Raw genomic sequence first — 87,802 nt, forward strand, 5'->3', positions numbered from 1 at the left:
GATACAGCTGTAATAGATACTCTGTATCTTGCACGCCGCTCTACCAAGATACGGAGAGATCAAGACCGATACCGGTACGTGTATTCCCTGTATGTACTGATTGGTACTGTCTTCATTACCCGGCCAGAATGGATGAAGCACTCGGTACGTAGGACTGCTTACTGAGCGCTAATCGGCTGGATATTCAATTGTTGGTCATATGGACTCTTTCAGATTCTTAAACGACTCTCCCGAAAAACATTTCTTATCGGATATCCATACTATCGTATGAAGTCTATAGAGTCCCTTCCGCTAAGGCGAATTATTGGATTATATTGCTTGCATACTTTGTTCTATTCAGTTCTGCACGTATCGTTGAGTCTGGTACGAGCCCGTGGGGATGGGTTGTGGCATTCGCTATCGGAACTGCCGTTCTTGTCGGACCTGTTATGTGGGCTATCCGCGACCGATTCTCTGAAAAGCGGCGTGAGTCTCTTGGCTACGTTGCGTGGATCATTGCTCTGATCTTTATATCAGTTATACTCGGTCTCGGACTTATCTTTGAAAACCTACTACTCATGGATGTAGGTACACTCGGGGGTATTATCGGCTATACAGTCGTGTTGATCCTTGAGAGGATGGTTCTACCTGAACGTCTTCAGGGCACCTCTCAATAGAGTCCCTGAATTGAGCGATACGCCAATACCCTGTATGTAGCGATTGGTACTGTCTTCATTTCTCGGCTCGACTGGATAAAACGCCTGTTACGTAGGATTGCGAACTTATCAGTCCGAACCTTGCCTGCGGTTAACCAGCTCTACCGAGGATCTCAACAGAGCAGAAATATTATGGTATTGAAGTGATTGCCAATCGTATCAGTAGATAGTAGCGCTATTTCTTCATTCAGAAGCGTCCCTATAACTGAATTAGACGTTCTCACCATTCTAAGTTACCCAATTGAAGTTCCCAACTGATGATTTGCAAAATGTGAAGTATGCTATTGAGCTATCCCCATCCGAACGTTCTCATTCGGGTTTATCGCCTCTCCATATCGACTCGTGGATCAAGCAGGCTATACGAAAGGTCCTGAACGATATTTCCAAGGACTCCAAGGCCAATAATCACAACAGTCCCACCGAGTAGAACCGGAATATCCTGTCCGTGAGCAGCGTTCATCAATAACAGCCCGAATCCTTCAATTCCGAATAGCGTTTCGATTACAAACACTGCGAGAATGAGTAATGCGAATGCTTCAGTGAACAGCATTGAGAAGAGTGGAATCGCCGCGTTGCGGACAACGTGGCACGCGATCCGAAACCGACCCGCTCCCTTTGCTTTCACCAGCGCAACAAAATCGGCCGAGGCATATTCAAGCGAATGTGCTCGCGAGTAGCTCGCATAGCCACCGATCAGCGTTGTCGTGACCAGCGCGATTGGGAGAACATGTTCGAATAGCAACGGTGAGTAGCTCATTGGCGACTCGCCACCCCGCACTGTCGAGAACAGGAGCCCACCAAGCCAGAAATTCGGCAGCGCGAACAGGAGATAAACAGAACCAAGACCCCAGTTTGCGAGGCGACCGTCAGGATTCAGCCCTGCGTAGAGACCGACCAAAGTTCCGAAAGCAATCCCAATCAGAAGTGCCGGGAGAACATACATTGCCGTCCGAGAGACGGCACTTATCACCAACGTTAGTGCTGGCTCACCAGTCATAAACGACTCGCCCCAATTAAGCGTGAGCATTCTTTCCATCCACTCAACATACTGTTCCGTGATTGGACGGTCGAGGCCACGTTCCGCGAGATATTGTCGCTGGGCGAGTTCGATTTCCTCCTCGCTCCCGCCGCTAAACCTAAGTGAGGCTTCCACACCACGAAACGCCCAATCCTCGGTCAATGTAAAGAGAGCGAACACCGTTGTCAGCACCGCCCACACCGTGATGAGTCCGAGGCCAATTCGTTTTACAATCATCCGAAGGAAGTTCATTCTCCTTGCCTCCTTGTACGAAGCGTTTGTGTTCCCCCTCGCCAAACGCGAGCTGGTGGCGAAAGACATGGATATCTAAATTTCTGATAGTGGTCAGCAGCTGCTGGAAATGCACGTTTCATAAGGGCCAGTACATTAGGGATCTATCTGAGTGTCAGGTATGTTCACCGGTATCATTAAGTGTTACTACTGGATAGATACTCCAGTTGAAGGTAATACGATTGACGACAGTGTGTGGTCTATTCGGTGCTGATATGCAGTATACGTAGTATCGATGAGCACATTTGACGAGTCACCACGGTTCGAGCGGATCAACTGGGATGAGGTCAATCGAGGGGGGCGGCTCATTTCTTCGGAGCGGGCCATCCTTCTCGCCGGACTTCTACTCGTCCTTTCGCTGTATTTGTATGATGTATTCGTCACTCAGGTTTACACCATTGGGATGTGGCGAGCGGAGCCAATCGATTGGGTGGTTTTGCTTGCTATCGTGGTTCTGTTCGCCTACGGTATAGTGCCTATGATCAATCACTGGGACTCAGTTTGGCCAGTACTACGTCGGCTCATTTCGAGGCCATCGGGACTGTTCGCAAGCGTCTACCTGTTCGTGTTTGTACTTCTTGGCGCACTCGGTCCCCCTATTCTCTCTGACCCTGGTCTCGGGTTTCAACACGCGTTTCAACCTCCGATTGGGTTCTCGACGCAAGCGACTCCGGGTGATTGTCTTGGGACAACCACCGGTCCACCACTCAGCCAACGCTGTCACGGTTCGCTCACATATCTGCTCGGAACTAATCAGCGCGGCCTTCCAATGGGATTCCTGCTGATCTCCGGCGCGCGTGTCGCCCTCTACATCGTCGTCTTCACCGCCGCGTTCGTTGTTCCGTTGGCCGCTGCCGTCGGCATCATCGCAGGATTACGTGGTGGTCTCGTTGACAGCCTTCTTATGTCTTATGTCGATATTCAGCTTTCTATTCCTGCAATTATCCTGTACTTTCTTGGCTATGCGTACTGGAACCCGTCGTTGCTTTTACTACTAGCCACCTTCGGCCTACTCAGCTGGGGCGGAATCGCTCGCCTTGTTCGAAGCGAAGTCCTCCAACGACGTGAGGACGGCCACGTCCTTGTCGCCCGAAGCCTCGGTGCTTCCCGACTCTATATCGCAAAACGACACATCCTTCCGAATGTCACCAACACACTTGTTCCCGCGATCTTTCATCTTTTTGCTATGCTTGTCCTTATCGAAGCGGGGATCGCCTTCCTCGGTTTTCATGACCTGGAACTCTACTCATGGGGATCGACGATCAGCGAATCGATTAACGCCGCAGTTCCAGGCTACGTACAGAGCCGTGCGGACGAGCCCGCTTACATGATCTGGTGGGTGTCGACCCTCCCTGCCCTCGCGCTGACGATGACGGTGTTTTCGTTCAAACTGGTCGGAGACTGTCTCAGAGACGCACTCGATCCCCGGCAAAAAGGATAGTAATGACGGCCGAAATTTCATTCACGACGCAAGCTACACACATGAAAAATGATCACCTACTCTCAGTCAAGGACCTCCGGACCTACATCCGGGGTGAGCAGAAAACAATTCATGCTGTTGATGGGGTGAGCTTTGTCGTTAAGCCTGGTGAGACGGTTTGTCTCGTCGGCGAATCTGGCAGTGGTAAAAGCGTTACCTGTGCTTCACTCACCGGAATTATCCCCCAACCACCTGCAGAAATTGTCGACGGATCGATCATTTTTAACGGCGAGTCACTTCTCGATGCAGACGAAGCAGCCCTCCGCCAGATTCGGGGTAACCGTATTGCACATGTCTTTCAGAACCCACAGACAGCGCTTGATCCGGTTTACACAGTCGGTGAACAAGTGGTTGAGGCGATGACTATTCATCGAGACATCCCCGCACAAGCCGCACGCAGACGGACCGTCGAACTTTTCAAACGGGTTGGAATCCCGCGCGCGAGTGCTACAGTCGACAGCTACCCCCACGAGTTTTCTAGCGGCCAGCGCCAGCGCATTGCGATTGCGATAGCACTCGCGGCCAATCCTGATCTCCTCATCGCTGATGAGCCGACGACCGCTGTCGATGTGACCGTCCAAGCCCGATTGATCGAACTGCTGAGAGAATTAACCGACGGTGGAATGTCGCTACTGTGTGTCACCCATGATCTACGCGTTGTTTCCGCACTCGCCGATAGAGTGTTGGTAATGTTCGGCGGGACAATCGTCGAACGCGGACCCACTAAAGAACTGTTTACGCAGCCGTCGCATCCCTATACGCAAGCTTTGTTCGAGAGCTATAGCGGACTTTCTCGACGCTCAAACCGTTCCACACGCACCAAAATTCCAACGAACGGCTGCCGTTTCCGTGCTGAGTGTTCACATGCAATTGAGGAATGCGCGAAAGACGAGCAGCCCCCTTTCTATACGGTTGCCGGCTGCCAGGATCATTGTACATCGTGTGTGCACTACGGATCAGAAGGGGATCCAGGACCGATCATTGCCAATGCACACGAGGCTCAGCCTAAAGGAGGAACTGATGACTGATCCCGCAAAATCCGAACCGCCACTGCTTGAAGTCGAGAACCTCGAAACTCATTATCAAATTACCAAGGGGTTGCTGCGTCGGGAGGTTGGTCGGGTTCGGGCTGTAGATGGCGTGAGCTTCGCCATCGCCCGTGGCGAGGCGTTTGGGCTCGTAGGAGAATCGGGCAGTGGAAAGACGACGACCGCTCTCTCCGTACTCGGACTTGAAAAGCCGACCAGCGGTGAGATTCGCTTCGACGGGAATAGTATAACCGGTCTCCCAATGAGCGATTTACAATCGTTTCGCCGGCGTGCTCAGCTCATCGTTCAGGATCCGAATGAAGCGTTCAGCCCACGGATGAGCGTCGGTCAAGCGGTCGCCGAACCGCTTGCACTCCACGGAATGGGCGATGGAGATCGTCGGCGGGCGATTATCGAAGACCTACTCGAACGTGTCGGGCTGTCAGCGAGCGACGCTGATCTCTACCCTCATGAGTTCTCTGACGGAGAAAAACAGCGCCTCTCTATTGCCCGAGCGCTCGTTCTCAACCCCGATTTGATCGTGGCCGACGAGCCAACGAGTGCACTCGATGGTCGGGTTCGATCTGATATTCTCGCACTGCTCGACTCAGTACGGAATGAATTCGATATTTCAATGCTGTTCATTAGCCACGACCTCGATACTATAGGTCGATTTTGTGATCGTATTGGAGTGATGTATCTTGGCAAGATAGTTGAAAAGGGCAATATCGATAATGTTCTTGAATCACCCGCACATCCTTATACCCGCCTGTTGCTCAATTCGGTTCCGAATCTCGATCCGACCGATCAGGATTTTCCCCGGCCATTAACCGATACAGTTCCAGATCCGTCTAATCCGCCATCCGGATGTCGGTACCACACCCGGTGTTCAGAAATAATCCCACCCGATGATATAGACCTGCCCCATGAGCAGTGGCGGTCAATTGCTGCATTCAAGTTTGCACTCAAAACGGGTGAACTGCCTGAAGAAATCGACGTGGGCAAGTCGTCGCGCGGCGAGATACGAGCGGTATTCGAGCTTCCCAAGACGATTCCTGATGATCGTATGGACCGTAGGGTCAAAGCGGCGATCATCTCTTTAGCTCATGGTGAGAGATGTGATGCATATGAACAGCTCAATAACATAACCGTGAACGTCTGTGAGAGAGCAGTACCCGAGGATATTGAAAAAGACGGACGATACATTGCATGTCATCACTACGATCCAACGGTTGAGGGCGCTGCGGGGCGCGTGCTTTCACAGTGCGACATGACGCGATAGCAGGCTGACGATAGATACGATGAATTGATATGTCATAGACTATCGAAAGCTCTTATGTTATAGGGCTGACCGCGTGATCGCCTCGGAGATCTCGCGTCTCTCCCATTCCAGGCGCAGCCTCGTAACCTCCGTCGAGCTCGACGGTTTCGCTGCTCATACTCAGTATCGTTTGACGTCGAGGCCGTCGACGTTCTTGAAGTAACTATGTGATTTGCATTCCTGCTATTCGTTGCTGATGTATTCATTGCAGGCACTATCGGTCCCGCAACACCGTTTGGGTAAACATGTACGTGAGCGGTATCTACTTCCCCTGTATGTAGCGCTGAGTAATCCCAGAAGTTCATCTACGGAGGATGTCAACAAAACTAAATCCTGTATTCTGCACCTGTTTAATCTATGTATTTATAGTATGTACACACATATAATATCGCAATGGTAGATGAGGCTACTGAACGAGTTCTCTGGATATGGACGCTGTCGGAACTTGCTCTACTTGGCGTCTTCTTTCTCCTCCTTGCCGCCAGTCTATTTGGTGAGGGTTCACTCCTTTCAACAGTATCTCGGCAAGTACGAATCATAGCACTGGGGCTATTAACAGTTGAATTGCTCATTCCGCTGTTCGTGTACCTTAATCTACGCCGGAGTCCTCATAGGTCAGACACCATTTGGATCCATATCGCTGCAATGCCCTTGCTCAATATTCTCGGCCTCATGGCCTATCTTGCAGACCGAAACCAGAATCAGCAAGAATGACTGTTCTACTGGTACACCGATACGTAGACGCTCTGTATGTTGTGATTGGTATGGTCTTCAGTTCTCGGCCAGAATGGATGAAGCGCCTGTTCTGTAGGACTGGGAACTGAACAGCAGTTATCAGTTGGTCAAAGAGGGGCCCAAAGAGTCGCTCTCGTTCAGTCCATTACTCTTCTGGCACCAACAACTACAGCAATTCCGGCAACGACGACACCGATGATTGTTGGAATGAGCTGTCCAGATCCCCACTCCCATCCGAAGAACTGCGTTCCCACAATAGCGATGATGGCTATGAGGATGGCGAATGCAGTAATCACAGATGACTGGTCTTGATACTTAGCGACCATCTTTGCCACGAATATTACTGGCTGGTGTGAAAAATGTATGCCCTATATGTAGCGATTAGTTCTGTCTTCGTTTCCAGCTCGGATGGATGAAGTACCTGTTACATAGAGGTGCACATTGACTGTCTTGTTGGATTTCATGGCCAGTTTGTGGAAAAGCGACCGTGTGAGTTCGTGACTATCAACCTTCTCTCTGTCTCAATAGATATCAGTATGCAACTCGTCCGTGGAAACTAGAAAAGACCGACCGGGGCATGTTATGTTTATGTGTCCTCAGGAGGGTCCGGTGCTTGTGGAACGTGAGAGAGCGCAAGGATAAACAGTAGAATTGCGACCAGCAGTAATGCTAATCCAACAATCGAATCACTAGTAACTGGAATCTGGGAAATTGCTATTGTAACTATAACGGAAATAACGGCGACCACAGTACTTGTTGTGATTCTGTTTGTTTCGGCAGAGATCGTTTCAGCCGTTGTCCCAACCTGCTCACCGAGTCTGATTGCTTGGTTCGCTACATCCCAAGATAGAAACACTCCTCCCACCGCTACTGCTAACCGCCAGAACGGTGGTGTATCAACGATAGTAGCTCCTAGTATGCCACCAAATATTAACGCAATTCCAACACTTGCAAGCCAGCGTGCTAACCGAGCCTTAACTGAAAACACCCCAAGAGTCACTACCAACAGCCCAATTCCACACGAAAGACAGACGAGTAAAATCGGTAAGGGTGGAGCAAGGACTACAAAACCACTCAGTGCTAAAACAGCGCCTACGAATCCTACTCCAGTGAGAATCCGTCCAATAATTCTGTGGCTACGTCGACGGAGGAGTACCCCACCAATGAACAGTGTGAGACCTACTGCTTCTAACAGGAGTGGCACGGTCTGAATCGGTCCCGTCGAACCCGCTAAACACGCACCAACTAGTATAACAAAAGCAGTACTTGAACTCACTGTTGTCGGTAGCTGGTTCCTCGGATTGCCTGGAAGAGAACTCATTGTCTTACTTCGGTAGAGATCGCCGTATCGAGTGATTCTTCTGGCTTCCAGTCAACAGTTCTGATATCTGCCCGCCTAAGAGCAGCGAGACGATTCATCCGTTGAAGTTGCGCAACTGCAGCCCCCGTTGATTGTGCTGTCGTCACATTCGGTGATACCACTGTCACTGAGTGGCCGTCTGCTTGGAGGAGGCGAGCTGTTTCGATCGGAAACATATCGAGTACCGGTGAGAGAATGATTACTCCCGTATCCCGTCCAATTCGTGTTTGGAGCAGACGAACCTGTTCACCAACACTCTCGTCAGCAGTGCGTTTGTCTGGTGGTTCAAGCGGGAGGATAGTGGGGTCCTCAAGAGTCTGTTGCACGGTTGCAATGTGATGAGGTCCGGTATCTGGAGCGAGCCAACAGTGATTGGACCCAAACGTCGTGATTCCTATCGGCTTATTTACGTCTGAAAATGCATCTAGCAATTCACGTGCCGCAGTACGCTCATAGAAGACGGCATGTGGTTCACCGGTTCCGGACGATCGATAGCAGCTCTCTCGTGCGTCGAGACAGAGGATCGTTGCTTGGGATTGATCTTCACGGAAACTAATGGTTGTTAACTCACTGTCTCGAGCATACCGGTTCCAGTCAATTCTGTTCGGTGGATCTCCAAGCTGATAGGATCGTACTTTCGAGAATTCTGTTCCGTTTCCGCCTCCAGTCGTGAGAGTTGCTCCTGCACGGTGATGCATTGCCTGCCCAAACGAAACTGCTTGGATGGGTGAGCGACAGGCGAGTTCAGTGTCTGTTGAGACGGTCGTTTCGACCGCAATACTGCCACTCATATCTCTCAGAATGACAGTTGCCGGTCTGAACCGATGAACACCGTGTTTTGCGAGAACTGTATACGGGAACGTCGTATCATCACCGGGTCCGAGTGCTGCTGCATGACGCGCTGATCCACCTTGGACTGCAAGCATTGGAGGCACTCCGTCAACGATAGAGACATGAGAAAGGGGCTGATCGCCACTATTTCGGAGTGTAACAGTGACCTCGATATTCTGATTATGTGCTGGATCGGTCTCGGAGATAGTTCGTTCAATGGCAAGTGTTGAATCCGGGATCGCTGTAAGATGTGAATAGAGAGCAAAAACTACACCAGGAATCGACAGGAGCAACAATGCTGGTTCTCCCAAAAAAACGCCGAGTCCACTCGTAAGCAGTGCGGCGATAAGAGCGCCATTCCAGAATGTCGTTCGTCGGGTCACCATTGGGATATTTCCTCCTGTTCGGAGCGATGAAGAATCACGTGTGCCGTTCGTTGAGCTCGATACGAAAAGAGTACGTAGTCTACAAGCGATCGAACCCCTCGAACCCCCGAAACTGGCCCGGTGCGAATGAATGCCGTGGCGATCTGATCATCACTCCATGTTCCCTGTTCGATTTTTTCATGAGCGGATTCTACCGAACAGTCTGTCGTCCGAACAATTGTTTGTATCGCCACTTTTCGCAGTTGGGAATGAATACGCTCACGAGTAGATGGTACTAGTGGAAATAACACTAACCATCGACCGTCTAGTATATTTTCGAGCTCATATCCTGGTACTGGGGTTAACGGGACCTGCTCTGGTGTCGGTTCACTCTGGTCTCGATGGGTGGGATCGTCCAATAGAATAAGTGGCCCAAGTGTGCCAGCGATCACAATAACCACCGTAAAGAAGGCAATCAATACTGTTTCATTATCCCACGGCCAGGAGAGTATGACATCAGCGGACGGGATAAAGAGGACGATTAGTGCACCACAGAGCGAGAGAATACCAACAGTTAGCAACAGCCACCGCGACATTACGGTTAGTCGTGTCACTCTGTATCGTCCTCAAGTTGTTCGAGTACGAGCTCTGTATCTTGGGATATTTCAATAGTCGTAGTCGAATCGGCATAACGAATCTGCCTGAGTGCGTCCGTTAACGTCTCTATGGTGTCTTCATCAAATCCAGCGTCGATAGCGCTTTCGGCCCATTCTCTTGGTGTGCGTGAGTGTGGATGCTCTATCTCGAGTTGTTCTGTCATAGCGACCCAGGTTTCGAATACATCGTGTTTCGGCTCACTGGGAGGCCAGTTGTCGTCTGTTGAATTCGGATACGTAGACAGCTTTGTTGATTGAGGCCAATTCATCAGTAATGAACGAACTGAGGTAGGTGGTGAGTGAGGGAGATGCCGACTAACAACTAGTATGGTTATACCCACTCCACAGACCACAAGAAGTGGAAGACCGATTGAACCCAGGACATCAAGGGTAAGAGCGAGTATGGCACCGATGGAAATCATTCCTCCTGCAGAAGCAGAGAGTTCGATCTCGATTCCCAAGAAACCAAAGAGTGTATCGAAAAGCAATAACAGGATGGCTAACGGGGAGAGTGCAGGACCATCACTAGCTGTTGTAGAGACCTCATATGGAGATGTAGTGGGAACAGATTCTAGAACGGACGCTGTAATTCCAAGCGTGAAAATAGAAAGGAGAGCAGCGAAGACGAGTAGAGTCTTGTTCCATTCCGCTTCGCTACGGACGGCGCTTGGTTTTTGAACCATAAATATACGTTCTGTCACTCAGTTATTCATTCGAGGATCGGTACCTGGATTGATTCAAGAACAGAATCAATTATGTGGTCTTTGGTGATGTTACTGACGGTAGCATCCGGAGTAAGTACGAGTCGGTGAGCGAGCACCGGCTGGGAGACTCGCTTGACGTCATCTGGCACTGTGTAGTCCCGGCCACGAAGAGTTGCATGTGCTCGAGTGGCTTCGAATAACCGCTGTGTTCCACGTGGTGAAATTCCGAGTTCAACACGGTCATCGGCACGCGTTTCTCGAGCGAGTGCAACAATGTACTCGATAAGATCATCATCAATGTGAACTGTTTCTGGCACTTGGCGCAATTCAGTAATACGCTCAGCGTCAATAACGGGCTCGACAGAGGGACTCCTGTTCATCCGATCACGCCGTCGATGAATCATTTCAATTTCACCGGACTCATCTGGATATCCAATTGATGTTTTAACAAGAAACCGATCGATTTGGGCTTCCGGGAGTGGGAACGTGCCCTCCTGTTCAACGGGGTTTTGAGTTGCGATTACAAAAAACGGCTGTGGTAGTTGGTGAGTTTCACCACCAACGGAAACTTGGCCTTCTTCCATTGCCTCCAACAAAGCAGCTTGGGTCTTTGGCGGTGCGCGATTGATTTCATCAGCTAAGACGATATTCGCGAAAATGGGGCCTTCATTGAAGTCAAACGTTTGGTCTTGTTTGTTGAAGATATGTGTTCCAGTGATATCGGCAGGAAGTAAATCCGGAGTAAATTGAATCCGCGAAAACGAGAGGTCAAGAGCGGTAGCAACAGAGCGTGCAGTAAGCGTCTTCCCGGTGCCTGGTACGTCTTCTAAAAGAACGTGTCCCCGCCCAATAATACCAGTAAGGATTGTTTCAATAAATTCGCGGTCAGAAATAATCGCAGTAGTGATTTCAGTGAGAACTGTTTCACAGTCCGAACTCGCTCGATTAACATCCATAGGCGCATTTAATTCTGCCTGAAAGATGACTTTTCTGGCTTTGATAAGACTCACGACCGGAACCCTCACTCGCGAGCAAGAAACGCCGTATCCTCACATCGCTTCGCTCCGTTCCGAGACGGGGATTCCTCACTCGCTCGGGACAGTACTCACACATCAATATCAGTAATTCATCCTGAAATATAGTGTTGTTCGACTAATTATATCCCCCAACTATAGCACCAACTATTAGAACTAATACTATTGAAAAAACTACGCTATAAAACCTTCTCAATATTTGAAATACAATTATGAAACTGGCGATAAATGCGAACCGGAACGAAAATTTACTCCACGCCTTTGACACCTGATCATTACGGCGAAAAAGAAACACAGTAGCACTCCCGATAGCTGCACCCGCAATAATCAACAGTCCACTCTCAATAATAGCTAGTGTAGAACTAACAAGGCCTGTAGCAAATAACGCTAAGAGGATAGCAAGAAACACCCCATTGGTAATGATCCCGTAGAGAAGACCCTTCTGTGATGTAGAATCGGTATAATCAGGAAAGTCATTGCTCATAATGGTACTCAGTTATACTCCGACAAGTTATTTTCTATCTTATTCAATAGACTATATGTAATACAATCTGTTACTATCTGTAGTAATTGATGTTGTCTTCATTTCCCGGCCAGAATGGATGAAGCACCTGTTACGTAGTGGTGGGAATGAACCAATTCTCTATTTCAACCAGTACGATCCGTTAGTATTCTCGTGCTTTGTCCCATTCTCTGGGATCATCTAACGACTCGGTTTCCAACAACTTCTCTACTTTCTGCTCAAACTGTCCATCAGTAAGTTCTCCGCGGGCGTATCGACTCCGAAGAACTTCAAGGGAGTCAGCTGAATCAGTGGATGTCTTTTTCGAAGCACTCTGGGAGTCTCCAAACCCTTTGTCCCAGAGGTAATACTGACTCGAATCATACGCGTCTGAATCCGGTGGAACCTCTTTGATCGCGAGTTCCATCACCCCAGAGACGAGCATTCCTGCAACCAATGCCCAGTACCACGGAACCGAGAATCCCACATACAATCCGATAACGATGAGAGTTGCAATAGCGAGAGTGAACCAATGATCATCAGACCTCAGCAGTGAGGACATTGGGTATTATTCCTCCTCTCTCATTCTGGTGATCGATCTCATGATCTTCTGTCAATCTTACCACTGAATGTTGATAAGTCTTACACAAACCGTTTAGCTCAACATGGGAGATCTCCTGTATGTAGTGATTGGTGCCGTCCTCAGTTCACACTTAGGAGAGATGAAGCACCTGGTATATAACGGTGCGAATTTAGCAAAACGAGTGACAAAGCCTATTCAAGTATCCTTCCAACGGTGACGTATGATTAAGCGGCAAGAACGGAACATACGGCGAGATGGAGCCCTCTTTCTGCTCGGCTTCGCTGGTATAATTCTCGTTGAAATCGCCGTATCATCAGGGCCGGTCGGAAGTGACGGGAGGGTAGTTCAAGGCCTCCTTTTCGGTTGCTCAATTGGAATACTGCTTTCTGGTATTTTTCGTGCTCCTACCAAACAAGCCCTTTACTCAACACTTTCATTAGGGGTCGGCTTTGCTCTTGGTGCTGTTATCGACATAGTCTGAGTCAAGTCTTGGCACCTGCAGGAAATGGCTCCTTTTCCGGGGTTCATCTATGTGAAGATTCCCATTGAAACGAAAATAACAATCATAATAAGCGCACTCCCTCCAAGGACTTGACCGATTCGCAGGTATCGGTGAGTATTCTGATATACTCTTCCAGTGATAACACCAAAAGAGATGATGAGAACACCTACACAAACTGCGGTCACCAAACTGATCCATATGATAATCTGTATATTTTGGAGATTAGGTTCTAAGAACCAATGAATATACAGGGTATAAATAGCCCAGACTGCAGCAAGGATTCCCGCTGCCAGTTCCAATCCTGAGCGAGGGTTGAACCAACACATACGTAGAAATACATTGTATGGGTTGAGATATGTTCGTACAAAATACTATTGTATCTTCTTCAAGAGTTCGGAAACCGAAGAGTCGGCACCCCGGTCGATTGCGACGATCTATGCAACACTGGGTGACCCCAACCAGGTGGAGAATTTCAACAGGGGCGTTTTACGAATAGTGAGGGTACCGAGGGAATATCTAACTGAGCCCATCCTTTATGTTATATAGCACGTTCTCAGATACATGGCCTTCCTCGCCAGTGACCTCCTTGAACTCGTTCCACTAGATCCTGACAACGAAACGCACGTCGAAATGTATCGTCAGTCTCGTAATGATCCCGAGATGCGTGTGACCGGCGCGTATGGTGAATGTCTCACCCGTGAGCAGGCACGAGAGGGAATTACTAGACGGCAGAACACTGAGGCTCCGAGCACGCTCTGTGCAATCCGGGTTGAGGGAGACATCGTCGGTTGGGCTGGGACAATTCTTCAAGATTCACGGGCTCGTGTTGCAGATGTTGCCTACTACATTCTCCCGGAGTATTGGGAAAATGGCTACGCGAGTGAAGCTACTCGGCTACTCGTTGTCTTCGCCTTCGAGGAGCTGAATGCCCGACGGATCGAAGCGAGTGTTCAAGTCGACAATCCTGGGAGTAGGCGTGTCCTCGAAAAACTCGGGTTCCAACAGGAGGGAACGAAACGTGAGGCCTACTACAAAGAGGGCGACTACAAGGATATTACACTCTGGGGGCTGCTCAAAACGGAATTTACGACATGATAGAAAATACGAGGACAACAGAGATCAGTTACCTATCTGGCAGGGCGGCGATCTTGTGCCTGCGGTATGACTACTGTCCCGAGCGAGCGAGGAATCCCCGTCTCGGAACGGAGCGAAGCGGAGTGAGAATACGGCGTTACTTGCTCGCAAGTGAGGGTTCCGTAACGCTCTCGCGAATATGTTCTGTACACCTTAGTGGATCCTGACACTCAAAACCACGTGACACCAATGATCCCTCATTCAAATGTACGAGAGTCTAAATAAGGAGGCAATTGAAGATATTCTTGACGCTCCTGAACCAACGCTCAACAGGAACGATACCCCCATCATCTATTTCGATCAAAAGATCTGGGGGCAGCTTCATGCCGGCCGCCACGATCCCGACTCCCGCCATACCGAGGCTTACCAGACCGTCCAGCAAGCCGTCGACAATGATGACGGTATCTGTCCGTATTCAATAGCCCGCTTCTTCGAAACCGACGCACACCCCGACGAGACGTTCAAGCGAGAACTCTACGAGTTGATGATTGACCTCTCCAACAACTTCTGCATGCGGAACTACTTTGATGCCATCGGTGCCGAGATCATGGCCTACCTTTTCAGGCATATCGACCTGCTGCCCGAGATTGACCCTGCCGATCAGGTATTCGACCGCGGTCTCATCGCCCCTCACGGTACCCCTCGAATCATGGACGATGGCGAACCAATCGATGATGAGTGGAAGGTTCACAAGATTTTCCGATCAGAAGAACTTACCCGGCAGATAATTCAATCCGATGACTTCGCTGCCAACCTTCCCGACCTCCGGGATGAAGAGGAACGTACTGACTACGTTGAGACACTCGAACCCATACGGCAGGAATACGAGGACATCGCCGATACTGACGAGGAACGCCGCGAACAACTGATCATCGAAAGCTTCCGGAATGACGTACTCCCCCGGCTCATCCACACCGCTGAACAGCTTCCCATCGACGTCAACATATTCTCCATTATCGCTCGCGACACCGCCTTCAATGGGTTCGATGACTTCTTCATGCAATTTCCTACCTACTACGCCCACCTTGACCTCATTCTCGGCCGCGACTTCCACCGGCGCCGCGACATCGAGGCCAACGACCTCAACGACGTAATGGCCCTCGCCGTTGCCATCCCCTACACCGACGCTGTCATTACCGAGAATTTCTTTGCCGGCGTCGCCCATAAACAGGGACTCCCCAACCGGTTTGACACCATCATCCGTACCGACCTTCAAGACCTACCTGATCTCCTCGACGACATATAAAATCTCGATTATATTAGCGAATAATAGATTCTTTCGAGGATCTATGTAGACCGTACTCTATTGGTTGACAATATAGATGGACCATGCCTCAAGCGTGCTATTGCTCGTCGATACGCGGTGACAACAGAGTACAGACCGATAGTTACTACGAACAGCCAAAGCGGGTCTGTGAACCGGTCAATAAGGAACGCCGCAGGCGGTCACTGTGAATCGAAGCGACGAAAACGCCAATAGTAGCGAGAAACGTGACTACAGGGATTCGTGGTTGAACATACCGAAGCGGTCGAACAGAACAAAGAATCCCCAAAACGAGCCGAGGCCAAAAAGGTACATGAGAAGGAAGCTAGTGTTAATCGAGTTCCCCTCCGGTGAGAGAATCCACGCAGTGATCAGTCCACTAACCAGTATCAATAGCGGTGCCACGAACAGTACGAATGATCGCTGATAACCCTCCATAATGTATCTGAATTAGTCTGTATTTCGACTACTACTATCAAGAAATTTTCGTCGACGACTAACGGATCCACTTTTCTGGCGGGGTAGCATCTCGTGCTTGCGGTTGCACTATTGTCCCGACCGACGAGGAACCCCCGTCTCGGAACGGAGCGAAGCGGAGTGAGAATACGGCGTTTCTTGCTCGCGAGCGAGGGTTCTGGTTATCATGAGTGTTGATATGATGGACATATTGACCCGGACACCGAGGGCTGTAGTTCAGAATAGCTCAGTGTATAAAAGCAAGAAAGCCAACATCTATTATGATGTGGTTTGTAACATCAATAGATGACCGGGGATGAGGCCACACTCATACTCAGCGAATCAATCGACTTCCCCGAGACCCGGCGTATCGCACGGATGAAGGTGTGGTCTGTCCCTGAGTCAGACGCCTATCCAGATGGCATCAAATACCGGTTGCACTACGGGACGGTTGAGGGAGAGACCATCCTCCGATACGACAATTCACACGGCGATACGAAAGGCCACGAACGCCACACGGCCGATGGGGTAGATCCCTCCTACGAATACCCAGGCGACTACAAAACCGTCTTAGACCGGTTCCAAACAGAGGTCGAAAATCATGAACGCAACGACTAACCACGACAGTACCTCCATGCACCGAACGCTAACCGTTCGTGTTGCCTCGCCGAGCGACACCTTCGAGAAGGTCGCCGAGAAATTCGAGGCACTTGACCGAGGCGAAGATATTGATCCGCTGTACGAGATCACGTTTCAACGAGAGGAGGATTTACAGCGACTTCTCTCGGCGAATAACATCCAGTTACTTCGATCAATCGCCCGTGAATCGCCCGAAAGCATTCGGGCGCTTGCCCGTGTGGTAGGGCGAGATATTCGACAGGTTCACGACAACCTCCAGGAACTGGAAACCTACGGCCTCGTCGAGCTCAAGGACGGGGGGCGTTCACGGCAGCCCTCGGTCTGGTATGATAATATTGAGATTGAGGTACCTATCGCTCCGTAATTCGCATACTGTTCTATCTATGACTGAGGTGGTGGCTAAGCGAGGCGGTCTATCTTATCCTGCCAGAGCGCCGGCAGGCGCGACGGCTGGATTGCAGCCGGGGAAGTTGAAGTATGCTGCCAGTTAGAGACCACCGGCGTGCAGTCACCTCCTGTCTTTGCAGTAGGAACAAGCGTCCCGAGTGGCGCGAGAATCTCCGTCTCGAAGCCGACCAACGAGAAGCGAGAATACGGCGTTACTTGGAGCGCCGCGTGGGTTCTGTAACGCACGCTAGTGGCTATCACAAACTCTGTCATGCCTTGGTATATCTTCGTTCCCAGGCTGATTGGATATATACAAATTTTTGATATGTTCGATAATATTAAGTTGTATCTGTCCCAATAAGCTAGAGAGACTATGGCATCAATTGAATTCAATCCACAGAGCCAAGAGGATATTGCTGGAGGTGTCCTTCTGGCACTTGTGTCGATAGGGCTTTTAATGGGTCATTGGCAGTATGGTGTTAATTGGCAAAATCCAGCTATCATGGCCTGGCTCGCGACAATCACTGTTGTTTGTGTTGCACTTGGAATCTATGCATTTGGATATATTACTGGAGATATCTACAAAAATAAATCGACTTATACCTCAATTTCACATATTCTTGGAACGATTGCGATAACGACAATTCTGATTTTTGTACTGGCTATCTTCTTCGTCTAAAGTAAGGGCCCTTATCGCATGTGCCTATTTAACTACTATCGGATCGATCTTGCTTGCGTAGCTTGCTTTTGTGGACTGGTGATTCCGGTATGTCCCCACGCGTAGGTGGCTGGGTATGCCACCACACTATATACGCTTGATCTGATCGGGAAGCAAAACCTTACTAGGTGTGCGCGACTGCGACGATGTTGTCAGTACCTTTCGGTACAGCGTCGCGTAGGTCTGCGCTGAATATTCGTTCTATGTCCGCCAGAATGCTGATTGTTCGGGAGTGTCTCGAAGCCTCGCCGTTCGAGGACATGCTACTCAACTACGACGCTCGCGAGGGAGGCGAACTCGCACACTACGTTGCCGATGAACACGGCGGCGAGCAGTTCAAGCAGCTGGCCGCGGAGCTTGAACGGACAGACGCACTCGCACAGAAAGACGAGCGGATCGCCGAGCTCGAGACACAACTCCGAGAGACGTCGACGCCGTCCACGGTCGAAGCGCGGGCCGACGGTGGCGAGGATCGCTCTCTCGAGGAGCAGGCTGCCGCTGTCGTCCGCGAGATCGGAGCCAACGACTGAAAGCCACGTCTACATAAAACAAACTACGAAAATGCACGCACTTGCCGCATGGCAATAGGGTGGCCGACAGTTGGTGAATAAACTAGTTGCTTTAGCGCGCCCAACATCTTTTGTCGTTTGTAGGGTAGTAGTAAAAACTGATTGGATGGAGTACTACTGCTTAGAGTGCGCCTGGACAGCAGCTACAGATGAACCACTGAAGAACGACTCAGGGCAGGCAGCTGTTGACCACCACGTTATGACGGGCCATTCGATTGTCTCTGAGAGCTATTCGGATACAAGCAAGAGCGACTATCGAGTACAGCAGGTTTTGAAGTAAGTCTCAGACAGTCATATCTGGTCAGCGGTCATCCCATATTTGCGGTATGACTACTGTCCCGAGCGAGCGAGGAACCCCCGTCTCGGAACGGAGCGAAGCGGAGTGAGAATACGGCGTTACTTGCTCGCGAGTGAGGGTTCCAGTAGTCCGCTGTGGCACGTATCAGAGGTTAGTTCACATCTGTTGAGCGTAACTGGAGGACTGTGGGATACAGAGACCTCACGTATCGCTCAATACAGCGGAAAGATTATATGGTATAGTATTATTCTCTGAAAACAGAGACTGAAGGATGACCGTTTCCACCCTCTTCTAAGTCGTCGCGTCCCGCTTTGGGGCCGCGAGAATCGTCTTTGTAACGAATAGAGCGATGTATCTGATTCTATCGCTCACAGCGCCAAGCATTAGCAAAACATGAGTAAACTACCGACACGAGCAGACATCGATAACCAGTACAAGTGGAACCTCTCAGTTATCTTCGAATCCGGCGAAGATTGGGGGAGCGAATGGACCGCAGTTCACAACCGGTTGAAAGACCTCCGCGAGTACGAGGGCCACATCGCACGAGACGATGAAACGTTATTGCGCGCTCTCCAGTTGTTCGAGGAAATACTCCGCCGCACGCAACGGCTTCGGCTGTACGCCCAATTGAAGCGTAACGAGGACACCGAGAACAGCGCCCATCAGGAACGCCTCCACAAGTCAAATCGGTTAGACCGGGATGTAACAAAAGTCACCGACATGGTGCGACGTGAGATTCAGGCTGCTGGCCGCGAGACGATAATGCAGGCGGTTGACGAGGCTGAGAAGTTGGGTGTCTACAAGCATTTCCTCGATGACGTTCTTCGGATGGGAAACCATGCACGATCCTCAGAGGTTGAAGACCTGCTGGCAGATTTCACCGAGGTCATCGAATCGCCGATACGTGTCTACTCCTCGGTCACGAACAACGATATCAAGCCACAGCCTGTGGAGACGTCCAATGGAAAACAGATCGAGGTGACGGGGGTCAATCTCGGTAAACAGCTCCGCTACCGGGACCGCGCGTTCCGTCGCCGTGCCTACCAGTCGGTGTACGAAGAACACGCCGCCGTAGAGCACACTATTGCGACAGCATACGCGGATAAAGTGAACGCACAGGTGGCCCTCGCAGACGCTCGAAACTACAACTCAGTGCGGGAAATGGCGTTCAATAAACCAAGCTATCCTGAAACCGGGCTGCACATTCACCTCCCTGTCGAGGTTCACGACGCCCTGATAGCCGCAATCCGCGACTCACTCGACCCACTGCATCAATACTACGAGCGGCGAAAAGCAATCCTGGAACTCGACGAACTCAAAGCCTGGGACTTGGGTGTTCCACTTGCCGACGCGAACGAGCCGTCTGTGTCATATGAGGATGCGCGAGACCACATCCTCACTGCCGTCGAACCACTGGGGGAGTCGTACAAAAATCGGCTCGAAGAGTTCTTTGCGTCCCAACGTATCGATGTCTATGAGACAAAAAACAAGCAGAATATCCTTGCGTACGGACCGTGGGCTTATGATACCGGATCGTACCTCCTGTTAAACTATCAGGACGACGTACGTTCGATGTCAATCCTTGCCCACGAACTTGGTCACGCGATACACGCTGAGTACCTACGAGAGGCCCAGTCGCCTGTGTATGCGACAGGGGCACGCCCTATCGAGGAAGTTCCGAGTTACATCCACGAACTCTTGCTCATACATCACCTGCTCGATGTGGACGACTATGCTCTCCGCCAGTATGCACGTGACCGCTTGCTCGATGTGGTACAGGGTATATACGGCTCGACGCTACACTCACTGTTCACGCATAAGACGTATCGGACCGTCGAAGATGGAAAGGACCTAACGCTCGACCGCATCGAGGAGATCTATACCGATCTCCTGTCCGAATTCCGTGATCCAATGGAGATCGATACGTGGGCGAAACGAGGGTGGCTCGTCGGTAGTCACGGACGACTCCCTTATCATTTCTATCAGTACGCCCTTGGGACAGCTGGCGCACTACGCACCGTCGAACAGCTTCTCGACGGTACCGTCACACCGCACGAGTACCACGACTTCCTGCGAGCAGGTGGAACGATACGCTCTGTCGAGGCATTTGAAACACTCGGTCTCGACATCCGGTCACGAGAACCGTTCGAACGGGCATGCTCAGCAGTTGAGGAACACGTAGAGGAACTGGGCACGGTTAAATAGCACCAGAATCTAGTTTTCTGACTTCTTTGTTTGATTCGATATGAGATTATGCTACTACTATCGTATTTATTATAAATATTGGAAGTGATAATAATTCTCTGTATGTAGTGGGTTGGTGCTATCTTCATTTCTCGGCTAGAATGGATGGAAAGACTTGCTACTGAGGACTGCAAACAGAACATATAAGGAATATTTATCTTCATCACAGGAGTGTAGATACGTCAATGGGATCTTCTTCGTATAGTTCAGAGTAGCCAGTTGATCCGTTACTGTATCTATAACTGTACGCTGTTTCTTCCCCAGTTACAGAAAGAATCCGATACTGATCATCAGTAATTTCAATTGCGCAACCGTCTTCGAGTGCTATTCCGGACATACATTCTGATCGTAGTTGATCTTGAAATGCAGATCGTCGTTCTGATGTTGCATGCGGAGTACATGCGAGGTTCTCGATCCAGTTTAGACACTCGACCAAAGTGAACTCCGTCCCGTCTATCGAATCGGATAGACCACTGGCAAACCAACACATTGCTCCTGCGCTCAGTCCCGCCATGATTGTCCCTTCCTGATAAGCTTCGTAGAGCAGTTGATCAACATCATATTCTCTCCAGCAACTGATCAACAGCGGAAGGCTTCCCCCGCCTACGTACACAACGTCAGCCCAGTCGATATCACTGTAGATTTGCTCTTTTTCGACTTTCTTATCATGAAGCACCAAATGTCGAGTCTGGCACCCAAGTACGTCTCCATAATAATTATCAAATAGATCACGATATCCGACTGCATCACCACTCGCAGTTGGGACAAAGAGTGCTCGAGGAACCTTAGAGTCAGTTGTATCACAAATATACTGGTCGATTGGCTTTGTTTCCTCTCTCGCGATCTCCCCACCACCGATAGCCACAATCGTAGTCATAGTGCTGTAAAATCAACTACCGTTCAAATAATTATTTGTTGTGTGAGGGCTTCACCCGTATGTGACGCTGAGTGACTCAACCATTTGTCTATGGAGAACCCCTTCTACGGCGGCCATCCCGTACTCGCGGTTGTACCACTGTCCCGAGCGAGCGAGGAATCCCCGTCTCGGAACGACCAACGGGAGTGAGAATACGGCGCTACTTGCTCGCGAGTGAGAGTTCCGGTAGTTAACTGTGGCATATACCAGAGAATAGTTCACACCCGTTGATCGTACTTGGAAGACCGATATACACAGATAATGAATTGAACAGTTACGGGAGAGTAGCGAGGAAGAAGGGTTTCACCCCGTCATCGGTGGTTGGGTCCAGGACGTCCCATACGTCTCGTATCTCGAACCCACAGCCCTGCAGGTCTTTCCGAGTTGCTTCGGGACCTGCCATTGACCAGCGCATCTTGACCCCACTGTCAAGCCAATCGGGGTTTGATCCGGTCCACTCAACACCGCCCTCGGTGACCAGTAACGTCCCGCCGGGCCGGAGTACGCGTGCGAACTCTGCGAGGGCGCGTCGGTGGTCGTCCACCGGAACGTGGATCAGCGAATAGATTGCGCTAACGGCATCGAATGAATCGCTGGCGAAAGGGAGTGAGGTCATGTCGCCTTGTACGAGTCTTGCGGTAACCCTTTCGCTGGCCAGCGATAACTGCTCGCGGGAAATATCGAGGCCGACGCCGTTCTCCCCAGCCATTAGTAATGTCGACCTGCCCGGTCCACAACCGGCGTCCAGCAGTTCGTCTTCGGGCCCGAGTTCTTTCTGAAAGCGCTTCACGGGCTTGGGTAATTCCGACGAGGACTCAGAAGTCACTACGTCTATGTAGTGTTTAGCCATTTCATCATAGGCTTCCTTTACGTCTCGACGTTCATCCATACACAAGTCGAGACATGACGGTCACTTCAGTGCCCCCCTGATCGTTCTATGCGCTCGGTCTATGTATCAGTATGATCGCTGAAGGTTAACGTGAAACCAAGTCAGTCGGATCATTCTCTGGTACCCTCCCTTGTGCAACAATCGCCTTTGGGAGAAGGAGAATATGTTGCACAAGGGAGATCGAATCAAAAACATCAGATACAAAGATACGATTGGTATGCCCTCGCTCTCAAGCCGGCCAGGTATGCCCACACCTTGTTGGGATCAGATGACCACAAAATACTAGAAATAGGACTATTATAGTGTATCCATGCAGTACACTAGTCGAAATCGCGCGACGAGAAGCAGACAGCTACTATTCTATAGTACTATACTAACTTGCAATCACTCTACCACCCCGCACAACCCAGAATCAAAGCCGGCCTGCATACCCCACGCAGAAAGACGAGGGACCCTCCAATGAGCGACAACCAGCAGTCCGATACATCACGTAATAAACCCGTCACGATGTACTATACGGCCGACGAAAAAGCCGCCATCAAACGCGAAGCCAATGACGCCGGGAAAACTGTCTCGACCTACTGTCGCGATCTCGTTGAACGCCAGCGAACGGCCGACGACCTCGAGCAACTCGATGCCGAGGCCCGCCTCGAACGAGTCATGGCCGAAGGGACCGACCGCGTCGAAGAGATTGCCGAGGATGTCCGCGAACAGAACGGCCTCGTGATCCACCTCCTTCGAGAGATCGAAGACCAACTCGACGGCGTCGACCTCGAGGAAACCGACAACGGAACAGACACCGATGACGATAACGGCTCAGGCTCAGGGAAGGCCAAGAGCGTCGACGAGCTGCTATGAGTTCACAGTCTCCTGTCTCCGCCTCGGAGTTCTATTTCAACGTCTCGAACTTGGACGGCGACGAGGCGCAGGGAAAGATGAACTACATTTCTCGCGATTCGGAACAGGAACAGGCGAAAGGACGCGAACAGGTGCCGGTCCACAACAGGGCTGGCCGCCCCATGTCCGAGAGAGAACGCGAGCAATTCATCGAGCACGCGGAGAGTCACGACTACTGCCAATGCTGGCAAGTGAGCCCACCGAACGGGAACGACCTCTCTCGCGACGAACTGCGGAAAGAGACCCGCCGCGTGGTCGACGACTACACTCGGGACAAGTCGACCTCCCGAGTTGCTTACGCCGTCCATACGGACCAGGACGGTCCGAACCACACCCACGTCTTAGTCACCGGCAACGAGCGAGAGCTTCGGATGGACCGCGAGGACATCGAACAGACGCGAACGAACGCACATGAACGTATGACCGAAAACGAACGATACCGCCAGCGACGGCGAGAACACGGGCAGGAGAATGACCGTAGGCGTGATCTCGGAGGCAGGAGGGGACGATAAAGATGATCGAGACCCTTCTGCCAGTGGCCGCTGTAGGAACAGCCGGGTTGGCCTACAGCGTGAAACGGAAAGTGTTCCCACCCATGCCGGAGCCCGACGAGGATCACTTCGTCCTCCCGATCAAACTCAAATCCGGTGACGCCGAGGACATCAGTAACCGCTTCGTCCGAGGTATCCGAATTCCTCGCCGATCGTTGCTTACACTCGGGGCGAGCGGGGCCGGTAAATCCGAGACGCTGAAACACTTCGTCGATCAGCTCCAGAACGATCCGAATGAGCCGGTCGTCGTCTACGATCACAAAACCGACTATCAAGACTTCCTCGGTGACCACGGAACGCCTATGATTCGGCTCTCATCCGAGGGTTCGGCCGACGAGAATGGGGACGCAATCGCGTGGAACATCTTCGCGGAGATTGAGGACGAGGAGGACGCCGATGAACTCGCTCGTGCGCTGTTCCCCGAGCAGAGTGGGGACTTCTGGAACGCAGCCGGACGGCAGTTGTTCGCGGCGATTCTGAAGTACCTCAGACGCGAGCTCGAGGATCCTGACAACGCCGATCTCGTGGACTACTTCGCACGGGCGACTCCCGAAAAGATGCACGAGCACCTCACTCGGGACGGCCACGAGGACCTCACGGCCGCCGCAAGCGCGATCAATCCCGAAACGGAACGGCAGGCCGGCTCCGTGTTCGCGACGGCCCAACAGCAAATCACGGACCTCTTTGTGGGTGACTTCGCCGAATCGGGCGACTTCTCGATTCGCGAGTATATGGACGATCCTGACGGGCGGGTCTTGGTACTCGATTACCCGACCCGACAGTCCGGTACGATCGCGCCCGTGTTCCGCTACCTGATCGACCAGGCGATCATGCACGGCATGGACGACCCGGATCGGTCGGCGTACTACCTGCTCGACGAGATTGAGCACTTGGACGCGACGATCAAGCGTCTCGGCGAGTTGATCAACGTCGGCCGAGGCGTCAACTGTCAGGCGATCCTCTCGCTTCAGTCGGTCGCCCAGCTCGAGGATACGTATGGGAAGGAACGCGCTCACGCGCTGCTGTCGGGCATGGTCACGGTGATTGGGCTTCGAGTGGCCGACGAGGAGAGCGTCAACTTTCTCCGCGAGACTGTCGGAACGTCCTTCGAACAGTATACTCGGAATTCAGGCGACAGTCGTATGCCCAACGAGAGCGAGGAGAAAGAGGAGTATCAGTTCGCGAAAGGTGATCTCCGGAACTTCGACCCTGGCGAGGCCGTGATTTGCCGACAGGGCATGGGGTGGGTTCACGCACAGATACAGCTGCTCGAGGGGTAGCAGACTGACGGGGTTACAAGCCGGATCTTTTGAAACTGTAAAATCCTGTTTGTCGATCTAGGCTTGACGTACTCAGTTTTTGTTAGCGTAGTCACCGAGACGACCGGCGTCGTCGCTTCCTCCACTTACGCCTGCCAGTCGCCGACGTACTCGCCGGTCGAGTCAGTTGGGGCGGTATACTGACGGTTCGATCCGGATTCCCACGTCACCTCGCCGCTCTCGTCGATTTTAACGAACTTGAACGCCACCGTCGTCCCCGCGGGGACGTTCACGTCGTAGTACCACGCTGGGTACTCATAGACGACCTCGTTAAAGAACGGTCCGACCGCACGGTCGGTGTCCCACTCGCCCAATTCGTGGACATCACCCATGATGTAGACGTTTTCGCCAGGTTCAGTCTCGGCCTCGTCGACGATGAACCTCACGGAGACTTGGTCACCGCTGAGCACCTCGTAGCCTCCGAACACGTTACTCTCGGTTCCGTTGTCGTCGACGATATGAACATCGTAGTAGCCACCCGACACCGAGGGCACGTCAACTTCTATCTGCGTATCAGACCACGAGACGACTGTGGCATCCGTCGATCCGAACTGCACCGATCCAGCGGTGTCGCCAAATCCCTCGCCGCTTATCGTTACGGTGTGGCCGGGTTGACCCATCGTCGGACCGACGTGGCCGAGCGTTGGTTCCGTCGTCGTCCCACTATACTCCCAGACGCAGACAGTCTGCGGCCCAAGTGAGAACTCGTCTATCGAGCCATCAGCGTTGACGACGGTGTCGAAGCCGCTGAGTAACCCACCGAGGGCGTCCGAGTAGGTGCCCTGCGGAAGCGCTGTGTACACGCCCGACACATCGTACCGGTTGAGACTACGGTTGATAGCGACCAGCACGACGTTGTCGCCGAACTCGCGCTCGTAGACGAATACGTCGCTGTTCATCCAGCGCTGCTCGGTATCACCGAATGCCAACGCCGCATTCGATTTTCGCAGCGGAGCAAGTGCCTGGATCACTTCGTATGCCGTCGTCGTGGTGTTGAACGACGGCATCGGCTTACGATTGTCGGGGTCATTACCGCCGGTAAGATACTGCTCAGTGCCGTAGTAGACCGTGGGAGTACCACGAGAGGTCAGAAGCACCGCCAGCGCCATATCGGTGTTTCGGGTGTCGCCGCCGGAGGTGGTGAACCGTTCCATATCGTGGTTGTCGATGAAGGGCACTTGGTCGACGACTTGATCGTGTTCGCTCGCCGTCTCCTGTAACATATCCCAAAAGTCGTTCCAGTCGTCATCGAACTCGCGAAGCACCTGCCGAATCTCCTGACCAAAACGGAAGTCAAGGAGGCTCATTCCGCTGTCGTTCGAGAACTCGTAGTAGCGCTGGTTTGACTCGTCCGCCCCGAGGAACCACTCGCCGAACGTGAACACGGGCTGATGGTCGTAGATAGTGTCCATCAGCGTCTTCTGCCACTTCGGAGCCATATGAGCTACGGCGTCGACACGAAGGCCGTCGATACCGGTGTCGAGCCACTGTCTAATGGCGTCCTTCAGGTACTGGTCGATGTACGCCTCCTGCTGGTCGAAGTCAGCCAGGTTGTACAGGTTCCGGTATATTTGGTCTTCGTAACTGGAGTAGTCGGTGCCGCCGTTGTGGTGGAAGTAGTCTTCAGGGTCGTTACTGTAGGATGCGACGACCTCGTCGTCATCGTAGAGAACACCGTCCTCCAATTCACCGCCGTCGGTCGACGGCGAGGTGTGGTTCGGTACAAAGTCGATGACGATCTTGATACCGTTCTCGTGGGCGGTGTCAACGAGGGTCTGAAACGTCTCCATGTCGCCGAAGTAAGGGTTCGGATCTTGGAAGTCTCGCGCCCAGTAGCCGTGGTACGAAGTACCGCTGTCGGAGTCGACTTCAGTGATGTTCTCGAATGGGGGTGAAATCCAGATGGCCGAGATGCCCATATTTGTCAAGTAGCCGTCCTCGATTCTATCGATGACGCCCTGCCAGTCACCACCGCAGTACTTTCGTAAATTCGAGCAGTCCTCGCTGTAAAGATCGCCGCTCGGATTGTTCGATTCATCGCCGTTTTCGAAGCGGTCCGTGATGATCTGGTAGATGACATCATCGGTGAAATCAACGGCTGCTCTCGGTGATTCCGTCGTAGCCGTTTGCGTCGCATACGTGAGCTCCGCGTTCGCGCCGGTTCCCGTGACGCCGATGGTTCCGAGGCCGATCCCTTTCAGTAGATTTCTGCGATTGAGTTTCATCTGAACTCTGTTGAAAAATTACTACATACTTTGTTGTAAGTATTATCTATGATAGACTATAATATTAAATTACTTACTAAGGTAAATAGCGGAACAAAACGCCTCTGTCAGCGTTTATTGCTGATTTGAGCAACGGAGAAAATCGAAGGTGATGAGGGCACACCCGCTTACCCTTCCATGCCGCTGAACGACAGGCCACCTTCAATATAGCGCTGAGCGAACAGGTAGACGAGCATGATGGGAGCGGCGAACGTCAGCGCGAACGCCGAGAACCGCGCCCATGGGATGGAGTACTCGCTGATAAGCGAAAACAGTCCTACAGGTAGGGTGTAGTTGTCCGTCGACAACAGAGTCTGTGCGACAACGAACTCCGTCCACCCCGTTAGGAAGACGAAGATAAAGACGGTCGCCAACCCCGCCGCCGACAGCGGGATGATGACCTCGGTGACGACGCGCCACGGCGGTGCGCCGTCAACGACAGCTGCCTCCTCGTAAGAGACGGGGATACCGTCCATGTATGTCTTCAACAGCCATGTGTTAAACGGCACTGCCGTCGCCGCATAGTAGACGGCGAGCGCGAGCTTACTATCGTTGAGTCCGACCTGAACGTACACTGCATAGAGGCCGATAAGCAATGCGATACCGAGTCCACCGCCGACCTGCGTCAATAAGACGTAGACGAATAGGATTTTTCGTCGGAAGATAAATTCGCGACGTGATAGCGCGTACGACGCCGGAATAATGAGACACATCGCAATGATGACTGTCGGAATCGAAACGGTGAGGCTGTTCCAGAAAAATTGTTTGAATTCAGAAGGATTCTCGACCCCGTAATCAGAGACATCGAGGAAGACGATCTCGGGCGTGTTTATCACGATCGCGAGATCACTCAAGGGAACATTGAGACTAATGGCGTAGCCGGGAATCGCGAGATCACCGATGACCCAGAGAAACGGCTGCAACGACGGATTCTCCGGCAACAACGTCAATCCATTCGACGAGTAGATCGAACCGCCCGAACCGGACAGTGCCGCCATTAGAATCCAGTAGATAGGGAACATTAGCCCAGCGACAAGTATGAGTGCGCCAAGCGTCGACCCGACAACTTTTAACGGCACCATCGGAGAGGTCTCCCCTCGACGGACGCTTTCGATGGTGTACTTCGCATCATGGGCCGTTTCCACCGGAGTTATTGCGACGTTCCTGACGTCCTCCTTTAGCTTGCGGATGATACCATTTAAAAGGCTCACGAGTCATCCACCCCGTCGGCGAGTCGACCACGCTTGACGTTCAACCACATGAATGCCCCGATAAAGACAACGGCAATGATAGAGATGGCTGCCCCTTCACCGTATTCGGAAAAGGAGAACGCCTCACGATAGCCGTAGACGATGATCAGTTCGTTCTGTCGTGCTGGTCCGCCTTCGTTGAAGACATAGGGGAGAAGAAACTGTTGGAACGACGCTGCTGCGGTCAGGATCGACGCGAACAGTACTGGTCGCTTTATCGAGGGAAGCGTCACATGGAAGAACCGGGAGAAGTAACTCGCGCCGTCGACCATCGCTGCCTCGTGCAGTTCATCCGGTACGTCTTGTAATGCACTGACGGTGATGATGACCATAAACGGATAAGCAAGCCACGCTTCCGTGATATTGTATGCGACGAATGCCATCCAGCGTTCACTCAGCCACGCGACAGAGTCGAACCCGAGTGAACTGAGCACCTGATTGGCGAGACCGAACTCCGCGGAACTGAAAATGCCACGCCACACTGTAATGGTGAAGATAGCCGGTAGGCCCATCGGGAGAATAATAAGAGAACGCATGACGCGTTTCCCCCTTACTCGATCGCCGGTAACGACGAGCGCGATACTGATACTCAATATGAGTTTCAGTGTGACACTGGTTGCGACGAATAGCCACGTGATTCCAAAGGAGTTCCAGAACGTTGGATCGGTAAGTACTGCAGCGTAGTTGTCTACACCAATGAACATCGCCTCGCCAAACGTTAATACTGCCCGCGCACCCTCTCCTGCAAAGAGATTCGCCGGTTCGGCGTTCGTAAACGAGATTCCAACGAGATACAACACAGGAAACAGCATGAACGCCGAGAAGACGAACAGTCCGGGAAGGACGAACAGCAGCGATACGTCCCGCTTATCGAGGAATGGGACCTCTTCAACACGATTAGCGACGCGTGATACGGTACTCATCTGGTTATTCCCAGTTGCTGCGGATCTCGTTCGCCGCCTGTTCTAATGCCGGTTGGGGCTCAGTACTGTCATTGAACATCTCGGTGAGAGCATTCCTCACGGGATCCCACACCTGATTCATCTTCGGATCGGACGGCATTGGGATACCTCGTTCAACGACCTCTGCGAAGGTCTGTACTGTATCGGGGAGGTCGTTGTCTTCGACCAGACTCTTGAGCACCGGAATGCTACCGCGCTCCTCTGCGTTCCGTAGCATGAGTTCCTCGTTCGTAACGTACCATTCGACGAAATCCTGTGCAGCCACCGTATCGTCGTTGTCCTCTTCCATTCCGGTTGCGAAATACCACATCGTGATACCTGTGTACGGAGTCGGTTCGCCCCCTTCCACTGCGGGAAGAGTTGTGACCTCATAATTGACTCCTTTTTCGTTGAGCGTCTCGAGATACCAGGGACCGTTAATAGCGAAAGCAGCGTTGCCCTCGGCAAACACCGACGCTTGTGGTTCGTATTCGGGGTCGTTCGGGGTGTAGGGAACGAAATTCTCAACGGCGAACTCCGCACCGCGGACGACCTCCGGACTGGCCACACCAAGTTCCTCATCAGCCTCGGGGTCGAAAATATAGCCGTCGAACGCCTGTAGCCACGGGCTGAGGAAGTATGGATCCGCAAAGGGGTAACTTAGGCCGTACTGGTTGCTCGAGGGATCGTGAAACTCGTCCATCATCGACGTCATGTCTGCTACGCTTTCTGGAGCTTCGTCGATCATATCGGTGTTGTAGATGAGCGTGACGGTCTCGGAATCGTAGGGAAGACCGTAGATATCACCGTCGAACTGAACGGCCTCGGCTGCGGCCTCGATGAATTCATCGATATCGACGTTCAGTTGATCGGTCCGGTCGACAAGAAAACCACGTTCGGAATAATCTCCAACCCAATCGTTGGCCCACTCGAAGACGTGTGGACCTTGTCCGGCGGGAATGGCGCTCGTCGTCCTCTGGGCCATATCGGAGATATTAGAGGCATTGACGCTGTGGTTCGTCTCTTCTTCGAACTGCTGTATCGCTTCTTGGCGTCCGTTTCGTTCCGATTCGGCTAACGAGTACCACACTGTTGCTGTACCGGACGGCCCATTACCGGAACCCCCTCCGTTGTTGTCGGAATCCGTTTCGCTCTGTTCTTCGACACCGATGCACCCGGCCACTGCGCCGGTTGTTGCGATAACACCAGCTTTTTTAAGTATAGTCCTGCGGTCCATTGTCATGGATGTATTTGTGATGAATAAGTAGTTCATCCTTAAATCTTTGGATACCACATGATCGTTAACACAATCAGAATAGAGGATAGAGAGGTAGATACGAAGCACACAGCTTTTTTGTCATACTCTATATGAAACTACGGCAGCTTGAGATCTAGAAGCTGCTATGAAATTATACGTAACAAATTCTAGTTCGAGAGCAAGTATTATATGCATGGAATTCCATTCGCGAGAATAATGGGAACTGTAACACTCAATAATCTTAGAAAAGAGTTCGATAACGGTCAAATCGTCGCCGTCGACGATGTCTCTCTCGACGTTGCGGACGGCGAGTTTATCACCGTCGTCGGTCCCTCGGGATGCGGGAAGTCAACGACGCTACGGATGCTCGCAGGCTTAGAACAACCGACCTCGGGCCGCATTATGATCGACGACGAGGACGTGACCAATGTCCACGCTCGGAAGCGCGACGTAGCGATGGTGTTCCAGAACTACGCGCTCTACCCCCACAAGACCGTCCGCCAGAATATGGCGTTTGGCCTCCGGATGAGCACGGACCTTTCGAAGGACAATCGGCACGAACGCGTCCGCGAGACGGCCGAGATGATGGGCATCGAGGAACTGCTCGACGACCGTCCGAACGAGCTCTCTGGCGGGCAGAAACAGCGCGTCGCGCTCGGTCGCGCTATCGTCCGCGAACCCGACGTATTCCTCTTCGACGAACCACTGTCAAATCTCGATGCGAAGCTCCGGACGACGATGCGCACCGAGATTCAGCGTCTCCAGAACGACCTCGGTACCACGTCCATTTACGTCACCCATGACCAGGAGGAGGCAATGACGATGGGCGACCGAATCGTCATTCTGAAAGACGGCGAACGCCAGCAGGTCGGCGCGCCAAAGGAAGTATACCGCAACCCCATCAACGAGTTCGTCGGGGGATTCGTCGGATCGCCGTCGATGAACTTCATCGAGGTGCTCGCCAGTATCTCCGGGGACACAATTCGTCTCGAAGACGACTCAGGACGATTTGACTACTGTCTCAACGCCGCCAACTACCCGAACATCTCCGAGGGTGACCGACTCTCATTGGGGATCCGCCCAGAGAGCGTGTACGTTGTTAACACAACTAAAGGTATCCAGACGACCGTGGAAGTCGTCGAACCCATCGGCAGCGACAATTATCTCTACATGGACCTCGCGCCCAACTTTATCGCTCGCGTCGACTCCGATGTCGAACCCGAACCAGACGACACTATCGCTATCTCGTTCGACGAAGCGGACGTCCACCTCTTCGACGGCGAAACGGGTGAGTCGCTCACCTTCGAAGAACGAAGCAAGACGGTAACGACACCGGTGTCATAAGCTGACCACGTTCCCGCTCTTGTTTCGGTTCAATTCAGGAATCAGAGCGTTTTCCGATCTCAGTCAGCGAGCGTCGGTGCTTGTGCACTTACGTCGATGCCAAGTTCGTCTGTCAGCGCGACGGTCGCCAATCGGAGTGCGTGTGGCCACCCTAGCGGTGTCGCACTGTCGGGCGTGCCATCGTCGAACACCTGTTCCGGTAGGTAACCCGTCTCCATGCAGAGCGGGCCGTCCGGGAGCACAAGCGACAGTAAGTCATCTGTTATCATCGCAAATGACTCTGCGCGCTTATCACCCTTCTGACGAAGCAAACCGGTCATGCTTGCGGCGGCGTGTGCACCCCACGCTGTTGAAACTGTCCAGACTTTCTCGTGGCCCTGTCCACGCTGTCGCCAACTGTCGCCTTCATACCGAACGAGTCCACGAACGTCGTTCTCGTCGGGATCGTACCAGAGATTGTCGACCGTCTCCTCGACATGCGAGACGAGTCGGTCGAGGCGTTTGTCATCTACATTGCCGACACGGGCGTAGAACCGGTGCGCCGCTACGAGCGCCAGTGACGCCGAGTCGTATCGCAGGTCCAACTCGCCTGTCTCGCACTCGCGGAGTGCGTAGATTCCACGGTCGTCGACCCAGAGATCGTCGACCGCCTCGTAGATCCGATCGGCCTGCTCCTTCGCGTGCATCGTCGTCTCCGCGGGAAGATCGGCATCAGCGACCGCCGCATACGCGCCGAGGAATGTCGCCGTCGTGTGGCTGAACCGTCCATTCATGTTCTCCCATGCGTTCTGGCATGCGACGGGCCGGCCGTCGGCGGCGAGCGTGTCATCCAGTCCGTCGAGGGCGGCGTCGAGTGCTGCCACGACGTCGTCGCAGAGGTCGCCGTCAAGGTCGTCCAGTACCGACGCGAGGAACGTCACGACGCTGCCGGTCTGGTCGGCCTGATAGTCGACGGCATCGCCGGCTTCGAGGCGACCGTTGGCCCACCCCGGCGCAAGCGTCCCGTCGCGGGGCCAGACGCGGTGCGGCCACGTCCCGTCCGACTGTTGAGCGGCAAGGTACGCCCGTGCGCTCCGGTCTGTCCACGCGTCGAGACCTAGGCCGGCGTAGTCGGATACCTCGTTGACGAACAGCGAAATCTCGGCGTCGTCGCGGAACCACGTGTAGCCGTAGCCGCCCGAGTGCGCGTAGTAGGGGTCGAAGTCAGGGCCGGCGATACGAAGCCCGGTTTCCGCCGATAGGAGGCGGAGCACGCGGATGTCCGCCGCCACCGCGTCGGCGTGCGGCGCATCGTCGGGTAGGTCGAGCGTCTCGGCCTCCGCTGTCTGCCGGAGCGCCGCGACGTCGCCGTACTCTGCCGCCAGTTCATCGAGTCGATCAAGCGCCGTCTCTCGGGTGGTCGTCCCCTTGTCGGTGAGCAGCGTCACGAGCGACGTCCGTCCGGATTCGAACAGGAAAAACGCGACGAGATCGCCGCTGAGGCGGTCTTCTTCGTAGCGATCCTCGGAGACCGGTCGTGGCAGGTCGACCGTGGTGTTGTCCAGCACTTCAGCGAAGCGTATCGGGACCTGACCATGGAGATCCGAGAAGTCGGTTGCACTCCCGACGAAATCATGTTCGGTCATGTGATACAGTTCGACGGCGTCCTTGTGTCGGAGCTGTCCGATTCGCGTGTCTTGGGCGTTCGGCGCGAAGCCCATATAGGCGACGAGCTCGACGTCGGCTTCGGATCCCTCACCTAGTTCGACGTGCGTCACATGTGCATCGTCGATAGTGAGGTCGTACTGCGTGAGAGCACCGAAGGGGGTCTCACGCTCGGTGACGACGAGCGCCGTCGAATCGTGGTACGTCTGTGAGACAGTGTCGTCGGCGTCGAACCAGTATATCTCGCCGTCGACGCGGAGGCCGAGACGACTCCGATCAACGCCGCTGCGTCCGGTCAGCGGGTAACCAAAGTCGCGAAGTGAACCGTCGCGTTCGATATGGACGAGTCGGCCGCCGAAGCCTGAGAAGAGACCGGTTGTTGAACGGCGTTCACCCGGGAATCGCGTGTCGTGGCCCTCGTGTCGCTTGTAGTCGTTGAGGGCGTCGCGAAGTTGCATTAAGAATGTGACACCGCGCCGGTGTAATAACTCTTGTTGAATTTGTCGTTCACATTTTCTAGTAGAAGCGGAACAATGATGTTTCCTCACTCGACTCGTGGAGTATGCACCATCCCGGCCCACCCCGGTTCATCTCGGTCGGTGAGTCAGTCGAACTGGCCCCCAGAAACCCGATTCCGGACGCTTCATACCACTGGTCAGTCGCCGACGCTCCGGCGGAAAGCGACTTCGACGCGAACAACGAGCTTCCGGTCGGCACGCCCGCGGGGTACCCTGACTCTGAGAGCGAGGAGGGCGGTCCCGTCGTCCACTTTCACCCGGACGTTTCCGGTACATACGTTGTCGAACTCGACGCGCCCGACAGAACCTACGAACTCACCGTTCGCGTCTTCCCTGATGAGCGGCGCGACGCGCAGTTCTCGGTCGCCGCCGAGGATCTCCCGCTCCCCGAATCGAAGCTTAATGATACCCAGATTTCGGTCAGCGGACCATTCAATAACCATTTGATGGCAACCAAGCGCCCGCGCCGCATTGACAACGACTACGTGCTCAACGTACAGTTGCTCCCGGGCAAACACACCGCCGCCTTCTCCGTCGGGGACGACCTCGCGGAGGGCGTCCGCACCAGCGTCGATGTCGACGGCCCGGGCCGCCCCCGCATCCGACTCGACGCAGCCGTCGACAACGAGGAGGTAGTTGTCACCGCGACGCCGAAGAGCGCCCCCGACAGCGAGTTCTCGGACACCGACCTCCCCGTCGAATTCTATCTCGACGGTCGTGACGACCTCGGCGAGGACAAGGTGAATATCGACGGCCGCGAACTCCGCGTCTCCGTCGACGTACTTCCGCATCGCGCCCGAATCCACGCCGTTACCGCCGGCGAGCGCCGCAGCATCAGCGACACTGTCGTTCTCGATGCGACTGGCTCCGAATCGGTCGCTGTCACCCGACCAAATGACCCGCCGGCGTGGGCTGAAACGCCGACGGTGTACGAGATTTTTGTCCGCTCCTTCGCAGGCGAGACGTTGCCGACGACGTTCGCCGAAATCGAGCGCCGCATCGAGTACCTCGAATCCTTGGACGTCGACTGTCTCTGGTTGACGCCGATGCTCGCTAGTCCGACGACTCACGGCTATCACATCACCGACTACTTCGACACTGCCTCCGATCTCGGATCGCGAGAGGCGTTCGAGTCGCTCGTCGAGCGTTGTCACGAGGCCGATATCAAGGTCGTCTTCGATCTCGTCATCAACCATACCTCGCGGGACCACCCTGCGTTCCAGATGCACGCGGCGGGCGTCGAGGAGTACGCCGACCATTTCCGCCGCGTCGACGCCGACCGCAACGTCGTCGATGTAGAGTGGGCCGAGATCCGAGAGGAAGGCGGCGACGTTCCAGAATACTACTTTAATTGGGCACGCATTCCCAACTTAAACTACGATTCGCTTGCCGTTCGCCGGTGGATGCTCAACGTAGTCGACGAATGGGCGGGTATCGTCGATGGCTTCCGTTGTGACGTGGCATGGGGGGTCTCGCACGCCTTCTGGAAGGAGGTCCGCGACCGCGCACCTGATGATTTCCTGTTCCTCGACGAGACCATCCCGCGGGACGCCGCATACCACGAGGGCGAGTTCCACATGCACTACGATACGACACTGTACGAGACGCTGTGTGACATCGGCAAGGGGAAAAAACCCGCTGACGCCATTCTCGACGCCCTTGACGATGCGACGCGGACCGGATTCCCCGATTCGGCCGTTCACCTCCGCTACGTCGAGAACCACGATGAGGACCGCTACATCGACGAGTGCGACGAAGCGTCGCTGCGCGCAGCCGCCGCGGCGACATTCACCGTGCCGGGTGCGCCAATGATTTACTATGGACAAGAGCGCGGCGTTCCTGAACAGCGCGGTCCAATGCGCTGGCACGACGGCGACGCCGACCTGACTGCATTCCACCGGGCGCTCACGTCGCTTCGCGCGGAGACGTTGACGCTCCGCGAGGGGAGCGTCGAGGCCGTCAACTACGACGTTGCCATCGGCGACGAGAAAGCTGACGCTGACGCGGTGACCGCTTACGCGCGCGCAGACGAGCATGGCCGCTACGTTGTCGTCCTCAACTTCGCTGACGACCCGGCGACAGTCTCACTAGACGAGGACGTTGAATCGACGGATCTACTGTCGGGTGAGTCGGTCGTCGCCGGCAACGGCCTCAACGTAGTTGATGCTGTTGTTCTCCGCGCAGCGTAACTCTAGGTTTCGCCGACTTCGATTATCACTGTCCCGGACAAGAGCCGTTCAGTGTCGCCCGATTTTTGCCGACTATTTCTAGGAATCCACTCTCTCGTGGTGATTCTACCACTGTGTATTAAGTATTCCACTCGGATCCATACACGTATGGATGACGCCACACTTGGAGATATGCTCAAACAGTTCGGTCTCTCTGATAAGGAAATAGACACGTACCTCACGCTCTTGGAACACGGGGAGGCGAAGGCGAGCACCGTTGCAGATGCCGCGGGTGTCTCGAAACGCTACGTCTATAGTATTAGCGAGAAACTCGAAGATCGCGGCTTCGTCTCGGTGAACGACCACGCCGTACCGACGACGATTCGGGCAAACTCGCCGAAAGAAGTTACCAAGTCGTTAACGAAGAACATCGAGACGATGCGTCCGGCACTGGAGGCACGCTATTCGCAAGTCGCCCCACAGACCGAGCAGTTCGAGGTCATTAAATCGCGCGTGACAGTACTCAAACGGATCCGCTCACTCATTGACGATGCTGACGAGGAGGTGACACTGTCAATTCCGGCGGCGAATCTCGACGAGATTGCGGATTCGCTTCGCGCTGCCGTCAAACGTGGGGTGCTAGTGCTACTCGTTATCGCCGATGCCGACGGTTCGATGCAGCCAGAACTAGGAGGCGTCGCCAGTGTTGCCCGCGCATGGGTCGAACCGATGCCGACGATGCTTACCGTTGACCAACGCGTCGGAGTGGTCGCACCAATCGAGATGATAACTCGGACCAACAGCGACGCGCACGCAATCACGTTTACTGAACCCCGACTCGGTCCAGTCATCGTCGGGTCGTTTCTCGGAAACTACTGGCCAATGGCACAGCAAGTATATGTTACAGAACCGGCCTCACTGCCGGTCACCCATACAAATTTCCGTCATACCACACTCCAGACGACACTCCATCTTCAAGCAGAGACGCCGTTTCGCGCCCACGTTCGTGGCCGCTGGACGCGCGACCGCGACGGCCACGACGAGATCGTTGGCCGTGTTGTCGACGTGCAGCAAGGACTCGTCGCACCGTCGAACAACTCGTTTCCCGTTGAGAACACGCTCGTTATTGAGACGGCTGATGGGGTAGTCACCGTCGGTGGTGGCGGTGCATTTGTCGAAGATGTAGAAGCGGAGAGTGTGACGATTGAGGCCGTTGAGACCGAAGAAAACACGGAAACAGACAGCTAAAATTTCGGACAATGAGCTCGCGGAAGGGAGTAAAGCAATGCGTGAACAGCGCGATGGCATTCGCGACTACCTCAAAAGTGGAGGTGTCGACGTGAGTATGTGGAACGACAATGCTGACACTTCCACCCGTGGCGCTGATCGCGATACTGCTGATTCCGACTAACGATGCTTCTACTTTAGCTAGTGTGAACAGAACGTACTATGACACATCTAGCATCTCTTTGAACCTCAATCAGTCCTTATAGGAATTCGAGCGATGATACCAGGATCGATTCTAGAAACCGATGACAAGCGTCGAGCTCGATAACATCTTGAAGGAGATCGAGGAGTTCTGTACGGAGACGCGGGAACTCCTCGCAGAGGAGCTTGGCGGTGATTCTGAGGACTATCGTGCGACCGTTGCCGCGAGCTCGAGGTTGACGGCGGCGACCGGTAATTGTTCCACTACCAGTACCGAGACATTGGTAGCTGTCCCTTGTGCACCATCGACCGTACTCACAGAGGCGACCGTTTCACAAGGTGTGAAGCGCGCAAGCCAGACGTCTGACACACTACTATCTGAACACGGTGTATGACGAGCGTATGCAGCGGGTGAGCGTGAAATTAGACGAGGACATGGTCGAACAGCTCGATTCGCTGGCTGATGATCAGAGTGTCACACGGTCGGATATCATCCGTGATACGTTGGATGATGGACTGAATACGGATGATGACGTGGAGATTCAGCGCCTCCAGGAACGGATCGCCGACCTTGAAACGGAGAACAAAAGACTACGCCGTGAGAAGCGTCTCGTCCTGGAACAGCGTGAAGAGCACACTGAGTTAGTCAACGCCGTCAAAGAGGAGCAGAGCCTCGCGAAACGAAAGGCCGAGGCCGGATTGTGGACGAAAACGAAATGGGCGCTGTTCGGCATCACACTTCCGGTAGATAGGGTGACCTACAACCGAAAACGCGAAAATATGAGTTGATTCTGATAGTTACTTGAGAGAAAACAATAACAAGCGAGTTCACCAACAAACCGCCGCAATAATACCTACGGGAAGTGACTATTATCGGCGCGTCGGAGAGAAAATCGGGGGATGCGACCAGCGCTACCGCTCTTCGAGTACGCGAACTCGAACGACTTCGGAAGTATTAGTCGACGGTTCGGAGGAACTCGCCCAGCGCCCGCACGAACGTCTTGGCCGTCACCTCCGGCGGTGAGCGAATTGAAACACCCTTGCCCCGTTTGATCAGGTAGTCGGTCAGCCGCCACAGTACGTACAGCAGTGTCGCCAGCACGAAGTTGCACAGCCGCACGCGGTAGTCCGTTGAGGACGTGCGCGGCAGGAACTTCTTGATCGATTTGTATTGGTTTTCGATGTCCCAGCGCCGACTGTAGCGGTTGCAGATCGCTTCGATCTCGTCAGTCTCGACACGATCACGGTTGGTGACGAACACCGCGTACTTTCCGTCAGCATCGTCACTACTGCTGGGGACGTAAAGGAACTCGGCCGTGTGGTGAACTTCACCGTCGTGGCCGAATGGAACGTCGTGTTTGACTGCGGCATCGGCCTCGGGATGAGATTCGATATCCTCGATCACCTCGTAATCGTCTTCGTATTTAGGCACTGGCGAGAGGTACGTTAGGCCACGGTCGGCGACCGCCGCGTACACATCGTTACTGTAGAAGCCCCGGTCGAACATCACCTCGTCAATATCCACGAACTGTAATGCTTTGTCCAGCAGACGTTCGACTAACGCGGCTTTCGAATAGGAGGGTGCATCGTCCTCTTCCCAGTTCGAATTCTCCTTGACTGGCTCGATCGCCAGCGGGATCGGAACGAGATCGCCGACCAGCGTGATCGTCGCGTACTTGTACCCGCGCTTGTACTCGCCGTCCTTCTTGTACCCACTCACCATGCGCGGATAGTCCGGTTTGGCGATCCCGTCATCCTTGTCCTGCCACGGCCAGACGTGGAACTGCTCGTGGGTGATGTCGATGGCCGCCGTAACCTTACGGTCGTTGAAAGGGTTATCTCCCTGAATCGTGTTGATGACGTTCTGTACGGAGCTATCGAACGCCTCCATGAGCTTCTCACGGATCCGCTCGATGTCGGGCATCCGGTCATCGTCGAGGAATTCGTTGAGCGTGAACTGAGCATCTTCGTCGTCGGGTGTGGCGAACAGTTTGAGTACACGAAGGATGGTCGAGCCGTGGGCGGTGAGATCGTCGTCGGTGACCCAGCCATACTCGCCCTCCTCGTGGGCACTCCCGTTGTGTGCGCAGATACGCGCGATCATGTCGAGGATTTGTTCGTCGTCGTAGCTCCGATTCAGTGTTCGCCCGCTCTCGAACTCGGGGAAGGCGTGTTTGCGGGCGAGTTTGAACGTCTTCTTCGCCTTCCGACGGGTGTACTCTACCTCGTCTTCGTCGGTTTCGTCGGTCTCGTCCTCGGGCGGATCGGTCGGGACGAGTGCTTCGGCGATGACGTCGTTCTCGACGGCAGTACGGCGGAGTCCGATCCCAGCTGCCTTGATGATCTCGCGGGTGTCAGCCCCGAATTTGGCCCAGACATCCGAGAGAGCCTGCTGTGATGGAGCGGATTTGAGGCCGAAGCGATGCACCAGTACCGGGCGGGCCTCCATGCGGTCGGCGAGTTCATTCTGTGAGAACGCGCGAGCGTGCTGGTAGAGAAACGCCCGCACGATCGGCTCGGTTTCGTGCGTGACCTTGTGCTGTTGGCGGGTATCGACCAGATAGTCAGTCGGAATCGAGACGACTTTGATGAGATCCCAGAGGTGGTCAATGTGCTTGCTGGCCTCCTCGCCATGCAAAACAAGCGCTTGGGCCGCAGCCGAGGTCTCCGCCATATATGCTGTTGAGTGTTGTTCGTAAGGCTAACACAGTCATTTAGACATTATGTTCGCTTCGAACAATCACGTATTCTGTATCATCGGTTATAAACCACTCGGTGACGAAGAGAGTGTTAATCGAACAATGATCGAAAACGCTGATATCATCGACTTCCTCCAAAAGAAGGGGGCGATGGAACTCCTCGTCGAGATCGGCGAGGAGCCAAAGCGCCATACTGACCTGCGCGAGAAGTTCCTGCTGAGTTCGAGTACGCTCCATGGCCGGCTGAAACGCGGGAGTCAACTCGGCCTCTGGGAACAAACACTCAAAGAACGCGACGATGGGTTATCGAGCAAAGTCTATCGGTTGAGTGAGAAAGGACAGGAGGTGTACGATGTCGCCGCCGACCATAGCGTGAGTCGCTATCACAAGACGCGCCGTGACGCGGTTCGCCACGTTCGAAAAGCGGAGGCAGAGACACTGAAAGCGCTCTCACACGACGACGCCCCATGGCTTGAGGAGATCGAGCCACTCATCGAAATCGACCGGGTGGAAACGCAGCGCGGTCTCGGAGAGTTCATCCCGGATACCGAAGAATCGTGACCGTACCACGATTGAACAGATGATCGGTCCGGTTTCCACCCATGCCCTCGTTGGGCCTGTCCCCACTCACTAATGATACACCGAATCACCGGCCTCCGCGATCGCCTGCTCTCAGCACTTGTCATCGCTGTCAGTATGGTGCTGCTCACCATCATTGCGAACACTCTCGAATCTTCAATCTCGACGACAGGTGCCCCTGCACCACCGAAATCAGCACCAACATCCGGCATCTCACTCCTCGCTCTCCTCTATTTGCTCCTCAACGCATTCCTTTCGCTCTTCGGGATCACACTTGAGCCTCCGTCCGGCCCACTCTCCGGCGGTTCCATCCTCGAACTTCTGTCCATAATCCTCCAAATCATCTACCAGCACCGCCTTGCGATTATCGCGACTGTCGTCCTCCTCACCACCGTCAGTCTCCTCTACCAATATCGCCATCATCTTGCTGTGCCTCGCGTCTTCGAATCGTCGAGCGAAGTTCCTGAAACAGCCGTCCGGTCCTCGTCGATGGCAACCGGAAGTGCCGACTGGCCGCCTGAAACAGAGCCGGAGTCAGTTCAGGAAGCTTGGGTCGCAATGATTCAACGCGTCGACGACATCGAGAAACCGTTATCGCGTACCCCAACCGAATGGCAGCGAATCGCGATTGATGCGGGCCTTCCACCTGACAGCGTCGAGACGATCACTACGACGTTCTGTGCCATTCAATACGGGGACGCCCCCGAAACGGACACGCAGCGGAAACGCGTTCGAACTGCGCTGGCCGCACTCGAAGACCAGCAGGGGACCGCAGATGGATAACTTCTCCCGGACCAGCATCCGTCGCTGGATCACGCTGGCAGCACTCGTCCTCGTCGCGACTGCTGTTCTCATCACCGGGATCGCCGCCGTCGATCCATCGTTACTCGATATATTCCGTCATCCCCGAGAGGATGTCTTTCTCATCACGAGCTTCCTCGTCGTCGCCCTCTTCAGTGGTTCGCTCCTCTCTATCCCGCTGTACTTGGATCCCAAAGACACTAGCACGAACCCTGACGAGACTGATACGGCTGCCTACGAGCCTGAAGTCACGCCCGAGATTCCACATGCCGGCGCAGACCTCGATCCATTGATGAGACATCCATTTCTCGGACGACGCTTCACTGACGACGAGCAAGACGCGCTTCGAATGCGGCTCCGAGACGCCGCTGTCAACACGATCCACCGCCACACGGGCATCGAAACGGACGACGCCAGCGTCCGCGTACAACGCGGTAACTGGACGGAGAACGCTACCGCCGCGTGGTTTCTCGGGGAAACACCACCCCCTCGATCAGTCCGACTCTACGCACGGGTCTCCGATGGACATGCCTTCCGGCACGGAGCTCGTCACACCGTCCACGAAATCGTCGCCTACGAACAGCGCCACGAGTCACGAAGAACCCACTCACCATGACGTCGGTCGAACGGACGCATCGCTGGCGAGTGGCCTTTGTATTCGTCCTCTTTACGAGCACAGCCGGTCTGTATCTCGAATCCCCGTTCGTTTTCCTGACGTCGCTCCTCGGCGTCGCGTATGCGGGCTACCCGCTTTTCGTCGGTCCACCGACTGTCGATCTCAAACTCTCGCGAACAGTCACGGATGAAACTCCTAATCATGGCGACCCTGTGACGGTTACCGTCACCATAACGAACACCGGGCCGCAGACGCTTGCCGACCTCCGAATCATCGACGGCGTGCCGGCTCTTCTGACGGTCACCGATGGAACGCCGCGGCATACAGCCACCCTTCGGCCAGGCGCGTCGACGACGTTCCAGTATACGGTCGCTGCGAAACACGGCAGTCACCGATTCACCCCGACGACGGTGATTGCCCACGACATCAGCGGGAATACGCGTGTCGAGACTGAGGTTGCAGCCAGCGAACAGTCGACCATCCGTGAGGAACTCGAGTGTACGGTCGACCTCCGCGCGTTTCAGTTACGCCGGCAGGCTCGCCAGTATGCTGGACAAACGCCCGCTGAAGCGGGTGAGTCCGGTACCGAATTCCAACAGATACGAGCGTATCAACGGGGCGATTCGATGCATCGCATCGACTGGAAGCGGTATGCTCGGACTGGCGAGCTCACGTCGGTGGAGTTCCGCGAAGAACACCGAACAGCCGTCGTGCTTTGCGTGGATGCACGGCAGAACGCGATTCGAGCCGCAGGATCGACAGACCCACACGCAGTAGCGTACTGTGTCGCCGCCGCCCAGCAAGTTCTTTCTACGCTCGAACAGCAGAGTGAACAGGTCGGCGTGGCCATTTTCGGGACCGAGTTCAATTGGCGGGCACCAAGTGCGGGCCGTGAACAGTATGCTCACATCGAACAGCTATTGGTAGATCACGAGTACGACCAGCCAATCTCGCTCGATGAGGATGACACCACGGTGTCCTCGATGGAGCAGGTTCAGGAGTTGATCGCACAGACCCAGGGAAATATCGAGGTTGTGATGTTTTCGCCACTCGTCGATAGATTCGGTGAGACTGCTGCACAGCAGTTGAACGCGCACGGGTACGCAGTGACGGTTATCAGCCCGGATGTGACGACGAACGAGACCGTCGGTGAGGAATTCGTGAGGATTGAGCGCGCGAACCGCGTCCAGATGCTGCGGAACCAAGATATACCGGTCGCGGACTGGTCACCCGAGAAGCCACTGGTCTGGCCCGTGGGCCATCACAGAGGGGAACGCTGATGGAAGCATCGTCTGTCGTGAAACAGCCGGCGTACGCAGGGAGCGCACTTGCCGTCCTCGCGGCGGCCTGCGTGACCGGTGTGCTGGCGAATCAGCCCGTCCAAGTGTCGATTGCTGGTGTCGAGGCGGTCGGTGCATTCCTGTTGTTGGGAAGTGGTCTCGTTCGCCGTCGAGGTCATCGCGTGCTCGGTGGCGGACTTGTATTTGTGGGGTGTAGTCTCGTTTGTCTTGCACTCGGTCTGAGCCTACTGTCTCCAGGGGGGCTGTTTGAGCGGATTGCGTTCTTCGGTGGAACGCTCGCGATGGCGTGTGTCGTCCTCGGTGTCTTTCCGCTCCGGCAGTCGTGGACGGGCTCTCTTGTCGGACTCGGGATCGTGCTTCTTAGCTGTAGTCTCGTTTTCTTGGCGTGGATCTCAAATCCGGGTCGAGTGCAACTGTTACTCGGTGTTGGCCTGACGATTGTCACATGGGATATGGCTGAGCACGCGATTACGCTTGGAAACGACGTCGGGCGGAGCGCGCAGACGTACTCAGTAACGGTAATTCATTTCGTCGGAAGTCTCGGAGTCGGGCTCGCAGCTGGAACGACCGCACTAGTGGTCGGCAGCGTCCAGTTGCCAGCGGTTCCGATTGCTTCGCTCGCACTCCTATTAGGGGCTGTTTTGTTGTCGTTGCTCGTGCTTTTTCTTGGAGACAGTGAGTGGATGTCCGACACATGAGTCGTGGATAGGGTTCTGTTACACGTGTACTGCCTCATCCCTCGTCATGATCTGAATCCAGTCATCTTTGTGGTTGATTCATAGAGCCAGTTCGCCTGCTACCGTTCCGAATCGGGAGGATAACCTTGGCATGGTGCGCTCGCCAGAGCATATTAGCAGAATGATCCTAACCAAATCGTGCATAGGGCACCGATGATTCTTGATAACCATATACACAAATCAACACCACTATATGATCCGTAGCGGTGTTCGGTAGCATGAAGATTTACCTATGAGTTTCCTCGATACTTTTCACGATCGTTCACTGTTGGGCCCACAAAACAAGCGTCTGATACGATATCTCGTGGTCGGAATATTCGGAATTATAATCAATCAGGTCGTTTTTCTGGTCATCTTCAACAAAACTGCCATTCTGTATTTCATTGCTGGGCATCTCGGCAGCACTGTAAGTGTTTTTGCCAACTACGTGATGAATGATAGTTGAACATGGAAGGACAGTGGTGCGCCAGGTATTATTCAATGGATCTGGCGTGGCATCAAGTACGGTGCGACACGATTAGTTGGAATGAGTATCGGTACGATCTCACAGATCGCTTTTGTCGAATTTCTCCTAATTGACCCAGCAATAGCGAACGTTCTCAAAATTGGAGTTGGCATACTGTGGGGATTCGGCGCGAGCGAAAAATGGGTGTGGAGTTCTAACAAACCGTCTCAGGATCCGTCCACTACACTGACGTCGAGTGATGACTAGCGCAAGTACCTGACAATAATAGCTGAAACAGCTGCTCTTCTTCTGGCTGGGTGGCGCTCCAGCGTGATGAATGCAACACCCCGATATCGAGATGCAGCTGGTAGGTTAGAGGACAACCCCGATAGAACGGTGATGAGTTAATCATCTGTCACATGGCTTCCTTTTTCGCTCTCGCCAAATTCTTCGAATTCGCTCTGTGGAAGAGAACCCCGAAACTGTTCGATGATGGCATGCGCCTCAGAGAGTTCCGGACCACCCACCGCCTGAATCAGCGCGAGCGCCCGTCGCACACGGGTGCGTCGCCACGACTGTTCTCTGGATTCATAGGTGCGTATTGCACGAAGGAAATCGATCTTCCGAAATTCGGGCCAGTATGCCGTACAAAAGTACACAGCGGCCTCGTTACCATTAGCGTGCCAAGGAAGGAAATTTGACGTGCGCTCCTCTCCACCCGGGCGTATAATGAGATCAACATCATAGGAAGGACCGTCATAGAGGTACTTTTCGATGGTCTCAACATCAATCTCGTGGGGGCTGAGATCGCCCTCATTTACTGCGCATCCGATAGCTTGGGCGGCATTCAGTAGTTCAGTGCGACCGCCATAGGCTAGCGCGATATTAAGCTTGAAGCGGTCGTAGTTTGCAGTGCGACTTTCAGCGTAGTTGATTGCTTTCTGAAGACGCTGAGGGAGCATATCTGTTTCACCGACGGCTCGTATGGCAACTTCGTTATCGTGAACACGCTCGTTGTCAGCGAACTTCCTAAATTTCTCACAAATGAGATCAAACAGGGCTTCATTCTCTTCAGATGTACGACTGAAGTTCTCTGTTGAAAACGTGTAGAGAGTTAGTTCCTCAATATGGAGGTCCTGACACCAGCCGAGAATGCGTTCGGCGGTCTTAGCACCGGCACGGTGGCCGTCTGTGGCAGTACCGCCATTGCTACGGGCATATCGACGATTTCCATCTTGGATAACTGCGACGTGATCCGGAGTACCGAAAATTTCGCGTTCAAGCAGTCCTTCGTAAACTGAGTCAATCTGCTGTCTAAACCATCCAGTCATTATCCAGTTCAGTGCTACCGGCAATAATACTTTTTTGTTCTGCCAATCATATTCAACAATGAGCGGGACGACTTCCGATGATCTGCTGCGCACAAGCAAACCCTGCCTCGATACCGCCATTGAGACTGCGTTCAGGGTACTGGGCGCGGCTTGCCATCCCAGCATAGTAGGTATCATCAGCGACCGTCTCCGCGAGATCATAGGGAATCACCATGTCGAGATAGCCTCGTTCGTAAACCGGTGCAGTCCGGGGATTTCGCGCCGTCCGAATCCAGTTCACCGAACTCCGGTTGAATTCGGGGAAAAGGTCCTCGATACCTGCGAGCCATGTTGCCTCAACTTCGTCATCGGTCATCTGCCAAATATCCTCGCTAGGGTCCTGTACATAGCTCACAGCATAGAGAAGATGTTCGCCGCCGTAGCGTTCTGTAGGGATAAAATTCGTATGCTCGATGAGCGCGCCGAAGGGCACATCGTCGGCAATATTGAGCCAGTAGGTATCCATTAGCGAGTCGGAGAGACTGAGTACCGAACAAACTGTAGCCTGAAAATCAATATCGCAAGTGGTCGGGCAAGACCGTCTTATCGCCCGTAGCGGCGCTGTCGATTCTGATAATCACGTATTGCTCGAAGGTAGTCTCGTTCCCGAAAGTCACGCCAGTTCACATCAGTGAAATGGAGTTCAGAGTACACCGATTGCCAGATCATGAAATCGGACAGGCGTTCCGCGCCGGTCTTGATAACCAGATCAGGGTCCGTAGGGAAAATCAACCGTTCTTCGATAGCGTCGGCATCAATCTCATGAGGAGATAGCGTGCCAGCTTCAACCTCGGTAGCAGTCTCCCGAACTGCCGCGGCGAACTCGTGCTTACCGCCGAGACCAATACTGACCTGAATCGGCGCGTCGGCACGCTCCTTGTCGTCGATGTCCCGAACTTCCACCGTACGCGGGGCCTCACACCGCTCGAACACCCGCTGAATAGTGGGTACAACACCTCCATCGAGTACGCTGACGTACACCAGCACACGCTCAGCCCCGTACTCGGAGGTCCATTCGAAGAACTTCTCAATTGTTCGATGAGAATCTTGCTCTAAAAGATCACGCTCGGTGATGACGACGGCAACACAGTTCGGAAGCGGGAGGTCGTTCCGGCGAATGCGAGCGGCGAGATAGCGATCGTACAGTCCCACAACACCGTATGACGATCACAGAGCCTAAATCTCACGCTTCACTTCTGATATCAGAATTGGCTCGTCTCGCTGCCTCTATGGGCAGATACCGAACTTCGGTCCAAACGGGGATAGTTTCGTAGCTTCGAGTTGTGCAAGGACCAGACGGCAAAATAACAGTTGCTTCTGAGATACACTTATCATAAATTTGGTGGTTTGTAGAAATCCAAACGCCGAACCTCTGCGGCATGTCCGACGAGGATTAGAGAAAATATACAGCGGGATGGAGTTTATAGATATAAGAATAGAGGATATGAGATCTGTAGTACCTGTTAGCGGGCGAATCGGGCGTTTATCAATTCACTTTTGATTAACCCAATAATCATAAGTAGAGATTGCCATCATCGAGCCCTCTCCTAAGCTAACTCCCTGGCAGATCCCTAGACCAGGGTTCGGACACCCCTTTACGATCTCCCTCGCTCCAGGACGAGCTCACGGAGTTTCTCAAGACAAAATCGAAAGGTAACGACGCTGGGAATTGACGATGTATAACATATTCCGAGCGCGACGGTGTGGATGTTCTCCGGTCAACCCATCTGGTATCCGAGACTCCTTCAATATCAAGGGATAACAGATAGCATTAATACAAATCGTGTTAACGTATAACATGCAATGAACGCAGGGAATTTGTCCCTTCCCAGCAGGTCAGCATTAGGTACCAGAGGAAGGGATCCGTACTCCCCTCGTCCGACTGCTTTGGAGAGGTGGAATTATAATGTCATACCGACAATCGATGTTCAGACGGACAGCCATACAAATGTTTACGGCGGTAACGGCAATGACGGTAACGAGCCTACCAGGGTCAGGGTCAGAGATGGACAGCGACATCGACATCAACGAGCAGATAACGGCCAGCAATGACGGTGCTGGTGAACGCACGGTTTCAACGGACGGATTCAGCCATGAGAGTGAGCACATCGACGGCCACGCGTTCAAGCACCGTTTTCAGGTCGACCTACACAATCCCGCGCTCGTCAGCACTCAGGTTCCGGTGACTGTCGCAGTTGCAGTCTACGACGAGACTGACGAGAGCGGCCATGAACGCCATGGGACCGCCGAGGCCGAGGCGTTCAAGGACAGCGATGGGAATCTCTCTGTGTCGATCCTACTCGATGCGGAGGACACCTATCGTGTCGAGCACTATCCGGTCGGGATCAGCGTCACCCAACCGATTGATCGATCGGTCCTACCAACTAAGACACATGTCACCGACCCCTCATCCGGGATCAGCGCCGACGGGACCGGCTTTACCGCGGACGATAACTCTGCAGTCGAAGATCAATATGGCACCATCCGCGAGTGGGTCGCCCGTGAGATGAGCGTCAAAGGCCAGCCTGCTGACTGGTTGCTTGACGAGATCGACCTCGTCGCGTTCGACGGCGAAGACGCGACAGCTGGCGAGAGTGTTGCCGAGCACGCAATGAGTGATATCGATGAGAGCGGCGGAGAGCTTCGGAATATCCTGCTCGCGGTCGAGGCTGCGAATGGTACAGTCGTCTGGACGCCAGATGCCCGTCTGTTTCCCGAATTTTTGAGGGAGATCATCGATGGTTAAGCTGCTCGATCCCGCTGGACGGCGGAAGCGCTCGCGGAGTCCGAGAGTCAAGTTCCCATCCTTTAGGGTTCGACAGTTCACCCGGAAGATGAAAACGAGGACGTCGGCTACGGCACGTCCATCCGCATTGACGGTTCGGTCCAGCGGGGCTACAAGATGCTTGGCTTCACTGAACCCAAGGTTAACGACACTCCCGAGCGGTCCAGCAGCAACGAGGGACGTCAAGACGGCGATCTGATGGACCACTAAGAGCCTCTCCTTCCTCTCCTCCGCTCATCCTACTCTTCGAGAGACGCCCGTCTCCTTCTCGTACTTCTATGAAATAGATAAATATCCTCTCGCCGGATCATCCGAAACGCGATCGAGTGGCGGAACGTATGCGGCGAGACGTCGCTCGGATCGCCGCGTCTGGCACCGTCAACGTATGGTCGGACATTCGCGACCCTAGCGGCTTTCTTTACCATCCGACGCATTGGCGAGATATCACGCTTGAACGGCAGCTGAGTGAAATCTCAATTTTCTGCGGATGGTTCGATAATGCCGAACTCGGTTATCGGTAGTACTAACCTGATAATTCACTGAAGAAACTATAACGAATAACCACATATAATATCGAATATGGCAACACGACAGCAGTTCATGATCATCACGGTCGCGATTGCAGTCCTGCTGTCAGGCTGCGCTGGCTGGGGCACCGATAACCCCGACGATGAGCTCAACGAGTCGGAGCCGGCCCAAGCCGATGCTCCAAACGAGAGCGACGCCGACGAGAGCAACGAGAGTGCTGGTGATGGGTCCGACGCGACAGCGAGTGCTAACGATAGCGATAGCGAGAGTCAGAATCAGAGCGGGGATGACGCCGCCTCGGGCACTGAGAAGAGTGAATCGCAACGTTCTACGCCTGAGGGTAGCAGCGACGAAACACCCACGCACGAGGATGGTCAAACTAAGGATAGCGATTCGTCCGAGAATAGCACGACAGACGACGGCACCGACGAGAAAAAATCGGATGAGAACGAACGCGAGAGTAACACGCACACGCTGAGCGTGACCGTCACGGATCCGGACGAGCAGCCCATCGAAGGCGTGACCGTCGAGCTGTCCACCTATCCTGATGGCAAGGAGATTGCTACAGCGACGACCGACAAGAACGGCGTGGCTGAATTCGAGGTCGAACCGGGTGACTATGAGGCCGTGGTCGATACGGAATCCGTACCGTATACCGACTATGGCACCCACCCGATCGAGGTTAGCGATAGCGACGAGAGTTACACCGTCGAACTCGTCCATCCACCCGATAGCGACAACGGCGAAAACGAAACTAACGGCGAACCCGCTACCCACACGCTGACCGTCACAGTGGCTGACGCGACCGGCGACCCAGTCGAGAACGCGTCCGTCAGTGTCGTCACCTATGACGATGGTGCTGACATGGCTGACGGGACGACTGACGAGAACGGCGAGGTCGTGTTCGACCTCGAAGACGGCAGCTATGAACTGGCCGTATCCACTGAAGGACTGATGCAGCCGTCGGACCAGCGTCTTGTCGAGATCAATGGCGAGGACACCGCGACCGAAGTCCAACTGCAGGAAACCGGCAGTGGTGACGATACCGCAACTGGGATCGTTCGCGTGACCGATAGCGATGGTAATCCAATCGAGGGTGAGCCCGTAAAGATCACGCCGCCGGCGACGGTCACGGAGCGGGGCACGGAGATCGAATACACTGACGAGAACGGCGAAATCATGATCGAACTCGCCGCGGGCGAGCCTACGGACGTCGTGATGTACGGCGTGGAAGTTCGCGGCGAAGAGCAAACGCTGGGAATCATGAGCGACGAACATGTCGGCGTCCAGGTCGTCGAATTCCAGCCGACTGATCGGATGTACCTGTTCGAGACCGTGATTTACGTCACTGACAAGAGCGGTGAACCGGTCGAAGGCGTGCCGGTCGAAGCACGCCACGGCATGCTCGGCGATGATCCCGCCAACGAGTGGGAGCTAGTCGGCGAGACTGACGAAAATGGTGAAGTGGTGCTCACTGGCGGCAGTTCCATACCGGACGATGTGATCGCGAAGGAAGTGCTCGTCGGCGATCAGGAACCCTTCACGACGTACGTGGAAGCGGACAAGCGCGTGGAGGAGATCACGATCAACCAGAACGACGATTCGGCTCAGAACAATGCAACCAACGAGACGGACACTGCTACTCCGGCGATTGCAGCAGCCAGTCAGGCAGCTGTTCCTGCTGGCTGAGCCAATCGTCGCCCTGTTCGAACGGGATCAGGCGTCATGCAACACCCTGTTTGAGGATCGCATCTCGGACGAGCTTCGCTTTTGTGATTACGTACTCCCACCGATCGGTGTACACCCCGTGTTCAAAGAGGCCCTTCTAGAATGTCGATTACGCCGATGCGGCCGACTCTGACTCTTCGCCACGTGGCAGACTGAACTCAACCTCAATTCCGACCATGTCATAGGGGACGTACGGCTTCTTCGCGCGACCATCCTCTTCGAAGTAGATACTACCGTACTTGGCCAGCAGGTGCAGATCGTTGTGGACATCGTGTACGTCACGGTCAAGGCGGTCGGTCAGTGCACGAATACTCGCGGGCGGGTACTCCATCACCTCTTCGAGCAGTTCCATCCGTTAGTCGGTGAGCAGCTGGTGAAGCCGCGCACGGTCCTCGAGTTGACGACGTGCGGTACTTCTTCCCCCTGCCTCCCACTGTTCGGCGCGCTCGATGGCTGCCGCCTGCGCCTGTTCTGCTGGAAGTGACATAATTCGGAGGGTCGAAGGGTACTCCACCTCGTCCGGATCAGGCGTGAATTCGTCGTGCATCGGTTCGGTGTTAGTCGGTTCGTCGCTCATGGACTTCGTTCGTCTCGGTTTGGAAGTCATCGATCAGATCGAAGAGGCCTGTGAATTCAACTCGAAAACGGGGTCTAGGTCATCGAGAGATATCGATGATTAGGATCCCTAGCTTAGTCGACGACACTATCTGAGTAGTGTAGACGTATCTCGCTGGCAGCTGGAAAGAGCGTCCCGCATTGTTCTTATCGCAGTTGGCGGACCGGATCACGACACAGGGCATCCGGAGCATCGTGAAGCAGGCAGCGGTTGATACCGGCGTTCGGCCGTACACGATCCATGGCCGTGGTAAGGCGAAGGACATGACACTCTATACGCTCCTGCATTCGGTCGCCTATCGAATGTTAAACCGAGAAAACAGGAACACGCTGTAGAATGTGACCAAACGGTTGCGCCACGGTTCTGACCACGGAGCGCGGCTACAGCCACTTCGATCGAATCTGAGATATCTGATTTGTCTGGTGTGTCTGCCGTAACTTACGATTCCAGCTCGAGTTCGGCGAGCACTTCATCCTCGTGCCGAGATGCGACACGGTAGATGGCGTTGAAGAACTCCTTGTTCATCTGGATTTCGTCGCCACGCTGTTTCATTGCCCGATAGTTTACTTCGGCCAGCAAATCGTTCATCTCGCTGTGAACACGATCGAACAGGTAGACGTTCACATTCCGGAGATCATCGACCGTAAGACCCTGCTCCTGTGCGGCAAGGAAGAGTTCGCGGATAGATGCGTCTGGCGGCACGTCTGCCGGAATATCTGTTGTATCTGGCGTATCTTCTGTGTCTGGTATGTCTGTTGTTTCTTCAGTATCTTCTATATCTGTCCTATCTGCTGTATCTGACGTAGCTGATCCATCTGCTGAGACTGATGTGCCTTCTCTACCTTCTGTTCCTGTGTCCACTGTGCCTGTTGTATCTTGCGTATCTGTTGTGCCTTCTGTATCTGCTGTATCTTGCGCGTCTGGCGAATTAATGTCCGTGTCGCCGCCACGAACTTCTTCCATATTCCACATCCGCTGCTTCCGATTGTCAAGGTCGTCGCTCATGCGTTCGCCTCCCGGGTTGTATCGACAGCCTGTAGCTGAGTGGCTACGTCATTCGCCAGTTTATCGTATGCTGCACGGACATCGTCGGTCTTTGCTGGGTCCTCATGCTGGAAGATGGACTTCCCATTGTTCCAGGCACGTTTGATCGCGGTCCGTTGGTAGATATCGTACGTATCCCACGGCGAATCGTGCCAGAATTCCAGCATTTCCCGTTGATCGCTGTCGTTACTCCGGTCGTCAATCTCGTTCACGACCAGTGCCACGACCTCAATCGATACGTCGGGGAAACTGTTCTCAAGATAGGTGATTTCCTCCTGCATGTCTTCGACCGCAGAGATAAACCGGCGTTTTGGCTGGACCGGGATGATTACGTTCTCGGCAGCGACCAGTGCGTTGTCCAAGATACGAGAGAGATCGGGCGGACAATCGATCACGATCACGTCATAGTCACGGTCCAGCTCCTGCAGTGCTAGCTTCAACCGCATTTCAGCATTCGCGACCTGTCCTAGTTTGTCTTTCAAGCCTTTCATCGCCATATTTGCCGGGATGACATCGAACTCGGCATGGCCCTGGATGAGGTCGTTGATCTCGCTAGTCCGTGCCGGGTCCGTGAGCACTTGATGAAGTGAAAGGACCTTCTGGTGGTAGAGGTCGCCATTTTCGCCGTCCCGATTTTTGAATCCAGTACCCTCGCTTGCGACGCCTTGCGGATCAAGATCGATCAACAAGGTATCTTTTCCCTGGTTTGCGTACGCTCCAGCTAGTCCTAGTGCCGTAGTGGTTTTTCCTGCTCCGCCAGCTTGGTTCGCGACTGCGATGGTGTCTGTCATATCTGGTGTGTCTGGTGTATCTACTCCCAAGGTCTTATTTGTACGTCAGACACATGATCTACAACCCACATATCGGGAAGATCTATTTTAAGAAAGTAGAGACGCTTAGAACGAGTGGAAAACCAGGAGAAGGTAGATATTGTACTGACCCTCCCCCACCCCATGAGTTCCGCTGTTAACGGAAGAACGACTGTATCACCTCCATAGGAGGAGGTGATTTGTCGGTCGGTGAAAACGCCCTGCGGATATGGTTTTTAGCCTATATACTTAATACTATATTAGATTTCTAGATATATTATCAGCAGGACTGTCTAGTATGGTCGTCACAGTAACTGTCCTAACAGCGGAAGCAGTGGGGGGAGGGTCTAGTGACTTATCGTCGCTAACAGCGGAAGCAGTGGTGTCAGGCTTCTGCTTCAGCCCCTAGAAGTTCTTTCAGACCGGACTTCACGCTGGAGACGGGTTGGTCCAGCTTGTGTTTCTTGTACTTTCCACCACTCTTCCCGCGATTAATCTGGGTTGAGGAGATGATTCCGAGTGTCTCAAGTTCGGCAAGATATTCACGGATCGCCCGATCGGAGATCGGATCACTTCCTTCGCGTTCACATAGAGTCTCGTACGGTGCCCTGATCTCTCGTGTTCGTGCCGGTGAATCACCCTGTTCTTCGAGAATGGTTAGTGCCCAGAGTACCAGTTGTCCGTGCTGGGAGTAATTATCAATACCTTTGATTATTTGGTCGGTTTGAAGGCGATCTCTGGCTTGACGGACATGGAGTTCCGTTACGTGGTCAGCGTTGGTTTCTCGAGCAATGTCACCACTTTCAAGCAATAGGTCCAATGCTTGGCGGGCGTCTCCCGAGTCTTTTGCACCGAATGCGGCACACAGATCGATCACGCCATCCTTCAGCACGTTTTCTTGAAATGCGACAGCTTCGCGTTGCCGCAGGACCTCGCAGAGTTCAGTGGCGTCGTAGGCGCTGAACGAGACCTCTTTCTCACAGAGACTAGACCGGACTTTGGAACTCAGCTGTTTTCGGAAGTTCAGATCGTTCGAGATTCCGATGACACCAAGTTTTGTGTTTACTATGTCGGCGTTTGACCGGGCGCGTGGTAGTTTGTAGAGGAGGCTGTCATCTTTGATGTGGTCCACCTCGTCGAGGACGATGAGGACGGTGCCACCGATCTGATCGAGTTCCTCGAACAGAAATTCGTAGACAGATGCTTGGGGGTAGCCGGTATTAGAGATCTGGTTTGCGGGATTGCGGAGCCTATTGATGATCGCGACTGCGGTTTGGTAGCTGGTATTGAGACCATCGCAGTTGATTTCAATAGTGTTGAGGTCCAGTCCATCGATATTGGTGGCGTCGCGTTCGAGACGATCCAGGAGGAAACGGGTGGCTGCGGTTTTGCCGACACCGCTTTTTCCGTAGATGAAGATATTGGATGGGGTTTCGCCCTCGATGACGGGCTGGAGTGCGGCGTGGTATTGCGTAAGTTCTTCATCGCGACCGACCAGTTCGTCGGGCGTCCATTCTTCCAGTAGGGCTTCTCGTTCTTTGAAGATGCTTCCAGTTGGTTTGAAGCTGAATGCGGTCATTGCACATGGCATCTCATCCGCTCTATGTTAACCTTTGGTTCCGCTGGTTCCGTTGTTTGGATTTGTTTATATACTCTGACTCCGCTACTTCCGCTGTTAGAAGTTCAGTTTTGTATTCGATCAAATGGTTTTGGAGGTTTCTAGTTCGTGCCGATCTCGATATAGTTCTGATGTGCAAGCTATGTGCAAAGCGACGAAACCATTATGCAGCTGTGTGCAAAACTTGCACATAAGATGAGTGCGAGTGATGAACCTCGACGGGTCCACTTTCAGTCCCCAGAGTACCTTGTCGAACGTCTCGATGCGATCGCTGATCTCTTCGACAAGGATCGGACGGATCTCCTCGTGGAAGCCATTCGAGAGTATATCGAGGACACCGCGGATAGCAAGACCTTCCAGGAACTGGTCGCGGCCCAGTACTACGACAATCAGATTGAGTTCGAGACCGTCAAACAATTGGTTGGTGCTGAGACTGCTCAGCGGCTCCGCCTCCTCAAAGCGGATCTCGAGGGTGAGCCACTGGACCTTGCTGCTCCGGATGACGTCGACATCTATGATGGGGATGCGACAACGGTTGCTACCGATGACGCCGACGAGCGATGAGCAGGCCGCGCATGCAGACGGTCGTCGTTGACACGAGTTCACTCATCAGTCTCGCGGTGCCGCGTGCCGACGCTGACTATGAGACTGACAGTGCACCGGACCCCCTCCAGTATCTCCTCACCTCATGTAATGTCTTTCTGCCGTCCGAAGTCATTACAGAGCTACGCGATATCGCGCAGTATCAGGACATCCATGGTGCTGCGGCGACCAATGTCCTTGCTGCTCGCGACTACTATACGATCATCGATCCGTATGACCGATCGGATACAATCGAAGCACGACCGACATTCGGTCTTGACGATGGCGAAACCGATGGAATCGTCCTTGCGAACGCTCTTGATGTCGACGGCTTTCTGACCGACGAATTCGGCGGAACGAACTTCGCTCTGGTCCATGCTGCGCTTCGGGGACCGCGAATCATTCCGACACCACGGTTAATCTGTGATTACGCTCATAACGATCACATGACTCATGAAGAGGCGCGAACGCTCATCATGACGATTAGCGCGCATCGTAGTTGGGAGAACAGCCCCTACGTTACCCAATTACTGGCTCTCCTAGAGTGATGTTCTCTCTTTATCCCCCTGTACGTGAGAGGAATTCTATACTGAGGTGAATACATATTACTATTGAATATATTTTGTCCACCGGATGGGTATTTTCATTGTCCAACAAAAGCTGGTCGTTATTTGTGGAAGGTCGTTCCTGATTCGTACCTTTTCATACCGTGACAATCTCTAAGTCGCAATCCTTGATACATGCGGGGTGCTGATCTTTCAGCAGTATGAATGATGACGAGTGGTCAGCGGTCCGGTATCAATTTGATGAACCAATTGATCTTCTCGATGCATTTGAGCAGGCCGCGATCGAACACTTGGAAGTCTCGAATGAACGTACCATCGTCATCTACAGTCACACAGTTTTCGATCTCGAAGTCGATACCGGGGGTTTAGCCGACGCCCAATCCATTTCTATTGAGGTCTTTGATGTCTCCTCAGACCACACTGCTCCCAATGATCCCGATCCAGTAGCACTCACCGAATCGGTGATCGATGAACTCACAGCCACTGTTCGTGTCGGCTGGGAGCGCCGCTGAACGTTCTCCAGGCCGGTCGTCTGATCAGTTCTGGAGAGTAGTACTGAGGCTCTGGCTCTACTCTCGTTGCTCTATAATGCTCGCAAAAGCGACGTTCGACTGGACGGTTTCGATTCGAACCGTTACCTCTTCATCGGGTTTAGCGTTCGCAACGATCACGACGAATCCTCGCTCGACACGGGCAATACCATCCCCTTGATCACCGAGCGTATCGATCGTTACCGTTCGGACCTCGCCTTCTGTAACTGGTGGCTCCGACCTCTCTCCGGTTGAGGAAGAGGTTGAAGCAGTAGCCTGTGAGGTTGTGTTCCAATTATCGTCCGCTGCGTCTTCGGTCTCAGTCGGAAGGATGGCGATTTGGTAGACTTCTTCTGGATTCACCGTCGCCTGTTCGACCAGCTCTGTTGGAATCTCAATCTGCAGTCTTCCCTCTGTCTCGGTCAGTTGACTCGTTATGAGGGCGTGAAGCCGATCTGGAATTGAAACCATTGATATTTGTCATCGGTAGCTGATTGTATGTAACCCTGCGGAATCGTTTCCGGCAAACTTGTCTGCTACAGCGTGTTTGTTGCTGTATGTCGCCGTTATCTCACTCCATACGATGTCACTGGAGCAGTCTGCAGACACCTCTCTCAGCAAGCAGCTACAGATCCTTTGCGATGATGCTCCTCAACGCTTTAATCTGTTAGAACGTTATATAGAAGATCTTAGACAGGCTCTCGAACAGACGGATCGGAACTACGCCTCAGCAAAACAGCTGTATGCAATATGGGATGATCCGCCGTTTCAGCCACAGATCCTCGGCCAGCTCCTGAGTACTGCCGCGGGTCTCGAAATTTTACAGGTTTATACCCATCGGAGCAATCACAATCGGTACGACCTCACTGCGTACGATTCGGCACGGATGGGGCGGCTTATACTACTGTTTACCGATGGGACAGCGTCAACGAGCGATGCGGAGCCTTCCGAGCGATAGCTTTTCTTCAGGCTGTGTTGAGAGTGTCCTGGAGATACTGGTGCTCCCACTCTCTCCGAGCGTCAATTTCGCGTTGCCCACGCGCTGTGAGTGCATAGCTATTTGTTCGACGATCCATCTGTGATTTTTCGACAAGGCCTTTGTTGACGAGTGTATCGAGATTCGGGTAGAGTCGCCCATGGTGGATTTCTGTCTCATAGTACTCCTCGAGTTCGTCTTTGAGTGCGAGCCCGTGCGGTTCGTCCAATCCACTGATCACGTACAAGAGATCCCGCTGGAAGCCGGTGAGATCATACATAGTGTTATATTGACTAGCAACGTTGTCAACTTATCGCATCGTCTACGCTATGAATGTAGCTGATTTAATACTATGCTGGCTTACGGCAATGAAAATAGCGAGCCCTTCCATTTGACCCCAATTCCCTCTCTTCACGTGGCTCGTAGGATATTACTCGACAAGGGTGTGGATATCACTAGCCTGGTCGTCGTCAGTGATGAGTTTCGACGTTCGCCAGGTGAGTTCCCCAAACAATAGCTCGTAGCCCGTCTCGGGCAGTTCGTACTGATTCGTTCGCTTGTCGAGTTCACTTTTCGCAACGAGCCCTCGTTTGACGGGATCGTCGAGGTTGGGCAATCAGCAGTTCGTTCATGCGGTCAACTCACGAGCGTTACGTCGATCCATCTACAAATTCTCTGCATACCCCCGATTAGCGGCGAGCCTCAATCTGAAGGAAGACACCGACCGCGACCATCCCTATGAGGAGAATATGATGGGGATTATCTCGGTTAGAAACCGTACATGTAAGGATCGCTACCATTACTGCCACAGTCCAATAGGTCGTCTGATCAAGGCGTTTGCGCCACGTCGTCATACAATTCATCTCTCCACGGTAGAGGTGAGCCATGGCCGATCTAAGTCCGCCGCTCTCATCGACGATTTCTCGTCCGAACTCGTTGGATAGAATTCCTCGTCGTTTGACTCTTCCATACATAATGTTACCGCCTACTAACTATTGACGTTGGCTCTACAATCAGTGTCTCAATCGTACTGCTCTTCTGCCGCAAGACTAGCAAAAACGGCTCAGAAACGCGACTCTCTGCTATGATTGGATCTTCTCAACGATCTCCGTTGCCTGCTCTTTTGCTTTGTCCTCGCCAACGGTTTTCTTGATCAGAACGCTTTGGACTTCCCAGTCATCACTATCATCCTTCTCACCGGTTCGCACCTCGGCGCCCTCTGAAACGGATTCGGCGGGTTCTTTCGCCCAATCAGGTGTCCGAATCGTCTCATACTGATCGGGATCGCGAAAGCGCACGTGGATATAGTCGTCCTCGGTCTCAACGGATTGAATTTCGGGCATCATTCGTAATACAACAGCCACCGTCTAAACAATTAGGGAGGAGTAATACTATGAAAACAACTCCACAGGGAGACAAAGGAGATCAAGAGTCGTCAAAGTCAGTATTCGACCGAACAACAGCATCTGAGAGCTGTGAATTAAATGGAAATTTGTCAGCCATTCGCTGGGCTATAATCGTCAAACGAATAATATAGGAACTCAAGAGAAGAAATGGTACAAATCCCGCAATCAGAACGGCTGGGATAAGCACAGTTAGAGTCGCTGACGACACCAACGGCACAGAGGCTGGGGCTGTATACAACAACATTACAATGACACTTGAGAGCTGTACTGGGAGTCCAATATAGAGGAGGAACCGAGAGAGTTCCGCTACTTCAGATTCGATAAACGTTGTCTGAAACATTCGGGTTGCGACGACAATATACTCCAATTTATCAGTCAATTGATCGAGTTGTTCCGTGACTTGGTCGGTAAACTCGTCGGAATGCTCCATTTGAAGATACCAGGCCCGATGAGCGTGGTTCTCGTAATCCGCATTTACAGAGGTAAATAATGCATGTTTCAACTCACTCGCTGGATGTTCAAGGAACTCCACTACCTGATCGGTATGTGCCTGAAATCCAGTAATGAGGTCTTCAAGTTCGTTATGAGCCCTCTTTGTTCGGGCTTGTGATGAGAGTTGTTCGAGAGACTCCAGATCGTCGCGTACATTTGCAAAGAGAAACAGGAAGAAGATAGCAGGTTTCACTGGCATGACTGACTGGCTGATCGTTTTGCTAATATCTTCACGATACGAGATTGTTTCAGCCATCTCAGCTCGGATTTCGTCAGGTGATTCAAGTTCTCGTCCGAGGAGAAACTGGCTGAGTGAAGTAATAATAGAAATAAGTGTGAAATTAGCCGTGATCAGCGCGAACAGTAAGAAGAGAATAGGTCTTTCTGACTCCAATGGAATAAACCCCAACGACATGACTACTAGTAACGTACCAGCCAGGAGGACAATCTGAAAGATACTCACTAGCATTCGGTTACCCGTCACTATGATCCACTCCCAAGGGCCATCCACGAGTAGAGAAAATTCGAACATAAGCCACGATGTGAAGTTGGTTTTCGTCGTCTGTGTTAATCTGCCCATGATCTTGTCCCTATGAAACAGCTAAGAAATACTGGCTGCAATTCAACTAGACTTTCGAAAATCAATAATCGTTGGTCGTGATATGCTATATTCACTAATATCGTTGCGTGTGAATAAGGTTCTGGGTAACAATATCGATTTCGGGCGAAACTAGTACTCGCGCTGATTCTATACCATCAATAAATATCATAAATTAATATTTAAATAAACATATTATATATATATCAACCCTCATCAATAAGACTAGCTGCGACGGTTCAGACATCACTACAATCACGATCAACTGAAGCAGGCGTTCAATGGACGAGCTCTTACTGAGGTGATGGAGGACTACACAGGGCCATGATGTTGATTATAATGTTTTGTTTATATTTCAAGGAGATCAGTTGATTAATAACTAGTGTCATGGGGATCTGTAAAACATTTGTATGAACTATTCTCGTTAGTGTCGTATTATCTATTATATCCCCCAATCTTTTATTATTCTTGAGTCCTAGTCGGATCGATGGGAGATTTCAGAAAGTTGTGGGATAGGATTGGTATTGGTGGTGTGATCATTCTTGGATTGGCACTTTTTTTCTTCCCAGAACCAACAACATCCTTTATCGGAGTCATCATTATTATAACCGCTACTCTAACGTGGCTGGAAGGCTGGTACAGCAGCCGAAAACTAATATTCAAACTTCAGACAATGAGAATCAATGAATTTGGAAGTATAGTAGATATAGGTACACCTTAGTTGAACAAGTAAACAGAGGAAACGAGGAAATAAAGACGTGGGTAGCTATAGTGGAAGTCCCGTCCTTTAGGATAGGAAAATGTCACCCTGGGATCGTAGAGCGAACAACCACGTCGTCGCCCTGTTATGGCCACGCCTACTGTCGTCGCTACGCTGGCGATCATACCCCTCCGTTTCATCGTTCTCTCCTCATTTTACTATGTTTGCTCAGATCCCGGTTACCGCAATCAAGCAATAGAGACAGTCGGCTATCAAACGTGGTAAAACCACCGTTATCGGAACCGCCGGCCTGTCCGGAACGAGGCGGTGCTCACTCGCATCCGCTCGCTGCGTGCCTGTCCTCGCCGTCTCCCTCGCTGTGCTCAGTCGGCGGCTGCGACCATCCTCCCGGCCGGCGGACGCTTGTACCGTCGGACACGATAGAACCGCCTACCAGACGGGAGAGTTACCAGAAAATCTGACTCTTGAAATCGGGATAGGAAAGGGAGATTAGGTGCTCTTGCCGCCATCCGTCGCGACTTCGGCGTTCACGAGTACATCCATCTCAGCGGCTGCGTCTGACGTGATTTCCTCTCGATCGTTGCTGTCGTCCTGCTAAACATAGTCGGAATCAGTCGATGGAGAAGAAGTCTGTATCCGTGTCTAATGGGTGGAACCCCCTGATTTGCCAAGGATCTTCTTACCGCCAGTTGTGTTGCGGAACCCGAACCCATCCTGGTTGTCGATCTCATTAGTGAGATCACGAACGTGACTTATCGAGTAACGCCGTCGAGAACCGAAGACTGAATCTTAGAAGCGGACATAGCAGTCCTAGCACGGAAGAGCTCGATCTTGATTCCTTGACCTCTCTCGTTTCGATCGAGAACAGCAGCAGGTTTCCGATCGATTGGTGGCACGTGCGGATCAACTCCCATCTCCTCCAAGCGCGATTCGTGAATGTACAGATCACCGTTCTCGGGATGATACACTAGTCCGAGGGCGGCGAGAACGTCCGGAAGGTACTTGTCAATCGTCGGTTGCGACGATCCGGCTACGTCCTCGATCGTTGCGACAAGTGTCCCCTCAAGAATATTCTGGTCCAGCCCAACAGTGTCCCTGATTCGGTCACAGAGACCTTGTGTTTTTCTTCCAGGGTCGTGGGATTACACTCCTGTTCTTGATCATCCTGCTGCTCACGCTTCTCCTCGATCCTGCCGAGTCGACCACCGTCCTGATACTCGCGGATCGCATACGCGAACATGATACCAGGGTTCTCGCCGTTGGATCGGGCGAACGAGGAAAACGCCTCCTTCGTTAGTGGGTTGGACGGCCGTGGCAGGGACCGGAGGGGACCTTTTCGGTTCAGTCATCGTTGATGTAGATTACTCTTCGAGTTGTCAGAGTCGTGCGTTTGCGACCTTCCGGCTCATGATGGCCGAGTCATCATTGTCCTTGAACCGGCGGAGCGCCGAGTAGACAGTGTCGTAGTTCGCGTCGAGTACATCAACAATCTCTTGAGTACCGGCGGCACCGCCGAGATCGCGGATCGTCTGGATATAATCCGTCTCCTCGTATTTTGTGGCGTAGCGCCCGGAATCCGGATCCACGCTCTCGCCCATCCTTGGACATAGGGATCGGGCTCGTGGCCATCACAGATAGTTATGTCGCACTCCTATTATATAACACCTACCCAGATAAATTTGATGGAAAATTTTTACTAATACAAGTACTTGTGGTGGATAGGGAAGCTCGGTCCTATTAGGCGTTGAATCACCCCGGTGCAGGGACACCGAGGCCAGGTTTCTCTGGATCAGGAAACCCATAAACACGAACATTGCGAGCACAAAAGAAGGTATCGACAAACGAACGATCCGCGCAGCTACTGAGAGCATGAGCACCGACCGCCACGCCGGCGAGGCCGGCGAATTCGACATCTACAGCGAGAGCGGCTTAGTGTACTGCGTCCGCCTGATCACCGAGACCTGTGACTGTAAGAGCGCGACGTACCAAGACGGCGCGTGTAAGCACCAGCACCGCGTCGAGATGATGATCGCCGCTCGCGAAGAGTATCGCGGACTCGGTGATTCGACGGTCGAACACCGACCAGCCGACGATGCAGCGGTCGTGACCGACAGCGGTGTTGTGGTCGAGACCGCTACACAGGGTGACCAAAAGGCTCAAATCACCGGCCCGTATCTTGAGCCTCCGGAGCAGGCTGGTGCGACATACTGGAGGTACGAGGACTGTGGCCGCGAGTCGCTCCGACGTGGGGACATAGAGCACTTCGAGTTCTACGCCGAGGAGTGCGTGCTCCGATGAGTCCCGAGGATTTGACTACCGATCAGACAGTTCTCTTTTTTAGCAGGGCGTGTTGCCCCTCCAAGGAGTGATCGACCTCAATCTCGCGTTATCCTTTATCGGAGGACTAATCCTGTCGTTGGGTGTCATCTCGGATTTCATCAAACAGATGTCTGGCCGGAGGGAGTGCCTCCCGCACCGGCGTACGTCTTTAGCTACTGTCGGTCCGATCATCGCCAGGGTAAAGCCGTTAGGGGCGGACTGATATCGTGATGCCCGACAACCCGCAGAAACAGCCGAGCGACGAGGTGGACGTCAATCAGATCCAGCAGTCGAAGACGGAGGGCGAGGCGTATCAGACGTCGGTATCGTACATGGCAAACACCGTCGCCAACGACGGAGCTACGAAGGAGGAAGGCGAGTATGTCGTCGGGTACGCACAGGAGGAGGCCGAGGGGATGTACGAGCTCGTCGGTGAGGGGGAGTTTGAGTTTGTCGAACCGGACGAGGAGAACTGCCACCTTGAGGTCGTCATTGCGGACGCCGGGGACAAACGCTTCATCCCATACTGCGACGTGACCGCGACACTCGAACGCGACAGTGAGGAGTACGGCCCATTCGAACTGCCGTTCCTCTGGCACCCGGGTGTCTATCACTACGGGTCGAACGTCGAGGTATCCGAATCGGGCACGTACGACCTTCACGTCACGATCGGACCGCCGGAATTCGGCCGCCACGACGAACAGAACGGCGATCGCTACGGCGAGACCGTCACGGTAACGTTCGAGTCGATCGACGTAGAGACCGGCCAGGACTGAACGCCCGAGGGCGACTCCCTGAGTGACTCGTCTGTCCAAAGCACCCTTCGGAGGACTCCTCAGCGATGTCCGTTTCGGCTGATGCTGATGCGTGCTGTTCATAGAAGCTCGTTACTTGCTAGTTCGGTAAGCACCCTATACGGAAGGTAAATGTCTTCATTACCGGGATGAAAAAATCAACAGGATCTACTCGAATCTGGTTGGAAGCAACTTGTTACAGGCCGAATGCAATACCATCCGATGAGAGATTCCTACTAGAGGGAACGTTGCTCTAGTGTCAACCGGATTAATTCTATATAATGAATCGATGGACAACACAGGGATCTACCCTCTCAATGGTTACCTGACAATGCTTGCAAAGACAAGCATCCAATCTTTATGCTAATACTTGATACAGTGGGAAAGGATGGTCGATATCATCGGCCATATCGCTCCGTTTTACTTCGCACAGTATCTCCAAGATCAGACCGGGGCACTCGTCTATATCCCGCTGTCCGACGGTGAGAAATACTTCGCGAAGGATAAATCGATAGCCGAAATCAACACATACACTCGGGAAAACCTGCGTGAGATACTTGCTGTCGGCTTTGATCCGAATCGGACACGCATCATCATCGACACGGCGGATGCAGATGTTATCTATCCACTTGCAGCGGCGCTCGTGACCGAAGTAACCCAATCAACAGTGAACGCAACCTATGGAACCCCGGAGAACATCGGGCTCTCGTTCTATCCGGCGATATAAGCAACGCACCTCCCCTTACCGCAACTGGTCGAGGGGCCACATTCGACACTGGTACCGATTGCAGTCGATCGGGACCCGTATGTCCGTCTCTGTCGGGACATTGCAGCCAAGCAGCGCTACGACGTCATGAAGCCGGGGCATTACTCTTGAATTCCTGCCGAGTCTTGACGGTCCAGGGAAAATGAGTTCCTCGAGTGACACACCGAGCATCCTGCTTTCGGATGACCGTGAGACAGCCTTTGAGAAGATTCGGACCTACGCGTACTCCGGTGGCCAATCGAGTGTAGAAGCCCACCGAGAGCATGGTGGGAACCCCGAGGTTGACGTTCCCTATCAGTTCCTGTACTACTTCTTTGAGGAAAGCGACAAACGAGTCGAGCAGCTTGCGCGTGAGTATCGCGATGGCACGCTGTTGAGTGGTGAGCTCAAAGAGATCGCAGCGACGAAAATAGCTGACTTCCTTGAAGGCCATCAGAAGCGACGCGCTGCACTCGGTTCACTATATAAGGAGTTACGACCCTATCGGCTTACTGCGAACGAACGCCAGACAGCGCGTCGACGACTAGGATACACTGAGGATTTACTACCATCCCTCCATAGTTTCCAGACTCCATCGCTTAGACTCATCTGGTAAACCCGAAAAACGCCACGTGAATTGGTATAGAGCATCGTAAACTGCTCACTGGTATTATCCAAGCCGATAATCGATACGGTGGAGTGCGGCGCGTTCTCAGTCCATCCAGGGCAATTCCAAAAAATTGTCCACCTCCGAGCGTTGAACGAGGACGGGTATACCATCTGACTTAGTTAGTAAAACAGCAATACGTTTAATCTTAGATGATACACCAGGTACTCAGATACCGGATCTCAAACCGTGAGTAAGGTTATTGACTTGGCGATCAAAGCTCTCGATGTAGAATCCAATGACATCAGAGACATTCGCAAAACTTGAGGGCATTGAAATGGACGATCAAGGAATCGACACATTCCTTCGTGAGCAGGGTATAGGCATACTCTCGCTCACCAACGGGCGAGAGGCATACGGAGTCCCGGTCTCGTTTGGATACGATGGCAAGGATAGTTGTTACTTTGTATTCCTTCGTGCGGGCGAACAGAGCAAGAAGGAGCAGTTCGCCGAGAAGACTGAACGTGCAAGTCTAACAGTCTCCGACGTCACCTCAAAACATGTCTGGACGAGTGTGATCGCATCTGGGTCACTTCGTGTAATCGGCGATAACGAGTGGAGTAAGCTTGAGACGGCGATCGAGGACAATGCGTGGTATCCGAGTCTTTTCTCTGAGGCCGAGCCCATGCGAGACTTCCAAGGCTGGGAGCTACAAATCGACGAAGTAACGGGTCAACAGAGCGAAGGATAGCGATCTGGTGAACCGTCTTCAAACCGTGTGATATCCTCCTCGCCGTAGTGGCGGGGCTTCCACAAGGCTGGTCCTTCTCCGCGTTATGATGGACTCTCCAAATTTAGCCCTGTTGAAATCCTATTCTTCAGATCCAACACAATATGAAACAGCCGGTTGCTGAAGAGTGCGAATATCGCAGACTCAAACCTCCTCCGAAGGTCGTTTTCAATGTGTTCGAACAGCTTTCCGGTAATCCTTGACTTTCATTTCGGGTGAATGGTCTGCTCATCTAAAGTTTTTCACCAGTAGTGTGTTTAACTCTGTAAACAGGATTCTCATAGGTAAACTGATGGTATAGGGTACTTCAGACGCAGATGATGCCACAGTTAACTGGGAACTTGACGTGACGGATTCTCTTCTCTTACAGACCCTCGCATATGTGGGCCCCAGTATCTTCGGTGGCGTCGGTATACTCGTTGGTGGGCTATTACTCTGGCTGGTTGTATCGGCGTTGTTGGATGGTAACTTCGCTCGAGCAGTTGGATTTGTTGCCTTGGCGGTACTGGCGCTGTTTTCTCGTCGCTATCTTCCAGCATTACTCGATACAAATCTCACTGACCCATTGTGGAACCGATACTCGCGGCGGGGGCTCGTAATCGGGAGCGTGTTTGGCGCACTCGTCCTCCTTGGAAGGCGCAGTTGCATCCTGTGGCCCCGTTCGCGGTGTTCATCGCTATCTGGGTTCCGCTCGTTCTCACCGCAGCGTTTCCGACGAGTGGTCATGCTGACCGAACGGTGGGAACACTCGTCGTTGACGATACTAAGGTGCCGCTCGAAGCAATCAGCGCATTCCGGGCAATTCCCATAGGCACGTTCGTCGTCTGCTGGCTCTCGTATGCACGGGGGGTTCCGACCGCACCCCGTATCATAATCCTCCCTATCTCGATCAGTTCATCAAGCAGTCCACGATAGGTCGTATTCTTCCGAACTTTGAGACCCGGCAGAACAACATGCTAAGGGGGCATATAGCGGTGTGTGGAAATCTTCGAGGAGTATCGAGAGACCGCTCGGCGTGCCAGATGAATCGCCTTCTCAGCGAAACGGAGAATCTGCGACTTCGGGAGGGCGTTCATCTCGTGGAAGTACAGGATAAATCTGTAACTTTCCGAGGATTTCAACCGAGCTCCAGATTGTATTCCGTCGTGATACAGGCCGTGCCATGCAACTGGGATCCTCTCCTTCAAGAAGGACTTGGGTAGTTTCCGATAGTATCCGCTTGTGGTTACCAATGTAGGTATTCCAACTGTTCGAGGATAGAGATCTCCGTGGTAGAAGTGCGCTGCTGTCGAACTTGGACTTATATTTTCCTCTAAGAGTCTCTAGCCGACTTTATGGTAGCTAGCATCGGTCGAATCGATGTTCTTCGTCGATTTCGGATCATCGGTAGTCTATTTTAAAATCATCCACTATTGTTTGTCGATGTTACCTCATCCTCGCCCCCGTCAGCCAGTGAAGTATCAATTTTGTGTTCGAGCCAGACCCATTCATTAGTCATAAGCCCGTTCTCTTGGAGCTGCCATGGATCACCATTCTCGATAACCTGCCCCTCAAAAGACGATTGAACGATGTTCCAGAGGAAGACGACGCCGCCGATGAAGATGAGGAACGCGCCGATCGTCGTGACCTGATGCAGGGTCGCATACTGGGGCAGGTACTCGGCGTATCGGCGGGGCATGCCGCCGTAGCCAAGCAGGATCATCGCGAAGAACGTCACGTTCGTCCCGATGAAGCTCAGCCAGAAGTGGATGAGGCCCAGCTGGCGCTGGTACATTCGGCCCGTGACCAGCGGGAACCAGTAGTAGACGGCCCCTAGGAGCGCGAACCCGATCGCGCCCATCACGATGTAGTGAAAGTGCCCGACGATGTAGTAGGTGGCGTGGAGGATCGAGTTGATGGGAATTGACGCGAGGAAGACGCCGGTGACGCCGCCGATGATGAAGTTCGAAACGAACCCGAGCATGAACAGCATCGGCACCGTCAATCTGAGACGGCCCGACCACAGCGTGGTGGTCCAGTTGAACACCTTCACCGCACTCGGCACCGCGATGGCGAGCGACACTGCCATGAACGCCGAGCGAATTCGGGGGTCGATGCCGGTCGTGAACATGTGGTGGGCCCAGACACCGAAGGAAAGCACGCTGATCGCCAGCGTCGAGTAGACGACGAACTTGAAGCCGAACAGCTTCCGGCCCGCGAACCGGGGCAGGATCAGGCTTACCAGTCCCATTGGTGGCAGCACGAGGATATAGACCTCGGGGTGGCCGAAGAACCAGAACAGGTGCTGGTAGAGGATCGGTCCGCCGCCCTCGACGGTGAAGAAGGTCGTCCCGAGGTTCCGGTCGAGCAGCAGCATGATCAGGACGCTACCCAGAAGCGGGAACGCAAAGAGGACCATCCCAGACTGGGCGAGCATCGTCCACGAGAAGATGTCCAGTCGCTCCCAGCCGACGTCTGGCGCGCGCTCGGTGAAAACCGTTGCGATGAAATTGATCGCACCCAACGTCGCGCTGATCCCCGATAGGTGCAATCCCAGTAACATGAAGTCGATTCCGAGGGCACTCTGGTTGAGAGACAACGGCGGGTACATCGTCCAACCAGTCTGGGCGGGCTCGATACCGAGTGACATCAGGACGAACGGACTCCAGATCAGTGTGCCCGCCACCGGCAGCAGCCAGAACGCGATGGCGTTGATGCGGGGAAACGCCATGTCGTCGGCGCCGATCAGAAGCGGAAGGACGTAGTTCGCGAACGCGTTGATCATTGGCGTCCCGAACAGAAAGAGCATTGTGATGCCGTGGCTCGTCATCAGTGCGTTGTAGGTCGTCACCTCCAGAAGGACCGTTTCTGGGCTGAACAACTCTGTCCGCATCAACGCGACAGAGAGACCGCCAATAACGAGTGCAATCGTAGCAAAGATACCGTAGAGAATACCGATATCCTTGTGATCGACCGTTGTCAGCCAACGGACGAGTCCGTCTGGTTTTTCTCCTGTTTCGTAACTAGTACCGTCGACTGCACGTCCACCTGCGCTGGTGAGTGGTGTATATGATCGCCAGTTCTCGAGACGGGCGATCCAACCGGCAACTATCACTAAGAGTAGTCCCATTAAGATGGTCAGCACTATTTGTTCATCTATTTGCATAGTAGGACGCTTGTTATCAATGATCATAATTGTTAGGACCAATGCCAGATTACTCTGGCAGTCTGACATCAATCGACTGATCCAGTAGCAGTATCTCCGGGGCGCAGCAGGCCTCGGGAGTTACATAACCACCGACATCGCTACAGAAAATGCACGCGGATCAGGAAAGGGTTGAACGGTTCGTTCGGGAACGCTCCTAGGAACACGAGAAGGTTGCGGCCGAGCTTTGGAAGCGGACCGGAGTCTGCCGAAGATCTACCGCATCACTACCTGCTCAGACAGAGCCCACTCTCCGCGATGTTCGTCGAATCGACCTCTGGCTCCGTCCCATGCATCAGCCAACAGCCTAGCCGTTCCTGATCTTCTCAGCTAACTGTGTTACTTCTTCGGCCTCATAGTCTGCTTTGATCAATTCCTCGAGTTTTCACACGTTCCAGTGGTCCAATTCCCACTTGTTGTGGCCGGCACAAGTGGGCTCGTCGGAACGTCACTTCAGATTGGGCCACCGTGGCTTGGATCAGTGGGAACTATCCTGTGGAGTCTGGGGGTCGGTGTGTTTATAGGGTCACTTCTCTGGACGATTCGCAGCAACCTGACTGGTTATGACACCGCAACAGGAAAAACAAATATCGAGCGACAGCCGATAGATCGCTTGGCGAACGGATTCATTCCATTCGCATTTATCTATCTGATCATTGGAACATACGAAACACTCGCGATATACACAGGCCTTCCTCTGCTTTACGATGGATATCCTCCTCGAGTAACGCACTTGCTGGGGGCAGGTACAGCCGGATTGCTGATATTTACACTCGGATTTCGACCCCTTCCTCGATTTTTGGTCGCTTCTCCACCGCGAATGCTCGTTGTACTGGTTCTGCCTGCGGGAACGCTCGGACCAATACTCCTAGCTACTCATTTCGGAGGCAATTTCTGGTTTCAGCTCGGAGCGCTCCTCGAAGCTATTGCAGTAACTGGATTCGCTATTGGAGTCGGACTTCTCTTCATCCAGTCAGAGCGCCGGCGTGTGGGGTTCTATGGTATTCTGGCCGGAGCGATCAGCGGCGTTGTCGCGGTTGTGATTGGATTATGGTTTGTGTTCAATCAGCAGTCGTCGGCACTGGTACTGGTACATCTCCGTCTGAATCCCCTCGGATTCCTCGGGCTCACGATTATCGGGATTTCGTATCAGTTCTATCCGCCGGCTGCCGGAACCGTTCGAGGAGCGTCGAATCGTACCGCACTCATTTCGATCGCTGGACTTGTGAGCGGTTTGCTCGTCCAAGTCATCGGGTTGGGCGGTAATATACCACTGCTGACGACACTAGGGCAGTTGCTAACGCTCGGCGATACACTCCTGTATGCATTCCTGATTATCACCGTATTCACTAGATAGAGATATTTCTCGTTCTAGATGAACATGCTGAATATGGCAACGGAGGTGGCGTTCTGATGAAGAGCTTAGAGAGGACTCCAGACCGGTCATCAACCGGCTCGTTGACAACCTTCAAATCATCGAACTCGAGTACATTCGTTTGGGATTGTCAATCAAGACAACTAGTTGGAGACAAATTGCCACGTTCAGCCAGAAATTACCTGAATTCCATTCTAGAGTGATTGGTTACCTGAGACCCGTTCGCCAGTCTTGATCCACTAAATGAACCTCTGATCGCAGCACGTCAGTCTTCTGGAACCTGAAAACGAGCGAAATACCCTCGCTTTTCACCGAGTCTGCGTTCGAAGACAAACCCTATCGTCTCTGCACGCTCTTGGAGCGACTCAAACCGAACCCAATGAGGATCGGGAAGGGCCTCGCCGATTATCAGTCGGCCTCCTGGCTTGAGGACACGGTATACTTCTCGTAGCGCGGACTGTTGATCGGGAATTTCACCGAGCGCGAGAACTAGGTAGACAGTATTGAATACATCATCCGAATAGGGGAGTGCCTGTGCATCGCCTTGCGTTGGGATAATATTCGAGAGTTGCTGGTCGTTTGCTCGAGTAGCAGTGTGTTCGAGCATCTCCTGCTGGAGATCAAGGATATGGAGTGTACTATCCGGTCCAAGCCATTGAGCAACGGGGAGACTATAATAGCCAGTTCCGGGTCCGATTTCGAGGATTCGCTGATGTGATTTCGGTTCAAGGAGCTCTTGCAGTTTAGACCGGGTAACAAATGGATGGGGTAAGTTTAACCAGAAGCGCTGACTGTACGGACACGCTGACGGATTTTTCCGCCACCAGACGGCGTAGGCCACGGCAGCCAGTCCCCCGATACATACGAGTCTCTTACCAATACGTGTTAGTTGCTTTTTCATGATCCGTTGAGTAGTGTACTCTCGACTACTACGTTAACGAGTGTTTCCCCGGTTGACTACTCCGACGTTGTAAGCGTTGTCTGTCTGTCTGGGATATGGATGTGATCCGGATCGACACCTAGGAAGTCTCCATCAGCTGGATTGACTACTCGACCAAGGAGGAGCCAGCCAGTCGTTCCTTCGGTTCCACACGTTATACATCGACCTGTGAATCGAGCTTCAATATTTGGGGGATCAACGCCGATCTCAGCAAATCCCTCCGCGAGAAAATCGGTTACGTGACACTCACAGAGGTCTGACCGAGCGAGTGGCCAGAGATCACTTATGCCGAGTTCGCGGTTTCCATTCACACTGAGCCAGGCACCTCGGTCGACTGTGCGAATCGACGTGGACACACTTGTAGATTCGATAGAACAGTACTGAGTGTATCGACAGATACGATACTCGCCGTTATGTTGTTCACTGAATTATTGTGTACGCTCAAAGGATGATCAGATTAGAGTCACTCTTACTGTAGAATTCTTTCTACAGGTAGAGTACCGGCTCATACTCACAGTACTTTGTTGTCATTACTCAATCGGATCGCATTACAACTATCGCATAGTGGTCGATAATAAATAGGGCTATGCACCTCCTCTGGATCTCTGTTTCTTGCCCACAGGCGAGACAAGGAATTGTTTCGTGGTCCTTGTTCGAAGGCGAATGAGAGTCAATTAGCTCCATAGAAGATGGCTCTCCGACGAAGGCAGGAACCGTTAAGTTACTGTCCACACGCAGTAGATCTCTCTTCCAACGTACACATGGGCCCCCTCCGAGTTCAACCACAGTTCAGTGAGATTTGCTTGGGTAATGTTATTTATCTCTCATAAGTATCATACTACTTGAAACGGTAGTCTATCCCGTTGATGACTGCTAGTGAACCACTGTTCGATCGGTTAGGCGGCCAAGATGCTATTGATGCTGTTGTCGATGAGTTTTATGACCGAATACTGAGCGATGAGAGAGTTGCACATCATTTCGAGGATACCAACGTGACCGAACTTCGGGCGCACCAAGCACAGTTCATTGCTGCCGTTACGGGTGGACCAGTTGAGTATGATGGTGCGGACATGCGAGAGGCTCATGAGGGAATGGGAATTACTGATGAGGAATTTGATGTTGTGGCAGACCATTTAGACGCATCTTTGGAAACATACGATGTAGCTGAAAACGACCGCCAGCAAGTTCTCACCGAGATTGAAAGCTATCGTTCCGCTATCGTTGGTGTATAGATTCCGCTATAAAAACGGGAGTCTAAGGATATTAGCTGTAATATATTTCCAACCAGTGACTGATGACTCAAATTTCTAATCCTAAAGAGTGGTTACGAAGATCGATCTTGGAGCGAGGAGATTGACGCTATTAGTGATTCCCACAAGAACTACCAGGATTACACTCTCATCTAGCATATGATTCAGTTTTACACCATCGGCCACTCCTCGCGTTCGATAGAGGAATTTCTCTCGGCGTTACAAGCACACGGGATAGATCTCGTTGTTGACGTTCGTCGCTTCCCTGGTTCCGAGCATAATCCACAGTTTAACGCGGATACCCTCACTGAAACGTTGGCGGAACACGAAATCGAGTACCGGCATCTCGAGGCACTCGGTGGCCGACGGTCAAGCCCACTAACCGATTCTCCCAACATCGGCTGGGAGAATAGTTCCTTTCAGGCCTATGCTGATCACGCACTCTGTGAGGAGTTTCAGAACGCTCTCGAAGACCTAATCGAGTTCGCTCAAGAGCACACGCCAGTGATCATGTGTGCCGAGGCAGTGTACTGGCGATGCCACCGACGGATCATCGCTGATTGGCTGATCGCCGCTGGTTACGAGGTCATGGATATCTTCGGTCCTGACCGCGCCAATGAACACGACATAACGCGATTCGCAGAAATTCACGATGGAGACGTTATTTATCCAGCAATCGATGACGGATCGTGATCTACTACGTGAAGTCTGTGTTTTCGGACGTCATGCCCGTCATCATGGAGTCTTGAGTTTATTCTCGGCATCTTCTAGATCCCGAAACGAAGGAGTACCTACTCGACCGCGACGCCGCCCAGCATGCCGTTTGAGCGATGCGGGTTACAGAAGTAGCGGTAGTTCCCCGAGTCCTCAAAGGTGTACTCGAAGGTCTCGCCCTCCTCGCTGTAGAGATCGCTCTCGAACTCGCCGTCCTCATTCTCGACGTTGTGGGCGCCGCCCTCGCCGGTCCACTCCCAGACGACGGTGGTACCGGTGTCGATCCGGATGGCTGCCGGGGAGAACCCGAACCCGTTGTCGCCCGTGCCGACGTCGACGGTCACCTCGTCCTCGCCAGTGTGGTCGGCGATCGTGCCGTCGTACTCGTTGGCGTTCGAGAGGTACTCGTCGAGTTCGTCGGGCACGTCACTGCTCCCGCCGTTGCCGTCGCCGTTCCCGCTTCCGTTTCCGTTGCCCGAACACCCGGCGGCGGCCGGCGCAAGAGCTGTGACGCCAGCAACCTTGACGAACGCGCGTCGGTTCATATCGGTCATGATGTATGTGGACGAATAGAGCCCATCACCGATAAAGGTGGCAGCGACGGCTCCGTTCCAGCCTTCTCCACTCAGTCGCCGGGCTCGGATGACGTGACGGTGACCCAAAGGAATTTCTGGGGACCGCCGTCCAACTAGTCTAGACCCTGGTCAACTACCTCAGAAGAAGAGTGCAGGTCGCTGTCGGTAGTCGCGCCGAGCAAGTTATCCAGTGCATACGGGCCGGCACCGGTAATTAGCAGTGTGGAGGCAAGGCTAAACAATCCGATATGCGCGAGTACAGGATCGTTTGGAAGAGCAAACAGCGTCAGCGTGAATACGAACAGCGCGGTCAGTGCGGACGCACGAGTGAAAAACCCAACAAATAGTGCTATCCCGAGAGCTAACTCTGAGAGTCCTGCACCCAGTACCCACAGCTCGGGTGGAATTGGCGTCACTTCGGAAAATCCGTACTGGTGGACCACACCTAATGCTAGTGATGGCGCAAGCAGCTTTTCAGCCAGTCCGAGGAACGCGAATGCGGCACCCATTCCGAGCCGAATGATCGTCGGAAGATACCGTCGGTACGGTTCCAGTCTAGTGGCTAGCCAATGGGCTATGCGATGGATCGGATCAATCGCGCCGTAAAACGTTCCGTCCGCGGCGGCAACCTGTTGGAGGGTGTGATCAGCACTCGGGCGCCCACTCCCAACAAGCGCGATCGCGATGAATCCAGGAATCCATTCCAGCGAAAACAACAATTCTGACTGTGTGAGGAGTACGAGTAGGTATACTCCCAGTCCGACTAGTGCGGCGGCGCGAGTCGCTAGTCCGAACAAGAGGAAGAATCCAAGGCCGATCTGGAACAGTCGTGATGGCACGCTACCGATAAGAGTCGGTGAAACAATTGGGGCGAAGAAGTACCCCGCAAAGCCTGCACCGATAAGCGGAAGTCCGAATCCAAGTCGGAGGAGCCACGGCACTAGATCACTATAGCTCACCATTACCTGCCGAAATACGGCAATATCATGGGTGAGTGGTCGAAGGCGCAGGTACAACACGATCACAGCAACAACCCCGATACCGCCAGCCGTGAGCGCAGCAACCACGACTGGATTCGACAACGCTTCCATGAGGAACGCAATCGGGTCACCCCGTTCTCCATCACCGACGTATTCTACGTGTCCGGCGACGACACTGGAAACCAGCGAAACGCCGAGGAGGATCGCACCGACCCGTACGGCTGACCGTGTACGACTGATATTCATGAGCTATCTCATTTGAGCCCCAGTGTTAAAAACCAGGTGCGAGAGTAGCCTTCTGTCTCACTGGAAACTGTCCGACCCAGATATTGAACGTGGAATACAAGGATCGTCCCGTCGGTGAGAAGTCCTTCGTCCGATGATTATCGTCTGATTTCACTCTCACAACTAATCTGTTGTGAGTACCGCTCGGTGGCGAGTACGCGAACAACGAGGGTCAGCTGGCTGTGCTTGAGGGTGACGACGAAGAGTAGCGGTAGACAATTGTGGTCCTCGAGCGTTCGTGTGCGTTGTCCGACCGCTTCGAGTAGGGAGACGCCGGTGGCGACGGCGATGATCACCGAACCGAAGACACTGCTAATCAACTGGAGTTCCAAGACATTCCCAACGTTGCTTGGACCGACGAGATGAGCAGAACGAACAGGAAACACATCGGGGCCGAAAAGAGAACGGCGACGATCCATCGGTTCACCATGATGAGAAACTAGTCTTCGTCCTGCTCTCGTTGGTCTACTCCTGTATTGTATCCGTGAAAAGTATCAGTTCGTCCGATTGTCTCATTTCATTTCCGTCTATATCCCTGTCACCTTGGTCTGCTGATCGTAAGACGGGGAACCCTCCTGAATCCCTTTTGTGTCTCTGCTGAGTCGCCCCATGCCTGTTTGAGGACTTCATATAAACTGTCCGTATTTCGATCGTTCGTTGTCGGAGCTACACGCAGCTATGGCGGAATTAATTGACCGTCTATGGAATTATAATTCCGAAAATAATTCAAATTCACAATCACTAAGGGCCGCGAAGGGATAGACATCGCCGATGACAGAGAACGACGAGTTGCGAGACGAACACGGAATCGAAGGGAATCCGAGACGGGGTCTGGTAATGGCGACGCTGGCCTTCTTCACTGGTCTTACCACGATCGTCTTCTACGGCGTCGCCGGGCCGACGTTTCAGGAGGCGCTCGGAATCTCGGGTGCTCTACTGGGGATTCTGCTCTCCTCGCCCCACATTAGCAAAGTAGCGCTTCGAGTGCCCTTTGGCGCGTGGGTTGATGAGATCGGTGCGAAGAAGCCACTGTTGATCCTGTTCGCGATCACCATTACGGGAATAGCCGGCTTGGTCGCTATTCTTGCCCTGTTCTATCCCGATAACTTCGGATCGCATCTCTACGTCCCTCTCCTGATCTGTGGGATCCTAGCGGGTGCTGGCGGCGCGACGTTCTCCGTGGGGATTGCCCAGACGTCCTACTGGTATCCCGAGGACAAACAGGGATTCGCGATGGGTGCCTTCGGCGGTGCCGGCAACGTCGGTCCGGGTATGATGAACTTCGCTATTCCTGTGGCAATCGGGATCGGTGGATTGACATTTGCGTACGCGGGCTGGCTTGCGTTCATGGTCGTTGCCGCGGGCCTCTATGCTCTCTATGGCGCGAATCCGTACTATTTCCAGTTTCTCAAACGAGGTCTCAACGTTGAGGAAGCGAAAAGTCGCGCCGAGGAGATGGGCCAGGAGGTCTTTCCCTCCGGAGGGACCAAGGAGTCGCTGAAGAAGTCCTCCACGAACAAGTGGACCTGGGTGCTGGTCTTTCTCTATACCGTCTCCTATGGCGGCGGGTTCACCGCCCTCTCGACGTGGTATCCGACCTACTGGAGTGCCTTCCACGGAATGACGCTCACGACGGCCGGACTACTGGCCGCGATTTTCGTTACCTACGGCTCGCTAGTCAGGATTCCCGGCGGGAGCCTCAGCGACCGCTTCGGCGGCGAGGACGTCGCCTCTGTGAGCTTCGCTATCATGGTGCTGGGTGCGGGCATCGCCACGTTTTCCGAGGCCGTGATCCCCTCCTTCGTCGGGATGATGGTGCTTGGCACCGGGATGGGCGTGGTCAACGCGGCAGTCTTCGAGCTCGTTCCCAAGTATGTTCCCGAGGCGGTCGGCGGAGCGTCGGGCTGGATCGGCGGGATCGGCGGTGCCGGGACGCTCACTGTGCTCCCGATTCTCGGTGTGTTCGTCGACGTCTACGGTGAGATCGGCTACGCGCGCGGATTCGCTGTCATCGCCGTTCTGAGTGCGATCTGTGTCGCGATCTCGATCGCGCTGAAGTTCGTCGGTCCGGACGCTTCGGCGGCCGCCGATGAGTCGGCGATGCACTGACGTTGATGGGCCGTCGAATTCGGTTAGGGCAGGTCGTTTCGACGACGAGAGACGGATGGTGAGGGGTTATCTGGCGATGGTCACTGTCATTGACGCGTTCCGGATGACCGTTTCGGCGACGCTCCCGACGACGATCCGCGAGAGTCCCGACCGGCCATGGCTGCCCATGATGATATGATCGCTGGCGTTCTCCTCGGCGTATTCGACGATCACCTCACCTGGTGTGCCAACTTCGAGCGCGGTCTGAACCGTCGCGTCGTAAGCAGCGGCCCGCTCTTGGGCTCGTTCGAACAGCTCCTCGGCCTCCTCGCGCTGGGCGTCGGTCAGGCTTTCGGCCGCGCTGCCCTGAACGCCCCCGTAGGCCAGCTCCGCTGAACTGAGAACGTTGAGCACTGTGATCTCAGCGTTCGGATTCTCCTCCAACGCCCGATTGAGCGCGGTCTCGGACTCGTCCGATCCATCGAACGGGACGAGAATCTGTTGGTCCATGTTGACGTTTATCGTTCGAACGGTAAGAGTCTAGGGCCGTAATGGTAGAGACGTGCATCAATCATTTCGGTTGACTTTTTCGGCTATCGCTTTCCCCTTTTACTGCGGCTTCTGTGTCTTGGTGTAAGTTTCCGAATGCTGTGAGACTGTTTTTCTGATTTGCTGTAAAGTCAATAGCTGACATCGTATTTCGGCCATGGCGGAGTGAGTTAAAACCGATGAGAATTGTTGCCAATGACGTTTTTTATCTATAGTGAAATGTTCCCACAGATTCCATCTCCCTTATGTGCCGGATCCCGGATTCTCAGGCCATATCAAGGGAGTTTTCAGGGCCGGAACGATTACGATCGGTGTGTCCGATCACCCGAACGTCTGTCTCGTTCACTGTCACGACCTCGGGCGTTACCTCGGCTGCTACGACTTCGACGTCGACACGCCGCGGATCGACTCGTTGGCGTCGAACGGCGCGGTCTTCGAAAATGCCTTCGCCACCGCACCCCAGTGTTCGCCGAGCCGTGCAAGCCTCCAGACCGGCAGACATCCCCACGAGAACGGGTTGGTTGGACTGGCCCACGACGAACCGACGCTGAACGACGACGAGCGTCTCCTGCCGGAGTACCTTTCGGCGGCCGGTTACGAGACCCACCTGTTCGGACTCCAGCACGTTACCGAGCACCCCGACCAACTCGGATTCGACGTGCTCCACTCCGAGCGACACCTCTCGCCGGACGTTCCGCCCTCGGTCCACGAGACCGACCGTGCCCGGGAGGTGAGCGAGCGGTTCGCCGACCGCCTCGGGGACGGTGACCTCGCGGACCCCTTCTTCGCCTCGCTCGGTTTCTTCGAACTCCACCGCCTCGAGGCCGACGACGGCCAGTTCCGTTTCGCGGACGACCGCTACGAGTCGGCCGATCCCGGAGCTGTCGAGACGCTGCCCTATCTTCCCGATGAGCCCGGAATCCGACGCGATCTCGCTGACGCCCAGGGGATGGTGCGGGCAATCGATCGCGGCGTCGGGCGAGTCCTCGACGCACTGGAGGACACCGGGATCAGAGAGGAGACGCTCGTGGTCTTTACGACCGAACACGGACTAGCGATGCCCCGCGCGAAGGGCTCGGTCTACGATCCCGGCATCGAGATCGCGCTGCTTGCGTCCCTACCGGGAACGATCGAGCCTGGGATGCGCCACGATGAGATGATCAGCAACGTCGACGTGCTGCCGACGCTCCTCGATCTCGTTGACGAGGAGGTCCCTGGGCAGGTCTCAGGACGGAGCTTTCTCCCCTTGCTGCGTGGAAAGGAGCATGACGCCCGCGAGCGCCTGTTCGCGGGGATGACATGGCACGACGCCTACAACCCGGTACGCACGATCCGTACTCGCCGGTTCAAGTATGTCCGCAACTTCTGGCAGCTGCCCGAAGTCTATCTCCCCCACGACGTTAGCCATAGTCCCGCAGGCGAGGAGGTCCGCGACGAGTTCGAACAGCTCGACCGTCCCTACGAGGAACTCTACGATCTCGATGTCGATCCCCACGAACGCGAGAACGTCGCTGGTGAGGCGGAATATGAGGGGACGACCGAGCGCCTGCGCGAGGAACTCCAAGAGTGGATGGAGGCTACTGACGATCCGCTGCTCTCGGGGTCGGTTCCACCGGGTGACTTCGAAGCGATGATGGCATAGTCGCCGAGTTGAGACCGAAGTCGAGGGGGATATCCAGTTGGTCCGTCATCCGCCCATATGCGTGCTTTTGGGTCGCCTACGACGGCCCTTCCTCCCATGGCTTCCAGCGCCAGCCGGCGTCGAAACCGTTGAGGGGGCGCTATCCCGTGCACTCGGCCGTCTCGGCGTTACGATGACCTCTTGTGCCCGATTGTCGATGTCAACCGGTCTCAAGGATGGATGCTCATGGAACATTGCGACGACCTCGGTGCATTACCGGCTGATCACCCATATGATGACCTCGAGGTTCGGAACTCATACCACGCGAATCGCTACATAGGTCGTCGGCTTCGCGAGAGAGGCTGGTTGCCGTCGTCTACGAAACGAATGGATGTAGAGGGGATGGTTCTTGATGGTCGCCTTGTCGCCGTCGATTACGAAATGGTGTATCACGAAGAGTGGATGTTTGACCCGTTGTGCTGGCGCTGGTCGAAGTTTCTCCGCCGGGATACTCCCTATACTGCTGCGACTAATCTCGAAATCACTGAGCGCGATCATTCCGGTAGGGTATTTTCACGCCACCGAAGATTGGTTGAGGAAATGCACTACTCAACAATTCTGTCGCGTAAATCGATTGAAAACCTAGGACGGAAACCAAAGCGGAGAGCTCGTCATTAGCTACAGCTATCAATGCGAGTATGTGCCCGTTGCCGTTGGCTTCTCGCTTGATGCGACCTCTATCTGCTCTCCAGCTGGTTTTCTTGCTTCGAGCGCAGCAAGTCCATCGTAGATCGTACGAACTTCTTCGCTAGTCCTATGCGGATAGACCGCCTGGACCGTTGTATCGTTATAGACCGCTAGACAGAGTAGCGGTAGTGTGGTGTAGGTGCCATCTTCGGTGTTGCCATCATCACTTGATTTGGTGTCAGAGCGCCCAAAAGCGGGACTAAGGGTACAATTATGGATATCTTCCCATTGTTCGAACTCGGAGAGTAGTTTTCGTGTTCCGGTGGGATCTCGATCGTTCGAAACGGACATCCCCATTGACGATCCCCAAGTGTCAATATCAAGGTCAGCGATTATTCCTTCCGTCTTGAACTCTTGAAGCTGGTCGATAACGTCGGAGTGGATTGGACTGATTCCTCTAGGGACGAGTGTTCGCAGCCGTACGACAGCACGAGGCACAGTAGCGGTCATGATCTTAGCTCGCTTATCGAGTGGTTCTGACAGCTGTATCTGCCCTCGGACTGGGTGACGAGATCCGCGGCGATGAGTGTATTTAAGATTGGGTACAGCGTCAGCTTTTCAACATTGAGCGCTACGTGGAGTTCGTCGATCGTTGTTGACTCACTGCTCGATAAGTACACGTACACGAGCTTTGAGGTACTTGAGTCCAAACTAGGTGGTACTGGCTCGACAGTCGCTTCGGACTGGTCGGAAATGGGCTGTTGGGAATTCATGACGTTGGAATTTGAGTGGCGTTGTACAGGCTGGTTCGACGGGGTTGGGTCCTACCCCCGTCTCGACTATACTCTTGAGCGATGATCACTTAGAATCTTATAATATCCAACATTATTGGGATAGAGCAGTCAGCTACGCTCCGGAGAGAGCAATAGCGTTTGGAAGACACTGTAATGCCCTTTTTCAGTACGGTGGTTGTAACGGACGACTCTGAACTACTCAACCTAGCAAATTCTCATGGTCAGCTCCTCACAGGCATCGTTTGACCTTATCGGCGTCTATACGCTCAGGACTCTTCAACAACGGCGTGCCCTTCTTCGGTCAGCGTGTAGAGTGTCGCTGGAATCCCTGTTTCATGTTCGCCAACGTACTGGGTTCCCACAGGCGTGATGAGATTCCACGAGTCAAGAATTGAGAGCTGATAGTGCTTACTTCCGTCTGGGATCTCGGCATGGTCTCGGATTTCACTTGAGCGCAGTTCGTCATGTTCAGCAAGCACTTCGAGAATCCGATAGCGATCGTCTGTCAGCGCAGCCTGGAGTTCTTCATCGGTCGTCGGTTTTTGCATACTGATCTACTTGAAGACGGTGTAGTTCGATTCTAGTCAGTTGCTGCAGATAAGGGACGGCGATATAATTAGTATTTCCTCTTTAATCGTGTATGTAGTCAGCTACTCAAGTAAAAGTGAAGCGGACAGCGGTTCAACTATCACTATCAGGAGATTTTGTTCGACGAAGTACAGCATCTCTGAGACTAATCCTGCTTCTTATCATCGGTGCTGAGAGAAGCTAGCTAGTCCAGTGAGTGGTGGAAACCATCGATTTAGCAGGACAACCAATGGAGCCAGAGTGAGAGTAGTTGGTTGAGCTTAGTACTGCTCGCGGTGGAGGACATCGCTGACATCGCGCCGGGGAAGACGATCGGGCTCGTCGCCACCGCTCGGACCAACTGCGATGAGCATGACTGGTATCTTGTCCTCAGGGAGTCCAAGGAACTCGGCGAGACCGTCGGTATCGAACCCAATCATGGGTGTGGCCGTGAGTCCACGAGCGTGTGCAGAGAGCAGAAGGTTTTCAGCGGCTAAGCTCGCATTCCGGATACCGTAGTCACGGCCCATACGGTCGTCGGCGTACATTCCGACGGTCTGGTCTTTGGTCTGGTTGGCTGCCTCCTCGTCCATGCGCCCAGCCTCAAACCACTCGTTGAACACCCGATCTGCTGTCTCAGGTGCAGTATGACCCACGACGAGAATAGCTGTCCCTGCTTCTCGGATGTGCTCTTGGCCATAGGCAAGCTCAACAACCTTATCGATTCGGTCGGCTTCCTGAACAGCAACAAATTCCCATGGTTGAAGATTATACGAAGAGGGAGCGAGCGTGGCATCCCTGATTAATTCCTCAAGTGTCTGCTCATCAAGATCAGTATCGGAGTCAAAATTGTGCCCTGATCGTCGCGTCCGGATGGCTTCGAGTGTCGCTGGGAACGTTGCGTCAGCTGCACTATTTCGTTGATCATTATCGGTACTACCTTCGTCAGTTTCGGTCTGAGATTGCACTCTATTCGATAGTTTGACTCTAAGGGAATATATGCTCGCTAACACTCTCGACACGTGGTTACACTGGTGTTATGAGCGAATGGAATTCTTCGGCTATCCAGATCGTGAAGCCAGCATCCTTTCCAGCTGACTCAGTGAGCCGCTTGCCAGGATGATTATGATCCGTCGCTTGATGCTGGTTTTCGATCATGACGGGCGACCGGTGTTCATTACAATGCCAACGATATCGGTAGAGGGACTGCCGACCGCTTCCTCACGAGAGACGTCTTCCAAGACGATTTCAGGCACACACGGGATGTTATAACATAATGCATGTGAAAAACTACCCTCTGTGGACGGAGAAATGCCAGTAGCTAATCGGCACGCAAGTCATCAAATTTGGCGGCTGCGGCGCCTGAGTCGATTGCTGTGCGGGCTTGAGCGACACCTGCTTCCAACGAGTCGGCGAGACCAGCGACGTATATCGTCGCCCCTGCGTTTGCGAGGATTACGTCTTGTTTCGCGCCCGTCTCAACGCCGGTGACAATACGTTCGAGATTGGCCGCATTTTCTTCGGGCGTCCCGCCGCCGATTGCCTCGATATCGTGTGCCTCGACACCGAGATCTTCGGGCTCGATCCGATATCGGTCGATATGGCTACCCGATACTTCGGCGACGATCGTTTCGTCGTGTACAGTAATTTCGTCCAGCCCTGCCCCGTGTACGACCAGAGCATGGTCAACGGCCAATCGAGCGAGCACGTCAGCTACGACTGGTACAAGATCCGGGTCGTAAACACCGACCAATTGTGCTTCCGCGCCGGCGGGATTCGTTAGTGGACCAAGGATGTTGAAAACCGTGCGGACACCGAGTTCCTGCCGGGGGCCGATCATTCGCTTCATGGCCGGGTTGAATGTGGGTGCGAGCAGAAACCCGATCCCGTCCGCTTCGATCATCGTCTCTACTCCCCGTGGTTCGGCGTCAATATCGACCCCCGCGGCTTGGAGGACATCGGCACTGCCAGAGGATGAAGACACCGAGTAATTCCCGTGTTTCGCGACCGCCACACCCGCACCGGCTGCAACAATTGCACTCGTCGTCGAGATATTGATTGTATCGTAGTCATCTCCGCCCGTCCCACAGGTGTCGACCAGCGGGGAGCGGTCGGGGTCAATTGTCCGCATTACGTCGCGCATCCCTCGCGCAAATCCCGCAATCTCGGCTCCTGTTTCACCCTTCGTCCGGAGGGCAGCGAGCAATGCACCGATCTGTGTCTCGGTTGCTTCCTCGAAAAGGAGGTGTGTCACCTCGCGAGTCGTCTCGGCATCAAGGTCCACACCCTCGCAGACGCGAGCAATATGATGTACAATTTTGTCCATTAGTGTATTTTATAGTACAAGGAAGGATACTGGATCATATCAATCTACCGCTATCGACTGGTTAGATTATCGCTCGACAGTAATAGCGCTTCTCCGGCAGAATTCCATCGATGTACCGACCTTCTTCTATGAATGGCTACCGCAACCGATTGATTATCCGGCAGAGAAGACTGCTCGAGTCATACTGCGGTTCATGTATCTCTAACAATGCACTCAGTGTTAGTTTCAGTACTTATGTTGTTGGGAGCGACCAACCGTAGACGAGTGCACCGATTCGAGTTCCAATCACTGTCACTGCACACACGACTGTGGCGATTCCGTTCGAACCACCAGTAGTGACGACAACCCAGTATGCGCTGCCACCTAGTACCGCGCAGCTGGCGTAGAAATCGTCGAGCAAGATAAACGGTGACCGATCCAGTAGGATATCGGCAACGGCACCCCCTCCCGCGGCGTTGATTGTCGCAATCGCAACGACACCGAACGCTGGAATACCGGCCTGCGTTGCAACAATGGCGCCTGTCGTCGTAAATGCAGCGAGCCCGATCGCATCTGAGAGTAATGTCAGTGGATGCGTGTCGGCTGACTCAAGTACAGCACTCACCCCGATCGCCAGCCCAACACCGAACAAGCCGAGACCGATCTCAACGGGTGAACTGAGTGTAAGCGGAACCCGGTTAACGAGGATGTCACGGGTCATCCCGCCAGCGAATGCTGTGGCGAGGCCGACCACTGTGACCCCGAACATATCGAACTCTTCGCGTATCGCTTTGGTCGCGCCAACCAGTGCGAACGCGATGAGTCCGATCGTGTTCATCACGGCGAATGGATCAACGAACAGTGCGTCGACGATATCCTGTGTCACTGATTCAAGGCAGGATAACGAGTTTGATGAGCGCTTCGTCTCCGGCTCTCTCTGCCTCGCTAACGCGTCACGCCTCTCACTCTATTTCAGAGTGATCACCACCATGAGTGTAGTTCCATGGACATTGCTGCTAGACTAGGTGATTTGGGATAGGCGGAATCCGTTTGATTGGTAGCTGGAGTTCCGCTGGACACAAAAACAGGAGAGCACAAATGGTAGCGTTTCGAATTCCAATCGGATCGTGAGCATTACATGATAGAGATGTCCGTTAGCACAGTTGTCGAGTTTGCTACGACGATCTTTGTCCTCCTAACGATGTTCTCTATCGGAATGGAACTGTCATTTGCTCGGTTACTGGCTGTGTTCCGAGAACGACGATTGATGGCAAAATCATTGCTGGTCAATACTGGGCTCATCCCCTTGCTTGCGTATTTGACCGTCCGTTCTGTTCCCGTGGAGGCGGGATATGCAGCGGGAGTTGTACTGATCGCTGTAGCACCTGGAGCTCCCTTTGGCCCGAAGTTTGCGGAAATATCGAAGAGTGATATCGAGTTTGCAAGCGGTTTGATGGCTGTTCTCGGGATTGTTTCTGTTGTGACGATACCCGTGAGTTTAGGGCTGTTTCTACCCGGAAACGTTACCGTAGATCCCCTTGCAATCGGGTGGATGATCTTCGTTGTTCAGCTTCTCCCGTTACTGGTGGGAATCGGACTTGATTTCTATTCCGCTTCTGCAAAACGCTGGCTGTATCCACCAATACAACGACTCTCTGATCTCTCGTTTCTCTTCCTGATCGTCCTTTTGGTAGTTGTCTATATTGATGAGATGCTCACACTTGTCGGTACAGGAACGCTGTTCATTTCGGTTGTTATTGTCGGTGCGTCGTTACTGCTTGGGTACGTACTCGGCGGACCGAAACGAAACACGCGAGAAGTGTTGGCGACGACGACCGCTGCCCGAAATGCCGCAATTGCGCTCTTCATTGCTACCACCAGCTTTTCCGATCCAGACGTTCTGATGGTTGTCATCGCGTTTTCGTTTGTAGGTGTCGTTCTCTCAGGATTACTTGCTGGAATGTGGAAGTACCGAACTGTCTGATTCGGAACGGGATAGAATCGTGGCCGATTACTTCGCTATCTGACGTGGGTATAGAGTACTAGATGAAATTATCTATGTTTCAGACGAGATATTCGACAACAGTAGGTATTTAGTGGCCACCGGAAACGGAATGGAGACCGACGATACCGACGAGAATCACGCTAATGAACCCTATCCGAGCAAGGGTTGCAGGTTCATCAAACAGGACAATTCCAAGCGAAGCCGTCCCAACAGCGCCGATACCAGTCCAGACAGCGTACGCCGTGCCTATCGGGAGGTCTTTGATTGCTTGTGACAACAGGATCATGCTAATGATGAGGGCAACAGCAGTGCCGAGCGTCGGAATGGGTTTTGAGAAGCCGTCTGAATATTCGAGTCCGATCGCCCATCCGATCTCAAACAATCCAGCCAGTATCAACAGGGGCCACGACATTTCAAGTGTCATCTACTCATTCAGTCGAACTATATCTTCTGCAAACCTACCGAATCGATGGTAGGTTTCTATCGAAACCTAACGCATTCTCTGGAGTGAGAGACTGCTATCTAGTTCTCGACTTCGCCATCTTCCCATCCTTCGGAGAACACACGGTCGTCGGGAACACCCAACTCATCGAGACGCTCCTTGGTATCGACGACCATCTGTGGGACACCGCAGACGTAAAAATCCCTGTCAAGCCCGTCGAGGCGGTCGTCGAGATGGTCCTGAACGTGTCCGGTTGGACCATTCCAGCTCTCGTCGGACAGCGAGTAGACCACCGTGAGTTGATTGTGCTCGGTAGCGAGCTGATCGAGGGTCTCGCGGTATATAATGTTCTCCTGGTTTTTCTCACCGTAAAAGAAATGGACTTCACCGGTGCCGACCTCGAGATACTGTTTGAGCATCGCGATCATTGGCGTGATC

The 87,802-nt window shown here is 53.5% G+C and carries 79 protein-coding genes and 6 pseudogenes; 41 read left to right on the forward strand and 44 right to left on the reverse strand.

Features of this window, described 5'->3' with window-relative positions; genetic code table 11:
* Positions 1-386: 386 nt before the first annotated feature.
* On the forward strand, positions 387-656 hold the full coding sequence (locus tag EAO80_RS10630; RefSeq protein ID WP_162993970.1) for a hypothetical protein: 270 nt from the start codon (positions 387-389) through the stop codon (positions 654-656).
* Between the two features lie 358 nt (positions 657-1,014).
* On the opposite strand, the gene EAO80_RS10635 is transcribed toward EAO80_RS10630, so the two are convergent.
* The gene (locus EAO80_RS10635; protein WP_122089876.1) at positions 1,015-1,965 is read right to left on the reverse strand and encodes an ABC transporter permease; all 951 of its coding nucleotides are present in this window, start codon (positions 1,963-1,965) and stop codon (positions 1,015-1,017) included.
* An 808-nt stretch (positions 1,966-2,773) separates the two neighbouring features.
* Here EAO80_RS10635 and EAO80_RS20355 point away from each other — a divergent pair.
* The 3 genes from EAO80_RS20355 to EAO80_RS10650 are packed head-to-tail and all read left to right on the forward strand — an operon-like array spanning position 2,774 to position 5,794.
* The gene (locus tag EAO80_RS20355; RefSeq protein WP_245998579.1) at positions 2,774-3,445 is read left to right on the forward strand and encodes an ABC transporter permease; all 672 of its coding nucleotides are present in this window, start codon (positions 2,774-2,776) and stop codon (positions 3,443-3,445) included.
* Between the two features lie 2 nt (positions 3,446-3,447).
* Positions 3,448-4,512 (forward strand): ABC transporter ATP-binding protein, encoded by a 1,065-nt coding sequence (locus tag EAO80_RS10645; RefSeq protein ID WP_122089878.1) that lies wholly within the window; start codon positions 3,448-3,450, stop codon positions 4,510-4,512.
* The gene (locus EAO80_RS10650) at positions 4,505-5,794 is read left to right on the forward strand and encodes an oligopeptide/dipeptide ABC transporter ATP-binding protein (RefSeq protein WP_122089879.1); all 1,290 of its coding nucleotides are present in this window, start codon (positions 4,505-4,507) and stop codon (positions 5,792-5,794) included. Before EAO80_RS10645 ends, EAO80_RS10650 begins: the two co-directional genes overlap by 8 nt.
* Before the next feature lie 911 nt (positions 5,795-6,705).
* On the opposite strand, the gene EAO80_RS10660 is transcribed toward EAO80_RS10650, so the two are convergent.
* From EAO80_RS10660 to EAO80_RS10690, 7 genes are all read right to left on the reverse strand, one after another.
* Positions 6,706-6,894 carry a multidrug transporter gene (locus EAO80_RS10660; protein WP_211330692.1) on the reverse strand — a complete coding sequence of 63 codons (189 nt, stop codon included), beginning with the start codon at positions 6,892-6,894 and terminating at the stop codon, positions 6,706-6,708.
* Positions 6,895-7,154: 260 nt separating this feature from the next.
* Positions 7,155-7,889 (reverse strand): DUF7519 family protein, encoded by a 735-nt coding sequence (locus tag EAO80_RS21025; RefSeq protein ID WP_122089882.1) that lies wholly within the window; start codon positions 7,887-7,889, stop codon positions 7,155-7,157.
* Positions 7,886-9,145, reverse strand: a complete 1,260-nt coding sequence (locus tag EAO80_RS10670) for a DUF58 domain-containing protein (protein WP_122089883.1) — start codon at positions 9,143-9,145, stop codon at positions 7,886-7,888. Before EAO80_RS10670 ends, EAO80_RS21025 begins: the two co-directional genes overlap by 4 nt.
* The gene (locus tag EAO80_RS21030; RefSeq protein WP_122089884.1) at positions 9,139-9,720 is read right to left on the reverse strand and encodes a DUF7269 family protein; all 582 of its coding nucleotides are present in this window, start codon (positions 9,718-9,720) and stop codon (positions 9,139-9,141) included. The genes EAO80_RS10670 and EAO80_RS21030 overlap by 7 nt, the downstream gene beginning before the upstream one ends.
* Positions 9,721-9,734: 14 nt before the next feature.
* Positions 9,735-10,463, reverse strand: a complete 729-nt coding sequence (locus EAO80_RS10680; RefSeq protein ID WP_122089885.1) for a DUF4129 domain-containing protein — start codon at positions 10,461-10,463, stop codon at positions 9,735-9,737.
* A 26-nt stretch (positions 10,464-10,489) separates the two neighbouring features.
* On the reverse strand, positions 10,490-11,440 hold the full coding sequence (locus tag EAO80_RS10685) for an AAA family ATPase (protein WP_122089951.1): 951 nt from the start codon (positions 11,438-11,440) through the stop codon (positions 10,490-10,492).
* A 743-nt stretch (positions 11,441-12,183) separates the two neighbouring features.
* On the reverse strand, positions 12,184-12,582 hold the full coding sequence (locus EAO80_RS10690; protein WP_122089886.1) for an SHOCT domain-containing protein: 399 nt from the start codon (positions 12,580-12,582) through the stop codon (positions 12,184-12,186).
* Between the two features lie 241 nt (positions 12,583-12,823).
* On the opposite strand from EAO80_RS10690, the gene EAO80_RS10695 reads away from it, so the two are divergent.
* The 8 genes from EAO80_RS10695 (at position 12,824) to EAO80_RS10735 (ending at position 20,775) form a co-directional block, all read left to right on the forward strand.
* Positions 12,824-13,084, forward strand: a complete 261-nt coding sequence (locus tag EAO80_RS10695; protein ID WP_122089887.1) for a hypothetical protein — start codon at positions 12,824-12,826, stop codon at positions 13,082-13,084.
* 582 nt (positions 13,085-13,666) lie between these two features.
* A complete protein-coding gene (locus EAO80_RS10700; RefSeq protein ID WP_122089888.1) occupies positions 13,667-14,200 on the forward strand; it encodes a GNAT family N-acetyltransferase in 534 nt (177 codons plus the stop codon).
* Between the two features lie 244 nt (positions 14,201-14,444).
* Positions 14,445-15,485 (forward strand): hypothetical protein, encoded by a 1,041-nt coding sequence (locus tag EAO80_RS10705; RefSeq protein WP_122089889.1) that lies wholly within the window; start codon positions 14,445-14,447, stop codon positions 15,483-15,485.
* Positions 15,486-16,265: 780 nt separating this feature from the next.
* Complete coding sequence (locus tag EAO80_RS10715; protein WP_122089891.1) at positions 16,266-16,577, forward strand: toxin-antitoxin system TumE family protein; 312 nt, start codon at positions 16,266-16,268, stop codon at positions 16,575-16,577.
* A complete protein-coding gene (locus tag EAO80_RS10720) occupies positions 16,561-16,962 on the forward strand; it encodes an HVO_A0114 family putative DNA-binding protein (RefSeq protein WP_245998581.1) in 402 nt (133 codons plus the stop codon). The genes EAO80_RS10715 and EAO80_RS10720 overlap by 17 nt, the downstream gene beginning before the upstream one ends.
* Before the next feature lie 396 nt (positions 16,963-17,358).
* Positions 17,359-17,664: a hypothetical protein gene (locus tag EAO80_RS19725; protein ID WP_162993971.1), complete on the forward strand. Its 306-nt coding sequence runs from the start codon at positions 17,359-17,361 to the stop codon at positions 17,662-17,664.
* 242 nt (positions 17,665-17,906) lie between these two features.
* Positions 17,907-18,233 (forward strand): hypothetical protein, encoded by a 327-nt coding sequence (locus EAO80_RS10730; protein WP_211330685.1) that lies wholly within the window; start codon positions 17,907-17,909, stop codon positions 18,231-18,233.
* Between the two features lie 730 nt (positions 18,234-18,963).
* Positions 18,964-20,775 (forward strand): M3 family oligoendopeptidase, encoded by a 1,812-nt coding sequence (locus tag EAO80_RS10735; RefSeq protein WP_122089895.1) that lies wholly within the window; start codon positions 18,964-18,966, stop codon positions 20,773-20,775.
* A gap of 202 nt (positions 20,776-20,977) precedes the next feature.
* On the opposite strand, the gene EAO80_RS10740 is transcribed toward EAO80_RS10735, so the two are convergent.
* Positions 20,978-21,691, reverse strand: a complete 714-nt coding sequence (locus tag EAO80_RS10740; protein WP_122089896.1) for a Type 1 glutamine amidotransferase-like domain-containing protein — start codon at positions 21,689-21,691, stop codon at positions 20,978-20,980.
* Between the two features lie 313 nt (positions 21,692-22,004).
* Positions 22,005-22,619, reverse strand: coding sequence for a class I SAM-dependent methyltransferase (locus EAO80_RS10745; RefSeq protein WP_122089897.1), 615 nt, complete (start codon positions 22,617-22,619; stop codon positions 22,005-22,007).
* A 459-nt stretch (positions 22,620-23,078) separates the two neighbouring features.
* Here EAO80_RS10745 and EAO80_RS10750 point away from each other — a divergent pair, with 459 nt between their 5' ends.
* From EAO80_RS10750 to EAO80_RS10760, 3 genes are read left to right on the forward strand one after another with little or no spacing between them, the layout of a single operon-like run.
* Positions 23,079-23,477 (forward strand): plasmid mobilization protein, encoded by a 399-nt coding sequence (locus EAO80_RS10750; protein WP_162993972.1) that lies wholly within the window; start codon positions 23,079-23,081, stop codon positions 23,475-23,477.
* Positions 23,474-24,028, forward strand: a complete 555-nt coding sequence (locus EAO80_RS10755) for a relaxase (protein ID WP_122089899.1) — start codon at positions 23,474-23,476, stop codon at positions 24,026-24,028. The genes EAO80_RS10750 and EAO80_RS10755 overlap by 4 nt, the downstream gene beginning before the upstream one ends.
* A 2-nt stretch (positions 24,029-24,030) precedes the next feature.
* Positions 24,031-25,347, forward strand: coding sequence for a type IV secretory system conjugative DNA transfer family protein (locus EAO80_RS10760; RefSeq protein ID WP_245998582.1), 1,317 nt, complete (start codon positions 24,031-24,033; stop codon positions 25,345-25,347).
* Between the two features lie 125 nt (positions 25,348-25,472).
* Here the strand turns inward: EAO80_RS10760 and EAO80_RS10765 are convergent, their stop codons facing one another.
* The 4 genes from EAO80_RS10765 to EAO80_RS10780 form a co-directional block, all read right to left on the reverse strand.
* The gene (locus EAO80_RS10765) at positions 25,473-27,611 is read right to left on the reverse strand and encodes an alpha-amylase family glycosyl hydrolase (RefSeq protein ID WP_122089901.1); all 2,139 of its coding nucleotides are present in this window, start codon (positions 27,609-27,611) and stop codon (positions 25,473-25,475) included.
* Between the two features lie 167 nt (positions 27,612-27,778).
* The gene (locus EAO80_RS10770; RefSeq protein ID WP_122089902.1) at positions 27,779-28,861 is read right to left on the reverse strand and encodes a sugar ABC transporter permease; all 1,083 of its coding nucleotides are present in this window, start codon (positions 28,859-28,861) and stop codon (positions 27,779-27,781) included.
* Entirely contained in the window at positions 28,858-29,823 is a 966-nt protein-coding gene (locus tag EAO80_RS10775; protein ID WP_122089903.1) for a carbohydrate ABC transporter permease, read from the reverse strand. Before EAO80_RS10775 ends, EAO80_RS10770 begins: the two co-directional genes overlap by 4 nt.
* 4 nt (positions 29,824-29,827) lie before the next feature.
* Complete coding sequence (locus tag EAO80_RS10780) at positions 29,828-31,084, reverse strand: extracellular solute-binding protein (RefSeq protein WP_122089952.1); 1,257 nt, start codon at positions 31,082-31,084, stop codon at positions 29,828-29,830.
* 231 nt (positions 31,085-31,315) lie between these two features.
* On the opposite strand from EAO80_RS10780, the gene EAO80_RS10785 reads away from it, so the two are divergent.
* Positions 31,316-32,443 carry an ABC transporter ATP-binding protein gene (locus tag EAO80_RS10785; RefSeq protein WP_122089904.1) on the forward strand — a complete coding sequence of 376 codons (1,128 nt, stop codon included), beginning with the start codon at positions 31,316-31,318 and terminating at the stop codon, positions 32,441-32,443.
* Positions 32,444-32,502: 59 nt separating this feature from the next.
* Here EAO80_RS10785 and EAO80_RS10790 read toward each other — a convergent pair whose 3' ends face one another.
* Positions 32,503-34,545: a glycoside hydrolase family 15 protein gene (locus tag EAO80_RS10790; RefSeq protein ID WP_122089905.1), complete on the reverse strand. Its 2,043-nt coding sequence runs from the start codon at positions 34,543-34,545 to the stop codon at positions 32,503-32,505.
* Between the two features lie 104 nt (positions 34,546-34,649).
* Between EAO80_RS10790 and EAO80_RS10795 the strand changes: the two genes are divergently transcribed.
* From EAO80_RS10795 to EAO80_RS10810, 3 genes are all read left to right on the forward strand, one after another.
* Positions 34,650-36,794 carry an alpha-amylase family glycosyl hydrolase gene (locus EAO80_RS10795; RefSeq protein WP_122089906.1) on the forward strand — a complete coding sequence of 715 codons (2,145 nt, stop codon included), beginning with the start codon at positions 34,650-34,652 and terminating at the stop codon, positions 36,792-36,794.
* A 147-nt stretch (positions 36,795-36,941) separates the two neighbouring features.
* Positions 36,942-38,021 carry a TrmB family transcriptional regulator gene (locus EAO80_RS10800; protein WP_122089907.1) on the forward strand — a complete coding sequence of 360 codons (1,080 nt, stop codon included), beginning with the start codon at positions 36,942-36,944 and terminating at the stop codon, positions 38,019-38,021.
* Between the two features lie 582 nt (positions 38,022-38,603).
* Positions 38,604-38,990, forward strand: coding sequence for a ribbon-helix-helix protein, CopG family (locus EAO80_RS10810; protein WP_122089909.1), 387 nt, complete (start codon positions 38,604-38,606; stop codon positions 38,988-38,990).
* A gap of 166 nt (positions 38,991-39,156) precedes the next feature.
* Here the strand turns inward: EAO80_RS10810 and EAO80_RS10815 are convergent, their stop codons facing one another.
* On the reverse strand, positions 39,157-40,875 hold the full coding sequence (locus EAO80_RS10815) for a transposase (RefSeq protein ID WP_122089910.1): 1,719 nt from the start codon (positions 40,873-40,875) through the stop codon (positions 39,157-39,159).
* 127 nt (positions 40,876-41,002) lie between these two features.
* Here EAO80_RS10815 and EAO80_RS10820 point away from each other — a divergent pair, with 127 nt between their 5' ends.
* Entirely contained in the window at positions 41,003-41,461 is a 459-nt protein-coding gene (locus EAO80_RS10820; protein ID WP_122089911.1) for a hypothetical protein, read from the forward strand.
* Positions 41,462-41,692: 231 nt separating this feature from the next.
* Here EAO80_RS10820 and EAO80_RS10825 read toward each other — a convergent pair whose 3' ends face one another.
* Positions 41,693-41,902, reverse strand: a complete 210-nt coding sequence (locus EAO80_RS10825; RefSeq protein WP_122089912.1) for a hypothetical protein — start codon at positions 41,900-41,902, stop codon at positions 41,693-41,695.
* 135 nt (positions 41,903-42,037) lie between these two features.
* Between EAO80_RS10825 and EAO80_RS10830 the strand changes: the two genes are divergently transcribed.
* The 5 genes from EAO80_RS10830 (at position 42,038) to EAO80_RS20710 (ending at position 45,646) form a co-directional block, all read left to right on the forward strand.
* The gene (locus EAO80_RS10830) at positions 42,038-42,262 is read left to right on the forward strand and encodes a DUF4129 domain-containing protein (protein WP_122089913.1); all 225 of its coding nucleotides are present in this window, start codon (positions 42,038-42,040) and stop codon (positions 42,260-42,262) included.
* Positions 42,255-42,896, forward strand: coding sequence for a DUF7269 family protein (locus EAO80_RS10835; RefSeq protein WP_122089914.1), 642 nt, complete (start codon positions 42,255-42,257; stop codon positions 42,894-42,896). Before EAO80_RS10830 ends, EAO80_RS10835 begins: the two co-directional genes overlap by 8 nt.
* Complete coding sequence (locus EAO80_RS10840; protein ID WP_122089915.1) at positions 42,893-44,176, forward strand: DUF58 domain-containing protein; 1,284 nt, start codon at positions 42,893-42,895, stop codon at positions 44,174-44,176. Before EAO80_RS10835 ends, EAO80_RS10840 begins: the two co-directional genes overlap by 4 nt.
* Entirely contained in the window at positions 44,176-44,895 is a 720-nt protein-coding gene (locus EAO80_RS10845) for a DUF7519 family protein (protein ID WP_122089916.1), read from the forward strand. The genes EAO80_RS10840 and EAO80_RS10845 overlap by 1 nt, the downstream gene beginning before the upstream one ends.
* A 523-nt stretch (positions 44,896-45,418) precedes the next feature.
* Positions 45,419-45,646, forward strand: coding sequence for a GtrA domain-containing protein (locus EAO80_RS20710; RefSeq protein ID WP_303645841.1), 228 nt, complete (start codon positions 45,419-45,421; stop codon positions 45,644-45,646).
* A 137-nt stretch (positions 45,647-45,783) separates the two neighbouring features.
* Here the strand turns inward: EAO80_RS20710 and uppS are convergent, their stop codons facing one another.
* The 3 genes and pseudogenes from uppS to EAO80_RS10865 form a co-directional block, all read right to left on the reverse strand.
* Positions 45,784-46,710, reverse strand: a complete 927-nt coding sequence (gene uppS, locus EAO80_RS10855; RefSeq protein WP_122089917.1) for a polyprenyl diphosphate synthase — start codon at positions 46,708-46,710, stop codon at positions 45,784-45,786.
* Positions 46,711-46,762: 52 nt separating this feature from the next.
* A pseudogene (locus EAO80_RS10860) lies at positions 46,763-47,275 on the reverse strand (NAD(P)/FAD-dependent oxidoreductase); the annotation flags it as partial.
* A gap of 17 nt (positions 47,276-47,292) precedes the next feature.
* Complete coding sequence (locus EAO80_RS10865) at positions 47,293-47,901, reverse strand: undecaprenyl diphosphate synthase family protein (RefSeq protein WP_122089918.1); 609 nt, start codon at positions 47,899-47,901, stop codon at positions 47,293-47,295.
* 853 nt (positions 47,902-48,754) lie between these two features.
* On the opposite strand from EAO80_RS10865, the gene EAO80_RS10870 reads away from it, so the two are divergent.
* Positions 48,755-49,495 carry a hypothetical protein gene (locus EAO80_RS10870; RefSeq protein ID WP_162993973.1) on the forward strand — a complete coding sequence of 247 codons (741 nt, stop codon included), beginning with the start codon at positions 48,755-48,757 and terminating at the stop codon, positions 49,493-49,495.
* 618 nt (positions 49,496-50,113) lie between these two features.
* Positions 50,114-51,751: a carboxypeptidase regulatory-like domain-containing protein gene (locus EAO80_RS10875; RefSeq protein ID WP_122089920.1), complete on the forward strand. Its 1,638-nt coding sequence runs from the start codon at positions 50,114-50,116 to the stop codon at positions 51,749-51,751.
* Positions 51,752-51,899: 148 nt separating this feature from the next.
* Here EAO80_RS10875 and EAO80_RS20965 read toward each other — a convergent pair.
* The 4 genes and pseudogenes from EAO80_RS20965 to EAO80_RS10900 form a co-directional block, all read right to left on the reverse strand.
* A pseudogene (locus EAO80_RS20965) lies at positions 51,900-52,367 on the reverse strand (HVO_A0114 family putative DNA-binding protein).
* A 477-nt stretch (positions 52,368-52,844) separates the two neighbouring features.
* Positions 52,845-53,411: a hypothetical protein gene (locus tag EAO80_RS19730; RefSeq protein ID WP_162993974.1), complete on the reverse strand. Its 567-nt coding sequence runs from the start codon at positions 53,409-53,411 to the stop codon at positions 52,845-52,847.
* The gene (locus EAO80_RS10895; protein WP_122089923.1) at positions 53,408-54,241 is read right to left on the reverse strand and encodes a ParA family protein; all 834 of its coding nucleotides are present in this window, start codon (positions 54,239-54,241) and stop codon (positions 53,408-53,410) included. Before EAO80_RS10895 ends, EAO80_RS19730 begins: the two co-directional genes overlap by 4 nt.
* Positions 54,242-54,644: 403 nt before the next feature.
* The gene (locus tag EAO80_RS10900) at positions 54,645-55,838 is read right to left on the reverse strand and encodes an orc1/cdc6 family replication initiation protein (RefSeq protein ID WP_122089924.1); all 1,194 of its coding nucleotides are present in this window, start codon (positions 55,836-55,838) and stop codon (positions 54,645-54,647) included.
* A gap of 234 nt (positions 55,839-56,072) precedes the next feature.
* On the opposite strand from EAO80_RS10900, the gene EAO80_RS10905 reads away from it, so the two are divergent.
* The 3 genes from EAO80_RS10905 (at position 56,073) to EAO80_RS10915 (ending at position 57,537) form a co-directional block, all read left to right on the forward strand.
* Positions 56,073-56,441: a hypothetical protein gene (locus EAO80_RS10905; RefSeq protein WP_122089953.1), complete on the forward strand. Its 369-nt coding sequence runs from the start codon at positions 56,073-56,075 to the stop codon at positions 56,439-56,441.
* Positions 56,438-57,007 carry a hypothetical protein gene (locus EAO80_RS10910; RefSeq protein ID WP_122089925.1) on the forward strand — a complete coding sequence of 190 codons (570 nt, stop codon included), beginning with the start codon at positions 56,438-56,440 and terminating at the stop codon, positions 57,005-57,007. The genes EAO80_RS10905 and EAO80_RS10910 overlap by 4 nt, the downstream gene beginning before the upstream one ends.
* Before the next feature lie 218 nt (positions 57,008-57,225).
* Positions 57,226-57,537, forward strand: coding sequence for a hypothetical protein (locus tag EAO80_RS10915; protein WP_122089926.1), 312 nt, complete (start codon positions 57,226-57,228; stop codon positions 57,535-57,537).
* A gap of 57 nt (positions 57,538-57,594) precedes the next feature.
* On the opposite strand, the gene EAO80_RS10920 is transcribed toward EAO80_RS10915, so the two are convergent.
* The 6 genes and pseudogenes from EAO80_RS10920 to EAO80_RS10950 form a co-directional block, all read right to left on the reverse strand.
* Complete coding sequence (locus tag EAO80_RS10920; RefSeq protein WP_122089927.1) at positions 57,595-58,026, reverse strand: TRAM domain-containing protein; 432 nt, start codon at positions 58,024-58,026, stop codon at positions 57,595-57,597.
* Between the two features lie 494 nt (positions 58,027-58,520).
* Positions 58,521-58,811 carry a PadR family transcriptional regulator gene (locus tag EAO80_RS10930; protein WP_122089928.1) on the reverse strand — a complete coding sequence of 97 codons (291 nt, stop codon included), beginning with the start codon at positions 58,809-58,811 and terminating at the stop codon, positions 58,521-58,523.
* A 150-nt stretch (positions 58,812-58,961) separates the two neighbouring features.
* A pseudogene (locus EAO80_RS10935) lies at positions 58,962-59,144 on the reverse strand (PadR family transcriptional regulator); the annotation flags it as partial.
* 76 nt (positions 59,145-59,220) lie between these two features.
* Positions 59,221-59,505 (reverse strand): DUF2270 domain-containing protein, encoded by a 285-nt coding sequence (locus EAO80_RS20805; RefSeq protein ID WP_211330687.1) that lies wholly within the window; start codon positions 59,503-59,505, stop codon positions 59,221-59,223.
* A gap of 108 nt (positions 59,506-59,613) precedes the next feature.
* Positions 59,614-59,874, reverse strand: a complete 261-nt coding sequence (locus EAO80_RS10945) for a hypothetical protein (protein ID WP_245998588.1) — start codon at positions 59,872-59,874, stop codon at positions 59,614-59,616.
* Between the two features lie 82 nt (positions 59,875-59,956).
* Positions 59,957-61,009, reverse strand: a complete 1,053-nt coding sequence (locus EAO80_RS10950; protein ID WP_211330688.1) for a hypothetical protein — start codon at positions 61,007-61,009, stop codon at positions 59,957-59,959.
* A 505-nt stretch (positions 61,010-61,514) separates the two neighbouring features.
* On the opposite strand from EAO80_RS10950, the gene EAO80_RS19735 reads away from it, so the two are divergent.
* A complete protein-coding gene (locus EAO80_RS19735) occupies positions 61,515-61,748 on the forward strand; it encodes a hypothetical protein (protein ID WP_162993976.1) in 234 nt (77 codons plus the stop codon).
* Between the two features lie 1,376 nt (positions 61,749-63,124).
* Here EAO80_RS19735 and EAO80_RS10960 read toward each other — a convergent pair.
* The gene (locus EAO80_RS10960; protein ID WP_245998589.1) at positions 63,125-63,346 is read right to left on the reverse strand and encodes a hypothetical protein; all 222 of its coding nucleotides are present in this window, start codon (positions 63,344-63,346) and stop codon (positions 63,125-63,127) included.
* A gap of 271 nt (positions 63,347-63,617) precedes the next feature.
* Here EAO80_RS10960 and EAO80_RS10965 point away from each other — a divergent pair, with 271 nt between their 5' ends.
* The 4 genes and pseudogenes from EAO80_RS10965 to EAO80_RS10985 all read left to right on the forward strand — a co-directional run bounded on the left by EAO80_RS10965 (position 63,618) and on the right by EAO80_RS10985 (position 66,964).
* Positions 63,618-64,046 carry a hypothetical protein gene (locus EAO80_RS10965; protein WP_245998590.1) on the forward strand — a complete coding sequence of 143 codons (429 nt, stop codon included), beginning with the start codon at positions 63,618-63,620 and terminating at the stop codon, positions 64,044-64,046.
* Between the two features lie 251 nt (positions 64,047-64,297).
* Positions 64,298-64,843: an iron transporter gene (locus EAO80_RS10975; RefSeq protein WP_122089934.1), complete on the forward strand. Its 546-nt coding sequence runs from the start codon at positions 64,298-64,300 to the stop codon at positions 64,841-64,843.
* 418 nt (positions 64,844-65,261) lie between these two features.
* A pseudogene (locus EAO80_RS20810) lies at positions 65,262-66,222 on the forward strand (tryptophan--tRNA ligase); the annotation flags it as partial.
* Positions 66,223-66,511: 289 nt separating this feature from the next.
* Positions 66,512-66,964 carry a pyridoxamine 5'-phosphate oxidase family protein gene (locus EAO80_RS10985; protein WP_122089935.1) on the forward strand — a complete coding sequence of 151 codons (453 nt, stop codon included), beginning with the start codon at positions 66,512-66,514 and terminating at the stop codon, positions 66,962-66,964.
* 911 nt (positions 66,965-67,875) lie between these two features.
* On the opposite strand, the pseudogene EAO80_RS10990 reads toward EAO80_RS10985, so the two are convergent.
* Both EAO80_RS10990 and EAO80_RS10995 read right to left on the reverse strand, forming a co-directional pair.
* Positions 67,876-68,079 (reverse strand): annotated as a pseudogene (locus tag EAO80_RS10990) (IS5/IS1182 family transposase); the annotation flags it as partial.
* 326 nt (positions 68,080-68,405) lie between these two features.
* A complete protein-coding gene (locus EAO80_RS10995; protein ID WP_211330689.1) occupies positions 68,406-70,148 on the reverse strand; it encodes a cbb3-type cytochrome c oxidase subunit I in 1,743 nt (580 codons plus the stop codon).
* 520 nt (positions 70,149-70,668) lie between these two features.
* Between EAO80_RS10995 and EAO80_RS19740 the strand changes: the two genes are divergently transcribed.
* Positions 70,669-71,544: a hypothetical protein gene (locus tag EAO80_RS19740; protein WP_162993977.1), complete on the forward strand. Its 876-nt coding sequence runs from the start codon at positions 70,669-70,671 to the stop codon at positions 71,542-71,544.
* 283 nt (positions 71,545-71,827) lie between these two features.
* On the opposite strand, the gene EAO80_RS11010 is transcribed toward EAO80_RS19740, so the two are convergent.
* Positions 71,828-72,403 carry a class I SAM-dependent methyltransferase gene (locus tag EAO80_RS11010; protein ID WP_211330690.1) on the reverse strand — a complete coding sequence of 192 codons (576 nt, stop codon included), beginning with the start codon at positions 72,401-72,403 and terminating at the stop codon, positions 71,828-71,830.
* 965 nt (positions 72,404-73,368) lie between these two features.
* Between EAO80_RS11010 and EAO80_RS11020 the strand changes: the two genes are divergently transcribed.
* Both EAO80_RS11020 and EAO80_RS11025 read left to right on the forward strand, forming a co-directional pair.
* Positions 73,369-73,734 (forward strand): group I truncated hemoglobin, encoded by a 366-nt coding sequence (locus EAO80_RS11020; protein ID WP_122089939.1) that lies wholly within the window; start codon positions 73,369-73,371, stop codon positions 73,732-73,734.
* Between the two features lie 177 nt (positions 73,735-73,911).
* Positions 73,912-74,445: a DUF488 domain-containing protein gene (locus tag EAO80_RS11025; RefSeq protein ID WP_122089940.1), complete on the forward strand. Its 534-nt coding sequence runs from the start codon at positions 73,912-73,914 to the stop codon at positions 74,443-74,445.
* A 98-nt stretch (positions 74,446-74,543) separates the two neighbouring features.
* On the opposite strand, the gene EAO80_RS11030 is transcribed toward EAO80_RS11025, so the two are convergent.
* Entirely contained in the window at positions 74,544-75,020 is a 477-nt protein-coding gene (locus EAO80_RS11030) for a halocyanin domain-containing protein (protein ID WP_122089941.1), read from the reverse strand.
* A 134-nt stretch (positions 75,021-75,154) separates the two neighbouring features.
* The gene (locus EAO80_RS11035) at positions 75,155-76,267 is read right to left on the reverse strand and encodes a DoxX family protein (RefSeq protein ID WP_122089942.1); all 1,113 of its coding nucleotides are present in this window, start codon (positions 76,265-76,267) and stop codon (positions 75,155-75,157) included.
* An 810-nt stretch (positions 76,268-77,077) separates the two neighbouring features.
* Here EAO80_RS11035 and EAO80_RS11045 point away from each other — a divergent pair.
* A complete protein-coding gene (locus EAO80_RS11045) occupies positions 77,078-78,415 on the forward strand; it encodes an MFS transporter (RefSeq protein ID WP_122089944.1) in 1,338 nt (445 codons plus the stop codon).
* A 66-nt stretch (positions 78,416-78,481) separates the two neighbouring features.
* Here the strand turns inward: EAO80_RS11045 and EAO80_RS11050 are convergent, their stop codons facing one another.
* Positions 78,482-78,904, reverse strand: a complete 423-nt coding sequence (locus tag EAO80_RS11050) for a universal stress protein (RefSeq protein WP_122089945.1) — start codon at positions 78,902-78,904, stop codon at positions 78,482-78,484.
* Positions 78,905-79,256: 352 nt separating this feature from the next.
* Here EAO80_RS11050 and EAO80_RS20385 point away from each other — a divergent pair, with 352 nt between their 5' ends.
* Positions 79,257-80,585, forward strand: coding sequence for a sulfatase family protein (locus EAO80_RS20385; RefSeq protein ID WP_122089946.1), 1,329 nt, complete (start codon positions 79,257-79,259; stop codon positions 80,583-80,585).
* A 666-nt stretch (positions 80,586-81,251) separates the two neighbouring features.
* Here the strand turns inward: EAO80_RS20385 and EAO80_RS20815 are convergent.
* The 5 genes from EAO80_RS20815 to EAO80_RS11080 form a co-directional block, all read right to left on the reverse strand.
* Positions 81,252-81,761, reverse strand: coding sequence for an HTH domain-containing protein (locus EAO80_RS20815; protein WP_368280533.1), 510 nt, complete (start codon positions 81,759-81,761; stop codon positions 81,252-81,254).
* A gap of 550 nt (positions 81,762-82,311) precedes the next feature.
* Positions 82,312-82,593: a C2 domain-containing protein gene (locus EAO80_RS11065; RefSeq protein WP_122089947.1), complete on the reverse strand. Its 282-nt coding sequence runs from the start codon at positions 82,591-82,593 to the stop codon at positions 82,312-82,314.
* Between the two features lie 300 nt (positions 82,594-82,893).
* Positions 82,894-83,580: a nitroreductase family protein gene (locus EAO80_RS11070; RefSeq protein WP_122089948.1), complete on the reverse strand. Its 687-nt coding sequence runs from the start codon at positions 83,578-83,580 to the stop codon at positions 82,894-82,896.
* A gap of 353 nt (positions 83,581-83,933) precedes the next feature.
* Positions 83,934-84,938, reverse strand: coding sequence for an anthranilate phosphoribosyltransferase (gene trpD / locus EAO80_RS11075; protein ID WP_122089949.1), 1,005 nt, complete (start codon positions 84,936-84,938; stop codon positions 83,934-83,936).
* Positions 84,939-85,170: 232 nt separating this feature from the next.
* Positions 85,171-85,803 carry a trimeric intracellular cation channel family protein gene (locus tag EAO80_RS11080; protein WP_122089950.1) on the reverse strand — a complete coding sequence of 211 codons (633 nt, stop codon included), beginning with the start codon at positions 85,801-85,803 and terminating at the stop codon, positions 85,171-85,173.
* A 261-nt stretch (positions 85,804-86,064) separates the two neighbouring features.
* On the opposite strand from EAO80_RS11080, the gene EAO80_RS11085 reads away from it, so the two are divergent.
* The gene (locus EAO80_RS11085) at positions 86,065-86,901 is read left to right on the forward strand and encodes a bile acid:sodium symporter family protein (protein WP_122089956.1); all 837 of its coding nucleotides are present in this window, start codon (positions 86,065-86,067) and stop codon (positions 86,899-86,901) included.
* Between the two features lie 109 nt (positions 86,902-87,010).
* On the opposite strand, the gene sugE is transcribed toward EAO80_RS11085, so the two are convergent.
* Together sugE and EAO80_RS11095 are read right to left on the reverse strand one after the other, a co-directional pair.
* A complete protein-coding gene (gene sugE / locus EAO80_RS11090; RefSeq protein WP_122089957.1) occupies positions 87,011-87,334 on the reverse strand; it encodes a quaternary ammonium compound efflux SMR transporter SugE in 324 nt (107 codons plus the stop codon).
* Positions 87,335-87,444: 110 nt separating this feature from the next.
* Positions 87,445-87,802: pseudogene (locus tag EAO80_RS11095) on the reverse strand (ferredoxin--NADP reductase); the annotation flags it as partial.

The sequence above is a fragment of the Halalkalicoccus subterraneus genome, from assembly GCF_003697815.1.
GTDB lineage: Archaea > Halobacteriota > Halobacteria > Halobacteriales > Halalkalicoccaceae > Halalkalicoccus > Halalkalicoccus subterraneus.

What these genes read in the sequence shown, in the direction of transcription:
- EAO80_RS10635 (WP_122089876.1), bottom strand. Translation starts at nt 1,965, where the DNA reads ATGAACTTCCTTCGGATGATTGTAAAACGAATTGGCCTCGGACTCATC.
- EAO80_RS20355 (WP_245998579.1), top strand. Translation starts at nt 2,774, where the DNA reads ATGGGATTCCTGCTGATCTCCGGCGCGCGTGTCGCCCTCTACATCGTC.
- EAO80_RS10645 (WP_122089878.1), top strand. Translation starts at nt 3,448, where the DNA reads ATGACGGCCGAAATTTCATTCACGACGCAAGCTACACACATGAAAAAT.
- EAO80_RS10650 (WP_122089879.1), top strand. Translation starts at nt 4,505, where the DNA reads ATGACTGATCCCGCAAAATCCGAACCGCCACTGCTTGAAGTCGAGAAC.
- EAO80_RS10660 (WP_211330692.1), bottom strand. Translation starts at nt 6,894, where the DNA reads ATGGTCGCTAAGTATCAAGACCAGTCATCTGTGATTACTGCATTCGCC.
- EAO80_RS21025 (WP_122089882.1), bottom strand. Translation starts at nt 7,889, where the DNA reads ATGAGTTCTCTTCCAGGCAATCCGAGGAACCAGCTACCGACAACAGTG.
- EAO80_RS10670 (WP_122089883.1), bottom strand. Translation starts at nt 9,145, where the DNA reads ATGGTGACCCGACGAACGACATTCTGGAATGGCGCTCTTATCGCCGCA.
- EAO80_RS21030 (WP_122089884.1), bottom strand. Translation starts at nt 9,720, where the DNA reads ATGTCGCGGTGGCTGTTGCTAACTGTTGGTATTCTCTCGCTCTGTGGT.
- EAO80_RS10680 (WP_122089885.1), bottom strand. Translation starts at nt 10,463, where the DNA reads ATGGTTCAAAAACCAAGCGCCGTCCGTAGCGAAGCGGAATGGAACAAG.
- EAO80_RS10685 (WP_122089951.1), bottom strand. Translation starts at nt 11,440, where the DNA reads ATGGATGTTAATCGAGCGAGTTCGGACTGTGAAACAGTTCTCACTGAA.
- EAO80_RS10690 (WP_122089886.1), bottom strand. Translation starts at nt 12,582, where the DNA reads ATGTCCTCACTGCTGAGGTCTGATGATCATTGGTTCACTCTCGCTATT.
- EAO80_RS10695 (WP_122089887.1), top strand. Translation starts at nt 12,824, where the DNA reads ATGATTAAGCGGCAAGAACGGAACATACGGCGAGATGGAGCCCTCTTT.
- EAO80_RS10700 (WP_122089888.1), top strand. Translation starts at nt 13,667, where the DNA reads ATGGCCTTCCTCGCCAGTGACCTCCTTGAACTCGTTCCACTAGATCCT.
- EAO80_RS10705 (WP_122089889.1), top strand. Translation starts at nt 14,445, where the DNA reads ATGTACGAGAGTCTAAATAAGGAGGCAATTGAAGATATTCTTGACGCT.
- EAO80_RS10715 (WP_122089891.1), top strand. Translation starts at nt 16,266, where the DNA reads ATGACCGGGGATGAGGCCACACTCATACTCAGCGAATCAATCGACTTC.
- EAO80_RS10720 (WP_245998581.1), top strand. Translation starts at nt 16,561, where the DNA reads ATGAACGCAACGACTAACCACGACAGTACCTCCATGCACCGAACGCTA.
- EAO80_RS19725 (WP_162993971.1), top strand. Translation starts at nt 17,359, where the DNA reads ATGGCATCAATTGAATTCAATCCACAGAGCCAAGAGGATATTGCTGGA.
- EAO80_RS10730 (WP_211330685.1), top strand. Translation starts at nt 17,907, where the DNA reads ATGTCCGCCAGAATGCTGATTGTTCGGGAGTGTCTCGAAGCCTCGCCG.
- EAO80_RS10735 (WP_122089895.1), top strand. Translation starts at nt 18,964, where the DNA reads ATGAGTAAACTACCGACACGAGCAGACATCGATAACCAGTACAAGTGG.
- EAO80_RS10740 (WP_122089896.1), bottom strand. Translation starts at nt 21,691, where the DNA reads ATGACTACGATTGTGGCTATCGGTGGTGGGGAGATCGCGAGAGAGGAA.
- EAO80_RS10745 (WP_122089897.1), bottom strand. Translation starts at nt 22,619, where the DNA reads ATGGATGAACGTCGAGACGTAAAGGAAGCCTATGATGAAATGGCTAAA.
- EAO80_RS10750 (WP_162993972.1), top strand. Translation starts at nt 23,079, where the DNA reads ATGAGCGACAACCAGCAGTCCGATACATCACGTAATAAACCCGTCACG.
- EAO80_RS10755 (WP_122089899.1), top strand. Translation starts at nt 23,474, where the DNA reads ATGAGTTCACAGTCTCCTGTCTCCGCCTCGGAGTTCTATTTCAACGTC.
- EAO80_RS10760 (WP_245998582.1), top strand. Translation starts at nt 24,031, where the DNA reads ATGATCGAGACCCTTCTGCCAGTGGCCGCTGTAGGAACAGCCGGGTTG.
- EAO80_RS10765 (WP_122089901.1), bottom strand. Translation starts at nt 27,611, where the DNA reads ATGAAACTCAATCGCAGAAATCTACTGAAAGGGATCGGCCTCGGAACC.
- EAO80_RS10775 (WP_122089903.1), bottom strand. Translation starts at nt 29,823, where the DNA reads ATGAGTACCGTATCACGCGTCGCTAATCGTGTTGAAGAGGTCCCATTC.
- EAO80_RS10780 (WP_122089952.1), bottom strand. Translation starts at nt 31,084, where the DNA reads ATGACAATGGACCGCAGGACTATACTTAAAAAAGCTGGTGTTATCGCA.
- EAO80_RS10785 (WP_122089904.1), top strand. Translation starts at nt 31,316, where the DNA reads ATGGGAACTGTAACACTCAATAATCTTAGAAAAGAGTTCGATAACGGT.
- EAO80_RS10790 (WP_122089905.1), bottom strand. Translation starts at nt 34,545, where the DNA reads ATGCAACTTCGCGACGCCCTCAACGACTACAAGCGACACGAGGGCCAC.
- EAO80_RS10795 (WP_122089906.1), top strand. Translation starts at nt 34,650, where the DNA reads ATGCACCATCCCGGCCCACCCCGGTTCATCTCGGTCGGTGAGTCAGTC.
- EAO80_RS10800 (WP_122089907.1), top strand. Translation starts at nt 36,942, where the DNA reads ATGGATGACGCCACACTTGGAGATATGCTCAAACAGTTCGGTCTCTCT.
- EAO80_RS10810 (WP_122089909.1), top strand. Translation starts at nt 38,604, where the DNA reads ATGCAGCGGGTGAGCGTGAAATTAGACGAGGACATGGTCGAACAGCTC.
- EAO80_RS10815 (WP_122089910.1), bottom strand. Translation starts at nt 40,875, where the DNA reads ATGGCGGAGACCTCGGCTGCGGCCCAAGCGCTTGTTTTGCATGGCGAG.
- EAO80_RS10820 (WP_122089911.1), top strand. Translation starts at nt 41,003, where the DNA reads ATGATCGAAAACGCTGATATCATCGACTTCCTCCAAAAGAAGGGGGCG.
- EAO80_RS10825 (WP_122089912.1), bottom strand. Translation starts at nt 41,902, where the DNA reads ATGATGGCGATATTGGTAGAGGAGACTGACGGTGGTGAGGAGGACGAC.
- EAO80_RS10830 (WP_122089913.1), top strand. Translation starts at nt 42,038, where the DNA reads ATGATTCAACGCGTCGACGACATCGAGAAACCGTTATCGCGTACCCCA.
- EAO80_RS10835 (WP_122089914.1), top strand. Translation starts at nt 42,255, where the DNA reads ATGGATAACTTCTCCCGGACCAGCATCCGTCGCTGGATCACGCTGGCA.
- EAO80_RS10840 (WP_122089915.1), top strand. Translation starts at nt 42,893, where the DNA reads ATGACGTCGGTCGAACGGACGCATCGCTGGCGAGTGGCCTTTGTATTC.
- EAO80_RS10845 (WP_122089916.1), top strand. Translation starts at nt 44,176, where the DNA reads ATGGAAGCATCGTCTGTCGTGAAACAGCCGGCGTACGCAGGGAGCGCA.
- uppS (WP_122089917.1), bottom strand. Translation starts at nt 46,710, where the DNA reads ATGACTGGATGGTTTAGACAGCAGATTGACTCAGTTTACGAAGGACTG.
- EAO80_RS10870 (WP_162993973.1), top strand. Translation starts at nt 48,755, where the DNA reads ATGGACAGCGACATCGACATCAACGAGCAGATAACGGCCAGCAATGAC.
- EAO80_RS10875 (WP_122089920.1), top strand. Translation starts at nt 50,114, where the DNA reads ATGGCAACACGACAGCAGTTCATGATCATCACGGTCGCGATTGCAGTC.
- EAO80_RS19730 (WP_162993974.1), bottom strand. Translation starts at nt 53,411, where the DNA reads ATGAGCGACGACCTTGACAATCGGAAGCAGCGGATGTGGAATATGGAA.
- EAO80_RS10895 (WP_122089923.1), bottom strand. Translation starts at nt 54,241, where the DNA reads ATGACAGACACCATCGCAGTCGCGAACCAAGCTGGCGGAGCAGGAAAA.
- EAO80_RS10900 (WP_122089924.1), bottom strand. Translation starts at nt 55,838, where the DNA reads ATGACCGCATTCAGCTTCAAACCAACTGGAAGCATCTTCAAAGAACGA.
- EAO80_RS10905 (WP_122089953.1), top strand. Translation starts at nt 56,073, where the DNA reads ATGAGTGCGAGTGATGAACCTCGACGGGTCCACTTTCAGTCCCCAGAG.
- EAO80_RS10910 (WP_122089925.1), top strand. Translation starts at nt 56,438, where the DNA reads ATGAGCAGGCCGCGCATGCAGACGGTCGTCGTTGACACGAGTTCACTC.
- EAO80_RS10915 (WP_122089926.1), top strand. Translation starts at nt 57,226, where the DNA reads ATGAATGATGACGAGTGGTCAGCGGTCCGGTATCAATTTGATGAACCA.
- EAO80_RS10920 (WP_122089927.1), bottom strand. Translation starts at nt 58,026, where the DNA reads ATGGTTTCAATTCCAGATCGGCTTCACGCCCTCATAACGAGTCAACTG.
- EAO80_RS10930 (WP_122089928.1), bottom strand. Translation starts at nt 58,811, where the DNA reads ATGTATGATCTCACCGGCTTCCAGCGGGATCTCTTGTACGTGATCAGT.
- EAO80_RS20805 (WP_211330687.1), bottom strand. Translation starts at nt 59,505, where the DNA reads ATGTATGGAAGAGTCAAACGACGAGGAATTCTATCCAACGAGTTCGGA.
- EAO80_RS10945 (WP_245998588.1), bottom strand. Translation starts at nt 59,874, where the DNA reads ATGCCCGAAATTCAATCCGTTGAGACCGAGGACGACTATATCCACGTG.
- EAO80_RS10950 (WP_211330688.1), bottom strand. Translation starts at nt 61,009, where the DNA reads ATGGGCAGATTAACACAGACGACGAAAACCAACTTCACATCGTGGCTT.
- EAO80_RS19735 (WP_162993976.1), top strand. Translation starts at nt 61,515, where the DNA reads ATGGGAGATTTCAGAAAGTTGTGGGATAGGATTGGTATTGGTGGTGTG.
- EAO80_RS10960 (WP_245998589.1), bottom strand. Translation starts at nt 63,346, where the DNA reads ATGGGCGAGAGCGTGGATCCGGATTCCGGGCGCTACGCCACAAAATAC.
- EAO80_RS10965 (WP_245998590.1), top strand. Translation starts at nt 63,618, where the DNA reads ATGAGCACCGACCGCCACGCCGGCGAGGCCGGCGAATTCGACATCTAC.
- EAO80_RS10975 (WP_122089934.1), top strand. Translation starts at nt 64,298, where the DNA reads ATGCCCGACAACCCGCAGAAACAGCCGAGCGACGAGGTGGACGTCAAT.
- EAO80_RS10985 (WP_122089935.1), top strand. Translation starts at nt 66,512, where the DNA reads ATGACATCAGAGACATTCGCAAAACTTGAGGGCATTGAAATGGACGAT.
- EAO80_RS10995 (WP_211330689.1), bottom strand. Translation starts at nt 70,148, where the DNA reads ATGCAAATAGATGAACAAATAGTGCTGACCATCTTAATGGGACTACTC.
- EAO80_RS11020 (WP_122089939.1), top strand. Translation starts at nt 73,369, where the DNA reads ATGACTGCTAGTGAACCACTGTTCGATCGGTTAGGCGGCCAAGATGCT.
- EAO80_RS11025 (WP_122089940.1), top strand. Translation starts at nt 73,912, where the DNA reads ATGATTCAGTTTTACACCATCGGCCACTCCTCGCGTTCGATAGAGGAA.
- EAO80_RS11030 (WP_122089941.1), bottom strand. Translation starts at nt 75,020, where the DNA reads ATGACCGATATGAACCGACGCGCGTTCGTCAAGGTTGCTGGCGTCACA.
- EAO80_RS11035 (WP_122089942.1), bottom strand. Translation starts at nt 76,267, where the DNA reads ATGAATATCAGTCGTACACGGTCAGCCGTACGGGTCGGTGCGATCCTC.
- EAO80_RS11045 (WP_122089944.1), top strand. Translation starts at nt 77,078, where the DNA reads ATGACAGAGAACGACGAGTTGCGAGACGAACACGGAATCGAAGGGAAT.
- EAO80_RS11050 (WP_122089945.1), bottom strand. Translation starts at nt 78,904, where the DNA reads ATGGACCAACAGATTCTCGTCCCGTTCGATGGATCGGACGAGTCCGAG.
- EAO80_RS20815 (WP_368280533.1), bottom strand. Translation starts at nt 81,761, where the DNA reads ATGACCGCTACTGTGCCTCGTGCTGTCGTACGGCTGCGAACACTCGTC.
- EAO80_RS11065 (WP_122089947.1), bottom strand. Translation starts at nt 82,593, where the DNA reads ATGCAAAAACCGACGACCGATGAAGAACTCCAGGCTGCGCTGACAGAC.
- trpD (WP_122089949.1), bottom strand. Translation starts at nt 84,938, where the DNA reads ATGGACAAAATTGTACATCATATTGCTCGCGTCTGCGAGGGTGTGGAC.
- EAO80_RS11085 (WP_122089956.1), top strand. Translation starts at nt 86,065, where the DNA reads ATGTCCGTTAGCACAGTTGTCGAGTTTGCTACGACGATCTTTGTCCTC.
- sugE (WP_122089957.1), bottom strand. Translation starts at nt 87,334, where the DNA reads ATGTCGTGGCCCCTGTTGATACTGGCTGGATTGTTTGAGATCGGATGG.